Origin of the sequence: Klebsiella sp. JB_Kp004, assembly GCF_040065795.1 — a bacterium.
GTDB classification, from domain to species: domain Bacteria; phylum Pseudomonadota; class Gammaproteobacteria; order Enterobacterales; family Enterobacteriaceae; genus Klebsiella; species Klebsiella quasipneumoniae.
Map to the genome: position 1 here is coordinate 1 of NZ_JBEAKW010000050.1, position 97,441 is coordinate 97,441.

Annotated in this window: 92 protein-coding genes, 2 tRNA genes, 1 pseudogene and 1 other annotated feature; of the genes and pseudogenes, 67 read left to right on the forward strand and 28 right to left on the reverse strand. The window is 57.3% G+C overall.

Going from position 1 to position 97,441, the window contains the following annotated elements; genetic code table 11:
- Window positions 1-22: 22 nt before the first annotated feature.
- Together ABLX76_RS23350 and ABLX76_RS23355 are read right to left on the reverse strand one after the other, a co-directional pair.
- A complete protein-coding gene (locus tag ABLX76_RS23350; protein WP_004886472.1) occupies window positions 23-496 on the reverse strand; it encodes a threonine/serine exporter in 474 nt (157 codons plus the stop codon).
- Window positions 487-1,263 carry a threonine/serine exporter ThrE family protein gene (locus ABLX76_RS23355; RefSeq protein ID WP_004886474.1) on the reverse strand — a complete coding sequence of 259 codons (777 nt, stop codon included), beginning with the start codon at window positions 1,261-1,263 and terminating at the stop codon, window positions 487-489. The genes ABLX76_RS23350 and ABLX76_RS23355 overlap by 10 nt, the downstream gene beginning before the upstream one ends.
- A 280-nt stretch (window positions 1,264-1,543) precedes the next feature.
- Between ABLX76_RS23355 and pobA the strand changes: the two genes are divergently transcribed.
- The 4 genes from pobA (at window position 1,544) to bglJ (ending at window position 5,247) form a co-directional block, all read left to right on the forward strand.
- Complete coding sequence (gene pobA / locus ABLX76_RS23360; protein ID WP_172740220.1) at window positions 1,544-2,728, forward strand: 4-hydroxybenzoate 3-monooxygenase; 1,185 nt, start codon at window positions 1,544-1,546, stop codon at window positions 2,726-2,728.
- A gap of 16 nt (window positions 2,729-2,744) precedes the next feature.
- On the forward strand, window positions 2,745-3,626 hold the full coding sequence (locus ABLX76_RS23365; protein ID WP_023291878.1) for a helix-turn-helix domain-containing protein: 882 nt from the start codon (window positions 2,745-2,747) through the stop codon (window positions 3,624-3,626).
- A gap of 263 nt (window positions 3,627-3,889) precedes the next feature.
- Window positions 3,890-4,612, forward strand: a complete 723-nt coding sequence (locus ABLX76_RS23370) for a LuxR C-terminal-related transcriptional regulator (protein WP_044525327.1) — start codon at window positions 3,890-3,892, stop codon at window positions 4,610-4,612.
- Window positions 4,573-5,247: a DNA-binding transcriptional activator BglJ gene (bglJ, locus tag ABLX76_RS23375; protein ID WP_348875360.1), complete on the forward strand. Its 675-nt coding sequence runs from the start codon at window positions 4,573-4,575 to the stop codon at window positions 5,245-5,247. Before ABLX76_RS23370 ends, bglJ begins: the two co-directional genes overlap by 40 nt.
- 5 nt (window positions 5,248-5,252) lie before the next feature.
- Here the strand turns inward: bglJ and ABLX76_RS23380 are convergent, their stop codons facing one another.
- Window positions 5,253-5,711 (reverse strand): YbaK/EbsC family protein, encoded by a 459-nt coding sequence (locus ABLX76_RS23380; protein ID WP_023291881.1) that lies wholly within the window; start codon window positions 5,709-5,711, stop codon window positions 5,253-5,255.
- Window positions 5,712-6,044: 333 nt separating this feature from the next.
- Between ABLX76_RS23380 and ABLX76_RS23385 the strand changes: the two genes are divergently transcribed.
- Window positions 6,045-7,388, forward strand: coding sequence for a PTS cellobiose transporter subunit IIC (locus ABLX76_RS23385; RefSeq protein ID WP_002887650.1), 1,344 nt, complete (start codon window positions 6,045-6,047; stop codon window positions 7,386-7,388).
- 50 nt (window positions 7,389-7,438) lie between these two features.
- Here ABLX76_RS23385 and fhuF read toward each other — a convergent pair whose 3' ends face one another.
- The 3 genes from fhuF to ABLX76_RS23400 all read right to left on the reverse strand — a co-directional run bounded on the left by fhuF (window position 7,439) and on the right by ABLX76_RS23400 (window position 9,574).
- Window positions 7,439-8,227: a siderophore-iron reductase FhuF gene (gene fhuF, locus ABLX76_RS23390; protein WP_241515714.1), complete on the reverse strand. Its 789-nt coding sequence runs from the start codon at window positions 8,225-8,227 to the stop codon at window positions 7,439-7,441.
- Between the two features lie 106 nt (window positions 8,228-8,333).
- Window positions 8,334-9,380: a GGDEF domain-containing protein gene (locus ABLX76_RS23395; RefSeq protein WP_348875361.1), complete on the reverse strand. Its 1,047-nt coding sequence runs from the start codon at window positions 9,378-9,380 to the stop codon at window positions 8,334-8,336.
- Window positions 9,381-9,403: 23 nt separating this feature from the next.
- A complete protein-coding gene (locus ABLX76_RS23400) occupies window positions 9,404-9,574 on the reverse strand; it encodes a hypothetical protein (RefSeq protein WP_072096669.1) in 171 nt (56 codons plus the stop codon).
- 70 nt (window positions 9,575-9,644) lie between these two features.
- Here ABLX76_RS23400 and ABLX76_RS23405 point away from each other — a divergent pair, with 70 nt between their 5' ends.
- Window positions 9,645-9,884, forward strand: a complete 240-nt coding sequence (locus ABLX76_RS23405; RefSeq protein ID WP_101978478.1) for a DUF1435 domain-containing protein — start codon at window positions 9,645-9,647, stop codon at window positions 9,882-9,884.
- A gap of 21 nt (window positions 9,885-9,905) precedes the next feature.
- Here the strand turns inward: ABLX76_RS23405 and ABLX76_RS23410 are convergent.
- The 3 genes from ABLX76_RS23410 to rsmC all read right to left on the reverse strand — a co-directional run bounded on the left by ABLX76_RS23410 (window position 9,906) and on the right by rsmC (window position 11,307).
- Window positions 9,906-9,992 (reverse strand) — tRNA-Leu (locus ABLX76_RS23410).
- A 28-nt stretch (window positions 9,993-10,020) separates the two neighbouring features.
- Window positions 10,021-10,107: transfer RNA gene (locus tag ABLX76_RS23415), tRNA-Leu, on the reverse strand.
- Window positions 10,108-10,278: 171 nt separating this feature from the next.
- Window positions 10,279-11,307, reverse strand: coding sequence for a 16S rRNA (guanine(1207)-N(2))-methyltransferase RsmC (rsmC, locus tag ABLX76_RS23420; protein WP_348875362.1), 1,029 nt, complete (start codon window positions 11,305-11,307; stop codon window positions 10,279-10,281).
- A 102-nt stretch (window positions 11,308-11,409) separates the two neighbouring features.
- On the opposite strand from rsmC, the gene ABLX76_RS23425 reads away from it, so the two are divergent.
- From ABLX76_RS23425 to deoD, 13 genes are all read left to right on the forward strand, one after another.
- The gene (locus ABLX76_RS23425; protein ID WP_004886506.1) at window positions 11,410-11,823 is read left to right on the forward strand and encodes a DNA polymerase III subunit psi; all 414 of its coding nucleotides are present in this window, start codon (window positions 11,410-11,412) and stop codon (window positions 11,821-11,823) included.
- The gene (gene rimI / locus ABLX76_RS23430) at window positions 11,792-12,238 is read left to right on the forward strand and encodes a ribosomal protein S18-alanine N-acetyltransferase (RefSeq protein ID WP_023291887.1); all 447 of its coding nucleotides are present in this window, start codon (window positions 11,792-11,794) and stop codon (window positions 12,236-12,238) included. The genes ABLX76_RS23425 and rimI overlap by 32 nt, the downstream gene beginning before the upstream one ends.
- A 14-nt stretch (window positions 12,239-12,252) precedes the next feature.
- Window positions 12,253-12,930, forward strand: a complete 678-nt coding sequence (yjjG, locus tag ABLX76_RS23435) for a pyrimidine 5'-nucleotidase (protein WP_023291888.1) — start codon at window positions 12,253-12,255, stop codon at window positions 12,928-12,930.
- A gap of 90 nt (window positions 12,931-13,020) precedes the next feature.
- Window positions 13,021-14,610 (forward strand): peptide chain release factor 3, encoded by a 1,590-nt coding sequence (gene prfC, locus ABLX76_RS23440; RefSeq protein ID WP_002887711.1) that lies wholly within the window; start codon window positions 13,021-13,023, stop codon window positions 14,608-14,610.
- A 219-nt stretch (window positions 14,611-14,829) separates the two neighbouring features.
- Complete coding sequence (gene osmY, locus ABLX76_RS23445; protein ID WP_017901234.1) at window positions 14,830-15,450, forward strand: molecular chaperone OsmY; 621 nt, start codon at window positions 14,830-14,832, stop codon at window positions 15,448-15,450.
- A 129-nt stretch (window positions 15,451-15,579) separates the two neighbouring features.
- Entirely contained in the window at window positions 15,580-15,741 is a 162-nt protein-coding gene (locus ABLX76_RS23450; protein ID WP_002887716.1) for a DUF1328 family protein, read from the forward strand.
- A gap of 153 nt (window positions 15,742-15,894) precedes the next feature.
- Complete coding sequence (locus ABLX76_RS23455) at window positions 15,895-16,968, forward strand: patatin family protein (protein WP_023291890.1); 1,074 nt, start codon at window positions 15,895-15,897, stop codon at window positions 16,966-16,968.
- Window positions 16,965-17,759 carry a metal-dependent hydrolase gene (locus ABLX76_RS23460; RefSeq protein WP_032452382.1) on the forward strand — a complete coding sequence of 265 codons (795 nt, stop codon included), beginning with the start codon at window positions 16,965-16,967 and terminating at the stop codon, window positions 17,757-17,759. Before ABLX76_RS23455 ends, ABLX76_RS23460 begins: the two co-directional genes overlap by 4 nt.
- 129 nt (window positions 17,760-17,888) lie before the next feature.
- The gene (locus ABLX76_RS23465; protein WP_023291892.1) at window positions 17,889-19,166 is read left to right on the forward strand and encodes a NupC/NupG family nucleoside CNT transporter; all 1,278 of its coding nucleotides are present in this window, start codon (window positions 17,889-17,891) and stop codon (window positions 19,164-19,166) included.
- 415 nt (window positions 19,167-19,581) lie between these two features.
- Entirely contained in the window at window positions 19,582-20,361 is a 780-nt protein-coding gene (gene deoC, locus ABLX76_RS23470; protein WP_032452384.1) for a deoxyribose-phosphate aldolase, read from the forward strand.
- A 109-nt stretch (window positions 20,362-20,470) separates the two neighbouring features.
- A complete protein-coding gene (gene deoA, locus ABLX76_RS23475; protein WP_032429093.1) occupies window positions 20,471-21,793 on the forward strand; it encodes a thymidine phosphorylase in 1,323 nt (440 codons plus the stop codon).
- Window positions 21,794-21,845: 52 nt separating this feature from the next.
- Window positions 21,846-23,069: a phosphopentomutase gene (deoB, locus tag ABLX76_RS23480; protein WP_023291895.1), complete on the forward strand. Its 1,224-nt coding sequence runs from the start codon at window positions 21,846-21,848 to the stop codon at window positions 23,067-23,069.
- Between the two features lie 100 nt (window positions 23,070-23,169).
- Entirely contained in the window at window positions 23,170-23,889 is a 720-nt protein-coding gene (gene deoD / locus ABLX76_RS23485; protein ID WP_002887789.1) for a purine-nucleoside phosphorylase, read from the forward strand.
- Between the two features lie 83 nt (window positions 23,890-23,972).
- On the opposite strand, the gene lplA is transcribed toward deoD, so the two are convergent.
- Window positions 23,973-24,989: a lipoate--protein ligase LplA gene (lplA, locus tag ABLX76_RS23490; protein WP_032452385.1), complete on the reverse strand. Its 1,017-nt coding sequence runs from the start codon at window positions 24,987-24,989 to the stop codon at window positions 23,973-23,975.
- A complete protein-coding gene (locus ABLX76_RS23495) occupies window positions 24,989-25,636 on the reverse strand; it encodes a YtjB family periplasmic protein (protein WP_023291897.1) in 648 nt (215 codons plus the stop codon). Before ABLX76_RS23495 ends, lplA begins: the two co-directional genes overlap by 1 nt.
- Before the next feature lie 104 nt (window positions 25,637-25,740).
- On the opposite strand from ABLX76_RS23495, the gene serB reads away from it, so the two are divergent.
- The 3 genes from serB to nadR are packed head-to-tail and all read left to right on the forward strand — an operon-like array spanning window position 25,741 to window position 29,358.
- A complete protein-coding gene (gene serB / locus ABLX76_RS23500) occupies window positions 25,741-26,712 on the forward strand; it encodes a phosphoserine phosphatase (RefSeq protein WP_023291898.1) in 972 nt (323 codons plus the stop codon).
- Between the two features lie 9 nt (window positions 26,713-26,721).
- Window positions 26,722-28,104 (forward strand): DNA repair protein RadA, encoded by a 1,383-nt coding sequence (gene radA, locus ABLX76_RS23505; protein WP_348875363.1) that lies wholly within the window; start codon window positions 26,722-26,724, stop codon window positions 28,102-28,104.
- 21 nt (window positions 28,105-28,125) lie between these two features.
- Window positions 28,126-29,358, forward strand: coding sequence for a multifunctional transcriptional regulator/nicotinamide-nucleotide adenylyltransferase/ribosylnicotinamide kinase NadR (nadR, locus tag ABLX76_RS23510; RefSeq protein ID WP_004886547.1), 1,233 nt, complete (start codon window positions 28,126-28,128; stop codon window positions 29,356-29,358).
- A gap of 93 nt (window positions 29,359-29,451) precedes the next feature.
- Here the strand turns inward: nadR and ettA are convergent, their stop codons facing one another.
- Window positions 29,452-31,119 (reverse strand): energy-dependent translational throttle protein EttA, encoded by a 1,668-nt coding sequence (ettA, locus tag ABLX76_RS23515; RefSeq protein ID WP_023291900.1) that lies wholly within the window; start codon window positions 31,117-31,119, stop codon window positions 29,452-29,454.
- A 228-nt stretch (window positions 31,120-31,347) separates the two neighbouring features.
- On the opposite strand from ettA, the gene sltY reads away from it, so the two are divergent.
- Both sltY and trpR read left to right on the forward strand, forming a co-directional pair.
- Complete coding sequence (gene sltY, locus ABLX76_RS23520) at window positions 31,348-33,285, forward strand: murein transglycosylase (RefSeq protein ID WP_044525328.1); 1,938 nt, start codon at window positions 31,348-31,350, stop codon at window positions 33,283-33,285.
- Between the two features lie 88 nt (window positions 33,286-33,373).
- On the forward strand, window positions 33,374-33,703 hold the full coding sequence (gene trpR, locus ABLX76_RS23525) for a trp operon repressor (protein WP_004204213.1): 330 nt from the start codon (window positions 33,374-33,376) through the stop codon (window positions 33,701-33,703).
- Here the strand turns inward: trpR and yjjX are convergent.
- A complete protein-coding gene (gene yjjX, locus ABLX76_RS23530; RefSeq protein ID WP_032452387.1) occupies window positions 33,690-34,205 on the reverse strand; it encodes an inosine/xanthosine triphosphatase in 516 nt (171 codons plus the stop codon). The genes trpR and yjjX overlap by 14 nt on opposite strands.
- A gap of 113 nt (window positions 34,206-34,318) precedes the next feature.
- Between yjjX and gpmB the strand changes: the two genes are divergently transcribed.
- Complete coding sequence (gene gpmB, locus ABLX76_RS23535; RefSeq protein WP_004204216.1) at window positions 34,319-34,966, forward strand: 2,3-diphosphoglycerate-dependent phosphoglycerate mutase GpmB; 648 nt, start codon at window positions 34,319-34,321, stop codon at window positions 34,964-34,966.
- Here gpmB and robA read toward each other — a convergent pair.
- A complete protein-coding gene (robA, locus tag ABLX76_RS23540; protein WP_101978438.1) occupies window positions 34,963-35,832 on the reverse strand; it encodes an MDR efflux pump AcrAB transcriptional activator RobA in 870 nt (289 codons plus the stop codon). The two genes, gpmB and robA, sit on opposite strands and share 4 nt — an antisense overlap.
- A 209-nt stretch (window positions 35,833-36,041) precedes the next feature.
- Here robA and creA point away from each other — a divergent pair, with 209 nt between their 5' ends.
- The 4 genes from creA to creD are packed head-to-tail and all read left to right on the forward strand — an operon-like array spanning window position 36,042 to window position 40,059.
- Complete coding sequence (gene creA, locus ABLX76_RS23545) at window positions 36,042-36,515, forward strand: protein CreA (protein WP_009309170.1); 474 nt, start codon at window positions 36,042-36,044, stop codon at window positions 36,513-36,515.
- Between the two features lie 12 nt (window positions 36,516-36,527).
- A complete protein-coding gene (gene creB / locus ABLX76_RS23550; RefSeq protein WP_023291904.1) occupies window positions 36,528-37,217 on the forward strand; it encodes a two-component system response regulator CreB in 690 nt (229 codons plus the stop codon).
- Window positions 37,217-38,641 (forward strand): two-component system sensor histidine kinase CreC, encoded by a 1,425-nt coding sequence (gene creC, locus ABLX76_RS23555; RefSeq protein ID WP_348875364.1) that lies wholly within the window; start codon window positions 37,217-37,219, stop codon window positions 38,639-38,641. Before creB ends, creC begins: the two co-directional genes overlap by 1 nt.
- Before the next feature lie 59 nt (window positions 38,642-38,700).
- Window positions 38,701-40,059: a cell envelope integrity protein CreD gene (gene creD, locus ABLX76_RS23560; protein WP_065883312.1), complete on the forward strand. Its 1,359-nt coding sequence runs from the start codon at window positions 38,701-38,703 to the stop codon at window positions 40,057-40,059.
- 63 nt (window positions 40,060-40,122) lie between these two features.
- Here the strand turns inward: creD and arcA are convergent, their stop codons facing one another.
- Window positions 40,123-40,839 carry a two-component system response regulator ArcA gene (arcA, locus tag ABLX76_RS23565; protein WP_002887843.1) on the reverse strand — a complete coding sequence of 239 codons (717 nt, stop codon included), beginning with the start codon at window positions 40,837-40,839 and terminating at the stop codon, window positions 40,123-40,125.
- Window positions 40,840-40,934: 95 nt separating this feature from the next.
- On the opposite strand from arcA, the gene yjjY reads away from it, so the two are divergent.
- From yjjY to thrC, 6 genes are all read left to right on the forward strand, one after another.
- The gene (gene yjjY / locus ABLX76_RS23570) at window positions 40,935-41,075 is read left to right on the forward strand and encodes a protein YjjY (RefSeq protein WP_004146984.1); all 141 of its coding nucleotides are present in this window, start codon (window positions 40,935-40,937) and stop codon (window positions 41,073-41,075) included.
- A 396-nt stretch (window positions 41,076-41,471) separates the two neighbouring features.
- Complete coding sequence (locus tag ABLX76_RS23575) at window positions 41,472-42,158, forward strand: tRNA/rRNA methyltransferase (protein WP_023291907.1); 687 nt, start codon at window positions 41,472-41,474, stop codon at window positions 42,156-42,158.
- A gap of 211 nt (window positions 42,159-42,369) precedes the next feature.
- Window positions 42,370-42,438, forward strand: coding sequence for a thr operon leader peptide (gene thrL / locus ABLX76_RS23580; protein WP_004222578.1), 69 nt, complete (start codon window positions 42,370-42,372; stop codon window positions 42,436-42,438).
- Window positions 42,377-42,494 (forward strand) — a sequence feature (Thr leader region). (Overlaps the previous gene by 62 nt.)
- 25 nt (window positions 42,495-42,519) lie before the next feature.
- The gene (thrA, locus tag ABLX76_RS23585; protein ID WP_044525310.1) at window positions 42,520-44,982 is read left to right on the forward strand and encodes a bifunctional aspartate kinase/homoserine dehydrogenase I; all 2,463 of its coding nucleotides are present in this window, start codon (window positions 42,520-42,522) and stop codon (window positions 44,980-44,982) included.
- Window position 44,983: 1 nt separating this feature from the next.
- Window positions 44,984-45,913 carry a homoserine kinase gene (gene thrB / locus ABLX76_RS23590; protein ID WP_087848858.1) on the forward strand — a complete coding sequence of 310 codons (930 nt, stop codon included), beginning with the start codon at window positions 44,984-44,986 and terminating at the stop codon, window positions 45,911-45,913.
- Window positions 45,914-45,916: 3 nt separating this feature from the next.
- A complete protein-coding gene (gene thrC, locus ABLX76_RS23595; protein ID WP_002887863.1) occupies window positions 45,917-47,197 on the forward strand; it encodes a threonine synthase in 1,281 nt (426 codons plus the stop codon).
- 49 nt (window positions 47,198-47,246) lie between these two features.
- Here thrC and yaaA read toward each other — a convergent pair whose 3' ends face one another.
- Together yaaA and ABLX76_RS23605 are read right to left on the reverse strand one after the other, a co-directional pair.
- The gene (gene yaaA / locus ABLX76_RS23600) at window positions 47,247-48,020 is read right to left on the reverse strand and encodes a peroxide stress protein YaaA (protein WP_032452393.1); all 774 of its coding nucleotides are present in this window, start codon (window positions 48,018-48,020) and stop codon (window positions 47,247-47,249) included.
- 77 nt (window positions 48,021-48,097) lie between these two features.
- A complete protein-coding gene (locus tag ABLX76_RS23605; RefSeq protein WP_086075188.1) occupies window positions 48,098-49,528 on the reverse strand; it encodes a sodium:alanine symporter family protein in 1,431 nt (476 codons plus the stop codon).
- A gap of 202 nt (window positions 49,529-49,730) precedes the next feature.
- Here ABLX76_RS23605 and tal point away from each other — a divergent pair, with 202 nt between their 5' ends.
- The 3 genes from tal to ABLX76_RS23620 all read left to right on the forward strand — a co-directional run bounded on the left by tal (window position 49,731) and on the right by ABLX76_RS23620 (window position 52,792).
- Entirely contained in the window at window positions 49,731-50,684 is a 954-nt protein-coding gene (gene tal / locus ABLX76_RS23610) for a transaldolase (protein WP_004204228.1), read from the forward strand.
- Between the two features lie 99 nt (window positions 50,685-50,783).
- Window positions 50,784-51,371, forward strand: coding sequence for a molybdopterin adenylyltransferase (gene mog / locus ABLX76_RS23615; RefSeq protein WP_004204229.1), 588 nt, complete (start codon window positions 50,784-50,786; stop codon window positions 51,369-51,371).
- Window positions 51,372-51,490: 119 nt separating this feature from the next.
- On the forward strand, window positions 51,491-52,792 hold the full coding sequence (locus ABLX76_RS23620; protein WP_023291913.1) for an MFS transporter: 1,302 nt from the start codon (window positions 51,491-51,493) through the stop codon (window positions 52,790-52,792).
- 55 nt (window positions 52,793-52,847) lie between these two features.
- Here ABLX76_RS23620 and satP read toward each other — a convergent pair whose 3' ends face one another.
- From satP to ABLX76_RS23635, 3 genes are all read right to left on the reverse strand, one after another.
- Window positions 52,848-53,414: an acetate uptake transporter gene (gene satP / locus ABLX76_RS23625; protein ID WP_032452395.1), complete on the reverse strand. Its 567-nt coding sequence runs from the start codon at window positions 53,412-53,414 to the stop codon at window positions 52,848-52,850.
- Window positions 53,415-53,502: 88 nt separating this feature from the next.
- Complete coding sequence (msyB, locus tag ABLX76_RS23630) at window positions 53,503-54,252, reverse strand: acidic protein MsyB (RefSeq protein WP_032452396.1); 750 nt, start codon at window positions 54,250-54,252, stop codon at window positions 53,503-53,505.
- Between the two features lie 28 nt (window positions 54,253-54,280).
- Entirely contained in the window at window positions 54,281-54,685 is a 405-nt protein-coding gene (locus ABLX76_RS23635; RefSeq protein WP_023291916.1) for a DUF2541 family protein, read from the reverse strand.
- A gap of 397 nt (window positions 54,686-55,082) precedes the next feature.
- Here ABLX76_RS23635 and dnaK point away from each other — a divergent pair, with 397 nt between their 5' ends.
- The 8 genes from dnaK to nhaR all read left to right on the forward strand — a co-directional run bounded on the left by dnaK (window position 55,083) and on the right by nhaR (window position 65,997).
- The gene (gene dnaK, locus ABLX76_RS23640) at window positions 55,083-56,999 is read left to right on the forward strand and encodes a molecular chaperone DnaK (protein ID WP_023291917.1); all 1,917 of its coding nucleotides are present in this window, start codon (window positions 55,083-55,085) and stop codon (window positions 56,997-56,999) included.
- An 87-nt stretch (window positions 57,000-57,086) separates the two neighbouring features.
- Entirely contained in the window at window positions 57,087-58,220 is a 1,134-nt protein-coding gene (dnaJ, locus tag ABLX76_RS23645) for a molecular chaperone DnaJ (protein WP_002887955.1), read from the forward strand.
- 602 nt (window positions 58,221-58,822) lie between these two features.
- Window positions 58,823-59,590 carry an outer membrane protein OmpK gene (locus tag ABLX76_RS23650; protein ID WP_023291918.1) on the forward strand — a complete coding sequence of 256 codons (768 nt, stop codon included), beginning with the start codon at window positions 58,823-58,825 and terminating at the stop codon, window positions 59,588-59,590.
- Window positions 59,591-59,610: 20 nt separating this feature from the next.
- Window positions 59,611-61,104 (forward strand): sulfatase-like hydrolase/transferase, encoded by a 1,494-nt coding sequence (locus ABLX76_RS23655; protein ID WP_049014573.1) that lies wholly within the window; start codon window positions 59,611-59,613, stop codon window positions 61,102-61,104.
- Window positions 61,105-61,203: 99 nt separating this feature from the next.
- On the forward strand, window positions 61,204-62,403 hold the full coding sequence (locus tag ABLX76_RS23660) for an anaerobic sulfatase maturase (RefSeq protein WP_348875372.1): 1,200 nt from the start codon (window positions 61,204-61,206) through the stop codon (window positions 62,401-62,403).
- 27 nt (window positions 62,404-62,430) lie between these two features.
- Entirely contained in the window at window positions 62,431-63,699 is a 1,269-nt protein-coding gene (locus ABLX76_RS23665) for a cytoplasmic protein (protein WP_087848861.1), read from the forward strand.
- A 171-nt stretch (window positions 63,700-63,870) separates the two neighbouring features.
- The gene (gene nhaA, locus ABLX76_RS23670; RefSeq protein WP_044525319.1) at window positions 63,871-65,046 is read left to right on the forward strand and encodes a Na+/H+ antiporter NhaA; all 1,176 of its coding nucleotides are present in this window, start codon (window positions 63,871-63,873) and stop codon (window positions 65,044-65,046) included.
- A gap of 54 nt (window positions 65,047-65,100) precedes the next feature.
- Window positions 65,101-65,997, forward strand: coding sequence for a transcriptional activator NhaR (nhaR, locus tag ABLX76_RS23675; RefSeq protein WP_023291923.1), 897 nt, complete (start codon window positions 65,101-65,103; stop codon window positions 65,995-65,997).
- A 109-nt stretch (window positions 65,998-66,106) separates the two neighbouring features.
- Here nhaR and rpsT read toward each other — a convergent pair whose 3' ends face one another.
- Window positions 66,107-66,370, reverse strand: a complete 264-nt coding sequence (rpsT, locus tag ABLX76_RS23680; protein ID WP_002887965.1) for a 30S ribosomal protein S20 — start codon at window positions 66,368-66,370, stop codon at window positions 66,107-66,109.
- Window positions 66,371-66,486: 116 nt separating this feature from the next.
- Here rpsT and ABLX76_RS23685 point away from each other — a divergent pair.
- The 8 genes and pseudogenes from ABLX76_RS23685 to ABLX76_RS23720 form a co-directional block, all read left to right on the forward strand.
- Window positions 66,487-66,692, forward strand: a pseudogene (locus ABLX76_RS23685) (DUF2575 domain-containing protein); the annotation flags it as partial.
- 7 nt (window positions 66,693-66,699) lie between these two features.
- Window positions 66,700-67,638, forward strand: a complete 939-nt coding sequence (gene ribF / locus ABLX76_RS23690; RefSeq protein WP_004204236.1) for a bifunctional riboflavin kinase/FAD synthetase — start codon at window positions 66,700-66,702, stop codon at window positions 67,636-67,638.
- Window positions 67,639-67,681: 43 nt separating this feature from the next.
- On the forward strand, window positions 67,682-70,498 hold the full coding sequence (gene ileS, locus ABLX76_RS23695) for an isoleucine--tRNA ligase (protein WP_243806005.1): 2,817 nt from the start codon (window positions 67,682-67,684) through the stop codon (window positions 70,496-70,498).
- Window positions 70,498-70,998, forward strand: a complete 501-nt coding sequence (lspA, locus tag ABLX76_RS23700) for a signal peptidase II (RefSeq protein ID WP_023291926.1) — start codon at window positions 70,498-70,500, stop codon at window positions 70,996-70,998. Before ileS ends, lspA begins: the two co-directional genes overlap by 1 nt.
- 116 nt (window positions 70,999-71,114) lie before the next feature.
- The gene (gene fkpB / locus ABLX76_RS23705) at window positions 71,115-71,564 is read left to right on the forward strand and encodes an FKBP-type peptidyl-prolyl cis-trans isomerase (RefSeq protein WP_023291927.1); all 450 of its coding nucleotides are present in this window, start codon (window positions 71,115-71,117) and stop codon (window positions 71,562-71,564) included.
- Between the two features lies 1 nt (window position 71,565).
- Entirely contained in the window at window positions 71,566-72,516 is a 951-nt protein-coding gene (ispH, locus tag ABLX76_RS23710; protein WP_002887979.1) for a 4-hydroxy-3-methylbut-2-enyl diphosphate reductase, read from the forward strand.
- Window positions 72,517-72,583: 67 nt separating this feature from the next.
- Window positions 72,584-73,498 (forward strand): ribonucleoside hydrolase RihC, encoded by a 915-nt coding sequence (gene rihC / locus ABLX76_RS23715; RefSeq protein ID WP_348875367.1) that lies wholly within the window; start codon window positions 72,584-72,586, stop codon window positions 73,496-73,498.
- Window positions 73,499-73,527: 29 nt separating this feature from the next.
- Window positions 73,528-73,893, forward strand: a complete 366-nt coding sequence (locus ABLX76_RS23720) for a DUF805 domain-containing protein (RefSeq protein ID WP_065882783.1) — start codon at window positions 73,528-73,530, stop codon at window positions 73,891-73,893.
- Here the strand turns inward: ABLX76_RS23720 and ABLX76_RS23725 are convergent.
- Window positions 73,841-74,770: a LysR family transcriptional regulator gene (locus ABLX76_RS23725; protein WP_065882782.1), complete on the reverse strand. Its 930-nt coding sequence runs from the start codon at window positions 74,768-74,770 to the stop codon at window positions 73,841-73,843. The two genes, ABLX76_RS23720 and ABLX76_RS23725, sit on opposite strands and share 53 nt — an antisense overlap.
- 92 nt (window positions 74,771-74,862) lie before the next feature.
- On the opposite strand from ABLX76_RS23725, the gene ABLX76_RS23730 reads away from it, so the two are divergent.
- Window positions 74,863-75,492: a hypothetical protein gene (locus ABLX76_RS23730; protein WP_086075195.1), complete on the forward strand. Its 630-nt coding sequence runs from the start codon at window positions 74,863-74,865 to the stop codon at window positions 75,490-75,492.
- A gap of 5 nt (window positions 75,493-75,497) precedes the next feature.
- Here ABLX76_RS23730 and ABLX76_RS23735 read toward each other — a convergent pair whose 3' ends face one another.
- The 6 genes from ABLX76_RS23735 to citS form a co-directional block, all read right to left on the reverse strand.
- Complete coding sequence (locus tag ABLX76_RS23735) at window positions 75,498-76,202, reverse strand: response regulator (RefSeq protein ID WP_044525323.1); 705 nt, start codon at window positions 76,200-76,202, stop codon at window positions 75,498-75,500.
- Window positions 76,195-77,823 carry a sensor histidine kinase gene (locus ABLX76_RS23740; protein WP_086075196.1) on the reverse strand — a complete coding sequence of 543 codons (1,629 nt, stop codon included), beginning with the start codon at window positions 77,821-77,823 and terminating at the stop codon, window positions 76,195-76,197. The genes ABLX76_RS23735 and ABLX76_RS23740 overlap by 8 nt, the downstream gene beginning before the upstream one ends.
- Window positions 77,824-77,988: 165 nt before the next feature.
- Window positions 77,989-79,290 (reverse strand): oxaloacetate decarboxylase subunit beta, encoded by a 1,302-nt coding sequence (locus tag ABLX76_RS23745; RefSeq protein ID WP_211774334.1) that lies wholly within the window; start codon window positions 79,288-79,290, stop codon window positions 77,989-77,991.
- A 15-nt stretch (window positions 79,291-79,305) separates the two neighbouring features.
- The gene (gene oadA, locus ABLX76_RS23750) at window positions 79,306-81,075 is read right to left on the reverse strand and encodes a sodium-extruding oxaloacetate decarboxylase subunit alpha (RefSeq protein WP_348875369.1); all 1,770 of its coding nucleotides are present in this window, start codon (window positions 81,073-81,075) and stop codon (window positions 79,306-79,308) included.
- 15 nt (window positions 81,076-81,090) lie between these two features.
- Window positions 81,091-81,342 (reverse strand): oxaloacetate decarboxylase subunit gamma, encoded by a 252-nt coding sequence (locus ABLX76_RS23755; protein ID WP_348875370.1) that lies wholly within the window; start codon window positions 81,340-81,342, stop codon window positions 81,091-81,093.
- Between the two features lie 160 nt (window positions 81,343-81,502).
- Entirely contained in the window at window positions 81,503-82,843 is a 1,341-nt protein-coding gene (citS, locus tag ABLX76_RS23760) for a citrate/sodium symporter CitS (protein ID WP_023291938.1), read from the reverse strand.
- Window positions 82,844-83,099: 256 nt separating this feature from the next.
- Here citS and citC point away from each other — a divergent pair, with 256 nt between their 5' ends.
- From citC to folA, 12 genes are all read left to right on the forward strand, one after another.
- A complete protein-coding gene (citC, locus tag ABLX76_RS23765; protein WP_348875371.1) occupies window positions 83,100-84,128 on the forward strand; it encodes a [citrate (pro-3S)-lyase] ligase in 1,029 nt (342 codons plus the stop codon).
- 30 nt (window positions 84,129-84,158) lie between these two features.
- The gene (citD, locus tag ABLX76_RS23770) at window positions 84,159-84,452 is read left to right on the forward strand and encodes a citrate lyase acyl carrier protein (RefSeq protein WP_023291940.1); all 294 of its coding nucleotides are present in this window, start codon (window positions 84,159-84,161) and stop codon (window positions 84,450-84,452) included.
- Complete coding sequence (citE, locus tag ABLX76_RS23775) at window positions 84,449-85,318, forward strand: citrate (pro-3S)-lyase subunit beta (RefSeq protein ID WP_023291941.1); 870 nt, start codon at window positions 84,449-84,451, stop codon at window positions 85,316-85,318. The genes citD and citE overlap by 4 nt, the downstream gene beginning before the upstream one ends.
- Before the next feature lie 10 nt (window positions 85,319-85,328).
- The gene (gene citF, locus ABLX76_RS23780) at window positions 85,329-86,855 is read left to right on the forward strand and encodes a citrate lyase subunit alpha (RefSeq protein WP_032429096.1); all 1,527 of its coding nucleotides are present in this window, start codon (window positions 85,329-85,331) and stop codon (window positions 86,853-86,855) included.
- An 18-nt stretch (window positions 86,856-86,873) separates the two neighbouring features.
- Window positions 86,874-87,782 carry a triphosphoribosyl-dephospho-CoA synthase CitG gene (gene citG / locus ABLX76_RS23785; protein WP_032453157.1) on the forward strand — a complete coding sequence of 303 codons (909 nt, stop codon included), beginning with the start codon at window positions 86,874-86,876 and terminating at the stop codon, window positions 87,780-87,782.
- Window positions 87,783-88,008: 226 nt separating this feature from the next.
- On the forward strand, window positions 88,009-88,830 hold the full coding sequence (gene dapB, locus ABLX76_RS23790) for a 4-hydroxy-tetrahydrodipicolinate reductase (protein ID WP_023291944.1): 822 nt from the start codon (window positions 88,009-88,011) through the stop codon (window positions 88,828-88,830).
- Window positions 88,831-89,287: 457 nt separating this feature from the next.
- A complete protein-coding gene (carA, locus tag ABLX76_RS23795) occupies window positions 89,288-90,436 on the forward strand; it encodes a glutamine-hydrolyzing carbamoyl-phosphate synthase small subunit (RefSeq protein WP_072421132.1) in 1,149 nt (382 codons plus the stop codon).
- 17 nt (window positions 90,437-90,453) lie between these two features.
- Window positions 90,454-93,678, forward strand: coding sequence for a carbamoyl-phosphate synthase large subunit (gene carB, locus ABLX76_RS23800; protein ID WP_004204267.1), 3,225 nt, complete (start codon window positions 90,454-90,456; stop codon window positions 93,676-93,678).
- Between the two features lie 169 nt (window positions 93,679-93,847).
- Window positions 93,848-94,081 (forward strand): YgdI/YgdR family lipoprotein, encoded by a 234-nt coding sequence (locus ABLX76_RS23805; protein WP_002888059.1) that lies wholly within the window; start codon window positions 93,848-93,850, stop codon window positions 94,079-94,081.
- Window positions 94,082-94,212: 131 nt separating this feature from the next.
- Window positions 94,213-94,746 (forward strand): glutathione-regulated potassium-efflux system oxidoreductase KefF, encoded by a 534-nt coding sequence (gene kefF, locus ABLX76_RS23810; protein WP_004204269.1) that lies wholly within the window; start codon window positions 94,213-94,215, stop codon window positions 94,744-94,746.
- A complete protein-coding gene (kefC, locus tag ABLX76_RS23815; RefSeq protein WP_023291948.1) occupies window positions 94,739-96,604 on the forward strand; it encodes a glutathione-regulated potassium-efflux system protein KefC in 1,866 nt (621 codons plus the stop codon). Before kefF ends, kefC begins: the two co-directional genes overlap by 8 nt.
- Before the next feature lie 173 nt (window positions 96,605-96,777).
- Window positions 96,778-97,257, forward strand: coding sequence for a type 3 dihydrofolate reductase (gene folA / locus ABLX76_RS23820; RefSeq protein ID WP_004204271.1), 480 nt, complete (start codon window positions 96,778-96,780; stop codon window positions 97,255-97,257).
- Window positions 97,258-97,441 lie beyond the last annotated feature (184 nt).

The following is a 97,441-nucleotide window of genomic DNA, read 5'->3' on the forward strand; positions in this document are numbered from 1 at the left end:
CGGCTCTGCCGCGACGCCGGGGTTAGACGCGGGGGCGCTTACGATACAGCCACAGACCGGGTATCGACAGGCCAATGGAGAGGGCGCCCACGATCGAAGAGGCCTTTAAAAAATTGCTCAGCAGCAAAATCATCATCTCTTCAGAATAGCCAAAATGGCTGATTTTTACCGCGGAGATCATCGCGGTGTAAGCGGAAATACCGGGAAACATCGGGATCACGGCGGCGACGGTAAAAATCTTCGGATGCGCCAGATACCAGCGCGACCACTGGATGCCGATGCAGCCCACCAGCAGGGCGGCGAGAAACGTGGCCCATTCAATGTTAAAACCAGCGCTCATCATGACCATGCGCGAACCATGGCCGATGGCTCCCAGCAGCGCGCACCAGCGCAGGGCGCGCTGCGGGACATTAAAGACCATCGCAAACCCGACGGCAGGGATCGCCGCCAGCAGCATGTCTTCCGCCAGCGCGAAAATAAACGAAATTATGCCCATCCCCGCAGCCCCCATACGGTCATTGCCATCACTACGCCAATGCAGGTGGCAAGGGTTAACAGGCTGGCGATCGCCCAGCGGGCGAGGCCAGTATTTATATGCCCTTTAAACATATCGGCGACGGCATTGATCAGCGGAAAGCCCGGGACCAGCAGCAGGACGCTGGCGGCCATGGCAATGGTCGGGGTGCTGGCAAAGGTCGGGAGGCGCAGCAGTAGCCCGGAGATCGTGGTGGCCACAAAGGCGGTGATGCAGAAGTTGATCTGCGGATGCATAGAACGGTGGGTCAGCACCTGGCGAATGTACATGGCCACCGTGCTGGCGCAGAAGCTGACCAGCGCTCCATCCCAGCCGCCGTTATTCAGTTTACAGAAACAAGCGCAGGAGAGGCCCACCATGATCACCAGCAACCAGCGGGGATAGCGCAGGGGCCTAATCTGCGCGAAGCGCTTCTCGACGTCGCGATAGTCCAGCAGCTTATGCTCGGCGAGGATCACGATATGCTGCACTTCCGTCACCACATGCATATTAATGCCGCGGTCGACATTCTTACGCGTTGAGGTAAGACATTCGCCATCCTTAATGGTGGTCAGGACGATAGCGTTGGAGGAGATGGCGCTTTCGACGCTGTCCATCCCCAGCGCCAGCCCGAGACGCGTTGAAAGCTCTTCCACCAGCGCGCTTTCGGCGCCGTGCTGTAACAAAAAAAGACCACACTGGATGCATAATCGTGTGATTGCCCGCTGCTGTGCCCGATCAACCTGCATATTTCCTCTGCTGTCCGCGACGCCTGGTATCTGCCGATACTTTAACCTGAAGCGCCGGGGCGGCTGAGGGGGGTGGGATCAAATAATGTGCAAAAATCTCCCGTCCGCCGGGGTGGCGGAATTTGAATCGTCCCACACTTTTGCCAGTTTGGTGAAAAGTGCAATTTTTGTCGCCATTCATCCCTTCTTTTTCCCGTCTGACTTATCAAAAATGCAGGAAAGCACTTTTATTAAACAAAAATTATACAAATAATTAACCCTGCAAAAGTGAGACAATCCTATGAAAACACAGGTCGCGATTATTGGCGCTGGCCCTTCCGGGCTGCTGCTGGGGCAGCTACTGCACAACGCCGGGATCCACACGGTCATTCTTGAGCGTCAAACGCCGCAGTATGTGCTGGGGCGCATCCGTGCGGGAATTCTGGAAAGCGGTACCGTCGATCTGCTCCGTGAAGCGGGCGTGGCGCAGCGGATGGATGTCGAAGGCCTGGTGCATCATGGGGTGGAGTTTCTCTTTGACGGCCAGCGGGTGCCCGTCTCACTGAGCGAGCTGACCGACGGCAAGAGCGTGATGGTTTACGGCCAGACTGAAGTGACCCGCGATCTGATGGCTGCCCGGGCCGCCAGCGACGCGCCGATCGTGTACGGCGTCAGCGAAGTGACTATCCATGACGCAAAAAGCGACCGGCCGACGATCACCTATCTTAGCGAAGGTGAATTCTGCCGCCTGGAGTGTGACTTTATCGCCGGTTGCGACGGGTTCCATGGCGTGTCGCGGCAAAGTATTCCCGCTGACATCCTCAAGACTTACGAGAGCATCTGGCCGTTCGGCTGGTTAGGCTTGCTGGCGGATACGCCGCCGGTCAATCCGGAGCTGATCTATGCGCATCATCAGCGGGGATTCGTTTTATGTAGTCAGCGCTCACTTACTCGCAGCCGCTACTATCTGCAGGTTCCGCTGAGCGATAAGGTGGAGGACTGGTCGGATGAACGCTTCTGGCAGGAGTTGAAATGCCGATTGCCGGAGGATCTGTCATCAAAGTTAGTGACTGGTCACTCACTTGAGAAAAGCATCGCTCCCTTGCGCAGCTTCGTCGTCGAGCCAATGCAATATGGGCGATTGTTCCTGGTGGGGGATGCCGCGCATATCGTACCGCCGACCGGCGCTAAAGGGTTGAACCTGGCGGCATCGGACGTGAACTATCTGTGGCGGATCCTGCGTGAATACTACCATCACGGCCGGAGCGATCTGCTGGCGACCTATTCGCGACTGGCGCTGGATCGGGTCTGGAAAGGGGAACGCTTTAGCTGGTTCATGACCCGCCTGCTGCACGATTTTCCGCAGCAGAGCGAGTTCGACGCCAAAATGCAGGCGGCCGATCGCCGCTACTATCTGGGCTCGCGCGCCGGGCTGACCACTATCGCGGAAAACTACGTGGGCCTGCCCATGGAGCGTGTCGTCTGACTGAACAGGAGTCACTATGCCCCCCGTCCAAACTGTTCCGGTATTTAAGCTGTATGGCGAGGAGCGCGGCTGGCCGACGCCGGACCTGCTGCACTGCGAGTCGATTTTGCAGCGCAGCAGCCTGTATCAGTGGCATATTCGCGTCCACCAGCATGCCGAAATGGTCCAGCTCCTCTATCTGCACAAAGGTCGGGCGGAGATCGAAATTGAAGGCACCACCTCGGTGATGACGGAGTCCTGCATCCAGGTGGTGCCCGCCCTCTGCATTCATGGCTTTCATTTCTCACCCGGAACGCACGGATTTGTGCTCTCCCTGGCGCTGCCGCTGCTGAGCCGTTTTGAAAATCAGTTCGGCCGACCGCTGGATGTGCTTAGCGTTGCGCAGTGTCTGCCGGTGGGGCGTTCCCGGGGGCGTATGCATACGCTGTTTTCAGCGCTTCGCGAGGAGTACAGTGCCGATCATGATGCCCGGGAAATGATGCTTTATTCGCTGCTGGGGACGCTGCTGGCCTGGCTGAACCGGCAGTGCCGCCCCGCACCGCCCGCGGAAGATAAAGCGGAGCGAAAGCGCAGTATGATGCGTCATTTTTCCCGGCTTATTGAGAGCCACTACCGGCAGCACCTCCCGCTGGCGGAGTATGCGAAGTTGATTGGGCTGTCGGTCACGCATTTAAACTATTTATGTCGCGAGTTCTATGGCTGTAGCGCCCTTGGGGTATTGCATCAGCGACTGATGCTTGAGGCGCGGCGTAATCTGCAATACACCCGCATGACGATAACGCAACTCTCTGATTATTTGGGCTTTAGCGACGCCGCCTATTTTTCTCGCTTTTTCCGCCGCTATAGCGGTATGTCGCCTAAAGCATTTAGAGAAGCAATTAAAGAGAATGCTTCATAATGTTCATGCCTGAAATTATTTTTGCTAAATAATGGTTTTATCTTTTCTAATTTATTAGCGCAGGGCGTCTGTGCTAATATTCATCGCAAGTATACACAGGAATAATATTTACTTGATATGACCACGGTTCGGTCATGCAGTATATCGTGTACGCGGGCCATGAATATGCTTTTAATATTCATCCAGTAAATGGTATGGCGATCGAGTCACTCGCCGATCGTTTGCGGGCAAGCGAAGAAACTTCGACAGGAAGCGGAGGTGTTATGTTACCAGGACAAGGTAAGTTTGGCGTCGTTATTAGTAAAATCCCCGTCATGCAGTCAGGGTTAAAGGTGATCTTCAATGAGAACCTCCCGGATTACGAACTCAGTTTTTGCCGCACTCATGATGAGCTCACCCTTTTACAACTGCGGCGAGCGGTGCTGGTCGTTGCGGATATCTCCGGCGAGATTGCGCAGCCCCGGGCCGTCTGCGAGCGTTATTACTCCCTCATGACCCAGTATCGAGATATTCACTGGGTTTTTATGGTCAGCGACAGCCTCTATCCATTAGCCGTTGAGCTTTTAATTCGTCCCGAAAGCTCGCTGATCTCAGAGAACGAGCCGGTTGACCGGCTGATTGAGGTGATTTGCGCCGGTAGCCGTGCGGCTGAGCAGATTAGCCGTACGTTGTTTACCGGGGATGTGGACAGCGATTTCGCTAGCTACCACTCAGCGGCGATGCTGACCCTGTCAGAGCGGAAAGTTCTGCGCCTTCTGGCGAAGGGATGGGGAATTAACCAGATCGCCGCGCTGTTGAAAAAGAGTAATAAGACGATTAGCGCGCAGAAAAATAGCGCAATGCGTCGTTTATCGCTACGCAGCAACGCTGAAATGTATGCCTGGATCAACAGTGCGCAGGGAATGCAAGAGCTGAATATCAATTCAGCTTACGGGGAACAAATGGAATGGAAAAAAATAGCACAACCCGTCATGTCGCCATCGTAGAAAAATGTGTGATGACGGAAATGGCCTGGCGCTATACCTTTAGCCGTGAAGAGAGCAGCCAATACCGCATTCATTTTTTTAAAAATATCAATTTGCTCAGGGCGATGGAAACGTCGTTCCCATGGTCAGCAATCATCTTTTCACTTTCGGGGAGTCGTTCGTCCAGAGCCGAGAGCCTGCTTTTTCTTCACGAAATGGCGAGGATCCGACCGGAAGTACAAACGATTATTCTGGCTAATAATGAAAGCGAAATGCGTCTGATCGGCCATTTAATGCCGGCCTGCCTGCAGGGTATATTAAATAAATCCGCGCCGCGACGCGGATTGCAGGAGCATTTGTTACAGCTGCTGGATAATCATTCCCTCGCCGGCAAAGAGCACTTTTGCGGCAGAGAGGCATGCAACGATCCGCTAAGCCCAACGGAGCACGCCATTCTTCGGTATATGTCGTGGGGATATTCGCTTGCGGAAATTGCGGTGCAGCTGAACCGGAACATTAAAACCATCCGCGCGCATAAATTCAACGCCATGACCAAGCTCGGGGTTCGCTCTGACATTGGTTTATTAAACGCGGCGGATATCTTGCTGCATTTACCGATAAGCGGCCCGACCAGCGCCGTTAAACAGGTGGCATAACGCGGCTATATGCATACGTCTACCCATGTTGCATCGGTGAGCTGCGCCATTCGTTCTGGTTCAATGCGAACGGCGCTGTGAATAGCTCCCGCTGCGGGTAGCACCTCCTGATAGTGCCTGAGCGAGACGTCACAGAAGACGGCCAGCGGATTTTCCAGACCAAACGGGCACACGCCGCCAACCGGATGGCCGGTCCAGGTTACCACCTCGTCGCTGCTCAACATACGCGCTTTTGCGCCAAAGGTCTCTTTCAGCTTTTTATTATCCAGCCGCGCATCGCCCCTGGCGACGATCAGTACAATCTTATCTTTGATCTTGAGCGACAGCGTTTTGGCTATTTGTCCCGGCTCAACGTTGTGCGCGGCAGCGGCAAGCGCCACAGTGGCGGTACTCTGGTTTAACTCAATAATTTCGATATCGGGGGCGTGTTCGGCAAAAAACTGCCGTACAGACTGCAGACTCATTGGATTCTCCTGATTTAAGGCTGGTTAAATCTGTCACAAGCCTGGCGGAGTGTAAATATCAGCGCGGACAATCCAGATTCTTTCTATTTTGTCGATCTCCTTCACATTCACCGTAACCGGTTACAGTAACCGGTTGCGGTTATCTGCATTGAGATGAATACTGGAACAGTCACTTCTCCTTTTATTTATAACAAAAGAGCCGTGTATGAATCGTTGTGTTATGGGCAGTATAGCCGGTAATCCACCCGCGGCCTGCTGCATCAATAAGCGGTCATCGTAACGGCAGGGTAATCGTTGTTGGGCCAGTATCAATAGCCTGTCAGGAGGGCTACTATGTCTGCTAACCATGCTGCGTTTAATTTGATATTTCGCTTTGTAGAAAATTACATAAGCCCCATAGCAGGGCGGATCTCATCGCAGCGTCACGTCATGGCTATCCGTGACGGTTTTATCTCCGCGATGCCGTTTATGATCGTCGGATCGTTCCTGCTGGTGTTTGCTTATCCTCCTTTCTCCCCGGACACCACCTGGGGTTTTGCCCGCGCCTGGCTGGATCTGGCAAAAGAGTTTGAGGGGCGCATTCTGACCCCCTTTGATATGACGATGGGGATCATGTCGATCTACATCTGCGCGGCAATCTCTTACAACCTCGGTAAGCACTACGAGAAATCCAATCAGCTCGATCCCTTTATGTGCGCGATGCTGTCGATCATGGCCTTTTTACTGATTGCCGCGCCGAAGACGAATGGCACGCTGCCGGTGGACAGCCTTGGCGGAACAGGGATCTTTACCGCCATTCTGGTGGCGATCTACTGTGTGGAGATGATGCGTTTTCTCAAGGCGCATAATATCGGTATCCGTCTACCGGATCAGGTCCCACCGATGATCAAAAATTCCTTTGATCTGTTGATCCCGGTGCTGGTGGTTGTGCTGACGCTCTATCCGCTGAGCCTGTTTATTCAGCACCATTTTGACATGCTGATCCCGCAGGCCATTATGGCAATTTTTAAACCGCTGGTTTCGGCAGCCGATTCCCTGCCGGCGATCCTGCTGGCGGTCCTCATCGGCCACCTGCTGTGGTTTGCCGGGATCCACGGTGCGGCGATCGTTTCCGGGATGCTGCAGATGTTCTGGCTGACCAACCTCGGTATGAATCAGCAGGCGCTGGCCCAGGGCGCGCCTCTGCCGCATATTTTTATGGAGGCGTTCTGGACCTTCTTTATCGTGGTCGGAGGTTCCGGTGCCACCATGGGGCTGGTGTTCTGCTATCTGCGCAGCCGCTCAGCGCATTTGCGCTCCATTGGGCGTTTAAGCGTGGTGCCAAGCCTGTTTAACATTAACGAGCCGGTCATATTTGGGACGCCTATCGTCATGAACCCGGTGTTCTTTATTCCGTTCCTGCTGGCGCCGATGGTGAATGCGGTGTTGGCCTGGGCGGCAATGAAGCTGGATCTGATTGGCCGCGTCATCTCCGTGGTACCGTGGACGGCGCCGGCGCCGATTGGCGGTGCCTGGGCGCTGGGCTGGGATTTCCGGGCGGCGATTCTGGTCATCGTTCTGGCCTGCGTGTCGGCGATTATCTACTTCCCGTTCTTTAAGGTATATGAGAAGCAACTGCTTGCTCAGGAAGCGGAAGAGGCTGAACGGGCGGAGCAGGAGAGTCAGCAGACCGCATAAATAGTGACCGGGCGGCCACAGGCCGCCCGTTGCTTATTGTAGACAGGGCGTTATTTTAACGTGCAGTCGCCGCACTGTTGGACGTCCGGCAGGCGATAGCGCTGGCAGCAGGTGCGTCGGACTAACTGTCCTTCACGCAGCACAACCGTTCGCCATAGTGGGTTATCCTGACCATCGGCGAGTTGTTTTTCGAAGAAACAGTGCTGGCGCAGGGCGGCAAGCTGCTCATCCCCCAACAGCGCGCGCATTTCCCCAAGATACCAGTTAATCAGATAGCCAGTATTGCTCCAGATAAGTTTGCCATTGATCTCGCCCGTGGCTTCCAGCGCCTCAATAACCGGCTGCAGGGTGCGCGTCACCAGGGCATCCATTCGCGACAGCGGTGACAGTCTCTCAATACCGGCATCGCTATGGACATCAATCCAGAAACAGGCCGCCCTGCCGCTTTCGTGAAATTCGACGTGGAAATGTTCCGGCGCCAGGCTGAGACCCTGTGGTTCATTGAGCAACGCCAGCATCAGCGGCGGCACCAGCAGACCGATATACCATTGCGCCCAGAGCGAGAGCAGAGGTTTTGCTTCCCGTGTCAGCGTTGGCTGATGACGATAGATATGATCGGAATAAGTGGCCAGCAGAGAGCGTAAGGCGGTGGGTTGCGACCACTCGGCAAGCGTCAAAGCGTGCCCTGGAGCGGATTCATCCAGGCGCAGGAAATCGAGCAGATGGGGGCGAAGGGTGGCGATTTTTTCCCGAATACTCTCCGCCAGGGCGCGCTCAGCCGTCGGCAAAGGGGCCCGCCAGATAAGTTCATCGCTGAGAGGAAGGGAACGCCAGGCCATTCGATTTCCAGATACAAATCTAAATGATAATGATTCCTGATATTAGTTGTTTGCAGGCGGCATGGCAAGAATTTTGTCGGCGCCACGATGCCGCGGCGCGCGCAGGTTAACTGGCCAGAATAATGTTGCGGCCTTTATTCTTAGCGTCATAGAGTGCGCCGTCGGCGCGCGCCAGCGCTTGCTCAATATTGTCATCAATGAGCGGCGTCAGGCCAATACTGATGGTCACGTTGGTGGCGACGCTTTCATTAAACATATGCGGGATTTTCAGGTCATAGACCCGCTGCCGAATACGTTCGGCAGCCTGCCAGGCCGTTTCTTCGCTGCTGTTGGTCAGCAGCACCATAAACTCCTCTCCGCCAAAGCGGGCGACAATATCGCGCGAGCGTACGGCGTTGCGAATAGCAGCAGAGACGCGAATGAGCGCCTGGTCGCCCATCATATGACCATAGTGATCGTTATAGGCTTTGAAATGATCGATATCGAGGAGCAGCACGAAGTGGTTGTCGCCGTCCAGCGCCAGCAGGGTATCGAGGCGATTCTGCAGTCCGCGGCGGTTATACAAACCGGTCAGAGGATCCAGCATACTGAGATCGTTGAGGGTGTTGCGTTCCTGCATGAGTTTATCCATTAATCCTTGTGTGAAGGCATCGCTGCGCTTCTGGATAATATTTTGCAGGGTAATACCGGCAATAGGCAGCATAAAACAGTAAGTCATGCGCAACCATTGTTCCCCCTCCGCCATTATCAGGCAGGCAAGGAAAGTCGGTAAAGAGTGGAGGGTAAAGGCAGTGATATTATTGGAAAAAGCGATGGTGCCGATAAACAGAATGCTTAATAGGGCGATCACCAGATAGTTAAAATGCGGCGGTGTCAATAGCATCGCCTTTGTCGCTACGTGCCATGCCCATAGCATGCCAAATAACAACGAGATAGCGGGAATATTTATTTTCGATTGCGGCCATTTCCAGTGCCAGAGCAGCAGCAACCCGCTGCAGGCCACGATCAGGGCGCAAGGCAGCGTAAAACGAACTACCGTAAATAGGGGGGTGACCAGCGACAGAGAGGATGAAATGAAATTAAGCAGTAAAAAAAGCCGTAAGGAATATTGATATTTTTGTGCGTAGTGTGCTCGCCAGGTTTGTGCAGTCATATCGGAAGAATCATTATTAGTCGTTAAATTTCAAAATGATGAAAGCCAAAAATGAAGAGTCTGATAACAATGTGCAAAAAAAGGTTATTTGCAAAATAAGAAAAATATTTAATATATATCGATAATCCGCTTAATTTATCACCTTCATGAATGTATGTCATTACCGCGAACGTAAAGAATAAGGCGCAGAGCACATCGCAAATGACAAATGATAAAAGTTATCATATGATATTGGTTATCATTATCGTTGTGAGAGGTGAAACCATGCTGCAGCGAGCATTAGGAAGCGGTTGGGGAGTCATCGTTCCCGGCGCGCTGATTGTCGCTCTCGGGTATGCCGGGGTGTCGGCTGACGTATGGCGGACGCTGGTCGCGGTGGGCATGCTGATGTCCGCGGCGATGATATGGCATCGTCAACTGCGCCATTTTATTCTGCTGCCATCGTGCGTTGCACTGATTGGTGGAATAATGCTGATGCTTGTGGATATCAAACTGAGGGGGTAACGCCGGGAGAGGGAAGAATATTGGTGCGAGGGGGGGGACTTGAACCCCCACGTCCGTAAGGACACTAACACCTGAAGCTAGCGCGTCTACCAATTCCGCCACCTTCGCCCAGTGCGAGCAATATCTTCGTGGATTATGGTGCGAGGGGGGGGACTTGAACCCCCACGTCCGTAAGGACACTAACACCTGAAGCTAGCGCGTCTACCAATTCCGCCACCTTCGCATACCATCGACACTATGAAAGTATCGTTACCACGGAGGCGCATTCTAGTGGTTTTCGGCGACACGTCAATAGTTAATTATGCAGGTTGTATCGATTGCTGCAAAAATGGGCGGATTTGCCCGCAGGAAGCGCCAGCGGTACCAGAAACGGGCCGCCGGCGTGAGAAGGCGACTATTTTTTCGCCTGACGGGTCATGATGGTGCGATAGACCTTAAAACGTCCGGTCTGGGCGATCACCTCATGGAAGCCGAACGTCTCATCCAGCACCTGGGGATACGGCAGGAAGGCGTTGGCGACAATGCGCAGCTCGCCGCCGCTGTTCAGATGGCGAACCGCGCCGCGGATCAGCGCCTGGGCGGCTTCGAGGCTGGTCTGCAGCCCGTCATGGAATGGCGGGTTGGAGATGATCATGTCGAAGCGACCATTGACCTCGGAGAAGACGTTGCTGGCAAACACATCGCCAGCCAGGCCGTTGGCGGCAAGCGTCGCGCGGCTGGCTTCGACCGCAGGGGCGCTGACGTCGCACAGGGTCAGGCGCACTTTCGGCGAATGGCTGGCCAGCGCGGCGGCCAGCACGCCTGCGCCGCAGCCGACGTCCAGCACTTTCCCTTTGGTATGCGGCTCGAGGGTGGAGAGCAGCAGCTGGCTGCCGACGTCCAGCCCGTCGCGACTAAAGACGCCAGGCAGGGTTTTAATCGTCAGAATATCCAGTGTGTATTCGCCCCAGAAGGCATCGGCGTCGAAGGCGGGCTGCTTTTCCAGTCGGCCATGATAGAGGCCACAGCGGCGGGCGCTATCCACTTTGTTTAATGGCGCGTATTCAGCCAGCATCTGCTCCGCGCTGCGGACGCCGCTGCGGTTTTCACCGACGACGAAAATGTCGCTTCCCACCGGCAGCAGAGAGAGCAGGTTCATCAGCTGGAACTGTGCCTCTGGTTTATTTTTTGGCCAGTAGTAGATCAGGGTGTCGCATTCGGCGACGTCAGCGGCCTCAGCCACTAAGCTAAAACGGACGGTGTCTCCCATCTGGCGGTTGAGGACCTGCCAGTGGTGGAACTGTTGGGTGTGGGCGCGGCTGGCCGCGGTATCCAGACGCGCAGGCAGGTCATCCTGCAGGTCACCGGCAAACAGAACGCGGGCGGACTCGAAATCATCACTGTGGCGCAGCAAGACTTCACTTGCCGGGGTAAAAGCGGACATGAAACACTCCTTCATTAAGACTGGCGCCGATTATAGTAGTTTGTTGGCGCAGATACGACGGATTTGCTATATTGCGCGCTTGTTTAACAGGAGTGTTTCGCTATGACATCCCGACGAGACTGGCAACTACAGCAGCTGGGCATTACCCAGTGGTCGCTGCGCCGACCGGGGGCGTTGCAGGGCGAAATCGCTATCTCGCTTCCTGAACATATTCGTCTGGTGATGGTGGCGGAAACCCCGCCGTCGCTGACAGAGCCGCTGATTGGCGACGTATTGCGCGCGCTGGCCGTGACGCCAGATCAGGTCCTGCAGCTGACCCCGGAGCGGGTGGCGATGCTGCCGCAGGACAGCCGCTGCAACAGCTGGCGGTTGGGCACAGAGGCGTCGCTGCCGCTGGCGGGCGCCCAGGTGTCCACCCCCGCTTTTGATGAACTTCAGACCAGCGCGCCGGCTCGCAGGGCGCTCTGGCAACAAATCTGCGCACATGAACACGATTTCTACCCTCAGCACGGCTGATTTAACCCGAGCCTGGCAAATCGAAACCCGCGCCCACGCTTTCCCGTGGAGCGAACAGACCCTGGCCAGTAACCAGGGGGAACGCTATCGCAACTATCAGCTGTCGGTGGATGGCGAAATGGCGGCGTTCGCCATTACGCAAGTGGTGCTGGATGAGGCGACGTTGTTCAATATCGCGGTCGATCCCGCTTACCAGCGCCGTGGCCTGGGGCGAGCGCTGCTGGAACACGTCATTGACGAAGTCGAAAGGCTCGGCGTCGTCACGCTATGGCTGGAGGTACGCGCCTCCAACGTTGCCGCTATCGCGCTGTATGAAAGCTTAGGCTTCAATGAGGCGACGATTCGCCGCAACTACTACCCGACGGCCGACGGGCGCGAAGACGCCATTATTATGGCTCTGCCAATCAGTATGTAAGACAAGGTGATACGATGAAATGGGACTGGATTTTCTTTGATGCCGATGAAACGCTGTTTACGTTTGATTCTTTCAGCGGCTTGCAGCGGATGTTTCTCGACTACAGCGTGACCTTTACCGCCGAAGATTTTCAGGACTATCAGGCCGTGAATAAGCCGCTATGGGTGGATTACCAGAACGGCGCCATCACCTCGCTGCAGCTGCAGCACCAGCGCTTTGACAGCTGGGCGGAACGTTTGAATGTGCCGCCGGGGGAACTCAACGACGCGTTTATGAATGCGATGGCGGAAATCTGTGCGCCGCTGCCGGGCGCGGTCTCTCTGCTCAACGCGCTGCAGGGCAAGGTCAAGATGGGCATCATCACCAACGGCTTTACCTCGCTGCAGCAGACTCGTCTGGAGCGGACCGGTTTACGCGATCACTTTGATTTGCTGATTATTTCTGAAGAAGTGGGCGTCGCCAAACCGGACGCGCGCATTTTCGATTACGCGCTGGCGCAGGCGGGTAACCCACCGCGCTCGCGGGTGCTGATGGTCGGCGATACCGCCGAGTCGGATATTCGCGGCGGCGTGAATGCCGGACTGGCGACCTGCTGGCTCAATGCGCATCAGCGCGAGCTGCCGGCGGACCTCGAGCCGGACTGGACGGTGACCTCGTTAAGCGAACTGGAGCAGCTCCTGTGTAAACACTGATTGCCTCCCCCCCGTTGATGGGTAAAATAGCCGCAATTTTTCGTATTCCACATGCGTGGCTCATGGCCGCGTTTACTTAGAAGATTAATTATGACGTTGTCTCCTTATCTGCAAGAGGTGGCCAAACGCCGCACTTTTGCCATTATTTCTCACCCGGATGCCGGTAAGACCACCATCACCGAAAAGGTGCTGCTGTTCGGACAGGCGATTCAGACCGCCGGTACCGTAAAAGGTCGTGGCTCCAGCCAGCACGCGAAATCCGACTGGATGGAAATGGAAAAGCAGCGTGGTATCTCGATCACCACCTCGGTGATGCAGTTCCCCTATCATGACTGTCTGGTGAACCTGCTGGATACCCCGGGGCACGAAGACTTCTCGGAAGATACCTACCGTACCCTGACGGCGGTGGACTGCTGCCTGATGGTGATTGACGCGGCAAAAGGCGTCGAAGATCGGACCCGTAAGCTGATGGAAGTCACCCGTCTGCGCGATACGCCGATCCTCACCTTTATGAACAAACTCGACCGTGATATCCGCGATCCGATGGAGCTGCTGGATGAAGTGGAGAACGAGCTGAAAATCGGCTGCGCGCCGATTACCTGGCCTATCGGCTGCGGTAAGCTGTTCAAGGGCGTCTATCATCTCTACAAAGATGAAACCTACCTGTATCAGACCGGTAAAGGCCATACCATCCAGGAAGTGCGCATCGTGAAGGGGCTCAACAACCCGGATCTCGACGCGGCGGTGGGGGAAGATCTGGCGCAGCAGCTGCGCGACGAGCTGGAGCTGGTGCAGGGCGCGTCGAACGAGTTCGATAAAGATCTGTTCCTGGCCGGGGAAATCACCCCGGTGTTCTTCGGAACCGCGTTAGGTAACTTCGGCGTTGACCATATGCTGGATGGCCTGGTGGAGTGGGCGCCGGCGCCGATGCCGCGTAACACCGACACCCGTGAAGTCACCGCGACGGAAGAGAAGTTCACCGGCTTCGTGTTTAAAATTCAGGCCAATATGGACCCGAAACACCGCGACCGCGTGGCTTTCATGCGCGTGGTGTCAGGTAAATATGAGAAAGGCATGAAGCTGCGTCAGGTGCGCATCGGTAAAGACGTGGTGATCTCCGACGCGCTGACCTTTATGGCCGGCGACCGTTCGCACGTTGAAGAAGCCTATCCTGGGGATATCATCGGCCTGCATAACCACGGCACCATTCAGATTGGCGATACCTTCACCCAGGGCGAGATGATGAAGTTCACCGGTATTCCGAACTTCGCACCGGAACTGTTCCGTCGTATTCGCCTGAAGGATCCGCTGAAGCAGAAACAGCTGCTGAAAGGGCTGGTTCAGCTCTCTGAAGAGGGCGCGGTGCAGGTCTTCCGTCCGATCGCCAATAACGATCTGATCGTCGGCGCCGTGGGTGTGCTGCAGTTTGACGTCGTCGTGGCGCGCCTGAAAAGCGAATACAACGTGGAAGCGATTTACGAATCGGTCAACGTGGCCACCGCGCGCTGGGTTGAATCCACTGACGTGAAGAAATTCGAAGAGTTCAAACGTAAAAACGAAGTTCAGCTGGCGCTGGATGGCGGCGATAACCTGACCTACATCGCCCCGACGATGGTCAACCTGAACCTGACGCAGGAGCGTTATCCTGACGTGGTGTTCCGCAAAACGCGCGAGCACTAATCCCTGACGAAGCGCGGCGCAGGCCGCGCTTTTTTCTTCTTCCGCCCGCGCTTCCCTCCTTCTGGAAAGTTCTTAAAACGCCGCTAATTCGTCTGTTTTTTATCCATATCCTCCGCAACCCCTTCGCCTGTCTACTATATTTAATTCGTGTTTTTAAAAATGCTGGCGTAATTCACTGCGATAAGACGCCAGCGCTGGTGAAAAAACGAGGACATCACGATGACCAGACTAAAGAATGCCAATATGTTGCTGGCGCTCTTCTTAGGCTTAGCCGCGTTGAACGCCTCGGCAGAGACGGAAAAAACAACGGTAGACAGTGCGAAGTCTGCTGCCAGCAATGCGGGAGAGGCGGTAGACAATTCGATTAATAAAGTCGGCGATTTTATGGACGACAGCACCATTACCGCACGGGTAAAGGCGGCGCTGATCGACCATAAAGATATTAACTCCGGCGATATTTCGGTGAAAACGGAAAACAAAGTGGTCACCCTCAGCGGCGACGTCACCAGTGCTGAACAGAAAAGTCAGGCGCTGAGCGTGGCAAAAGCGGTCGAAGGCGTCTCTCAGGTCAACGACAAGCTGACGGTGCAGCACAAATCGTCGAGTGAGACGGCGACGCTGAAAGGCTATGCCGGGGACACCGCTATTACCAGCGAAGTGAAGGCTAAGCTGCTGGCGGATGACATTGTCCCTTCGCGCAATGTGAAAGTCGAAACTAACGCCGGCGCAGTGCATCTGACCGGTACGGTGGCTTCCGCGGCGCAGGCTGAACGCGCCGCAGAGATTGCGAAAGCGGTTTCCGGTGTGAAAAGCGTCCGCAACGATCTTAGCGTGAAGTAAATCGAGTTATTAACAAAAGTGTTGTCTGGCCAAGGTTGCCGAACGAATAGCAGCACCCACTGAGCGATGAGCTTTCCAGAAAGGGTGCGCAAACCGCTGTTCACCGTCCATTATGGTAAGGAGAAAAGTATGTTTCGATGGGGAATTATTTTTCTGGTCATTGCATTAATTGCTGCGGCCCTGGGCTTTGGTGGTCTGGCGGGTACTGCCGCTGGCGCCGCGAAAATCGTCTTTGTCGTCGGGATCATCCTGTTCCTGGTGAGCCTGTTTACAGGACGCAGACGTCCGTAGAGGGACAACAATCCGGGCGATGCTGAAGCCTGAGCGTTTTTACTGACACGTCGTCTTACACAAAGCCAGTCCTGCGGACTGGCTTTCGCGGTTTAAGCGATGGGCAAATTGCGTTACCTTGTCAGGAGAAGACTAATCGAACAGGAAAGCAGGGTGGGGCAACGCATTCCCGTTACGCTGGGCAATATCGCCCCGCTGGCGGTTAAACCCTTCCGACCAGGCAAGCTGGCGCTGGTGTGTGAAGGCGGGGGACAGCGAGGGATTTTCACCGCCGGGGTTCTGGACGAATTCATGCGCGCCGGATTTAACCCCTTTGACCTGATGCTGGGGACCTCAGCGGGGGCGCAAAACCTCTCCGCTTACATGTGTAATCAGCAAGGCTATGCCCGCAAAGTCATCACACGCTACACCACCTCACGCCAGTTTTTCGATCCGATGCGCTTTGTGCGCGGCGGCAACCTTATCGATCTCGACTGGCTGGTGGAGGCCACCTCGCAGCAGATGCCGCTGGCCATGAACTATGCCGAAACGCAGTTCGCGTTGGGCAAAGAGCTGTGGATGTGCGCCTGTCGCGGCGACGATTACTCCGCCAGCTATTTTTCACCGACGCCGCAAACCTGGCTGGATCTGATCCGCGCCTCCAGCGCCATCCCCGGGTTTTACCGCAGCGGCGTGCTGCTTGACGGCGTTAGCTACCTTGACGGCGGCGTCAGCGATGCGATACCGGTACAGGAGGCGGCCCGCCGCGGCGCTCAGACCATCGTGGTGATCCGCACTGTCCCTTCGCAGATGTTTTACACCCCGGAGTGGTTTAAGCGGATGGAGCGCTGGCTGGGGGAGAGCAGCCTGCAGCCGCTGGTCAATCTGGTGCATCATCACGAAACCACCTATCGCGCCATCCAGCAGTTCATCGAAAAACCGCCCGGCAAACTGCGGATCTTCGAAATCTATCCCCAGCGGCCGCTGCGCAGCATGGCGCTTGGCAGCCGACTGCCGGCGCTGCTGGAGGACTACAAAACCGGACGCCAGTGCGGCCGTTATTTCCTGGCCACCGTGGGTAAACTGCTGGCCGACCGGCCGCCGCTGTTGCGCCACGCGCCGCGTATCGCCCGGCCTGCGCCGGTGGTGGTGCCGCCGGTGCCGGTGGCCAATGAAGCGCCGCAGGCGACCATCATCGCTGCGCCGCAGGCCAATGACGCAAGCTTTAATCATGAGGATCTGGCGTGACGCACCGTTTTATCGATACCCACTGCCACTTCGATTTTCCTCCCTTCGCGGAAGATGAGGTCGCCAGCCTGGCGCGTGCGGCGCAGGCCGGCGTCGGGCGAATTATCGTTCCGGCCATCTCCGCTGAGCGTTTTAGCCGCGTGCTGGCGCTGGCGGCGCAGCACGAGGCGCTGTATGCCGCGCTGGGCCTGCATCCGATTGTCATCGAGCAGCACACCGATGAGGGGCTGGCGCAACTGGAGGCGTCGCTGGCGCAGCGCCCGCCAAAACTGGTGGCGGTGGGGGAGATTGGTCTCGATCTCTATCGCGACGAGCCGCAGTTCGATCGTCAGCAGGCGCTGCTGGAAGCGCAGCTGCGTCTGGCGAAGCGTTACGATCTGCCGGTGATCCTCCACTCCCGACGCACCCACGATAAGCTGGCGATGCTGCTGAAAAAACATGCCCTACCGCGTACCGGGGTGGTACATGGCTTCGCCGGCAGCCTGCAGCAGGCCGAGCGTTTCGTGCAGCTTGGCTATAAGATCGGCGTTGGCGGCACCATTACCTATCCCCGCGCCAGCAAAACCCGCGAGGTGATGGCGCGTCTGCCGCTTTCAGCCCTGCTGCTGGAGACCGATGCCCCGGATATGCCGCTCAATGGCTTCCAGGGACAGCCCAATCGCCCGGAGCAAGCTGCGCGGGTATTTGACGCCCTGTGCGAACTGCGGTCGGAGCCGCCGGCAGCCATAGCCGAAGGGATAATGCGCAACACGCTCGCCTTGTTTTCCCTGCCCTCCGCCACTGTATGGTGATCGAATTCTCATAATTGTTCATCCATATCATTGATTTGCGTAAAATGTGTGAAGCCTGGCAGGCAGGATAGTTTCATGCCGATATAATCACGCCGTTAGTGCTGGACTATCAAAACACAGGGAATCTGTATGCAAATCCTCATGGGACTTATCGGCATGGTGGCGCTGTTGGCCATTGCTGTGCTGCTCTCCAATAATCGAAAAGCCATTAACCTGCGTACTGTGCTCGGCGCCTGGATAATCCAGGTGGGTATCGGCGCGTTGATATTGTATGTACCGGCCGGGCGCTCGGCGCTGTTAGCGATGTCGAACGGCGTCGCCCGCGTAATTGCCTATGGCAATGAAGGGATCGGTTTCATCTTCGGCGGGCTGGTCTCCGATAAAATGTTCGAGGTGTTTGGCGGCGGCGGCTTTGTCTTTGCCCTGCGCGTGCTGCCGGTGATCGTCTTCTTCTCGTCGCTGATTGCCGTGCTTTATTACCTGGGCATTATGCAGCTGGTCATTCGCATTCTCGGCGGCGCGCTGCGGGCGGTACTGAAGACCTCGCGTACCGAATCGCTGTCGGCCACGGCGAACATCTTCGTTGGTCAGACCGAAGCGCCGCTGGTGGTGCGTCCTTATATCGCCACTATGACCCGCTCGGAGCTGTTTGCGGTCATGTGCGGCGGCCTGGCCTCGGTGGCAGGTTCCGTGCTGGCGGGCTATGCGCAGATGGGCGTTCCGCTGGAGTACCTGATTGCCGCGTCGTTTATGGCGGCGCCGGGTGGATTGCTGTTTGCCAAAATTATCGTACCGGAAACGGAAACGCCGGACGATAACCCGGCTCATGACCGCCAGAGCGCAGACGCGGATAAACCGGCCAACGTGCTGGACGCCGCCGCCTCCGGCGCCGCGTCTGGTATGCAGCTGGCGCTCAACGTCGGCGCGATGCTGCTGGCGTTTATTGCGCTGATCGCCCTGCTGAACGGCATTCTGTCCGGCGTCGGCGGCTGGTTTAACCATCCGGAGCTGTCGCTGCAGATGATCCTCGGCTGGGTCTTCTCACCGCTGGCGTGGGTGATCGGCGTGCCGTGGCACGAAGCGACGGTAGCGGGGTCGTTTATCGGCCAGAAGCTGATCATTAACGAGTTCGTGGCCTATATGAACTTTGGCGAGTATCTGAAGGCGGACGCCGAGGTGGCGGCGGCCGGGCTGCAGGTTATTTCAGATCACACCAAAGCCATTATCTCTTTCGCGCTGTGCGGATTCGCTAACCTGTCATCGATCGCCATCCTGATTGGCGGCCTCGGGGGGATGGCGCCCAACCGGCGTCAGGATATCGCCCAGCTTGGGCTGCGTGCGGTGGCGGCGGGGACGCTATCTAACCTGATGAGCGCCACCATCGCCGGGGTTTTCCTCGCCCTCTAAGCCAGTTCCCTCAACCAGCGGCCGCCGCGTCGCTGGTTTTATTGAATTTGTGAAAATCCCATCATTTCTGGCTTTTGGAAAAATAGCTTATATTTCAAAACATAATAATTTCATCACCGGCTTGGTGGGCAAAATGTGCGCCACGGTGTCGAGAGTCTCTGTCATTGTGTGTTATAATTGTCACATCCTCATTGGGTGCGGAGTTTCGATTATGCTTAAGAGGGGCGTGAGGATAATTGCCGCGGTATGCGCTGATATTTTGTGATTAAAGTCACATTACAGTAATGCAAATTAGTAAGTAGTTTTCATTAACTGTGATGAATGTCGAAGTGTAGCGGCGAGTGAATGTTACAATAGTAACAGACTCGCAAGGTGAACAAACTATTGAACCGGCACTGCGCCGGCGGAGTATGAAATGACTGATTTAAAAGCAAGCAGCCTGCGCGCGTTAAAACTGATGGACCTGACCACCCTGAACGACGACGACACCAATGAAAAGGTGATTGCCCTGTGTCATCAGGCGAAAACCCCGGTGGGTAACACCGCGGCGGTCTGCATCTATCCGCGCTTCATCCCGATTGCCCGTAAAACGCTGAACGAGCAGGGAACGCCGGAGATCCGCATCGCTACGGTCACCAACTTCCCGCACGGTAATGACGATATCGACATTGCGCTGGCGGAAACCCGCGCGGCGATCGCTTACGGCGCCGATGAAGTGGACGTGGTGTTCCCGTACCGCGCGCTGATTGCCGGTAACGAGCAGGTCGGCTTCGAGCTGGTGAAAGCCTGTAAAGAGGCCTGCGCGGCGGCCAACGTGCTGCTGAAAGTGATCATCGAAACCGGTGAGCTGAAAGAAGAAGCGCTGATCCGTAAAGCGTCTGAAATCTCTATCAAAGCCGGGGCCGATTTCATCAAAACCTCGACCGGTAAAGTGCCGGTGAATGCCACGCCGGAAAGCGCGCGCATCATGATGGAAGTCATCCGCGATATGGGCGTTGAGAAAACCGTTGGTTTCAAACCGGCGGGCGGCGTGCGCAGCGCGGAAGATGCGCAGCAGTTCCTGGCGATCGCCGATGAGCTGTTTGGCGCCGACTGGGCCGATGCCCGTCATTACCGCTTTGGTGCCTCCAGCCTGCTGGCCAGCCTGTTGAAAGCCCTGGGTCACGGCGACGGCAAGAGCGCCAGCAGCTACTGATTGTCAGACATTGCCGGATGACGCTTCGCTTATCCGGCCTACAGGATCGTAGGGCGGGTAAGCGTAGCGCCACCCGCCACCATTCACCCGATTCCTCATGGGGGTTACCGTGTTTCTCGCACAAGAAATTATTCGTAAAAAACGTGATGGTCAGGCATTAAGCGATGAAGAGATCCGCTTTTTCATCAACGGCATCCGCGACAATACTATCTCAGAAGGGCAGATCGCCGCGCTGGCGATGACCATCTTCTTCCACGATATGTCTATGCCGGAGCGCGTTTCGCTGACCATGGCGATGCGGGATTCCGGTACCGTTCTGGACTGGAAAAGCCTCAACCTTAACGGCCCGATCGTCGATAAACACTCCACCGGCGGCGTCGGGGATGTCACTTCGCTGATGCTGGGGCCGATGGTGGCCGCCTGCGGCGGTTATGTGCCGATGATTTCCGGCCGCGGACTCGGCCATACCGGCGGTACCCTGGATAAACTGGAAGCGATCCCGGGCTTCGATATCTTCCCGGACGACAACCGCTTCCGCGAGATTATTAAAGATGTCGGCGTGGCGATTATCGGGCAGACCAGCTCCCTCGCTCCGGCGGACAAACGTTTCTATGCCACCCGCGATATTACCGCGACGGTGGACTCCATCCCGCTGATCACCGCCTCGATCCTTGCCAAGAAGCTGGCGGAAGGGCTGGATGCGCTGGTGATGGACGTCAAAGTCGGCAGCGGCGCGTTTATGCCGACTTATGAACTTTCCGCCGCGCTGGCGGAAGCGATCGTCGGGGTCGCCAACGGCGCCGGCGTGCGCACCACCGCGCTGCTGACCGATATGAACCAGGTGCTGGCTTCCAGCGCCGGGAACGCCGTTGAAGTTCGCGAAGCGGTCCAGTTCCTGACCGGCGAATACCGCAATCCGCGTCTGTTCGACGTGACGATGGCGCTGTGTGTGGAGATGCTGATTTCCGGCAAGCTGGCGGCGGACGATGCCGACGCGCGCGCGAAGCTGCAGGCGGTACTGGATAATGGTAAAGCGGCGGAAGTCTTTGGCCGTATGGTCGCGGCGCAGAAAGGACCGAGCGACTTTGTCGAGAATTATGATCATTATCTGCCGACGGCGATGCTGAGCAAAGCAGTCTATGCTGATACCGAAGGTTTTGTCAGCGCGATGGATACTCGCGCGCTGGGTATGGCAGTGGTTTCTATGGGCGGCGGCCGCCGTCAGGCATCAGACACCATTGACTATAGCGTTGGCTTTACCGAGATGGCGCGTCTGGGTGACCGCGTGGACGGACAGCGTCCGCTGGCGGTGATCCATGCCAAAGACGAGAACAGCTGGCAGGAGGCCGCGAAAGCGGTCAAAGCGGCCATTAAACTGGACGATAAAGCTCCGGAAATTACACCGACAGTCTATCGCCGTATCACCGAATAGCGATATACTGATCTGATCGCTTTTTTGCAGCGCAAGATGTATGGAGAACAAGATGAAACGTGCATTTATCATGGTGCTGGACTCCTTTGGGATTGGCGCAACGGAAGACGCAGACCGCTTTGGCGACGTCGGCGCCGATACCCTGGGACACATTGCGGAAGCCTGCGCCAAAGGCGAGGCTGACCACGGCCGCAAAGGCCCGCTGAATTTACCGAACCTGACCCGTCTGGGGCTGGTGAAAGCGCATGAAGGCTCTACCGGTAAAATTGCCGCCGGAATGGATGGCAATGCCGAAGTGATTGGCGCCTGGGCCTGGGCGCATGAACTCTCTTCTGGTAAAGATACGCCGTCCGGCCACTGGGAAATCGCCGGCGTGCCGGTGCTGTTTGACTGGGGCTACTTCAGCGATCATGAAAACAGCTTCCCGCAGGAGCTGCTGGATAAGCTGGTGAAACGCGCCAACCTGCCGGGCTACCTCGGCAACTGCCACTCTTCCGGGACGGTGATCCTCGATCAGCTCGGCGAAGAGCATATGAAAACCGGGAAACCGATTTTCTATACCTCCGCTGACTCCGTGTTCCAGATCGCCTGTCACGAAGAGACCTTTGGCCTCGACAAGCTGTATGAGCTGTGCGAAATCGCCCGTGAAGAGCTGACCGAAGGCGGCTACAACATTGGCCGCGTCATCGCTCGTCCGTTTATCGGCGATAAAGCCGGTAACTTCCAGCGTACCGGCAACCGTCACGATCTGGCGGTCGAACCGCCGGCGCCGACCGTGCTGCAGAAGCTGGTTGACGAGAAGAACGGCCACGTGGTGTCTGTCGGTAAGATAGCGGACATCTACGCAAACTGCGGCATCACCAAAAAAGTGAAAGCCACCGGGCTGGACGCGCTGTTCGACGCGACCATCAAAGAGATGAAGGAAGCCGGCGACGAGACTATCGTCTTCACCAACTTCGTCGACTTTGACTCCTCCTGGGGCCACCGTCGCGATGTCGCCGGCTACGCGGCGGGTCTGGAACTGTTTGACCGCCGTCTGCCGGAGCTGATGGAGCTGGTAGGGGAAGACGACATCCTGATCCTCACCGCCGACCACGGCTGCGACCCGACCTGGACCGGTACCGACCACACCCGCGAGCATATTCCGGTGCTGGTGTACGGCCCGAAAGTGAAACCAGGATCGTTAGGCCACCGCGAAACTTTCGCGGACATCGGCCAGACGCTGGCGACATACTTTGGTACCTCGCCAATGGCGTACGGTAAAAACATGCTGTGATGCAATTGCCCGGTGGCGCTCAGCGATCCGGGCCTACGGTTTTGTCGGCCGGGTCAGGCGTAGCCGCCCGGCAAAAACAACAATGTAAAAGGAACTGAAGATGGCAACTCCTCACATTAACGCAGAAATGGGCGATTTCGCTGACGTAGTCTTGATGCCGGGCGACCCGCTGCGCGCCAAGCACATTGCAGAAACCTTTCTCGAAGACGTGCGTGAAGTGAACAACGTGCGCGGCATGCTGGGCTTCACCGGCACCTATAAAGGCCGCAAAATCTCCGTCATGGGCCACGGGATGGGTATTCCGTCCTGCTCTATCTACACCAAAGAGCTGATCACCGATTTCGGCGTCAAGAAAATCATCCGCGTCGGCTCCTGCGGCGCGGTGCGCGAAGACGTCAAACTGCGCGACGTGGTGATCGGTATGGGCGCCTGCACCGACTCCAAAGTGAACCGTCTGCGTTTTAAAGACCACGACTTCGCGGCGATTGCCGATTTCGGCATGGTGCGTAACGCGGTAGACGCGGCGAAAGCGCTGGGTGTTGACGCGCGCGTCGGCAACATCTTCTCTGCAGACCTGTTCTATACCCCGGACCCGTCCATGTTCGACGTGATGGAAAAATACGGCATCCTGGGCGTGGAAATGGAAGCGGCGGGTATCTACGGCGTGGCGGCGGAATTCGGGGCGAAAGCGCTGACCATCTGCACCGTGTCTGACCATATTCGTACCCACGAGCAGACCACTGCCGCGGAGCGTCAGACCACGTTCAACGACATGATTAAAATCGCGCTGGAATCCGTGCTGCTGGGCGATAAAGAGTAAAAGCTGTTGTGCCGGGCGGCGGCTTCGCCTGACCCGGCCTGCGGTTTTCCAGGCCCGCTAAGCGCTACGTCAGCGGGCTTTTTTTAGCGTACCGCGCCGGCAATCCACACCGACAGCGCTTTGAGTTCCGCTTCCTGCTCCGGGAAGTCCTCCATCAGCGCCTCACACTGCTGCTGCAAAACCTCAGCCCGATACTGACAGCCGATTAAGCGTTCCGCCAGCGCCTCCAGCGGCGCCGGATTCAGGCTATCGGTAAAGGCCTGCGCGCGGGTGATATGGCCCTTCTCAACGTCAAAATGCAGCTCGACGCCGCCCCAGGGGAAGCGCTCGTCCAGCAGGTGGGAAAAGGCGGGCGCCTGGCCGAAGTTCCACTCCCAGCTGCTCTGGCGAGCGAAAGTGTCGGCAAAGTTCGGCAGGTCCGGCGTGTTGTCCGGGGAGATCACCTCGGCGTCTACCCGTTCGCCGTAATGGCTGAAGAACGCCTCCTGGATCGCCTCGCAAACTTGCTGATGGGTAATGCCCGGCAGCAGCTCAACCAGGTTCGCCACCCGCCCGCGCACCGAGGTAATGCCTTTAGCCTGCAGCTTTTTCTGGTCCGGGTTGAGGTAGTTGGCGAGACGGCTTAGATCGGCGTTGAGCAGCAGGGTGCCGTGGTGAAAACCGCGGTCCATGGTTTCACGATAGGCTGAGCCGGAGACTTTGCGGTCGCCGCTGTCGGTTTTGACCACCAGATCGTTGCGCCCGGAGGCGTCGGCGGTTACGCCAAGTGAATTGAGCGCCGCCAGCACAATAGCGGTGGAGACAGTTTTGTCGTACTCCGGTTTGCCTGCCATAAAGGTAAAGCAGGTATTGCCGAGGTCGTGGAATACCGCGCCGCCGCCGCTGCTGCGACGGGCCAGCCGCACATGATCTTCCTCCATGCGGCGGGTATTACACTCCTTCCACGGGTTCTGCGCGCGGCCGATGACCACGGTATCGGCATTGCGCCACAGGAACAGCACCCGCTGGGTGGCGGGCATCTGGCGGAAAATGCACTCCTCGACCGCCAGGTTGAACCACGGGTCGTAAGAGTCAGAAAGCAGGAGGCGCAGTGTGGACATTATAGATTTCCTTTCTTTTCATCGTCTTCATCCTCAACCGGCTTGTTGGCGGTGAGCAGGAAGGGCGATTGCTGCCAGCGGGTGCGTTTGCCCTGCAGCAGCGTGCGGGTCAGTACCACGCCGATGGCCAGGGACAGCAACAGCATCAGGCGTAAGATATTGGTGGTATTATCCACCTGCTTCGCCTCGGTCGCCAGCGTATGGGTATCGAGGGTCAGACGCAGGTAGCCCAACGGACCGTTTTTTCCCGGTACCGGCTCGACAATCTGCTGGTTGAAGTAGCCGCCGGCTTTCTTACCATCCAGCGCCAGCCGGTCGCGAACCTCGACGCTTTCGCCAGAGCGCGCCACCAGGTCGCCCTGGTCGTCATATACCCCGGCGTCCAGTACGCGGCTGTTGTGGGTGAGCTGCGTCAACAGCTGATTGATGCGCTTTTCGTCCGGCGTCTCGCTGCGCATCAGCGGCGCGAGATTCAGCACCACCTGCTGCGCCAGCGTGCGGGCCAGCTCTTCCAGCTGCGGATTGCGTTGTTTCTGACTGTTCTGACTGAACCACGAGGCGCCCTGCATCAGCGCGACGAGCAGGGCGAGACAGATAAGGACAATGACCGCACGATGCAGCCGGAATTTCAGTTTTGCGCGAACCATATTCCACCTTTGAAAATTTGCAGCTTAATGTTGCCAGAAGCGCTGGTTACAAGGTAGCCTCATGCGTTATTTTCCTCGCATGAATGAAGAGATGTGGAGCCGTAATGCCTAACAGTTTGACCTGGTGCGACCTGCCTGAAGACGTTTCCCTGTGGCCTGGGTTGCCGCTTTCCCTGAGCGGTGACGAGGTCATGCCGCTGGATTATCACGCCGGGCGCAGCGGCTGGCTGCTGTACGGGCGTGGGCTGGATAAACGCCGTCTGACGGACTGGCAGCGTGAGCTGGGCGCCGCGTTAGTGATCGTCGCCTCCTGGGTGGTCGAGGATTACCAGGTGATCCGCCTGGCCGGTTCGCTGACCCCCCGTGCGACGCGACTGGCGCATGAGGCGGGGCTGGACGTCGCGCCATTGGGTAAAATCCCTCATCTGCGCACCCCGGGACTGCTGGTGATGGATATGGACTCCACGGCGATCCAGATCGAATGCATCGATGAGATCGCGAAACTGGCCGGCACCGGCGAGCTGGTGTCGGAAGTGACCGAGCGAGCGATGCGCGGGGAGCTGGACTTCACCGCCAGCCTGCGCCAGCGCGTGGCGACGCTGAAAGACGCCGATGCCAGCATTCTGCTGCAGGTTCGCGACGCGCTGCCGCTGATGCCGGGCCTGGCGCAGCTGGTGCTCAAGCTGGAAACGCTGGGCTGGAAGGTAGCGATCGCCTCCGGCGGCTTCACCTTCTTCGCCGAGTATCTGCGCGATAAGCTGCATCTCGACGCGGTGTTCGCCAACGAACTGGAGATCCGCGACGGCAAGCTCACCGGCAACGTGCTCGGCGATATCGTCGATGCCAAATACAAAGCCAATACGCTGCGCAAGCTGGCGGAAAAGTATGCGATCCCAACGGCGCAGACCGTGGCCATCGGCGATGGCGCCAACGACCTGCCGATGATTAAGGCTGCCGGGCTTGGTATCGCGTATCATGCGAAGCCTAAAGTGAATGAACAGGCGGAAGTGACTATCCGCCACGCTGACCTGATGGGGGTATTCTGTATTCTCTCGGGCAGCATGAACCAAAAGTAAGAGGTAAACGTGGCGAAAGCTCCAAAACGCGCATTTGTCTGTAATGAATGTGGTGCGGATTACCCGCGCTGGCAGGGGCAGTGCAGCGCCTGCCATGCCTGGAATACCATCACCGAGATGCGCATCGCCGCGTCGCCGCAGGTGGCGAGAAACGAGCGTTTGTCAGGCTACGCCGGTCACGCCGGCGTCTCGAAGGTGCAGAAGCTGTCAGACATCAGCCTGGAAGCGCTGCCGCGTTTCTCCACCGGTTTTAAAGAGTTCGACCGCGTACTCGGCGGCGGCGTGGTGCCGGGCAGCGCGATCCTGATTGGCGGTAACCCCGGCGCGGGGAAATCGACGCTGCTGCTGCAGACGTTGTGCAAGCTGGCGGAAGGGATGAAAACCCTGTACGTCACCGGGGAGGAGTCCCTTCAGCAGGTGGCGATGCGCGCCCATCGCCTTGGGCTGCCGACGGCGAACCTGAACATGCTGTCGGAAACCAGCATTGAGCAGATCTGTCAGATTGCCGAGGAAGAAAAACCGCAGCTGATGGTGATCGACTCTATCCAGGTGATGCATATGGCCGACGTTCAGTCGTCGCCGGGCAGCGTCGCCCAGGTACGTGAAACGGCGGCCTACCTGACGCGCTTTGCCAAAACACGCGGCGTGGCGATCGTCATGGTCGGCCACGTCACCAAAGACGGTTCGCTGGCCGGCCCGAAGGTGCTGGAGCACTGTATTGACTGCTCGGTGCTGCTGGACGGCGATGCCGACTCCCGCTTCCGCACTCTGCGCAGCCACAAAAACCGCTTTGGCGCGGTGAACGAGCTGGGCGTCTTCGCTATGACCGAGCAGGGGCTGCGCGAAGTGAGCAACCCATCCGCTATCTTCCTCAGCCGGGGAGATGAAATCACCTCCGGCAGCTCGGTGATGGTGGTCTGGGAAGGGACCCGCCCGCTGCTGGTTGAGATCCAGGCGCTGGTGGATCACTCGATGATGTCCAACCCGCGCCGCGTGGCGGTGGGGCTGGAACAGAACCGTCTGGCGATCCTGCTGGCGGTGCTGCATCGCCACGGCGGCCTGCAGATGGCCGATCAGGACGTTTTCGTCAACGTGGTCGGTGGGGTGAAGGTCACGGAAACCAGCGCCGATCTGGCGCTGCTGCTGGCGATGGTCTCCAGCTTGCGCGATCGCCCGCTGCCGCAGGACCTGGTGGTCTTTGGCGAAGTGGGGTTGGCTGGCGAAATTCGCCCGGTGCCGAGCGGACAGGAGCGTATCTCCGAAGCGGCGAAGCATGGCTTCCGCCGCGCCATCGTCCCGGCGGCCAATGTGCCGAAAAAAGTGCCGGAAGGCATGCAAATCTCTGGTGTGAAAAAGCTTTCAGACGCGCTAAGCGTTTTTGACGACTTATAATAAGTTAAAAGGAGATTAGCGATGTCGTCATTTGACTATTTAAAAAGCGCCATAAAGCAGAAAGGCTGTACCCTGCAGCAGGTGGCGGAAGCCAGCGGGATGACCAAAGGGTATCTCAGCCAACTGTTGAATGCCAAAATCAAAAGCCCGAGCGCGCAGAAGCTAGAAGCGCTGCATCGTTTCCTCGGGCTGGAGTTTCCCCGCCGACAGAAAAGCGTCGGCGTGGTGTTTGGTAAATTTTACCCGCTGCATACCGGGCACATCTATTTGATTCAACGCGCCTGTAGCCAGGTCGATGAGCTGCATATCATCATGGGCTATGACGACACTCGCGACCGCGAGCTGTTTGAAGAGAGCGCCATGTCGCAGCAGCCGACGGTGCCTGACCGCCTGCGCTGGCTGCTACAAACCTTTAAATATCAGAAGAATATTCGCATCCACGCCTTCAATGAAGAGGGGATGGAACCCTATCCGCACGGCTGGGATGTGTGGAGTCATGGGATCCGCGCTTTTATGAGCGAAAAAGGGATCGAACCGAACCGGATCTATACCTCGGAAGAGGCCGATGCGCCGCAGTACCTTGAGCATCTGGGGATCGAGACGGTGCTTATCGATCCTAAGCGGACCTTTATGAATATTAGCGGCGGCCAGATCCGCGAGAACCCGTTCCGTTACTGGGAATATATTCCGACGGAAGTGAAACCGTTCTTTGTGCGGACGGTGGCGATCCTCGGCGGCGAGTCGAGCGGGAAATCAACGCTGGTCAATAAGCTCGCCAATATCTTCAATACCACCAGCGCCTGGGAATATGGCCGGGATTATGTCTTTTCGCATCTCGGCGGCGATGAGATGGCGCTCCAGTATTCGGATTACGATAAAATAGCCCTCGGGCACGCCCAGTATATTGATTTCGCAGTGAAATATGCCAACAAGGTGGCGTTTATCGATACCGACTTCGTCAGCACTCAGGCGTTCTGCCTGAAGTACGAGGGGCGAGAGCACCCGTTCGTGCAGGCGCTGATTGATGAATACCGCTTCGATCTGGTGATCCTGCTGGAGAACAATACCCCGTGGGTGGCCGATGGGTTACGCAGCCTTGGGAGTTCGGTGGATCGTAAAGAGTTTCAGTCGCTGCTGGTGTCGCTGCTGAAAGAGAATGAGATCGAGTTCGTCCATGTTAAGGAGTCGGACTACGATACGCGCTTCCTGCGCTGCGTCGAGCTGGTGAAGCAGCTGATGGGGGAGCAGGGCTAGATCCTCTGCGGGCTGATGCCCTCACCCCGGCCCTCTCCCGGTGGGAGAGGGAGCAAACATTAAAAAAGGCAACTTGCGTTGCCTTTTTGCATTTTATTTTGAGATACGTTTGTACTTGATTCGCTTCGGCTCCAGCGCGTCGGCGCCGAGGGTGCGTTTCTTGTACTCTTCGTACTCGGTAAAGTTACCTTCAAAGAACTCCACCTTACCTTCATCCTGGTAATCCAGAATGTGGGTGGCGATACGGTCAAGGAACCAACGGTCGTGCGAGATAACCATCGCGCAGCCCGGGAACTCCAGCAGGGCGTTTTCCAGCGCGCGCAGGGTTTCGATATCCAGGTCGTTGGTCGGTTCATCGAGCAGCAGTACGTTACCGCCAACCTGCAGCAGCTTCGCCAGGTGCAGACGACCGCGTTCACCGCCGGACAACTCGCCAACGCGTTTGCCCTGGTCTACGCCTTTGAAGTTAAAGCGGCCCACGTAGGCGCGGCTCGGCATCTCGGTGTTGCCGATCTTCATGATATCCAGGCCGCCGGAGACCTCTTCCCACACGGTCTTGCTGTTGTCCATCGCGTCGCGGAACTGATCGACGGAGGCCAGCTTAACGGTTTCGCCCAGGGTGATGGTGCCGGAATCTGGCTGTTCCTGGCCGGACATCATGCGGAACAGCGTTGATTTACCCGCGCCGTTCGGGCCGATGATGCCGACGATAGCGCCCTTCGGTACCGAGAAGCTCAGATCGTCGATCAGCACGCGGTCGCCGTAGGATTTACGCAAGTTGCTGACTTCCAGAACTTTATCGCCCAGACGCGCGCCTGGCGGAATGAACAGTTCGTTGGTCTCGTTACGTTTCTGGTATTCAACGTTGTTGAGCTCTTCAAAGCGCGCCAGACGGGCTTTGCCCTTGGACTGACGGCCTTTCGCGCCCTGGCGAACCCACTCGAGCTCTTTCTCGATGGATTTGCGACGCGCGGCTTCCTGAGAGGCTTCCTGCGCCAGACGCTGATCTTTCTGCTCCAGCCAGGAGGAGTAGTTGCCTTCCCACGGAATACCTTCGCCGCGGTCAAGTTCGAGGATCCAACCGGCGACGTTATCGAGGAAGTAACGGTCGTGGGTAATTGCCACCACGGTGCCTTCGAAGTCGTGCAGGAAGCGTTCCAGCCAGGCGACGGACTCGGCGTCCAGGTGGTTGGTCGGTTCGTCGAGCAGCAGCATGTCTGGTTTTTCCAGCAGCAGGCGGCACAGCGCGACGCGGCGGCGTTCACCACCGGAAAGATTGGCGATTTTCGCATCCCAGTCCGGCAGGCGCAGGGCGTCGGCCGCGCGCTCCAGCTGCACGTTCAGATTGTGGCCGTCGTGCGCCTGGATAATTTCTTCGAACTTGCCTTGCTGTGCGGCAAGCTTATCGAAGTCTGCATCCGGCTCGGCGTACTTGGCATAGACTTCGTCCAGACCCTTCAGCGCGTTAACCACTTCGGCGACCGCTTCTTCAACGGACTCGCGCACGGTGTGCTCCGGGTTGAGCTGCGGCTCCTGCGGCAGGTAGCCGATTTTAATGCCAGGCTGCGGACGCGCTTCACCTTCGATCTCGGTGTCGATACCGGCCATGATGCGCAGCAGGGTAGATTTACCGGCGCCGTTCAGACCGAGCACACCGATTTTTGCGCCAGGGAAAAAGCTGAGGGAGATATTTTTCAAAATATGACGTTTCGGCGGAACCACTTTGCCGACACGATGCATGGTATAAACGAATTGAGCCACGTTGGACTTCGCCTCTTTCTATTTTGATAGATAGTTCAAAGCCGAAGTGTAGCCTTTTTCGCGCGCTAATCCCAGCGAGGCGACAGGATTCACAGAAGCGTAAAAAAATGTTCAGGACATGGCGCGTTTAGCGTTGTCTGATTAGCATAAGTAAAGCCGCCTGCCGAACCGGCAGTGGCTTTTAAGCGGCACGATGCTGCGAAAATGCACCTGAAAGAGGAAGAGCTTGTGGAAAAAGCCAAAAAAATGGCGTGGCATCTTTTGGCTGCCAGCGTTGGTCTGTTGGCGTTGAGTCAGCTGGCGCATGCGGATTCACTGGATGAACAGCGCAGCCGCTACGCACAAATTAAGCAGGCGTGGGATAACCGGCAGATGGATGTGGTTGACCAGCTGATGCCCACGTTAAGCACCTATCCCCTGTATCCCTATTTGCAGTACCGGCAGATTACCGACGATCTGATGAACCAGCCGGCGCTGGTGGTGAAAAACTTTATTGACGCCAACCCGACGCTGCCCCCCGCGCGTTCATTACGTTCGCGCTTCGTGAATGAACTGGCCCGGCGCAGCGATTGGCGCGGCTTGCTGGCGTTTAGTCCCGATAAGCCGACCAGCACCGAGGCGCAGTGCAACTACTACTACGCCAAACTGAGCGTGGGGCAGTCGCAGGAGGCCTGGAGCGGAGCGAAAGACCTCTGGCTGACGGGCAAGAACCAGCCCGGCGCCTGTGAACCGCTGTTCAGCGCCTGGCGCGACTCCGGCCAGCAGGATCCGCTGGCTTATCTTGAACGGATCCGCCTGGCGATGAAGGCCGGTAATATCGGGCTGGTGAAATCGCTGGCCCAGCAGATGCCCGCCAACTACCAGAGCATCGCCAGCGCCGTGGTCGCTCTGGCTAACGATCCTAACAGCGTCCTGACCTTTGCCCGCACCACCGGGGCGACGGACTTTACCCGCCAGATGGCCGCCGTCGCCTTCGCCAGCGTCGCCCGTCAGGATGTGGAAAATGCCCGTTTGATGATCCCTTCGCTGGTGCAGGCCCAGCAGCTCAATGAGGATCAGACCCAGGAGCTACGCGATATTGTCGCCTGGCGCCTGATGGGGAACGATGTGACCGAAGAGCAGGCCATCTGGCGCGACGATGCGATTATGCGATCGCAGTCCACGCCGCTGGTGGAGCGGCGGGTGCGGATGGCGCTGGGGACGGGCGATCGCCATGGCCTGAATACCTGGCTGGCGCGCTTGCCGATGGAGGCGAAAGAGAAAGACGAATGGCGCTACTGGCAGGCGGATCTGTTGCTGGAGCGCGGCAGGGACGAGGAGGCGCAGGCGATCCTCCGGTCGTTGATGCAGCAGCGCGGTTTCTACCCGATGGTCGCCGCGCAGCGTCTCGGCGAGGAGTATACCTTCCGCATCGATAAAGCGACTGGCACGCTCGATCCGGCGCTGGCTTCCGGTCCGGAGATGGCCCGGGTACGCGAGCTGATGTACTGGAATATGGATAACACCGCGCGCACCGAATGGGCGAATCTGGTTACCAGCCGCACGAAATCTCAGCAGGCGCAGCTGGCGCGCTATGCCTTCGATCAACACTGGTGGGATCTGAGCGTGCAGGCGACGATCGCCGGCAAGCTGTGGGATCAGCTGGAGGAGCGCTTCCCGCTGGCCTATAACGATCTGTTTGCCCGCTATATCAGCGGTAAAGATATTCCGCAGAGCTACGCGATGGCCATTGCCCGCCAGGAGAGCGCCTGGAACCCGAAAGTGCGTTCGCCGGTCGGCGCCAGCGGGCTGATGCAGATTATGCCGGGCACCGCGACGCATACCGTCAGCATGTTCCGCATTCCCGGCTACAGCGGCCCGTCGCAGCTATTGGATCCGGAAACCAACATCAACATCGGCACCAGCTATCTGCAGTACGTTTACCAGCAGTTCGGCAATAACCGCATCTACGCCTCGGCGGCCTATAACGCCGGGCCGGGTCGGGTACGCACCTGGCAGGGGAACAGCGCCGGACGGATCGACGCCGTGGCGTTTGTCGAGAGTATTCCGTTCTCGGAAACCCGCGGCTACGTGAAGAATGTCCTCTCCTATGACGCCTACTACCGCTACTTTATGGGACAGCAGGATAAGCTCTTCAGCGATGCGGAGTGGCGGCAGCGTTACTGATCGCCGGGAAGTATGTTATGCTTTGTACTCGTTGAAGAGTACATTCGACGGGCAGCGTAAGCTGCCCGTCTCAATATGGTGGCGCGATATGACCCAACAATCTCCCTATTCCGCGGCCGTTGCCGAACAACGTCATCAGGAGTGGCTGCGCTTTGTGGCGCTGCTACAGCAGGCCTATGCGCAGGATCTGCATCTGCCGCTGCTGCAGCTAATGCTAACCCCTGATGAGCGCGAAGCGCTGGGAACCCGGGTGCGCATTATCGAAGAGCTGCTGCGCGGCGAGATGAGCCAGCGCGAGCTGAAAAATGAGCTCGGCGCCGGCATTGCGACCATTACCCGCGGGTCGAACAGCCTGAAGTCGGCGCCGGTTGAGCTGCGCCAGTGGCTGGAGCAGACGCTGCTGGCTAGCGATAAATAGCGTTGTGGAACGGGCTTAACGCCAGCACGACCGCCTGATGGTAAACGCTGCTGCGGGTTAATTTGCCGCCGGTGAAAACCCCAATCGCCCCCTCTTTACGACCGATCTGATCGATGCCGGTATACTGCGACATGACCGGCCCGAGGGCTTCGCCAGCGCGAACCTGCTCAAGAATAACGTCAGGCAACGGCAGCGTGGCTGAGCGCGCTTCTCCGCGCTGGCTGGCGCTTTCGATGACCACCCAGCTAAAGGTACTGCCATCGTCAATTCCGGCTTCGATGGCGACCCAGAAATCGGCATGGGGCTGGGCGAGGCGCGCATTAGCGACGCGATTTCGTGCGCCAGCGCGCGTTTCCTCGCTGCCGAAGGGCTGTTCCGGCACGCCGCTCTCGACGGATACGGACTCAATGTGGCAGGATCCTTCGCCGAAAATCTCGTCAAAAGCCTGCAGAATTGCCTGAATTTTGGCGGGATTAGTGGTCGCTGAGACAACATGGTGCATAATCAAAACAACTCAGAATAAACTAACGTCATCGCAGTATACTCTAAATCACCCCCAGGGCAGGCGGTAATGCCCGAAAGCGGTCGATAACGAGTTCAGAACGGAAAAAAAGCATGTTACAGGTATACCTTGTTCGCCACGGTGAAACGCAGTGGAACGCCGAGCGACGTATTCAGGGTCAGTCCGACAGCCCGCTGACCGCACACGGTGAGCGCCAGGCCTGGCAGGTTGGCGAGCGCGCCAGAACGCTGGGGATCACCCATATCATTACCAGCGATCTGGGACGAACCCGCCGCACAGCAGAGATTATCGCCGAAGCCTGCGGCTGCAGCGTGATCGCCGATGCGCGCCTGCGCGAGCTGGATATGGGGGTGCTGGAGAAGCGCCATATCGACTCGCTCAGCGAAGAAGAAGAGGGCTGGCGCCGCCAGCTGGTCAACGGCACGCCGGATGGTCGTATTCCTCAGGGCGAATCGATGCAGGAGCTTAGCGAACGTATGCATGCGGCGCTGGCAGCCTGTCTGGAATTACCGGCCGGTAGTCGACCGCTGCTGGTGAGTCATGGTATCGCGCTGGGCTGCCTGGTGAGCACGATTTTAGGGCTGCCGGCGTACGCAGAGCGTCGTCTGCGCCTGCGCAATTGCTCTATCTCGCGCGTCGATTATCAGCAGAGCCCGTGGCTGGCTTCCGGCTGGGTGGTGGAAACGGCGGGCGACGTCTCGCATCTTGACGCCCCCGCGATGGACGAGCTGCAGCGTTAACGGCGGATCGGGATCAGATATTCGCAGCGCAACTGAATCGGCGTGGCCTGATCCCGGCTTTCATCTTCAGGATAGAAGCGTTCAATATCCAGCCCCTTGCGACGCGTCAGGTTCAGCATCGGCATGCAGGTGCCGTAGACCGTCAGGATGAATTCCTGCAGGCCGGTACCCAGCCCTTCATACGTAAACATGACATACTCGCCGCCCTCCAGCGTCACCGGATGGGCGTTCTGCAGGTGGCCGTTAGCCATCTCCGGCGTCAGCGCGGTGGTATAGAACACTTCCTGTTCATCGTCTTTCTCCATGCTCGGACGCGGTTCATGCAGCCCATAGAGCACCGGGGGGATCGACGGCGAGTTGCCGAGGAAATCGCGCCAGAACTGGACCCGCATCTGGTTGCGGAAGTCGGAGATTTCCTCCAGCTTACAGGTATAGCTCTGGGTTACTCCCAGCAGTTGAGTCGTGGGCAGGGCGACAAATTCATGTTTCGGCAGGGTAAACTCGCCAAGACGCAGCGGCGGACGCATACCGAACGAGCTCCAGTCCGGCGAGCGGCGGTAGAGCGCCGGCGTCAGCGAGAACTGCTTCTTAAACGCCCGGGTGAAGGTCTGCTGGGAGTCGAAACGGTACTGCAGCGCAATATCAAGGATTGGACGGGCGGTAAGGCGTAATGCGACAGCTGATTTCGACAACCGGCGCGCGCGAATATAGGCACCGATGGCATGGCCGGTGACATCCTTAAACATTCGCTGCAAATGCCACTTGGAATAACCCGCCTTCGCCGCCACATTGTCCAGAGAAAGCGGCTGATCCAGGTGACCTTCCAGCCAGCTAAGGAGATCGCGAATAATCCCTGCTTGATCCATAAAATGTCCCCATCCTTAAACACAGGTGCCTGATATTAAAGTAGCGGATAATAGCATTTTTTGATGTTTTAGCATTCAGTGTTTTTTTTGCTTTTAAATGCGGTAGGTCCGTGGATCTGAACGAGAATTTTGTAAAGCTGTGATCTATAAACCTTTTCCGCAAAGTGCGTGATAATCACTCAGCTATATTTTTTAAGAATGGTAACAATATGAAATACAAGAAGTTTGCGATGGGCCTGCTGCTGCTGGCCGGCTGCCAGGTCGCTCAGGCGGAGCAGATTGGTTCCGTGGATACGGTCTTCAAATGGTTAGGGCCGGATCACAAAATTGTCGTCGAAGCCTTTGACGATCCGGATGTGCAGAACGTGACCTGCTATATCAGCCGGGCGAAGACCGGCGGGATCAAAGGCGGGCTGGGGCTGGCGGAAGATACCTCTGACGCGGCCATCTCCTGCCAGCAGGTCGGGCCGATTGAGCTGACGGACAAAATCAAAAATGGCAAAAGCCAGGGCGACGTGGTGTTCCAGAAGCGCACCTCGCTGGTGTTTAAAAAGCTACAGGTCGTTCGCTTCTATGATGCGAAACGCAATGCGCTGGTCTACCTGACCTATTCGGATAAAGTGGTTGATGGCTCGCCGAAGAACGCCATCAGCGCCGTGCCGATTATGCCCTGGAATAAATAAACGGGAGCGCGCATGCAGCAGCCACGGATTTGGTTAGTTGAGGATGAACAGAGTATCGCCGATACCCTGGTTTATATGCTCCAGCAGGAGGGCTTCCAGGTCACCGTCTTTGACCGCGGGTTGCCCGCGCTGGAGGCGGCGGCGCATCAGGCGCCCGATGTGGCCATCCTCGACGTCGGCTTGCCGGATATCAGCGGCTTCGAGCTCTGTCGGCGCCTGCTGACGCGCTTTCCGGCGCTGCCGGTGCTGTTTCTGACGGCGCGGAGCGACGAGGTCGATAAGCTGCTGGGGCTGGAAATCGGCGCTGACGATTACATCGCCAAGCCGTTTTCGCCGCGCGAAGTCTGCGCGCGGGTGCGCAGCGTGCTGCGGCGGCTGCAAAAATTCGCCGCGCCTTCGTCGGTAGTTCGCGTCGGCGAGTTTGTGCTTGACGAGCAGGCGGCGTCGATAAGCTGGTTCGGCCAGCCGCTGAACCTGACGCGCTATGAATTTCTGCTGTTGAAAACGCTGCTTCACGCGCCCGGTCGCGTCTTCTCCCGCCAGCAGCTGATGGAGCTGGTGTGGAGCGATGCCTGGGAAAGCCTCGACCGCACCGTCGACACCCACATCAAAACCCTGCGCGCTAAACTGCGGGTCGTTAATCCTGAGGTGGCGCCAATCAATACCCATCGCGGGATGGGCTACAGCCTGGGGCGCGGCTGATGCGCATCGGCATGCGCCTGCTGCTGGGCTATTTTCTTATCGTCGCGATCGCCGCGTGGTTTGTACTGTCGATCTTTGTCCAGGAAGTCAAGCCGGGCGTGCGCCGGGCCACGGAGGGAACCCTCAACGATACCGCCACCCTGCTGGCGGCGCTGGCGCGTGAGGACCTGCTGGCGGCAAACCCGCAGCAGGGCAGGCTGGCGCAGGCCTTTCACCAGCTCAACCAGCAGCGGCTCAACGCCAATATTGGCGGAATTAAAAAGGTGCGGAATGAGTACCGCGTCTATCTGACCGATGCCCGGGGCAAGGTGGTGTTTGACTCGAGCGGAGAGGCGACAGGGCAGGACTATTCACGCTGGAACGACGTCTGGCTCACCCTGCGCGGCCAGTACGGCGCGCGCAGTACGCGCAGCGATCCGCATGATGAAGCCAGCTCGGTGATGTATATCGCCGCGCCGGTGATGGATAAGGGGCGGATTATCGGCGTGCTGAGCGTCGGTAAACCCAACCTGGCGATGACGCCGGTCATTCAGCGCAGCGAGCGGCGGATCCTCTGGGCCGGCGGCGCCCTGCTGGGTATTGCCCTGTTGATTGGTTGCGGCGTCGTCTGGTGGATCAATTTCTCTATCGGCAAGCTGGTGCGCTATGCGGACTCGGTGACCGCTGAACGCCCGCTGCCGCTGCCGGAGGTCGGCAGCAGCGAACTGCGTAAGCTGGCCCAGGCGCTGGAGAGCATGCGGGTGAAGCTCGAAGGCAAAAACGCCATCGAAAACTATGTCTATGACCTGACTCACGAGCTGAAAAGTCCGCTGGCGGCCATCCGCGGTGCGGCGGAGATCCTGCGCGAAGAGCCGCCGCCTGCGGTGGCGGCGCGGTTTACTGAGAATATCCTCGCGCAAAATACTCGCATGCAGCTGTTGGTGGAGCGGTTGCTCCAGCAGGCGCGACTGGAAAGCCGGCTGGAGATAAAGCCGCAGCCGGTGTCGATAGATGCGCTATACCAACGGCTGGCGGAAGAGCGCGACATCGCCCTGGCGGCGAAAGCCATCACCCTGCGCTGGCAGGAGAGTGGGGTGCTGGTCAATGGCGATGGCGAACTGCTGTCCCAGGCGCTGGGCAATCTGCTCGACAACGCGATTGATTTTACCCCCCAGGGGGGCGAGATCGCCCTGGCAGTAGAGAAACGAAATGCAGAGGTGCGACTGAGCGTAACGGATAACGGATGCGGTATTCCGGAGTATGCCCTGACGCGGATCTTTGAGCGGTTCTACTCGCTGCCGCGTGAAGACGGCCACAAGAGCAGCGGCCTTGGGCTGGCCTTCGTTCGTGAAGTCGCGCGCCTGCATCACGGCGATATCCGTCTACACAATCGGCCCGAAGGCGGCGTGGTCGCCACGCTGAGACTTCACCGTCCCTTCACATAGCTTCAAATTCCCCCCACACAACCGCCCTATTGTGAGGCCATTACGATAGGGAGAAAGCTATGTTGAAATCACCGTTATTCTGGAAAATTACCACGTTAATAGGCTGTATTGTGCTGTTATCTCTGCCTTTGATGATAGTCAGGGAGCTCATCAATGAGCGGGCTGATTATCGCAGCGAGGTTGTGGATGCCATTGAACAGAGCACCAGCGGCTCGCAAAAACTCGCCGGGCCGCTGATCGCTATTCCGGTAACCGAGACGCTGACCCGCAGGGAGAACCAAAAAGAGGTCGAATATCAGCGGAGCTGGGAGTACTACTGGCTGCCGGAGTCGCTGGCGGTCACCGGCAAACAGACCGTGGAGTCGAGAAGGGTGGGCATCTACAGCGGACAGGTCTGGCATAACGCCCTGCAGATCAAGGCCTCCTTCGATCCGCTGCGTCTGGCGTCATTGCGAAAAACGAATATCTCCCTGGGCCAGCCGCGGCTGGTGGTGAGCGTCGGCGATGCCCGCGGCATTGGCGCCATTCATGCCCCGGAGGTTAACGGCAGCCTATTAAGCGTGGAGCCTGGGCTGGGGATCAGCGGCGATGGGGCGGGCATCCATATGCCGATGCCTGCGCTGGCGGAGGACAACAAGCCGCTTGAGATCGCTTTTTCGCTCGATCTGAACGGGACGGGCGCATTTTCACTGGCGCCGCTCGGGCGCAACAGCGAGCTGCAGCTGACCAGTAACTGGCCGCATCCCGGCTTTCTCGGCAGCTTCCTGCCAACGAAACGCGAAGTGAATACTGCCGGCTATCGCGCCCACTGGCAAAGCAGCTGGTTCGCCAACGATATGGGCAGCTATTTCAAGGATGATATGGAGATCCCGTGGTCGCGCCTGCCGGCGTTCAGTGCCGATGTCATGTCGCTTGCCGACCAGTACCAGCTAACCGACCGGGCGACAAAATATGCCATCCTGTTAATCGGGCTGACGTTTATGGCCTTTTTCGCTTTCGAAAGCCTGACCCATCGCTCCCTGCATCCGATGCAATATTTGCTGGTGGGCTTATCGCTGGTGCTGTTTTACCTGGTGCTGCTGGCGCTTTCGGAGCACATTGGCTTTACCGCCGCCTGGCTGGCCGCCAGCCTGTCCGGCGCGGTGATGAACGGGATCTACCTCCAGGCGGTGCTCAGGGGATGGCGTAACAGCCTGCTGTTTGTCGCGGCGCTGCTGCTGCTGGACGGGGTGATGTGGTTTCTGCTGCATTCCGAGGACAGTGCGCTGCTCTTGGGTACCGGGGTGCTGGTGCTGGCGCTAAGCACTCTGATGTTTTTGACCCGGCGAGTGGACTGGTATGCGTTATCGTTACCGAAAGGCAGTGTGCCTCCGCCTCCGTCTGCCGATGACGACAAACTGCGCCTCTGGAAAGAGTGACGGCATAAAAAAACGGCGCCCTCGGGGCGCCGTTTTCACATCATGGCTGCGGAATAAATCGCATTATTCCTGCAGATCGCCACAGAAACGGTAACCTTCACCGTGAATGGTAGCGATGATCTCCGGGGTATCCGGAGTGGATTCGAAGTGTTTACGAATCCGACGAATGGTCACGTCAACGGTACGGTCATGCGGCTTCAGCTCGCGACCGGTCATTTTCTTCAGCAGCTCGGCACGAGACTGAATTTTGCCCGGGTTTTCGCAGAAGTGCAGCATCGCGCGGAATTCACTGCGCGGCAGCTTGTACTGTTCGCCGTTCGGGCTGACCAGGGAACGGCTGTTGATATCGAGTTCCCAGCCGTTGAACTTGTAGCTTTCCACGCTGCGACGCTCTTCGCTCACGGTACCGAGGTTCATGGTACGGGAGAGCAGGTTGCGCGCGCGGATAGTCAGTTCACGCGGGTTAAACGGTTTAGTGATATAGTCGTCAGCGCCGATTTCGAGGCCAAGGATCTTATCCACTTCGTTGTCGCGACCGGTTAAGAACATCAGCGCGACGTCAGCCTGCTCGCGTAGCTCGCGCGCCAGCAGAAGACCATTTTTACCCGGCAGGTTGATATCCATGATCACCAGGTTGATATCATTTTCAGACAGGATCTGATGCATTTCCGCGCCATCGGTCGCTTCGAATACATCGTAACCTTCTGCTTCGAAAATACTTTTTAACGTGTTGCGTGTTACCAACTCGTCTTCAACGATAAGAATGTGCGGGGTCTGCATGTTTGCTACCTAAATTGCCAACTAAATCGAAACAGGAAGTACCAAAGTCCCTGACCTGCCTGCTGCATGTCGCAAATTAACATGCGCGGCGTAACATGACTAAAGTACGTAATTGCGTTCTTGATGCACTTTCCATCAACGTCAACAACATCATTAGCTTGGTCGTGGGTACTTTCCCTCTGGACCCGACGGTGTCAAAAACGGCTGACATCCTAACCATTTTAACAGCAACATAACAGGCTAAGAGAGGCCGAACACCCAATAAAACTACGCTTCGTTGACATATATCAAGTTCAATTGTAGCACGTTAACAGTCTTGTGAAATCATTGCATCGCCATGCTCTTTATAGTCACAATCTTTACCCGGCTCAACTAGTTGCGTGGATAAATTAATAAATACAGTGAATCCAATGCCTGGAACGATGCGTCAGGTGAAATTTCATTGCCCATCATATGGATAAATGGGTTCTGTTAACATACTCCTTGTCATGGCCTCCTGAGAACAGTTTAGATTTTTTTATGGGTAAGAAAACGCAATTTTAGTGATTTTTGTTGCAAATTTGTAAATTTTCACCGCGTAAAATGGGGGGCTCCGCGCCTCGACAACGCCTGAGAGAGAGAAAAAAACCGCAATGCGTTTAACGATTATTTTAGTCGGTCCTGCCCGGGCCGAGAACGTCGGCGCCGCCGCCAGGGCGATGAAAACCATGGGATTTCGCGATCTGCGGATCGTGGACAGTGAAGCCCATCTGGCGCCGGCGGCACGCTGGGTGGCGCACGGCTCAGGCGACATCCTCGATGGCATCACCACCTATTCCACCCTTGCCGAGGCGCTGCACGACGTCGATTTTACCGTCGCCACCACCGCCCGCAGTCGCGCGCGGTTTCACTATTACGCCACGCCGCAGCAGCTGTTGCCGCTGCTGGAGGAGAAGGCGAACTGGATGACCCATACCGCGCTGGTATTTGGCCGTGAAGACGCCGGATTGACCAATGAGGAGCTGGCCCTGGCCGATGTGCTGACCGGCGTGCCGATGGCCGCGGATTATCCTTCGCTAAACCTCGGTCAGTCGGTGATGGTCTACTGCTATCAATTAGCATCGCTTATGCAACAACCGGCGCCCGCCGCCGCCGCGGCAGACCATCATCAGCTGCAGGCGTTGCGCCTGCGCGCCCTGGCCTTGCTTTCGCGTCTGGGCGTGGAGGATGATGCCAAACTGGCCGACTGGCTGTCGCAACGAATGGGGCTGCTGCAGCAGCGCGACACGGCAATGTTGCATCGTTTGCTGCATGATATTGAAAAAAACCTGCCAGAATAAAGCTCTGTCATATATTTTAATTATGGTTGTATGTGCTGTTTTTGCGGGGAATGTTCCGCCGATCTGGATGTTTTTCCTTGTCGGGGTGGCGCAATACGTAAGCTCGCTGAAATGAGGTTAATTGAGAAATTCATTGACTTAAGAGGGCAGATACTTTAACCAATATAGGCAGGACACACAGACAGATAAAAATACAGAGTACACAACATCCATGAATCGCATCGGCATGATTACCACCATTATCACCACCACCATTACCACAGGTAACGGTGCGGGCTGACGCGTACAGGAAACACAGAAAAAAGCCCGCACCTGAACAGTGCGGGCTTTTTTTTTGACAAGAGATCAAGGGGTAAGAACCATGCGAGTGTTGAAGTTCGGCGGTACATCAGTGGCAAATGCGGAACGGTTTCTGCGGGTTGCCGATATTCTGGAGAGTAATGCCAGGCAGGGGCAGGTAGCGACCGTCCTGTCTGCCCCGGCGAAGATCACCAACCATCTGGTAGCGATGATTGAAAAGACCATTGGCGGCCAGGATGCCCTCCCCAATATTGCCGACGCTGAACGCATTTTTACCGAACTTCTTCAGGGCCTTGCCGACGCCCAGCCCGCTTTCCCGCTCGCCCAGCTGAAAGCCTTTGTTGAGCAGGAGTTTGCTCAGATTAAGCATGTCCTGCACGGTATCAGCCTGCTGGGTCAGTGCCCGGACAGCGTCAATGCCGCGCTGATCTGCCGAGGCGAAAAGCTCTCCATCGCCATCATGGCGGGTCTGCTGGAAGCCCGTGGTCATAAAGTCAGTGTGATTAACCCGGTGGAAAAACTGCTCGCGGTGGGCCACTATCTGGAATCCACGGTCGATATCGCCGAATCCACCCGCCGCATCGCCGCCAGCCAGATCCCGGCAGACCATATGATCCTGATGGCCGGGTTTACCGCCGGCAATGAGAAGGGCGAGCTGGTGGTGCTGGGGCGCAACGGCTCCGACTATTCGGCTGCGGTACTGGCCGCCTGCCTGCGCGCCGACTGCTGCGAAATCTGGACCGATGTCGACGGCGTGTACACTTGCGACCCGCGCCAGGTGCCGGATGCGCGTCTGCTGAAATCGATGTCTTATCAGGAGGCGATGGAGCTCTCCTACTTTGGCGCGAAAGTGCTGCACCCGCGCACCATCGCTCCTATCGCCCAGTTCCAAATCCCATGTCTGATTAAAAATACCGGCAACCCGCAGGCGCCGGGAACGCTCATCGGCGCCAGCCGCGACGAGGACGATCTGCCGGTCAAAGGCATCTCTAACCTCAACAACATGGCGATGTTCAACGTCTCCGGGCCGGGGATGAAAGGCATGGTCGGCATGGCGGCCCGCGTCTTCGCCACCATGTCCCGCGCCGGCATCTCGGTCGTGCTGATCACCCAATCCTCTTCCGAGTACAGCATCAGTTTCTGCGTGCCGCAGAGCGACTGCGCGCGTGCCAAACGGGCGATGGAAGATGAGTTTTATCTCGAGCTGAAAGAGGGGCTGCTGGAGCCGCTGGCCATTATGGAGCGTCTGGCTATTATCTCGGTGGTGGGCGACGGAATGCGCACCCTGCGCGGTATCTCGGCAAAGTTTTTTGCCGCGCTGGCCCGCGCCAATATCAATATCGTGGCGATTGCCCAGGGTTCATCCGAGCGCTCCATTTCGGTGGTGGTCAGCAATGACGACGCCACCACCGGTGTGCGCGTGACCCATCAGATGCTGTTCAACACCGACCAGGTGATCGAAGTGTTCGTCATCGGCGTCGGCGGCGTCGGCGGCGCGCTGCTGGAGCAAATCAAACGCCAGCAGAGTTGGCTGAAGAGCAAACATATCGATCTGCGCGTTTGCGGCGTGGCCAACTCTCAGGCGCTGCTGACCAGCGTGCATGGTCTGAATCTGGAAAACTGGAGTGAGGCGCTGGCGGAGGCGAAAGAACCCTTTAATCTCGGTCGCCTGATCCGCCTGGTAAAAGAGTACCACCTGCTGAATCCGGTGATCGTCGACTGTACCTCCAGCCAGGCGGTCGCCGATCAGTACGCCGACTTCCTGCGCGAAGGTTTCCATGTGGTCACGCCGAATAAAAAGGCCAATACCTCTTCGCTGGATTATTATCATCAGCTGCGCCACGCCGCGAGCAGCTCGCGCCGCAAGTTCCTCTATGACACTAACGTTGGCGCTGGCCTGCCGGTGATTGAGAACCTGCAGAACCTGCTCAACGCCGGCGATGAACTGCGCCATTTCTCCGGGATCCTCTCCGGCTCTCTGTCGTTTATCTTCGGCAAGCTGGATGAAGGCGTGAGTTTCTCGGCGGCGACGGCGATGGCCCGTGAGATGGGGTATACCGAGCCGGATCCGCGCGACGATTTATCCGGGGTGGATGTCGCGCGTAAGCTGCTGATTCTGGCCCGTGAGACTGGACGTGAACTGGAGCTGTCGGACATTATCGTCGAGTCGGCGCTGCCGGCGGACTTCGACGCCAGCGGTGATGTTGAGACCTTTATGGCCCGCCTGCCGTCGCTGGATGATGCGTTCGCCTCGCGGATCGCTAAGGCGCGCGATGAAGGTAAAGTCTTGCGCTATGTCGGTAACATCGAAGAGGATGGTACCTGCCGGGTGAAAATTGCCGCCGTTGACGGCAACGATCCGCTGTTCAAAGTCAAAAATGGCGAGAACGCGCTGGCCTTTTACAGCCACTATTATCAGCCATTGCCGCTGGTGCTGCGCGGCTATGGTGCCGGGAACGACGTCACGGCGGCCGGTGTTTTCGCCGACCTGCTGCGCACCCTTTCCTGGAAGTTAGGAGTTTAAGATGGTCAAAGTATATGCCCCGGCTTCCAGTGCCAATATGAGCGTCGGGTTTGATGTGTTGGGCGCGGCGGTCACGCCGGTCGATGGCACGCTGCTTGGCGACAACGTCACTGTCGAAGCGGCGGAGCAATTCAGCCTGCAGAATCTGGGACGCTTCGCCAGCAAACTGCCGGCGGCGCCGCAGGAGAACATTGTTTACCAGTGCTGGGAAAGCTTTTGCCGGGAGATCGGTAAAACGGTGCCGGTGGCGATGACCCTGGAAAAAAACATGCCGATTGGCTCCGGGCTGGGCTCCAGCGCCTGCTCGGTGGTTGCCGCGCTGGTGGCGATGAACGAGTTTTGCGGTAAGCCGCTGAACGAGACGCGCATGCTGGCGCTGATGGGGGAGATGGAAGGGCGTATCTCCGGCAGCATTCACTACGACAACGTGGCGCCGTGCTATCTTGGCGGCATGCAGTTGATGATCGAAGAGAACGGGATTATCAGCCAGCAGGTGCCCGGGTTTGATGAGTGGCTGTGGGTGCTGGCCTATCCGGGGATTAAAGTATCCACCGCCGAAGCGCGGGCGATTCTGCCGGCGCAGTACCGCCGTCAGGATTGTATCGCCCATGGTCGCCACCTCGCGGGCTTTATTCACGCCTGCTACACCCGCCAGCCGCAGCTGGCGGCAAAATTGATGAAAGATGTGATTGCCGAACCGTACCGAACCAAACTGCTGCCGGGCTTTAGCGAAGCGCGTCAGGCGGCCATGGAGATGGGCGCCCAGGCTTGCGGCATCTCCGGCTCTGGCCCAACGCTGTTTGCGTTGTGCGATAAGCCGGACACCGCACAGCGCGTCGCCGACTGGCTTGGCGCGCACTATCTGCAGAATCAGGAAGGCTTTGTTCATATTTGCCGGCTGGACACGGCGGGCGCACGCGTAGTGGGATAACCAATGAAACTGTATAACTTAAAAGATCACAATGAGCAGGTCAGCTTTGCGCAGGCCGTTACCCAGGGACTTGGCAAGCATCAGGGCCTGTTCTTTCCGCACGATCTGCCGGAATTCAGCCTGACTGAAATCGACGACATGCTGGCGCAGGATTTTGTCACCCGCAGCGCCAAAATTTTATCCGCCTTTATCGGCGATGAGATCCCGCAGGATGTCCTGCAGCAGCGGGTCCGCGCGGCGTTTGCGTTTCCGGCGCCGGTGAGCAAGGTTCAGGAGGATGTCGGCTGTCTGGAGCTGTTCCATGGCCCCACGCTGGCGTTCAAGGATTTCGGCGGCCGCTTTATGGCGCAGATGCTGACCCACATCGCGGGCGATAAGCCGGTCACCATCCTCACGGCGACCTCTGGCGATACCGGGGCGGCGGTGGCGCATGCTTTCTACGGACTGCCGAACGTTAAGGTAGTGATCCTCTACCCGCGCGGCAAGATCAGCCCGCTGCAGGAGAAGCTGTTCTGTACTCTCGGCGGCAACATTGAAACCGTGGCGATTGACGGCGACTTCGACGCCTGCCAGGCGCTGGTGAAGCAGGCGTTTGACGATGAAGAACTGAAGGCGACGCTGGGGCTCAACTCGGCGAACTCCATTAACATCAGCCGCCTGCTGGCGCAGATCTGCTACTACTTCGAAGCGGCGGCGCAGCTGCCGCAGGAAGCCCGCAATCAGCTGGTGATTTCCGTGCCGAGCGGCAACTTCGGCGATCTGACCGCCGGTCTGCTGGCGAAGTCGCTGGGTCTGCCGATCAAACGCTTTATCGCCGCCACCAATGCCAACGACACCGTTCCGCGCTATCTGCAGGGCGGCGAGTGGGCGCCAAAAGCCACCCAGGCGACGCTGTCCAACGCCATGGACGTCAGCCAGCCGAACAACTGGCCGCGTGTCGAAGAGCTGTTCCGCCGTAAAATCTGGCGTCTCAGCGAGCTGGGCTATGCCGCGGTCGATGATGAGACCACCAAAGCGGCAATGCGCGAGCTGAAGGCCATCGGCTACATCTCTGAGCCGCACGCGGCGATTGCCTGGCGCGCGCTGCGCGATCAGCTGCAGCCGGGAGAGTACGGTCTGTTCCTCGGCACCGCCCATCCGGCGAAGTTCAAAGAGAGCGTGGAGGAGATCCTGCAGGAGACCCTGCCGCTGCCGAAAGAGCTGGCCGACCGCGCCGACCTGCCGCTGCTGTCTCACAACCTGCCGGCGGATTTCGCCGCGCTGCGTAAGCTGATGATGGGCTAAATCCTTACCGTCCCCCTGTTGCGTCGAACGCCGTAGGGGGACCGTTTACTTACTGCTCGTGGCGTTTAAACACCAGTTCGCCTTTCTCCGACGCCTCCGCATCAAAGAAATAGCCTTCGCTATTAAAGGATTTCAGCTGTTCCGGCTGGGTTAAGCGGTTTTCAATAATGTAGCGACTCATCAGGCCACGGGCCTTCTTGGCATAGAAGCTGATCACTTTGAATTTGCCGTTCTTCTCATCGAGGAATACCGGCTTGATCAGCTGGCCCTGCAATTTTTGCGTTTTCACCGATTTAAAATATTCATCGGAAGCCAGGTTGATGACGATATCGTCGCCCTGAGCCTGCAGCGCCTGATTCAGCTTCTCGGTAATGGTCTCGCCCCAGAACTGGTACAGATCTTTGCCGCGGGGGTTTTCCAGACGGATCCCCATCTCCAGGCGGTAGGGCTGCATCAGGTCCAGCGGACGCAGCACGCCATACAGGCCGGAGAGCATGCGCAGGTGTCGCTGGGCGAAGTCAAAGTCGTCCTCCGTGAGCGTCTCTGCCTGCAGGCCGGTGTAGACATCGCCCTTAAAGGCGAGGATCGCCTGGCGGGCATTTTGCGGCGTAAAGTCAGGGTGCCAGTCGTGGAAACGGGTGGCGTTCAGATCCGCCAGCTTGTCGCTGATGCTCATCAGCTTGCCGATTTGCGGCGCGGTCAGCTGACGGGCGATGCTGATAAGCTGTTGAGAATACTCGAGGAGTTCGGGCTGGGTATAGCGAGTCGTTGCCAGCGGGCTTTGATAATCGAGCGTTTTAGCAGGTGAAATCAGAATCAGCATATCCAGTCCTTGCAGGTAATTTCGACGAATTTTAACAAAAAAAGTGCATGGTGGGATCGATAGCTGCGATTGCCGCGCTATTCGCGCGGCAGTTCATTCCACGCGCCCGGGGCCAGCTGTTGGTGAATCTCAGGATAGCGCGACGCATCGAAAGTGGGCTGAATGCCCAGCTGGCGCTGACGCAGATAATCACTGGCGATAATCCGCACCGTCGGGGAGAGCAACAGGATGGCCGTCAGGTTGGTCATCGCCATCAGCGCCATAATGATATCCGCGCTCTGCCAGACGACCGGCAGGCTAACCAGGGTTCCCAGCAGCACCATCAGGACGGTAAGTATCCGCAGCGCCCAGATATAGCGCGGCTTATCCAGGCGCAGAAAGACCAGATTATTTTCCGCGTACAGGTAGTTGGCGACGATAGAGCTAAAGGCGAACAGCAGCACGATGAAAGCGATAAAACCCGCCCCCCAGCCCCCGACCAGCATGCTCATCGCATGCTGCAGGGCCTGGATGCCGTTGAGCGTATACTCATTGTCGGGGTGGGGCGCCAGCATGACGATAATCGCGCTGGCGGTACAGATGACGATGGTATCGATAAACACGCCAATCATCTGCACGATACCCTGCGCCGCCGGGTGCGGCGGCCAGGAGGCGGCGGCTGCGGCGGCGTTAGGCGAAGAGCCCATTCCTGCTTCATTGGAGAACATGCCGCGCTGAAAGCCGCTGGTCAGCGCCTGGCTGATGGTGTAGCCCACCGCGCCGGCGGCGGCTTCCTGCCAGCCGAAGGCGCAGCGAAAGATGGTGGCGAAAATCGTCGGCAGGGCGGTGATATGCCACAGGCCGATAAGCAGGCTGGTGGCGATCCACAGCAGCGCCATGATGGGGACGATCCACTGCATCAGGCGCGCCACACCGCGTAAACCACGGAGGATGGCCAGCAGAACGACAACGGCCAGCACGCCGCCGCTGACTGCCGCCGGCAGATCGAACGCATAGCGCAGGGCATGGGCCACGGAGTTGGCCTGTACGGTATTGAAGATAAAGCCATAGGCCAGCAGCAGGAGGATCGAAAACAGAACGCCCATCCAGCGCATGCCGAGCCCGCGCGCCATATACCAGGCCGGACCGCCGCGAAACTGCCCGCGGCTATCGCGCTCTTTATAAAGCTGGGCAAGGGAACATTCGGCGAAGCTGCTGGCCATGCCGAGCAGGGCGGAGACCCACATCCAGAATACGGCTCCGGGCCCGCCGGCGGCGATAGCCAGCGTGACGCCGGCAAGATTGCCGCTGCCGACTCGCGCAGCAAGGCTGGTACAGAGCGCCTGAAAGGAGGTTAAACCGCCCGGCTGCGGGTGCAGGCTTTTTTTCAGGCTGCGGCCAAATTTGCGCACGTAACGGAACTGAATACCCCGGGTTTGCCAGCTAAACCAGATACCGGCGCCCAGTAGCAGATAAATCATCACTGAGCCCCAGAGTATTTCATTGATAAATGAGAGAAAATCAGGCATTAAACATCCTCTTGTCCATGCCGGCACGCCAGTGTAAGCGTTACCAATTAAGTGACAATCCTTGCGCTTTCAGCAAATTAATCTGCATAGTTTATCACACTCTGCGCTCTTCTCTCGTCGGCGGTTGCGCTGACCCGGCAGCGTGTTATCATCTGGGCAGACCGGTTACATCCCCTTAACTGCTGTTTAAGAGAAATATATCATGACGGATAAATTAACTTCTCTGCGTCAGTACACCACTGTCGTCGCTGACACCGGAGATATTGCGGCAATGAAGCTGTATCAGCCTCAGGATGCCACCACCAACCCTTCCCTGATCCTCGGCGCGGCTCAGATCCCTGAGTACCGTAAGCTGATTGACGACGCTGTGGCCTGGGCTCGTAGCCAGAGCAGCGATCGCGCGCAGCAGATCCTCGATGCTTCCGACAAGCTGGCGGTGAACATCGGTCTCGAAATCCTGAAACTGATCCCGGGCCGTATCTCCACCGAAGTGGATGCGCGTCTCTCCTACGACACCGAAGCGTCTATCGCTAAAGCCAAGCGCATCATCAAGCTGTATAACGACGCGGGCATCAGCAACGATCGTATTCTGATTAAGCTGGCTTCCACCTGGCAGGGCATTCGCGCCGCTGAACAGCTGGAAAAAGAGGGCATCAACTGCAACCTGACGCTGCTGTTCTCCTTCGCTCAGGCTCGCGCTTGCGCCGAAGCGGGCGTCTTCCTGATTTCGCCGTTCGTTGGCCGTATCCTCGACTGGTACAAAGCCAATACCGATAAAAAAGAGTACGCGCCGGCAGAAGATCCGGGCGTGGTTTCCGTCAGCGAAATCTACGAGTACTACAAGCAGCACGGTTATGAAACCGTGGTGATGGGCGCCAGCTTCCGTAACGTTGGCGAAATTCTGGAACTGGCTGGCTGTGACCGCCTGACCATCGCCCCGGCGCTGCTGAAAGAGCTGTCCGAAAGCGAAGGCGCCGTTGAGCGTAAACTGGTGTATACCGGTGAAGTGAAAGCGCGTCCGGAGCGTATTACCGAATCTGAGTTCCTGTGGCAGCATAACCAGGATCCGATGGCGGTAGACAAACTGGCGGAAGGTATCCGTAAGTTTGCGATCGACCAGGAAAAACTGGAAAAAATGATCGGCGAACTGCTGTAATCCCGCAGGTGGCCGACGTCCGTCGGCCACATTACACTGTCTGTCCCGCCAGCAGCAGTGTATCATTTCGTTTAACGCCACAGTTTGAACGGAATAACCATGAATACCTTACGAATCGGCTTAGTTTCCATTTCCGATCGCGCCTCCAGCGGCGTCTATCAGGACAAAGGCATCCCGGCACTGGAAGAGTGGCTGGCGCGTGCCCTTACCACCCCTTTTGAACTGCAGACTCGCCTGATCCCGGATGAGCAGGTCATTATTGAGCAAACGCTGTGCGAACTGGTTGACGAGATGGGGTGCCATCTGGTGCTGACCACCGGCGGCACCGGCCCGGCGCGTCGCGATGTGACGCCCGACGCCACGCTGGCGATTGCCGATCGCGAGATGCCGGGCTTCGGCGAGCAAATGCGCCAGGTTAGCCTACACTTTGTGCCGACGGCGATCCTTTCCCGGCAGGTCGGGGTGATCCGCAAGCAGGCGCTGATCCTCAATCTTCCCGGACAACCGAAAGCGATTCAGGAGACCCTGGAAGGGGTGAAAGATGCTGACGGCAACGTGCTGGTGCACGGTATTTTCGCAAGTGTACCTTATTGTGTACAGTTGCTGGAGGGGCCTTATGTGGAAACCGATGGCCGTGTGGTAGAAGCATTTCGTCCAAAAAGTGCCCGACGCGAAACTTTATCCTGAATTTGATGCATTTGTGACATAACATGCATCGCTGATGGTGTGCCGTTTTATTTACGATATAGTGCTGTTTACTTTACACACTATAAAATACGCTGCACGCCTCAGGATGAAATCGCGTTATGTCATATGCAAACCGACCGCTCAACCGCCAGGATTATAAAACGCTGACGCTGGCCGCCCTTGGCGGCGCGCTGGAGTTTTATGACTTTATCATCTTCGTTTTCTTTGCCGCCGTCGTCGGCGAGCTCTTCTTCCCCGCGGATATTCCGGAATGGCTTCGCCAGGTACAGACCTTTGGCATTTTCGCCGCCGGTTACCTGGCGCGTCCGCTGGGGGGGATCATCATGGCCCATTTTGGCGATCTGGTAGGCCGCAAGAAAATGTTTACCCTCAGCATCCTGCTGATGGCGCTGCCGACCCTGGCGATTGGTCTGCTGCCGACCTACAGCTCGGTGGGCATCGTCGCGCCGCTGCTGTTGCTGCTGATGCGTATTCTGCAGGGGGCGGCGATCGGCGGCGAGGTGCCTGGCGCCTGGGTGTTTGTCGCCGAGCATGTTCCGGAAAAACGCATTGGTATCGCCTGCGGCACGCTGACGGCCGGCCTGACCGTAGGCATCCTGCTGGGATCGGTGGTAGCGACGCTTATCAACACCAGCCTGACGCCGCAGGGGATCCACGACGGCGGCTGGCGGATCCCCTTCCTGCTGGGAGGCGTATTTGGTCTGGTGGCGATGTATCTGCGCCGCTGGCTGCAGGAGACGCCTATTTTTCTTGAGATGCAGCAGCGCAAAGCGCTGGCGCAGGAGCTGCCGGTAAAAGCGGTCGTCCTCAAGCACCAGAAGGCGGTGGCGGTCTCTATGCTGCTGACCTGGCTGCTGTCGGCAGGCGTGGTGGTGGTGATCCTGATGTCACCGGTCTGGCTGCAGAAACACTATGGCTTCGCCCCGGCGATAACCCTGCAGGCCAACAGCATTGCCACGATTATGTTGTGCATCGGCTGTCTGCTCGCCGGGCTGGCGGCGGACCGCTTCGGCGCCAGCCGCACCTTTATCGTCGGCAGCCTGCTGCTGGCGGTTGCCAGCTGGGCATTTTACCACCTGTCTGGCGCCAGCCCGCAGCGGCTGTTTCTGCTCTACGGCACGGTGGGACTCTGTGTGGGCGTGGTGGGGGCTGTGCCTTATGTTATGGTGCGGGCCTTCCCGGCGGAAGTGCGCTTCACCGGCATCTCCTTTTCCTACAATCTGTCGTACGCGATTTTTGGCGGCCTGACGCCAATTGCCGTCACGATGCTGATGGGGGTGTCGCCGATGGCCCCGGCCTGGTATGTGCTGGCCTTGTCGCTGATGGGGCTGGGATTAGGTATCTGGCTGCGTCAGGGGCTGACGGCGGCGAGGTTGCCGGAAGGGGAGCTGCAGCGCTAAGCAGGTTTGCCGATGATGACCAGCCGCCGCCCTGTCACAGGGCGGCGGCGGAAGATTAACGCGGTTCGCCGATCGGCAGCACGGTGCGGCCGAACTGCTCGTTCAGCACTTCGCCCATCGCCAGGTAAATGGCGCTGGCGCCGCAAACCAGGCCGACCCAGCCAGCAACTTTCACGATGCCTTCGTTATCCACCAGATGACCAATCGCCAGCAGCGCAAACAGCACCGTCAGGCTCAGGAACACGAACTGCAGCATGCGTGCGGCTTTCAGCGTACCGAAGAACATGAACAACGTAAAAATACCCCACAGGCCGAGATACATGCCGAGGAAGTGCGCGTTCGGCGCATCAGCCAGGCCCATTTTCGGCATCAGGAGAATAGCAACCAGCGTCAGCCAGAAGCTGCCGTAGGAGGTAAAAGCGGTCAAGCCAAAGGTGTTGCCTTTTTTGTATTCCAGCAGGCCGGCAAAAATTTGCGCAATGCCGCCGTAAAAAATGCCCATCGCCAGGATAGCTACATCGAATGCGAACAGGCCGCTATTCGCCAGGTTAAGCAGAATAGTGGTCATTCCGAAGCCCATAAGGCCCAGCGGTGCCGGATTAGCCAACTTAGTGTTGCCCATAATTCCTCAAAATTATCATTAAAAGGGAAGCATTACCCCGCGACTTGGCGGCGGGGCGCGGCATAATAATGAGGCGCGGAAAGGCTGTCTATGATCTGGCGGGGTATTTTTCACCAATTTCAGTTGCGCCCGACGACGAGTGGAGCATTTGTCGTAAACAGGCAATATGCAGAACCGCGGGGATGGTGACCCGATAAGCGCTGCCGCTTACCGCTTTCACGCTGTTCAGCGCGGCGCCAAGCGGCCCCCCCAGCCCGGCGCCGCGTACCAGGCCATGGCCGATGACGCTCACGGCGGCGTGCGTGCGCAGAATGGCGGTTAACCGCTCATCGAGTAGCAGGGCAACGCCTTCACTCAGCTTGCGGCGCCTCAACAGATGGGGCAGCAGGCTTTCCAGCTCATGACTCCGGCACTCCACCGCGGCGAGAAACTGCGTTTTTTGTTCCTCATCCAGCTTATTCCAGCTGTGCTGCAGAAAATGCGTCAACAACTGTTGCTCGATCTGCGGCGTCGTCATCTGTTTATCGACCTTCGCCTTTAGCCTTTTACACACATCCAGCAGGATGGCGCGATAAAATTTGCCATGGCGGCGCAGCGTATTGGCGATGCTGTCGCCGCCGAAATGCTGTAGCTCGCCGGCGATCAACTGCCAGTTGCGGCGATAGCGCTCCGGGTGGCCCTCCATAGACAGAAAGGTCTCGTTGCGCAGCAGCGTACTGGAGAGACGGGGTTTGCCATTTTCCCCGTGGGTCAGAATACGGGTAAACGCTTCCAGATGCGCCTCGCTGCACTCAGGCAGAAAGGCGAGATCGTCATCATCCAGATAGTTAATATGCATAACGTTTTCTCTCGGGCAGGGGACGACGTTAGTCGTCGCCGATAATTTTCAGTGAGGCCATATCTGAGGAGTTGACCGTGTGGCCGGAGAAGGCGATTTTTTTCACACAGCGCTTGTTGTCGTTATCGCTGTTGAGGGAAATCCAGCCGGTGGTGTGGCCCTCTTTGATCCCGGCGGGCACGTTCAGGGTGTGGCTGGCGCCGTGGCTGGCCTTAAAGTAGACCGTTGCTCCGGAGAGCTGAATATCGCCGCGTTCGGCGCTGAGCTGAATACGTTTGACCACCCGGCAGACGGGAAGCTTCAGCGTCAGATCGTTGGTCTCATTGCGCGGCATGGCTATCACGCCGAGGATCTTATGGTCGTTGGCGGCCGCCGAGGTGATAACTGACACGCTAAGGATAAGCCCGGCTGAAAGCCGGAATAGTGATTTCATTAATCTGTCCCCTGAATAAGTAAAGTGCGAGGGCGGGGATCTTATCACTGCGAAAACGGGGCTTTTAGCGCACAAGTATTGCGTTTTATGTCAATGATATTATGAATATATTCGGTTTTTTTTATTCGTTACTTGTATGGGTGTTTCGCCATCTTTTTTGCCGCCCGACAACATCGTTTGCTAGGCCATCGACGGCAGCGGGCGAGGGCGTCGGCTGGCCTTCGACAAAAAATTTTTCTGCTTGCCCCTTGATGCCGGGGTGGGCGACCCCATCTTGTAGTCAACCGCAGTGAAGAACCTGAAAAAAAATGATGTCTGGGCAGTTGAAACCGCACGTTTCGCCCTTATTACAGGTTCACAACCACATGTTGATCGAATTTTTAGTGGAGACGTTTAGATGGGTAAAATTATTGGTATCGACCTGGGTACTACCAACTCTTGTGTAGCGATTATGGATGGCACTACTGCACGCGTGCTGGAGAACGCCGAAGGCGATCGCACCACGCCTTCTATCATTGCCTATACCCAGGATGGTGAAACTCTGGTTGGTCAGCCGGCTAAACGTCAGGCAGTGACAAACCCGCAAAACACCCTGTTTGCGATTAAACGCCTGATTGGCCGCCGCTTCCAGGACGAAGAAGTTCAGCGTGACGTTTCTATCATGCCATACAAAATTGTTGCCGCAGACAATGGCGACGCATGGCTGGATGTGAAGGGCACCAAAACTGCACCGCCGCAGATCTCTGCTGAAGTGCTGAAAAAAATGAAGAAAACGGCTGAAGATTACCTGGGTGAACCGGTAACTGAAGCGGTTATCACCGTACCGGCTTACTTCAACGATGCGCAGCGTCAGGCAACCAAAGATGCTGGCCGTATCGCCGGTCTGGAAGTCAAACGTATCATCAACGAACCGACCGCGGCCGCGCTGGCGTACGGTCTGGATAAAGAAGTTGGCAACCGCACGATCGCGGTTTACGACCTCGGTGGTGGTACTTTCGATATCTCTATTATCGAAATCGACGAAGTTGATGGCGAAAAAACCTTCGAAGTACTGGCGACCAACGGTGATACCCACCTGGGCGGCGAAGACTTCGATACCCGTCTGATCAACTACCTCGTTGATGAATTTAAGAAAGATCAGGGCATTGACCTGCGCAACGACCCGCTGGCGATGCAGCGCCTGAAAGAAGCCGCTGAGAAAGCGAAGATTGAACTGTCTTCTGCTCAGCAGACCGACGTTAACCTGCCTTACATCACGGCAGACGCGACCGGTCCGAAACACATGAACATCAAAGTGACGCGTGCGAAACTGGAAAGCCTGGTAGAAGACCTGGTTAACCGTTCCATCGAGCCGCTGAAAGTAGCCCTGCAGGATGCCGGTCTGTCCGTTTCCGATATCAACGACGTCATCCTCGTTGGTGGTCAGACTCGTATGCCGATGGTGCAGAAGAAAGTGGCCGAGTTCTTTGGTAAAGAACCGCGTAAAGACGTTAACCCGGACGAAGCCGTGGCGATCGGTGCTGCCGTTCAGGGCGGTGTACTGACCGGTGATGTGAAAGACGTTCTGCTGCTCGACGTGACCCCGCTGTCGCTGGGTATCGAAACCATGGGCGGCGTGATGACTGCGCTGATCAGCAAAAACACCACTATCCCGACCAAGCACAGCCAGGTGTTCTCTACCGCTGAAGACAACCAGTCCGCGGTTACCATCCATGTGCTGCAGGGTGAGCGTAAACGCGCGTCTGATAACAAATCTCTGGGTCAGTTCAACCTGGATGGCATTAACCCGGCGCCGCGCGGCATGCCGCAGATCGAAGTGACCTTTGACATCGATGCTGACGGTATCCTGCACGTCTCCGCGAAAGACAAAAACAGCGGTAAAGAGCAGAAGATCACCATCAAAGCGTCTTCCGGTCTGAATGAAGAAGAAATTCAGAAAATGGTTCGCGAAGCGGAAGCTAACGCCGAATCTGACCGTAAGTTCGAAGAGCTGGTACAGACCCGTAACCAGGGCGACCATCTGCTGCACAGCACTCGCAAGCAGGTTGAAGAAGCAGGCGATAAACTGCCGGCTGACGACAAAACTGCCATCGAGTCTGCGCTGACCGCGCTGGAAACTTCGCTGAAAGGTGAAGACAAAGCGGACATCGAAGCGAAAATGCAGGCGCTGGCGCAGGTTTCCCAGAAGCTGATGGAAATCGCCCAGCAGCAGCATGCGCAGCAGCAGGCGGGTTCCGCTGACGCTCAGGCGAGCAACGCGAAAGACGACGATGTTGTCGACGCTGAGTTCGAAGAAGTGAAAGATAAAAAATAATCGCCCTTTGAACGGGTAAAACACTGGCACGGGCGAAGAGGTTTCCTCTCCGCCCGTGCACGCATGTTAAGGGGCTGAAAAACACCGATGGCAAAGCAAGATTACTACGAGATTTTAGGCGTCTCCAAAACAGCGGAAGAGCGTGAAATCAAAAAGGCTTATAAGCGCCTGGCCATGAAGTATCACCCGGACCGCAACCAGGGTGATAAAGAGGCCGAAGCCAAATTTAAAGAAATCAAAGAAGCGTATGAAATCCTGACTGATGCCCAGAAGCGTGCGGCCTACGATCAGTACGGCCATGCGGCCTTTGAGCAGGGCGGCATGGGCGGCGGCGGCGGTTTTGGCGGCGGTGCGGACTTCAGCGATATCTTTGGCGATGTTTTCGGCGATATCTTTGGCGGCGGACGTGGCCGGCAGCGCGCGGCGCGCGGCGCCGATCTCCGTTACAACATGGAGCTGACGCTGGAAGAAGCGGTTCGTGGCGTCACCAAAGAGATCCGTATTCCGACGCTGGAAGAGTGCGACGTCTGCCACGGCAGCGGCGCCAAAGCAGGCAGCAAACCGCAGACCTGTCCGACCTGTCATGGCGCGGGCCAGGTACAGATGCGTCAGGGTTTCTTTGCAGTACAGCAGACCTGTCCGCACTGTCAGGGACGCGGTACGCTGATTAAAGATCCGTGCAATAAATGTCATGGTCACGGCCGCGTTGAGAAGACCAAAACCCTGTCGGTTAAAATCCCGGCGGGCGTGGATACCGGCGACCGGATCCGTCTGGCGGGCGAAGGCGAAGCCGGCGAGCATGGCGCACCGGCAGGGGATCTGTACGTTCAGGTTCAGGTGAAGCAGCACGCTATCTTTGAGCGTGAAGGTAATAACCTGTACTGCGAAGTGCCGATCAACTTCACCATGGCTGCGCTGGGCGGTGAGATTGAGGTTCCGACGCTCGACGGTCGCGTCAACCTGAAAATTCCGGGTGAAACCCAGACCGGCAAGCTGTTCCGCATGCGTGGGAAAGGCGTGAAATCCGTTCGCGGCGGCGCGCAGGGCGATCTGCTGTGCCGGGTGGTGGTGGAGACGCCGGTGGGGCTGAACGAGAAGCAGAAGCAGCTGCTGAAAGAGCTGCAGGAAAGCTTCGGCGGCCCGACCGGGGAAAACAACAGCCCGCGTTCGAAAAGCTTCTTTGACGGTGTGAAGAAGTTTTTTGATGATTTGACTCGTTAATCATTTCCGTCATTGCTGATAAAAAGCCTGAGATTGAGAAATCCCAGGCTTTTTTATTTGTTCTTGATGCATCCATTAATTTAACTCTTTGATTCAGAATCTTTATTTTATTGAATCAGGAGTATTAACAGCGTTCTTCCCATTGATTTATTTTTCCCTTATGGCATAACCTACATGCATTTAATATATGTGCAGTTAATCTCAATAGGGCTTTATTATTTATAACATGAATAATTGATGGTCTGGTCATTTCGATGTTGCTGGGGCATTATGTCTTAATCATCCAGGATAAAGCCCGAACGTTTCATCTGTGGTTGCCCAAATGGGTATTGTCGGACGTCGCTCAAATCAATAACGTCCTTGCTCGCCAGTTATGACAAAAATAGGTAACAGACAAGTGCGTTATGATCGTGCCGGATATTTATAAATAATAACTTACCCTCACTAAAACAACATATTTTGACACATGCCTGATAATACCCATCGTCCCTTTTGATATGAGATTTTCATCACTATTTTGACGGTGTGTTTCGCTAACAATAAGCGCCGCAGAAAAGTAGTGTATGGCTATGGACGAATTATAACTTTGGGAAATACTTTCAATGCCTCGGATAAAAAATACGCTATTGGCTTGTACGATACTTGCAGCATCCTTGGGCTTTAGTCACTCCGTACAAGCATCTTTGGACTACCAATATTCTTTTGGATCGATTAATGCAGGTTATGCTGACTGGAACAGCGGCTTTGTCGATGTTGGTCGTGGTGAAGTCTGGAAAGCCACAGCTGATTTTGGCGTCAATTTTAAAGAAGCTGAATTCTATTCTTTTTTTGAAAGTAATGTACTCAACCATTCTGTCGCGGGACGTAACCATACGGTTTCAGCGATGACGCATGTTCGCCTTTTTGGCTCTGACTATACGCTCTTTGGCAAGATTTATGGCCAGTGGGAAAATACGTGGGGGGATGATCTGGACATGTTTTATGGTCTTGGTTATCTGGGATGGTCCGGGAAATGGGGATTCTTTAAACCTTACCTCGGACTCCACAATGAGTCGGGTGATTATGTTTCGCCAAAATATGGACAAACAAGCGGCTGGAACGGGTATGTGCTGGGCTGGACGGCAGCTTATAACTTCACACTGTTTGACGAGAAATTTGTTCTGTCAGACTGGAATGAAATTGAATTTGAGCGAAATGATGCCTACGCGGAACAGCAACACGGTGATTATGGCATTAATGGCGGTTTAACGCTGGCCTGGAAATTTTATCCTCGCTGGAAGGCAACGGTAACCTGGCGTTATTTTAAAAACAAATTAGGTTATGACGGCTTTGGCGATCAAATGATTTATATGGTTGGGTATGAATTTTAAAAAATGTCAAAGGAGTTAAAATGAAAAGAACAGTTGTTGCCAGTATGATTGGGCTGGCGCTATGTGCCGGGAGCGCGCTGTCAACAGCACATGCCGCAACAGAAAAGCGTCCTAATTTGGTTATTATTCTGGCTGATGATTTAGGGTATGGCGATCTTGCAACTTATGGACATCCCATTGTCAAAACCCCGAATATCGACAAACTGGCGCAGGAAGGGGTGAAATTCACCGATTATTATGCGCCTGCGCCGCTGTGCTCTCCCTCCCGTGCGGGTCTGTTAACCGGTCGTATGCCATTTCGTACCGGTATTCGCTCATGGATCCCGGAAGGCAAAGATGTTGCATTAGGGCGTAATGAACTGACCATCGCCAATCTGTTGAAACAGCAGGGCTATGACACGGCGATGATGGGCAAACTGCACCTGAATGCAGGTGGAGATCGTACCGATCAACCCCAGGCAAAAGATATGGGGTTTGATTACAGTCTGGTGAATCCGGCGGGATTTGTCACGGATTCCACGCTGGATAATGCCAAAGAGCGTCCTCGCTACGGGGTGGTGCATCCGACAGGATGGCTACGCAATGGGCAACGAATTGGTCGCGCAGATAAAATGAGCGGTGAATTTGTCAGCTCTGAAGTGGTGAACTGGCTGGATAATAAGAAAGATGATAAGCCGTTCTTCTTATATGTCGCGTTTACTGAGGTGCACAGCCCGCTGGCTTCGCCGAAGAAGTATCTCGATATGTACTCGCAATATATGAGCGCGTACCAAAAACAGCATCCAGACCTGTTTTATGGCGACTGGGCTGATAAACCGTGGCGTGGCACGGGGGAGTACTACGCGAACATCAGTTACATGGATGCTCAGGTCGGTAAAGTGCTGGATAAAATTAAGGCAATGGGCGAAGAAGACAACACCATCGTGATTTTCACCAGTGACAATGGCCCGGTAACGCGTGAGGCGCGTAAGGTGTATGAGCTGAACCTGGCGGGTGAGACCGATGGTTTGCGTGGCCGTAAAGATAATCTGTGGGAAGGCGGCATCCGCGTTCCGGCGATTATTAAATATGGCAAACATCTGCCGCAGGGGATGGTGACGGATACGCCGGTTTCCGGTCTTGACTGGATGCCGACGCTGGCGAAGATGATGGATTTTACACTCCCGAACGATCGCACGTACGATGGCCAGTCTTTGGTTCCGCTGCTGGAACAGAAGCCGCTGGAGCGTAATAAGCCGTTGATCTTCGGCGTTGATATGCCATTCCAGGACGATCCAACCGATGAGTGGGCGATCAGGGATGGCGACTGGAAGATGATCATCGATCGTGAAAATAAACCGAAATATCTCTACAACCTGAAGACCGACCGTTACGAAACGCTCAATCAGATTGGCAAACGGCCGGATATTGAGAAACAACTGTACGATAAGTTCCTGAAGTATAAAGCAGACATCGATAACGATTCGTTAATGAAAGCCCGTGGCGATAAGCCGACGCCGGTCACCTGGGGCTAACCGAATAACCATAAAACCGTAGTATGCCACTTAGGGCGATGCCCGCCTGATTCGGTGTTTAAACTGAATCAGGTTCTTTTTATTGGGATGGACATAGCGATCATGCGAAGAAAGAGCTGTCAGGTCATGATTAAACCGACAGGTTCAGTATGCAATCTTGATTGTAAGTACTGCTTCTATCTGGAAAAGGAAAAGCTCTACCCGGAGCGAAAGCGCAACTACAGAATGTCAGACGAGATGCTGGAACGCTTCATTAAACAACATATTGCCGCGCAAGAGGTTGATGAGGTGATTTTTGCCTGGCAGGGCGGAGAACCGACGTTGATGGGGCTGCCTTTTTATCGCCGGGCGATCGAACTCCAGCAGCGTTATGCTGCGGGAAAAACGATTGTGAATACCTTCCAGACGAACGGCATTTTGATCGACGACCAATGGTCTGAGTTTTTTCGGGCCAATCAATTCCTGGTCGGTATTTCCATTGACGGTGATGCAGCCTTGCATGACGAATGGCGCGTTACGCGCTCGGGAAAAGCGACGCATGCGAAAGTTGAACAGGCCATACAATGTCTGCACCGCCACGGCGTTGAATTTAATACGCTGACGGTTGTTAATCAGAGCAATATGCGCCATCCGCTTCAGGTATATCGCTATCTGAAGAGCATCGGCAGCCGTTATATGCAATTTATCCCTTTGGTGGAAAGAAGCAGCGAAAAGAGCGGCCTTGGGCTGGCGCACCCTGAGGACAGGCAAACAAAAATGATGCCGTGGTCGGTTGATCCGCTACAGTTTGGCCATTTTCTTAACGCTATTTTTGATGTATGGGTCCGCGAAGACATTGGCGACATAGGCATACAGATGTTTGAACAGACGCTTGCCGCCTGGTGTGGGTTGCCTCCCCAGGTATGCGTATTCGCGCCAACCTGCGGCAGCGCGTTTGCGATGGAGATGAACGGCGACGTTTATAACTGCGATCATTTTGTTTATCCGCAGTACAGGCTGGGAAATATTCAGGATACAACGCTACATGCGATGAATAATAGCGCGCAAAACCAGCAGTTTGGTGATGATAAAAGCCACTCAATGGCGCAGGAGTGTCGCTCTTGTCAGTGGCAATTTGCCTGCTACGGCGGCTGCCCCAAGCACCGCTTCTTGCTATCCGCGACGGGCGAGAGAAACCACAACTATTTGTGCGCGGGTTATAAGGCATTTTTTTCGCATAGCGCGGTAATAATGAGCGCCATGAAAACGCTCCATCAGAATGGTTTTTCACCGGCAGAGATAAAATCAATATTTGTTTGAAAATCATACCGTCACAGGGAGTTAATCATGTTTTCTCAGGTTAATGTCGATAGTTGCAAAACGCCAGGCTGCAAAAACCTGGGCGTGTTGAACAGCCCCGATTACCAGAACCAGGGGAAAAATGTGTTATGCAGGGCATGTGGTTTTCCTTTTCCTGTGATTTCGGCAAGATCGCTGAATCTTTTTCGCCAGTCGGTAAATCGGGTATGGAAAGGATTGATAAAATCCTGCCCCGGATGCGGCGGCGTCTCACTAAAAAAGTATGGCTTTTCCGCGCAGGGGGAGCCACGCGTCTGCTGCCAGCAGTGCCATAAAACATTTCTTTATCCCGTCAGATATAAAACCGATCCGCGCCAGGATTATCTTGCCGCACTCATCCAGGATGGGGCTTCGCTGGCGGATATCCGATCCGCCCTTGCGTTAGACAGTACCGGACTAAGCCGTGAATTACAGAAGTTATCCCGCAGGGCAAATCAGGCGGAACGTGAGTTTGCCTTTCCCGCTTTCGACATTACCCTCAGCACCCGCGCTTTTCGGGTTAAATTTAACGGCGGTGACAATTTTCTGTATGTGCTGGTCACCGCCGAGGAGACTACCGGTCGGATTATATCCGTAACAACCAATTATTCACTCCAGCCCGTTGAAACGGAGTATCAATACCACTCTTATTACGAAGAGCGCCTGCCGCCCGGTACGCTGGTACATCTTGTGCAACGGAAAGAAGCGATAACGATGCGGCGCGCAACGCTTTTTGATGTGGATTACGGACCGGCGGCGTTATACAAAAACGATCCGGGGATGCTGGTCAAACCCGTATTGCCGGCTTATCGCCATTTTGAATTAGTCAAAACACTGACAGATGCACGTTCCCTCAATATTCAACACTACATCGATCAGGAATGTTTTATATTGGGTGGCTGCCTGATGGCGAATTTGCAGCAGGTTCAACAGGGGCGATGCCATATCTCATTTGTCAGAGAGCGAGGCATGACGCCGCCGCTGCATGATATCCCGCCGCGCCTGTTTATGGGCGGAGGGAACCGCAACAATGTCTGGCGGACCTTCTCTACACGGGACTATGCGATGGCGGTTTGTAACCTAACCGGCAATAAAAAAACGGCCAATCTGCGGCACGCCACGTTAAATGGCGCGACGAAATTTATTCAATACCTGCACGCGCATCCTTTTTTGCCGCAGCTAAATCGCCTGTCTCCGGCGAACGTGACCGTGACGCTGGATTGTCTGAAATATGAATATAATAAAAGACAGAAAATGTGGGACGATCTGCGCGGTTAATTCTGCTTTCGTCAACGCCTGGCCTTTTGCTGCCCAGTCTATCATTGTCTTATCCCTCCTCTTTAACTCGTAAAAATCGAGCATTAGCGCAACTTAAATCTGATTTTTTCGAGTTATCAGTCTGTGTATTATACTTTTATCGAGTTATTCACCAACAGGATGAAAGTAAAAGTGAAACATCTGCAACGATTCTTCAGTAGCGATGCTTCCGGCGGCATTGTCTTAATCATCGCCGCGGCGCTGGCGATGGTCATGGCCAATACCAGCGTGACCAGCGGTCTGTATCACTCCTTCCTTGATACGCCTGTACAGCTGCGGGTGGGGGCGCTGGAGATCAACAAGAATATGCTGCTATGGATCAATGATGCCCTGATGGCGGTGTTCTTCTTGCTGATTGGCCTGGAGGTTAAACGCGAGCTGATTCAGGGCTCGCTGGCGAGTCGCCGTCAGGCGGTCTTTCCGGTGATTGCCGCGCTCGGCGGGATGATCGTCCCGGCGCTGGTCTATCTGGCCTTTAACGCTCAGGATCCTGTCGCCAGAGAGGGTTGGGCGATCCCGGCGGCGACGGATATTGCCTTTGCCCTCGGCGTGCTGGCGCTGTTAGGCAGCCGCGTCCCGACGGCGCTGAAGATTTTCCTGATGGCGCTGGCGATTATTGATGACCTTGGGGCTATCGTGATTATCGCGCTGTTTTATACCCACGACCTGTCAATGCTCTCGCTGGGCGTGGCGGCGGCGGCGATTGCGGTGCTGGTGGTTCTGAATCTGAGCGGCGTGCGACGCACCGGGATCTATATTCTGGTCGGTGCGGTGCTGTGGACCGCGGTGCTGAAGTCCGGCGTTCACGCGACGCTTGCCGGGGTCATCGTTGGCTTTATGATCCCGCTCCAGGAGAAGCAGGGTCAGTCACCGGCTAAAGTGCTTGAGCATGTCCTGCATCCGTGGGTGGCGTTTATGATCCTGCCGCTGTTTGCCTTCGCCAACGCGGGCGTCTCGCTGCGGGGGGTTACGCTTGATGGACTGACGTCGCTGCTGCCCCTGGGTATCATGGCCGGCCTGTTTATCGGTAAGCCGCTGGGGATCAGCCTGTTCTGCTGGCTGGCCCTGAAGCTGAAGTGGGCCTCGCTACCGGAGGGGACCACCTGCCGGCAGATTATGGCGGTGGGCATTCTGTGCGGGATTGGCTTTACGATGTCGATTTTTATCGCCACGCTGGCCTTCGCCAATGTCGATCCCGCGTTAATCAACTGGGCCAAGCTTGGCATCTTAATTGGATCGGTGGTATCAGCTGTTACCGGCTACCTCATACTGCGTCAGCGCGTAACGGATACTCGCCTCGCGGTATAACCTTTCTGCAGGAGGGCCTGCCAGGCTCTCCTGGACATTATCAGGGAGAGAAGCATGTCACATATCAACTACAACCATCTGTACTACTTCTGGCACGTCTATAAAGAAGGGTCTGTCGTGGGCGCGGCGGAGGCGCTGTTTCTGACGCCGCAAACCATTACCGGGCAGATCAAAGCGCTGGAGGAGCGTCTGCAGGGAAAGTTATTTAAGCGCAAGGGAAGAGGGCTGGAGCCGAGCGAGCTCGGGGAGTTGGTCTTTCGCTACGCCGACCGGATGTTTACCCTGAGCCAGGAGATGCTCGACATCGTCAACTACCGCAAAGAGTCGAATCTGCTGTTTGACGTCGGCGTGGCCGATGCGCTATCGAAACGGCTGGTCAGCGGCGTACTGGATGCCGCCGTTGTCGAAAGCGAGCAGATCCATCTGCGCTGTTTTGAATCCACCCATGAGCTGCTGCTGGAGCAGCTGAGCCAGCATAAGCTCGATATGATTATCTCTGACTGCCCGATCGACTCGACGCAGCAGGAAGGGCTGTTTTCGGTGAAGATTGGCGAGTGCAGCGTCAGCTTCTGGTGCATGAACCCGGCGCCAATGAAGCCGTTCCCGGCCTGTCTTGAAGAGCGACGGTTGCTGATCCCTGGTCGACGCTCAATGCTGGGACGTAAGCTGCTGAACTGGATTAACGTGCAGGGGCTGAAGGTGGAGATCCTCGGCGAGTTTGACGACGCGGCGCTCATGAAAGCCTTCGGCGCCGCGCATAATGCGATTTTTGTCGCGCCGACGCTCTACGCGCATGATTTCTACCATGATGAATCGATTGTCGAAATTGGCCGCATGGATAGCGTGATGGAGGAGTATCACGCCATTTTCGCCGAACGGATGATTCAGCATCCGGCGGTACAGCGCATCTGCAATCGCGATTATTCGTCGCTGTTTACTGAACCCAGATAGCCGGAAAGCGTGGGCTGGCGTGGCTCAGGTCGCGCCAGGACGGGAAAGATGACAGGCATAAAAAAACCCGCTTTCGCGGGTTTTTTCACAAAGCGACAACAAGCAGCGATTAAGCCAGTTTGTTGATCTGAGCGGTCAGGTTAGCCTTATGACGCGCAGCTTTGTTTTTGTGGATCAGACCTTTAGCAGCCTGACGGTCCACGATCGGTTGCATTTCGTTAAATGCTTTTTGTGCAGCAGCTTTGTCGCCAGCTTCGATAGCTGCGTATACTTTCTTGATGAAAGTACGCATCATAGAGCGACGGCTAGCGTTGTGCTTGCGAGCCTTTTCAGACTGAACGGCGCGCTTCTTAGCTGATTTGATATTAGCCAAGGTCCAACTCCCAAATGTGTTCTATATGGACAATTCAAAGGCCGAGGAATATGCCCGTTTAGCCTTCTTTTGTCAATGGATTTGTGCAAATAAGCGCCGTTTAACACCACAGCGCTTCATTACGTAGTGATGGCGCAAGATTCTACCAGCTTGTCGCAGGCGAATACAGCTTTTCCACCATAAAAATCGCCGGGGGCGGGCGGTTTTCCCGCTGACTCGCGCTGAGTGAATGAATTCCTGAGAACTTTCGTTGCCGAGGAGCAATCGCTGGTTAACGTTGACAGTTGTACAAGGTATACTCGGACGATTTTCACTGTTTTGAGCCAGACATGAAGCTGATACGCGGCATACATAATCTCAGTCAGGCCCCGCACGGGTGCGTGCTGACCATTGGCAATTTTGACGGCGTGCATCGTGGGCATCAGGCGCTGCTGCAGCGCTTGCGCGAAGAGGGCCGCCAGCGCGGTTTACCGGTGGTGGTGATGATTTTCGAACCCCAGCCGCTCGAGCTCTTTGCCGCCGATAAAGCCCCGGCGCGGTTGACCCGCCTGCGTGAAAAGCTGAGCTATCTGGCTGAAAGCGGGGTCGACTATGTGCTGTGCGTTCGCTTCGACCGCCGGTTCGCCGCGCTGACGGCGCAGGATTTTATCAGTGAACTGCTGGTGCGCCGCCTGGGCGTGCAGTTCCTTGCCGTCGGTGACGATTTCCGCTTTGGCGCTGGTCGCCAGGGGGATTTCTTGTTATTACAAAAGGCGGGGGCGGAATACGGCTTCGACGTCACCAGCACCCAAACCTTCTGCGAAGGCGGGGTGCGGATCAGCAGCACGGCGGTGCGTCAGGCGCTGGCTGATGACGATCTCCTGTTGGCGGAGACGCTGCTCGGCCATCCGTTTAGCATTTCCGGACGCGTCGTGCATGGCGACGAACTGGGCCGTACCATAGGTTTTCCGACGGCGAACTTACCGCTGCGTCGTCAGGTTTCCCCGGTTAAAGGGGTCTATGCGGTAGAAGTGACAGGGCTGGGCGACAAGCCGATCGCCGGCGTCGCCAATATTGGCACCCGTCCAACGGTAGCGGGCGTGCGTCAGCAGCTCGAAGTGCATCTGTTGGACGTTGTAATGGACCTCTACGGTCGCCATATCAATGTAGTACTGCGTAAAAAGATACGTAATGAGCAGCGGTTTGCGTCGCTCGACGAGCTGAAGGCGCAAATCGCACGTGATGAGTTAACGGCCCGCGAATTATTTGGGCTGACCAGCCAGGCCTGAGCCACTGGTGTTTATCAAACCGAAATACGGAACCGAGAATCTGATGAGTGACTATAAATCGACCCTGAATTTGCCGGAAACAGGGTTCCCTATGCGTGGCGACCTCGCCAAACGCGAACCGGGAATGCTGGCGCGTTGGACCGATGATGACCTGTACGGCATCATTCGTGCAGCCAAAAAAGGCAAAAAAACCTTCATTCTGCATGATGGCCCTCCTTATGCGAATGGCAGTATTCATATTGGTCACTCGGTTAACAAGATTCTGAAAGATATTATCGTTAAGTCCAAAGGACTGACGGGCTATGACTCGCCTTACGTTCCGGGCTGGGACTGCCACGGTCTGCCGATCGAGCTGAAAGTAGAGCAGGAATACGGCAAGCCGGGCGAGAAGTTCACCGCCGCAGAATTCCGCGCCAAGTGCCGCGAATATGCCGCTCTGCAGATCGAGGGTCAGCGTAAAGATTTCATCCGTCTCGGCGTGCTGGGCGACTGGTCGCATCCGTATCTGACCATGGACTTCAAAACCGAAGCCAACATCATTCGCGCGCTGGGTAAAATCATCGGCAACGGTCACCTGCATAAAGGCGCCAAGCCGGTGCACTGGTGCGTAGACTGCCGTTCCGCGCTGGCGGAAGCGGAAGTGGAGTATTACGACAAGACTTCTCCATCCATCGACGTGGCGTTCCACGCGGTAGATAAAGCCGCGGTGCTGGCGAAATTCGGCGTCGCCGACGTCAACGGCCCGGTGTCGCTGGTTATCTGGACCACCACCCCGTGGACCCTGCCGGCTAACCGCGCCATCTCCCTGTCGCCAGAGTTCGACTATGCGCTGGTGCAGGTGGACGGTCAGGCGCTGATCCTGGCGAAAGACCTCGTTGAGAGCGTGATGAAGCGCGTTGGCGCGGCTGATTACACCATCCTGGCGGCGGTGAACGGCGCCGAGCTTGAACTGATGCGTTTCCAGCATCCGTTCCTCGATTTCGACGTGCCGGCGATCCTTGGCGACCACGTGACGCTGGATGCCGGTACCGGTGCGGTGCATACCGCCGGCGGCCACGGTCCGGACGATTACACGATCAGCCAGAAATACGGTCTGGAAATCGCTAACCCGGTTGGCCCGGACGGGGCTTATCTGCCAGGCACCTATCCGTCTCTGGACGGTATCAACGTCTTCAAAGCCAACGATATCATCGTTGAGATGCTGCGTGAGCGCGGCGCGCTGTTGCATGTGGAAAAAATGCAGCACAGCTATCCGTGCTGCTGGCGCCACAAGTCGCCAATCATCTTCCGCGCCACCCCGCAGTGGTTCGTGAGCATGGATCAGAAAGGTCTGCGCGCGCAGTCCCTGAAAGAGATCAAAGGCGTGCAGTGGATCCCGGACTGGGGCCAGGCGCGTATCGAATCGATGGTCGCCAACCGTCCTGACTGGTGCATCTCCCGTCAGCGTACCTGGGGCGTGCCGATGTCGCTGTTCGTGCATAAAGAAACTCACGAACTGCACCCGCGTACCCTTGAGCTGATGGAAGAAGTCGCGAAGCGTGTTGAAGTCGACGGCATCCAGGCGTGGTGGGATCTCGATTCCCGCGACATCCTTGGCGATGACGCTGACAGCTACGAGAAAGTGCCGGATACCCTCGACGTCTGGTTTGACTCCGGGTCGACCCACTCTTCCGTGGTTGACGTGCGTCCGGAATTCGCCGGTCACGCCGCCGATATGTATCTGGAAGGCTCCGACCAGCATCGTGGCTGGTTCATGTCCTCTCTGATGATTTCCACGGCGATGAAAGGTAAAGCGCCATATCGTCAGGTACTGACCCACGGCTTCACCGTCGATGGTCAGGGCCGCAAAATGTCCAAGTCTATCGGCAACACCGTTAGCCCGCAGGACGTGATGAACAAGCTGGGCGCCGATATCCTGCGCCTGTGGGTGGCTTCCACCGACTACACCGGCGAAATGGCGGTCTCAGACGAGATCCTCAAACGCGCCGCGGACAGCTATCGTCGTATCCGTAACACCGCGCGCTTCCTGCTGGCCAACCTGAACGGTTTCGATCCGGCAAAAGACATGGTCAAACCGGAAGAGATGGTGGTGCTGGATCGCTGGGCGGTCGGCTGCGCGCAGGCGGCACAGGAAGATATCCTGAAAGCCTACGAATCCTACGACTTCCACGAAGTGGTGCAGCGCCTGATGCGCTTCTGCTCCATTGAGATGGGCTCGTTCTACCTCGACATCATCAAAGACCGTCAGTACACCGCCAGGGCGGACAGCCTGGCGCGTCGCAGTTGTCAGACCGCGCTGTTCCACATCGTGGAAGCGCTGGTGCGCTGGATGGCGCCGATCATGTCCTTCACCGCGGACGAAATCTGGGGTTACCTGCCGGGCGAGCGTGAGAAATACGTCTTTACCGGCGAATGGTATCAAGGTCTCTTCGGTCTGGCCGACAACGAAGCGATGAATGACGGCTTCTGGGATGAGCTGCTGAAAGTCCGTGGCGAAGTCAACAAAGTGATTGAACAGGCGCGTGCGGATAAGAAAGTCGGCGGCTCGCTGGAAGCCTCGGTGACGCTGTATGCTGATGCCGATCTGGCCGCTAAGCTCAACGCGCTGGGCGATGAATTGCGATTTGTCCTGTTGACCTCCGGGGCGAACGTCGCAGACTATGCGAGCGCGCCTGCTGATGCCCAGCAGAGCGAACTGCTCAAAGGACTGAAAGTCGCATTGAGCAAAGCTGAAGGTGAGAAATGCCCGCGCTGCTGGCATTACACCACCGATATCGGCAAGGTGGCGGAACACGCGGAAATCTGCGGACGCTGTGTGAGCAACGTCGCCGGTGACGGCGAGCAACGTAAATTCGCCTGATGAGTAAATCGATTTGTTCAACGGGGCTACGCTGGCTGTGGGTGGTCGTAGCCGTGCTGATTATCGATCTGGGCAGCAAATTCCTGATCCTCCAGAACTTCGCTCTGGGGGAGACGGTTCCGCTGTTCCCGTCGCTTAATCTGCATTATGCCCGCAACTATGGCGCGGCCTTTAGCTTCCTCGCCGACAGCGGCGGCTGGCAGCGCTGGTTCTTTTCCGGGATCGCCATCGGCATTTGCGTGGTGCTGACGGTGCTGATGTACCGTTCGAAGGCGACGCAAAAGCTGAACAATATTGCCTACGCCCTGATTATCGGCGGCGCGCTGGGCAACTTGTTCGATCGCCTGTGGCACGGCTTTGTGGTCGATATGATCGACTTCTACGTCGGCGACTGGCACTTCGCCACTTTCAACCTCGCCGATAGCGCTATCTGCATCGGCGCGGCGATGATTGTGCTGGAAGGCTTCCTGCCGAAACCGACCGCAAAAGAGCAGGCGTAAATGTTAATGCCGGGTGGCGCCACGCCAGCCCGGCCTACAGAATGTGTGGTCTCCCGTCGCCCGGTAAGCGTAGCGCCTCCGGGCAACAGGTGACCGAAAACAAGCGAGCAATTTGCATGTCTAAATCCGTACAAAGCAACAGCGCGGTTCTCGTTCACTTCACGCTGAAGCTGGACGATGGATCCACCGCCGAGTCAACCCGTAACAATGGCAAACCGGCGCTGTTTCGCCTCGGCGACACCTCCCTGTCTGAGGGGCTGGAGCAACAGCTTCTTGGTCTGAAAGAGGGCGAGAAAAAGGCCTTTTCGCTGGAGCCTGACGCCGCATTTGGCGTCCCGAGCCCGGACCTGATTCAGTATTTCTCTCGCCGCGAGTTTATCGACGCCGGCGAGCCGGAGATCGGCGCGATTATGCTCTTTACCGCAATGGATGGCAGCGAAATGCCTGGCGTGATCCGTGAAGTGAACGGCGATTCCATCACCGTCGACTTCAACCATCCGCTGGCCGGGCGCACCGTTCATTTTGATATTGAAGTGCTGGAGATCGATCCGGCGCTGGAGGATTAACATGCAGATCCTGTTGGCTAACCCGCGCGGCTTTTGCGCTGGCGTTGACCGCGCTATCAGCATTGTAGAAAACGCGCTGACGCTGTACGGCGCGCCGATCTATGTTCGTCATGAAGTGGTGCATAACCGCTATGTGGTGGATAGCCTGCGTAAGCGCGGCGCCATTTTTATCGAACAGATCAGCGAAGTACCGGATGGCGCGATCCTGATCTTCTCCGCTCACGGCGTATCGCAGGCGGTACGGAATGAAGCGAAGAGCCGCGATCTGACGGTGTTCGACGCCACCTGTCCGCTGGTGACGAAAGTGCATATGGAAGTCGCCCGCGCCAGCCGCCGTGGCGAAGAGTCGATTCTGATCGGCCATGCCGGGCACCCGGAAGTTGAAGGCACGATGGGGCAGTACAATAACCCGCAAGGGGGCATGTACCTGGTCGAGTCGCCGGAAGACGTTCTCAAGCTGGAAGTCAAAAACGACGCCCGGCTGTCGTTTATGACCCAGACCACCCTCTCGGTGGATGATACCTCGGATGTGATTGACGCGCTGCGCGCGCGTTTCCCGAAAATCGTCGGCCCGCGCAAAGACGACATTTGCTATGCCACCACTAACCGTCAGGAAGCGGTGCGCGCGCTGGCGGAGCAGGCTGACGTGGTGCTGGTGGTTGGTTCGAAAAACTCCTCCAACTCAAACCGCCTCGCCGAACTGGCGCAGCGGATGGGTAAGGCGGCTTACCTGATTGACGATGCCTCCGATATTCAGGAAGCGTGGGTCAAGGATGCTGCCTGCGTCGGCGTGACGGCGGGCGCGTCGGCGCCGGATATTCTGGTGCAGAACGTCATTACCCGCCTGCAGGAGCTGGGCGGCGGCGAAGCCGTACCGCTGGAAGGCCGGGAAGAGAATATCGTCTTTGAAGTGCCGAAAGAGCTGCGTGTGGATGTCCGTGAAGTAGAGTAAGTTCTTTCCGTCAGCAGTATGAGAAGATGCCAGACTTAACGTCTGGCATTTTTTTTAGGGAGAAACCATGCGCTTACCGATCATTCTTGATACAGACCCGGGCATCGACGATGCTGCCGCTATTGCCGCGGCGCTGTTCGCCCCTGAGCTGGATCTGCAGCTGATGACCACCGTGGCGGGCAATGTCTCGGTAGAGAAGACGACCCGTAACGCGCTGCAGCTGCTGCACTTCTGGCATGCCGATGTGCCGCTGGCGCAGGGCGCCTCGATGCCGCTGGTGCGTCCTCTGCGCGATGCCGCCTCGGTGCATGGCGAATCCGGTATGGAAGGGTATGACTTTGTTGAGCATTACCGGCAGCCGCTGGCGAAGCCGGCCTTCCAGGCGATCCGCGATGCGCTGATGCATGTTGCCGAGCCGATCACTCTGGTGGCGATTGGCCCATTGACCAATATTGCGCTGCTGCTGACCCAGTATCCCGAATGCGTGTTCAACATTCGCCGGCTGGTGATCATGGGCGGCTCGGCGGGCCGGGGCAACTTTACGCCGAATGCCGAATTCAATATTGCCATCGACCCGGAAGCCGCCGCGAAAGTCTTCCACAGCGGGCTGGAGATTGTCATGTGCGGACTGGACGTCACCAATCGGGCGCTGCTGACGGCGGATTATCTGGCGACCCTGCCGACGCTGAATCAGACCGGTAAAATGCTCCATGCGCTGTTTAGCCACTATCGCAGCGGCAGTATGAGCAGTGGTCTGAGAATGCACGATCTCTGCGCTATCGCCTGGCTGGTCCGCCCGGAACTGTTCACCCTACAGCCGTGTTTTGTGGCGGTGGAGACGCAGGGAACCTGGACCGCCGGCGCCACGGTGGTGGATATCGAAGGGCGACTGGGCCAGCCGGCCAATGCCCAGGTGGCGCTGGATATCGATGTCGAAGGGTTTCAGCGCTGGGCGGCGGAGGTGATCGCCCTGGCGCCGTAATACTCACCCAATCTTCAAGGAGAGAAGTGATGACCTATGGACAGGCGTATTTAAGCGGCTGGAAAGAGACCTTTAATTTTAGCGGCCGGGCCAGCCGACAGCAGTTCTGGACGTTTTTTCTTATCAATCTACTGATCGCCAGCGCGCCGCTGGCCGTCTGGTGGCTGGCAACCAGCATTAACCCTCAATACGGCATCCTCAGTTTTGTTGTTATTCCCTTTGCTGCGCTGTGGTTGCTGCTGATGACTCTCCCTCTGCTGGCGATCGGCTGCCGGCGGATGCATGATATCGGCCGCTCCGGGCTCTGGTTCGTGCTGGGGATTATCATTCCGTGGTTTGCGGTTATTTCGCTGGCGCTATGCTGCCTGCGTTCAGCGTCGGCACCGTCTCGCTGAGATAATCAATCATCGCCCGCATTCTGGCGGGCATATGCTTATCTCCCGTCCAGAGCAGCCACAGATCGCCAGAGTAGCTGCTGATAAATTCCCATTCGGGCAGCACCTGCACGATGTCGCCATTCGCCAGCGCCTCGCGGGCGGTGAACAGCGGCAGGCTGCCGATCCCTAAATGCTGTCTGACCGCGTCGAGGCGCACGGCGGTATGGTTGGCGGCGTACCGCCCGTATGTTTGCACCGTTTCGGTTCTCCCTTCCCGACGGAACTTCCAGCGCGCGTCGGCGGGCGTTTCGCCAAGGCTGATGCAGCTGTGCGCGCGCAGTTCCTGCGGCGTGCGCGGCATACCGTGGCGCTGTAAATAGGCCTCAGTGGCGCAGATAACGTGCGTGACTGGCATCAACGGTTTGCCATGCAGACCGGGCGAGGGGGTATCGGTGATGCGTAACGCCAGATCGATACCGTCATCGATAAAATCCAGAGGGCGATCTTCCAGCCGCAGGCAGACGTCAACCTGCGGGTAACGCTGAAAAAACGCCATCATCAGCGGATGGATCACGAAGCGGCCGACGGCTTTCGGCACGCTGAGCGTCAGCTTTCCCTGGGCGACCGTTTGGCGACTGCCGGCGGAATCCATCGCCTGTCGCGCCGCTTCCAGCATCTGCTGGGCATGCTGATACACCGTTTCCCCGGCATCGCTCAGACGCAGCTTGCGGGTGGTACGCTGCAGCAGTTTGCAGCCCATCTCTCGCTCCAGCCGCGACACGCTGCGGCTAACGGCGGAAGGGGTAATGCCGCTCTGGCGGGCGACGGCGGAGAAGCTGCCCTGGTCGACGATCTGGACGAAAAGGGCAAGGTCGGGCAGGAGGCTGAGATTCATTTGTGCTCCCGGAGCAAGAGTGCATTGGCGGGTGATAGGATTATCGCTGTCGGTATTAATAATATACTGGGCGGACAGAGAGGAGAATCACTATGACTGAACGGGTTTATTACACCAGCGACGCTACCGATGGGCGCGCCCAGATCATCGCCTGCACTGCGGAAGCGGATGGCCGCTACGCCATCGAACTGGATCGGACGCTGTTTCACCCGCAAGGGGGCGGTCAACCGGCGGATCGCGGCTGGATAGCTGGTCAGGCCGTTGAGACGGTTATTGTGCGTGGCGACAGCGTGCTGCATATTCTGTCGCAACCGCTTCCCCTCGGTGAAGTGGAGATGAGAATAGATGCCTCCGCGAGACAACTGCATGCCCGCCTGCATTCCGCCGGCCACCTGCTTGGCCTGGCGGGCGAACAGCTTGGCTGGCAACCGGTGAAAGCGCACCACTGGCCTGGCGAGGGGCGGATCGCTTTCACCGGCGGGAACCACGCCGTGATACCCGACGCCAGCGCGCTGCTGAGCCAGGTGAAGGCATGGCAGGCGCAGAACCTCCCGCGTCAGGTGATCTTCGCTGAGGGTTTGCGCATGGTGGGGTTTGGCGAACTGCCCGCCTATCCCTGCGGTGGCACACACGTCGCCCGCCTGGCGGAGCTGGGCGACATTCTTATCAGTCAGATTAAGATGAAGAAGGGGCAGCTGGTGGTCAGCTATTCCCTGGCGTAAACGTTTCAGACCTGCTCAGGGGAGGTCTGTTTGCCGCGATAAATACGCTCCGGTCGACCAACCTTGCCGTAGCTAATTTCCGCTTCCAGAAAGTCGTTCTTCACCCCTTGTTCCAGATAACGGCGGGCGGTGGTTTTGCTGCTGCCAAGGATACGCGCCAGCGAGTCGGCGGTATGCACCACCCCCGTGTCGGCAAACAGCTGGAGTACGCGCTGAAAGGTGCTTTCATCGATCCCACGTAGCGGTGCGCTGGCCGGTTCCGTCTGTTCCCGAGCCTGAATATTAAACAGCGCATCGACGTGGATCTGGCTGGCTTGTTCGCTGGAACGCAGCGAGCTGCGATAGCGAGCGAAGCGCTCCAGGGTGTGCTGCAGGCGCTGATAGTGCACCGGCTTAATCAGATAGTCGAACACCCCCAGGCGCAGTGCTTCGCTGATGGTATCCATATGATTATCAGCGGTAATAAAGATAATCCGCCCCTTGTAATGGGTACTGACCGCATGGCGGATCAGGTCGATACCTTTGCCGTCAGGTAAGAAATTATCCAGCAGGATCAGCTGCGGTTGATACAGTCTGAGTTGTTTCCTGGCGCTCTCGAGTTTATCCGCAATGCCAATGACGTCGAACTGGGGAAACTGTTTGATGTTATCCACCAGGATCTCCGCCAGCATAGGTTCGTCTTCAACGATAAGAGTGGTGATGCTATCCATGATGTTCATCTCGGGTCAGGGGAATATAAAGAGTAAAGATGGTGCCAAAAGGAATGTTATTTTCGACGACGATGCTGCCGCCTGCCTGTTCCACGTAGCTGCGAACCAGCCAGAGTCCGATGCCATGATCTTTGCTGACGCTGCTGGTGACGCCGCGCTCGAAGATCCGATCGCGCAGCGTCTCGTCAATGCCGCATCCCTGATCGGCGACCTCGATAATCACCTCGTGGCCGTCACTGTTGATCAGGCACTCTATCTGCCTTGAGCCCTGCGGCTGTTGCAGGCTGGCATTGTAGGCGTTATCAAGCAGATTCCCCACGATCGAGATCCATTCGTTGTGAGAAAGGGCGGTGGGTAATCTGTCGACGAAGCAGGCTGGATCGAAAATCAGCTCAAGTCCAAGCTCTTTGGCCCGGTAATATTTGCCGATCAACAGCCCGGCCAGGTGGTTGTCCTGGAAATTACGCGCGATAAAATCGATGACCTTCTGGTGACTTTCCGACTGCTGTTGGATCAGATCCAGCGCATGATCGTAGCGTTTAAGAAACAGCAGGCCGGCGATGGTGGAGATCAGATTGCGATGTTCATGCTGCACGGCGCGCAGGTTATCGGCATATTGTTGTACCTGGCTAAGCTGCAGGCTGAGGGTGTTGATATCGTCTTTACTACGAAAGCTGATCACCCAGCCCTGTGGCTCATTATTTAAGATCACCGCCATCCGGCTGGCGATCACTTTGATCTGATTGAAGGTGACGATCTCGTCTTTTTTATTGGTCTGCGGCGCATCGTAGAAGAAAGCCTCCTGCGAAATCACGCTGCTGATCCCTTTACCGATAAGCGTCGTTTCCGGTTGGCTCAGGTTGAGCAGCCGGCGGGCAGTCTGATTAATCGCGGTGATCTTGTAACGGGAGTCGATGGCGATAAGCCCTTCGAACACGGATTCAAACAATACGCTTTGCTGGATCAACAACTGCGACAGCTGTTGGGGTTCCATATTCAGCATCTGCTTTTTGATATGCAACGAGAAGCGGCGGGCGCAGTAGAGCAGGAGCAGTAACATGATCGCCATCGGGATCAGCAGCGAGCTTATCTGCAGGCTGAGCCAGTTCTCTAACTGTTCAATGGTATAGCCTACCGACACAATGCCGATCACCTTGCCGGTCTCGTCCTGAATCGGTGATTTACCGCGCAGCGAGGAGCCCAGCGAGCCTTTGCGCACTGACACGTAGCTTTTCGCGTTTAATAGTGCTTCATCGCTATCGCCGCCCTCCATCGATTTGCCGATTTCATCAGGGTTGACGTGATAGAGGCGCTGGCCGTTAGCATCACCGACGGTGATATAGGTGGCGTCGGAGAACGAACGCATGGGGTCGATAAGCGCTTTGATTCTGGCGAGGTCGCGTTTCTGAACCGCCTCGACCAGCTCCGGCATCGCCGAAATCTGCATTGCCTGAATCAGCGCCCGCTGCCCGACCTGGTAATGCAGACGCTCTTCGGTGATGTCTGTCAGATACCATGACATCGCCAGCATAACGATCGTCGAGGTGAATAAGATCAGCAGGAAGATGCGATTCTGAAACGATCGCCTGGCAAACCAGTGGGTGATTTTTCGGGTATACATAGCGCCAATAGACATTAAATGATTAGTTTCCCCGTTTCGCGGCCCGAGAACCCGCAGATGGCGCACAGAACCGCTAATTTCAGAAAAGTGATCGATGGCAAAGGGGCGTTGTTAATCCTGACCCGGAGGCGGGGCAACGGCCACGCCTCCGGGGAGGACGCCGGCCTACATCGCCAGCACGTACTTGAGCATCACCCCGGCGGCGATCGCCGAGCCGATCACCCCCGCCACGTTCGGGCCCATCGCGTGCATCAGAAGGAAGTTTTGCCCGTCCGCTTCCAGACCCACCTTGTTCGACACCCTGGCCGCCATCGGCACCGCCGACACCCCGGCTGAACCGATCAGCGGGTTGATCGGGTTCTTACTGAACCTGTTCAGCAGCTTCGCCATCAGCACCCCGGCGGCGGTCCCCACGCAGAAGGCGATCACCCCCAGCAGCAGGATCCCCAGGGTCTGCGGCTGCAGGAACTTGTCCGCCACCAGCTTGGCCCCCACCGACAGCCCGAGGAAGATGGTCACGATGTTGATCAGCGCGTTCTGCACCGTATCGCTCAGCCGCTCCACCACCCCGCTCTCGCGCATCAGGTTGCCGAAGCAGAACATTCCCAGCAGCGGCGCGGCGTCCGGCAGCAGGAGCGCCACCAGCAGCAACAGTACCGCCGGGAAGAGGATCTTCTCCCGCTTACTCACCGTACGCAGCTGCACCATGCGGATCTTCCGCTCCTTATCCGTGGTCAGCGCCTTCATGATCGGCGGCTGGATCAGCGGTACCAGCGCCATGTAGGAGTAGGCGGCCACCGCGATGGCCCCCAGCAGCTCCGGCGCCAGCTTGCCCGACAGGTAGATCGCCGTCGGGCCGTCGGCGCCGCCGATAATGCCGATGGCCGCCGCCTGCGGCAGGGTGAACGAAATCAGGCCGAAGTAGTTCAGCGTCAGCGCTCCGAGGACGGTGGCGAAGATACCGAACTGCGCCGCCGCCCCCAGCAGCAGGGTGCGCGGGTTGGCCAGCAGCGGGCCGAAGTCGGTCATCGCCCCGACGCCCATAAAAATCACCAGCGGCGCGATGCCCGAGCCAATCGCCACCTTATAGAAGATGGCCAGCACCCCGGCGGAGTAGCCCATGTCCACCGCCAGGCTCTCCATCTGCCCCTGCACCGACGGCAGGGCCAGGGCCAGCGCCTCCTTAATGGCGTGGACGTCCGGCGCGCAGTGGAGCTTCGCGGCAATCACCGCCAGCTGCGCCGGGTCGTGGTGGGCCAGCAGGCTCTCCAGGGCGGTGAGCGCCAGCCCGGCCTCCGGGATATTGGAGAGCAGGCCGCCGAAGCCAATCGGCAGCAGCAGCAGCGGCTCGAACTTCTTCGCAATCGCCAGCCAGAGCAGCAGCAGGCTGACCAGCAGCATCACCGCCTGGCCGAACCCCAGGTGCATCAGCCCCATCCCCTGAATCAGGGCGTTCAGACTTTCCATTTCCGCTCCTCGTCGTTACGCCAGCTGCAGCAGGGTGTCGCCGACCGCCACCGCATCGCCGGCTTTCACCGCGATACCGCGGACGGTCCCGGCATGAGCGGCGCGGATTTCGGTTTCCATCTTCATGGCTTCCAGAATCAGCAGCACGTCGCCTTCGGCCACGCTCTGACCCTCGCCGGCAATCACTTTCCAGATAGTGCCCGCCAGCGGCGCGGTGACCGGGGTGCCGGCGCCGGCCGGGGCGGCGGCAGGCGCAGCGGCCTGCACGGGAGCCGCTGCCGTCAGCTGGCTGACGTCGCCGCCGTCGCTGACCTTCACCACAAAGGCTTTGCCTTCCACTTCCACGGTGTAGACGCCGGAGGCGGCCGGTTTATCGGCTTTTGCCGCCGGTTTGACCTCTTCAGCCTGCGGCACCGGTTCGAACGCCGCCGGGTTATTGCGATTCTCCAGGAACTTCAGGCCGATTTGCGGGAACAGGGCCACGGTCAGCACGTCGTCGATGGCGTTCTCCGCCAGCTGAATATTCTTCTCCCGCGCCTGGCGCTTCACATCGGCTTCCAGCTGCGCCAGCTCCGGCTTCAGCAGGTCCGCCGGGCGGCAGGTGATGGCTTCAGCGCCGTCCAGTACGCGGGCCTGCAGGGCGGCGTTCACCGGCGCCGGCGTGTGGCCGTACTCACCTTTCAGAATGCCCGCCGTTTCTTTAGCGATGGTTTTGTAGCGCTCGCCGGTCAGCACGTTGAGCACCGCCTGGGTGCCGACAATCTGCGAGGTCGGGGTGACCAGCGGGATGAAGCCGAGGTCCTCGCGCACGCGGGGGATTTCCGCCAGCACTTCATCCAGACGGTGGGCGGCATTTTGCTGCTTCAGCTGGCTTTCGAGGTTGGTGAGCATCCCGCCCGGGACCTGGGCGACCAGAATGCGGCTGTCGGTGCCTTTCAGCTGGCCCTCGAAGGCGTGGTACTTCTTACGCACCTCGCGGAAGTACGCCGCGATGCTCTCCAGCTTGTGGATATCCAGCCCGGTGTCGTGCTCAGTACCCGCGAGGGTGGCCACCAGCGCTTCGGTGGCCGGGTGGCCGTAGGTGGCGCTCATCGAGGAAATGGCGGTATCGACGCCGTCGACGCCGGCTTCAATGGCCTTCAGCAGGGCCATCTCCGCCATGCCGGTGGTGGCGTGGCAGTGCAGGTGCAGGGTGACGGCAAAGCGTTTTTTGATTTCGCTGACCAGCTCAAAGGCGGCGCCGGGGGTGAGAATGCCGGACATGTCTTTAATCGCGATGGAGTCGACGCCGGTCTCCAGCAGCTGTTCGGTGAGGTCGAGCCAGGTCTGCAGGGTGTGGGCCGGGCTGGTGGTGTAGCTCAGGGTGCCCTGGGCGTGGGCGCCGTGGCTGCGGACCGCCTGCAGGGCGGCCTGCATGTTGCGCGGGTCGTTCATGGCGTCGAAGACGCGGAAGACGTCCATACCGTTTTTGACGGCTCGCTCCACGAAGCGTTCGACCACGTCGTCGGCGTAGTGACGGTAGCCGAGCAGGTTCTGGCCGCGGAGCAGCATCTGCAGCGGGGTTTTCGGCATCGCCTTTTTCAGCTCGCGCAGGCGGACCCACGGGTCCTCGCCGAGGAAGCGGATGCAGGCGTCGAAGGTGGCGCCGCCCCAGCACTCCAGCGAACGGTAGCCGACGTCGTCAAGCTGAGCGGCGACGGGGAGCATATCGTCGAGACGCAGACGGGTGGCGAACAGGGACTGGTGGGCGTCGCGCAGGACGACATCGGTAATGGCAACGGTCATGAATTCCTCCGTGAATTAAGGGTGAAGACGGCGGTGGTGGTGAATGGCGGCGACAATCGCCGGCTTTAAGCGGGCGAAGTCGCCGGCGGGCGCAACGGCGGGCAGTGGCGTCGCTTTTGGCGCCGCAGCCGGTTCGGGGAAGAAGCGGTTGACGGCGGCGGACATCCCCTGGATGGCGAAAATCAGCAGAAACAGAAACGCCAGCACGAACCCCATGCCGAGGCACATCAGGGTGAAGCCTTCACCCAGCAGTACAGCTTCAGTCATTGAAAGACCCTAAAGTAAGGGCACGACGGCGTGTTTGAAGGTTAACCAAACGATACTTCCGGCTAAGGAGTAGGGGGGATTTCCCGAAGCCGCCCCCGGCTCTGGCCCCTGACTGGCATCGCTGTGGTTGACGCTCAAACATCGCCATCGTGCGTGTTGGTTACATCATCATGCCGAACACAATGCTGGCGATGACCAGCACAATACCGCCGCCCAGACGGGAGGAGATTTGCGCATAAGAGATAAGATTCATACGGTTACAGGCAGAGAGCACTTCCAGGTCGCCTGAGCCGCCGCGGTTAGCCATGCACAGGCCTGCGGTGATGGCGGATTCGATCGGGAAGAAGCCAATCATCCAGCCGCCGATGGCCGCCCCGACGACAGCACCCACGACGATTACCGCAGCGATGATGACGTTCGCGAAGGTAATCGCGTCGATAATTTCCTGCAGGTCGGTGTAGCACACGCCGACCCCGACCATCAGTACCCACAGCAGCTGCTTAGAGAAGAAGTCAGACAGGCGTTTGGCCCCGGCTTTGATCTCCGGCGAGCAGAGGCCGGAAGCGTTCAGCGCCGCGACGATCAGCACCATCCAGGCGAAATAGTGGATTGAGACACCGCCAATGCTTGGCAAAATTTTCTTGGCAATGACGTAGGCCAGCAGGAAACAGGTGGTGGCGAGCACCAGGCCGACTGCCGTTTCGCGATGGGTAATCTGGCCTGCTTTTTCATCATCATCAACTTTAAAGGAGGCTTTACGTACCAGTTCGCCTTCCCCGCTCAGCCAGGTGTGTTTTTTACCGATAATATCGAGCAGCGCGGCAAAAACGATGGCGAAGATATTGGCGATGGTCAGAATGGCAATCGCGGTGGAGTAGTACTCTTCACGGGAGCGGCCGGTGACGGAGTGATAAATTTCAGACAGCGGAACCGCGCCTGCGCCGTTGCCGCCGCCCATAATCGGCAGGACGTACAGCATCATAATGCGGTCTACGGAAATACCGAAGCACAGGCCGATGATAATCCCGAAGATAGATGCGCCGAGGATCCCCATAAGGATCGTCGGAATATAACCCAGCAGCGATTTCAACAGCAGTTTACGGTTAACCGAGAGAATGGCGCCAGTTATCAAAACTGCGATGAATAAGTTCAGGAAGTTGCTTTTATCCATCACATTAGTGATTGCATCAATTTCTTTTTGGGTAAAAATGCCTGCGTAAACGAAATAAGCGGCGACGAGGAAGATCATCACCGGCGCGCCGCCAATATATTTATTAAATATCGGCAGCCGTTTGCCAATCTCGCCAAAGATGGCGCCGATAATAAACATAATGGCAAAGCCGCCAACCAGGTCGGTGGGTAACGCATTAAAGAAGTGGGAAAGTAATAGCGTAATTAACGCAAACGCATAAAGGGGTAACGGCATGCCGAAGATTTTAAATCCCAGCAGGTCGCTTACGCCCTTTTTCTCCGTCGCCGGAGCCTGGCTCATGTTAGTCATAAACGTTATCCTGTTTATCAATGAAGTAATAAGACCGGCGCATAGTAATAAATAGACTCAGTGTTAAGGTGTGATAACCTTCACTGAATACTCGTGTTTTTAATTAATTTAATTATTTTTATTATGCTGAATGAATTAACAACATAAAAACCATAAAGCCAATTAAGCGACGGGGAAAATTGTGATTTAAATACAAGAATCGAAAGCCGAACGCTGGCGAAATACAGGTCGTTTTGGAATAACGAAGCGCTAAAAAATGACTCTGATATTAAAACGCGTTCTGCTACGGAAGGATAAATCGCGGCGAGAGGCGATTGACCTCTTTCTCCGTCAGCATCAGCTCTCATTAGAGGCTGATTGCGAAATGGCCATTGTCGCCGAGTATCAGCAGCGGCTGGTCGGCTGCGGCGCCATCGCCGGCAACGTCCTGAAGTGCATCGCTATCGACCCCTCGCTGCAGGGGGAGGGGCTGAGCCTTAAGCTACTGACAGAATTACTCACCCTGGCCTACGAGCTGGGGCGCAGTGAACTGTTTTTATTCACTAAGCCCTGTAACGTCGCGCTCTTTGCCGGCGCCGGATTCTGGCCAATCGCGCAGGCCGGCGATCTCGCCGTGTTACTGGAAAATAGCCGCGAACGGCTGACCCGCTACTGCCGCCAGCTGGCGATGTACCGTCAGCCGGGACGCAAAATAGGCGCTATCGTGATGAACGCCAACCCGTTCACGCTCGGCCACCGCTGGCTGGTGGAGCAGGCGGCCCGTCAGTGCGACTGGCTACACCTGTTTGTGGTGAAAGAGGATGCCTCCCGTTTCACGTATCAGGATCGCTACACGCTAATCGAAAAAGGGATTGCCGGCATCAACAAGGTAACGCTGCATCCCGGTTCGGCATACCTCATCTCGCGGGCCACCTTCCCTGGCTACTTCCTCAAAGAACAGGGGGGGGTGGACGACTGCCACAACCAGATCGATCTCCAGCTGTTCCGCGAACATTTAGCCCCGGCGCTGAAGATAACCCATCGTTTTGTCGGCACTGAGCCGCTGTGTTCGCTGACCCGCCATTACAACCAGCGTATGAAAGCGTTGCTGGCAGCGCCAGGCGACGCGCCGCCTGTTGAGGTGGTTGAGCTGGCGCGAATCGAAAAAAACGGCGGGCCGATATCGGCTTCCAGGGTGCGCGAACTGTACCGGCAGCGCAACTGGCAGGCGGTGGCGGCGCTGGTGCCGCCGGGAACCCTCTCTTTTCTGATGCAACTGGCGGAAAGCGAACATCAAACCGCCTGATTTTTACGCCATAACAAAGGATTTGCCTCTATGGAAATGAAGATTGACGCCCTGGCCGGCACGCTGGAGTCCAGCGATGTGATGGTCAGGATTGGGCCGGCGACGCAGCCGGGCATTCAACTGGAGATCGACAGCATTGTGAAGCAGCAGTTTGGCGATGCGATTGAGCAGGTGGTCAGAGAAACCCTGACGCAGCTCGGCGTTAGCCAGGCCAACGTGGTGGTGGATGATAAAGGGGCGCTGGAGTGCGTTCTGCGCGCCCGGGTTCAGGCTGCGGCCCTGCGCGCGGCGCAACAGTCTCAATTGCAATGGAGCCAGCTATGAAACCACGTCGCAGTATGCTGTTTATCCCCGGCGCCAATGCCGCCATGTTAAGTACTTCATTCGTTTACGGCGCCGATGCGGTGATGTTCGACCTCGAAGATGCCGTTTCGCTGCGCGAGAAAGATACCGCTCGCCTGCTGGTGTATCAGGCGCTGCAGCATCCGCTGTATCAGGATATCGAAACCGTGGTGCGCATTAACCCGCTAAATACGCCGTTTGGTCTGGCCGACCTGGAAGCGGTGGTACGCGCGGGTGTGGACATGGTACGTCTGCCGAAAACCGACAGCAAAGAAGATATTCATGAACTGGAAGCCCACGTTGAGCGGATTGAACGCGAGTGCGGCCGGGAAGTGGGTAGCACCAGGCTTATGGCGGCCATCGAGTCGGCGCTGGGGGTGGTAAACGCGGTCGAGATCGCCCGCGCCAGCCCGCGTCTGTCGGCCATCGCGCTGGCGGCCTTCGACTACGTTATGGATATGGGCACCTCCCGCGGCGACGGCACTGAGCTGTTCTATGCCCGCTGCGCCGTGCTGCATGCTGCGCGGGTCGCCGGCATCGCCGCCTATGACGTCGTGTGGTCGGATATTAATAATGAAGAGGGCTTCCTCGCGGAAGCGAATCTGGCGAAGAACCTCGGCTTCAACGGGAAATCACTGGTCAACCCGCGCCAGATCGAACTGCTGCACCAGGTCTATGCCCCGACGCGAAAAGAGGTCGACCATGCGCTGGAGGTGATTGCCGCGGCGGAAGAGGCAGAGTCGCGCGGTCTGGGCGTGGTGTCGCTGAACGGCAAGATGATCGATGGACCGATTATCGACCACGCGCGCAAAGTGGTGGCGCTTTCAGCTTCCGGTATTCGTGATTAAGGGGAATAAGATGAAAGAGACAGTAGCAATGCTTAATCAGCAGTATGTGATGCCGGAAGGATTGACCCCTTACAGCGGCGTGACGGCGAAAAGCCCATGGCTGGCCAGTGAGACGGAAAAGCGCCGGCGTAAAATCTGCGACTCGCTGGAAACGGCAATCCGTCGTTCCGGCCTGCGAAACGGCATGACCATCTCGTTCCACCACGCGTTTCGCGGCGGTGACAAAGTGGTCAATATGGTGGTGGCGAAGCTGGCGGAGATGGGCTTTCGCGATCTGACCCTGGCGTCCAGTTCGCTTATCGACGCTCACTGGCCGCTGATCGAGCATATTAAAAACGGCGTGATCCGCCAGATCTACACCTCCGGCCTGCGCGGGAAGCTCGGCGAGGAGATCTCCGCCGGGCTGATGGAAAATCCGGTGCAGATCCACTCTCACGGTGGTCGCGTACAGCTGATCCAAAGCGGTGAGTTGTCCATTGACGTGGCGTTCCTCGGCGTTCCCTGCTGCGATGAGTTTGGCAATGCCAACGGCTTTAGCGGTAAGTCGCGCTGCGGCTCGCTGGGCTACGCGCGCGTTGATGCGGAACATGCCAAATGCGTCGTGCTGTTGACCGAAGAGTGGGTGGACTACCCTAACTACCCGGCCAGTATCGCCCAGGATCAGGTGGATCTGATCGTTCAGGTGGACGAAGTAGGCGATCCGGAAAAAATCACCGCTGGCGCCATTCGTCTGACCAGCAATCCGCGCGAGCTGCTGATCGCCCGCCAGGCGGCGAAGGTGGTTGAACACTCCGGTTACTTTAAAGAGGGATTCTCGCTGCAGACCGGCACCGGCGGCGCCTCGCTGGCGGTGAGCCGCTTCCTGGAAGACAAAATGCGCCGCAACGGTATCACCGCCAGCTTCGGCCTTGGCGGCATCACCGGGACGATGGTCGATCTGCATGAGAAAGGGCTGATTAAAACGCTGCTCGACACCCAGTCGTTCGATGGCGATGCGGCGCGCTCGCTGGCGCAGAACCCGAACCACGTCGAAATCTCTACCAATCAATATGCCAGCCCGGGTTCCAAAGGGGCCTCCTGCGAGCGCTTAAACGTGGTAATGCTCAGCGCGCTGGAAATTGACACCGACTTTAACGTCAACGTGATGACCGGCTCCAATGGCGTGCTGCGCGGCGCGTCAGGCGGTCATAGCGATACCGCCGCCGGCGCGGATTTGACCATCATTACCGCGCCGTTAGTTCGCGGGCGCATTCCCTGCGTCGTGGAAAAGGTGCTGACCCGCGTGACGCCGGGAGCCAGCGTGGATGTGCTGGTCACCGACCATGGCATTGCGGTAAACCCGGCGCGCCAGGACCTGATCGACAATTTACGCAACGCCGGTATTGCGCTGATGACCATTGAGGAACTGCAGCAGCGCGCGGAGTTGCTGACGGGCAAACCGAAAGCGATCGAATTTACCGATCGGGTGGTGGCGGTAGTCCGCTATCGCGACGGTTCGGTCATCGATGTGATCCATCAGGTGAAAAACAGCGACTAAGCGCGGAGGGGAAAGGCTATGAGCGACGTGTTAATTCAACCTCCGCGTGTGCTACGCGGAAAACCACTGAGCGCCGAAGAGGTGGTCAGCGCGGTAGAGCGCGCGCTGTTGACCGAAGTTCGCCTGACCCCTAAGCCCGGGCTGGTGGATATTCGTAACGCTGGCGCGCACCGGGATATGGATCTGGCCTCGTTTGAGGCCAGTACCGCGGTGGTGGCGCCGTGGATGGAGAAGTTTTTTATCATGGGCCACGATACCGCGGCGGTCGCGCCGGAGCAGGTGTTGATGATGCTGCGTCCGGTGGGAATGGCCTGCGAGAACGATATGCTGGAGGTCACCGGCGGGGTGAATACCCATCGTGGGGCGATCTTCGCTTTTGGCCTGCTCAGCGCGGCAGCGGGCAGGCTGGTCTCGAAAGGCGAGCCGATAGAGCAGCACCGGCTTTGCGACCAGGTGGCGCGCTTCTGTCGCGGCATGGTTATGCAGGAATTGTCCTCCGCCAGTGGGGAACGGCTGAGCAAAGGCGAGATGCATTTTCTGCGTTACGGCTTCTCCGGCGCCCGCGGCGAGGCGGAGAGCGGATTCCTGACTGTGCGCACCCAGGCATTACCGGTCTTTAACCGCATGATGGAGGAGACCGGCGACAGCAATCTGGCGCTACTGCAAACCCTGCTGCATCTGATGGCATGGAATGATGACACCAACCTGGTGTCACGCGGCGGGCTGGCCGGATTGAACTATGTCCAGCAGGAGGCGCAGCGGCTGCTGTGGCAGGGCGGCGTGCTGGCTGACGGTGGGCTGGAGGCGTTGCGCCAGTTTGATGACGATCTGATTGCCCGCCATCTTAGCCCCGGCGGTAGCGCCGATCTGCTGGCGGTGACCTGGTTTTTATCCGCGTTTCCCGCCGGCGCGCTTTTCCCGCTGTAACCCTCTGCAACATGGCCCTCGCCCGCACCGTGCGGGCGGGGCATCATCATTCGCATCCTGGTTCTCACTGCGTAAACGAGGAATTGCGGCACAATCATATAGTTTTTACTGATATCGTCCGCCGTTTGTCATAAATTTCTAATTATCGGCGTTTTTGAGTAGCGGCCCGCTGACGGGCTGGTTACTCTGAAAACAATTTACGTAATGTTAACAAAAGAGAATAGCTATGCATGATGCACAAATCCGCGTGGCCATCGCCGGCGCGGGCGGCCGGATGGGACGCCAGTTAATTCAGGCTGCGCTGCAGATGGATGGAGTGGCGCTGGGCGCGGCGCTGGAGCGTGAAGGATCCAGCCTGGTGGGCAGCGACGCCGGCGAGCTGGCGGGCGCCGGCAAAGCGGGCGTCACGGTGCAGAGTAGCCTGACGGCGGTAAAAGATGATTTCGACGTGTTGATCGATTTTACCCGCCCGGAAGGCACGCTGAACCATCTGGCGTTTTGCCGCGACCACGGCAAAGGGATGGTCATCGGCACCACCGGTTTTGACGACGCTGGCAAGCAGGCGATTAGCGATGCCGCGCAGGAGATTGCCATTGTCTTTGCCGCTAACTTTAGCGTCGGCGTCAATGTTCTGTTAAAGCTGCTGGAGAAGGCGGCGAAGGTGATGGGCGACTACACCGACATCGAAATTATCGAAGCGCACCATCGGCATAAAGTGGATGCGCCGTCAGGCACCGCGCTGGCGATGGGCGAAGCGATCGCCGGGGCATTGAACAAAGATCTCAAGGACTGCGCGGTCTACAGTCGTGAAGGCCACACTGGCGAACGCGTCCCGGGCACTATTGGCTTCGCGACCGTCCGCGCGGGGGATATCGTCGGTGAACATACAGCGATGTTTGCTGATATTGGCGAACGTATTGAGATCACCCATAAAGCCTCCAGTCGGATGACATTTGCTAATGGTGCGGTTCGCTCTGCATTGTGGCTGAAAGGCAAGAAAAATGGCCTCTTTGATATGCGTGACGTGCTGGAACTGAATAGTTTATAACGATTATTACCCATCGTGATGTGGTTATTGCTATCAATAAGTTATTGATGCAAGGGGCAATATTTTGTTGCCCTTTTTTATTTTTGGCTGTTTTTGGTTGTTGTTCATCTGAGAAGGCTATAAGTTTGGATGTTGTTCGGTTTTTTAGTGAACGAAATGTAAATTTTGACCATTTGGTCCACTTTTTTGCCGCTCAGCGCCAGGTTTTACACTCTTCGCCGTCCGCAAGCGTTTTCTCAGCCAGGTTTGTTGATCTTTTTGGCGTAAAAATCACGTGTTATGCGCCAGTGGCGTAAAATGACATTAAAAATCTCCGCTTTAAGTTGACTTTTATCCGACATCTCTCCAGAATGCCGCCGTTTGCCAAAAATCTGCGGGCAACAGATTTGCATTGATTCAGATCGTGTTTATGAATTAATATGCAAATAAAGTGAGTGGATATTCTCTGGAGGATGTTTTGATTAAGTCAGCGCTATTGGTTCTGGAAGACGGAACCCAGTTTCACGGTCGGGCCATCGGGGCAACCGGCACGGCGGTTGGGGAAGTCGTTTTCAATACTTCAATGACCGGTTATCAAGAAATCCTCACTGATCCTTCCTATTCCCGCCAAATCGTCACTCTTACTTATCCTCATATTGGTAATGTCGGCACCAACGCCGCCGATGAAGAATCTTCTCAGGTACATGCTCAGGGTCTGGTTATTCGCGACCTGCCGCTGATTGCCAGCAACTTCCGCAGTACCGAAGACCTCTCTTCCTATCTGAAGCGCCATAACATCGTGGCGATTGCCGATATCGATACCCGCAAGCTGACGCGTCTGCTGCGTGAGAAAGGGGCGCAGAACGGCTGCATCATCGCGGGCGACAGTCCGGATGCCCAGCTGGCGCTGGAAAAAGCGAAAGCGTTCCCTGGCCTGAACGGCATGGACCTGGCGAAAGAAGTGACCACCGCAGAAACCTACAGCTGGACGCAAGGCAGCTGGACCCTGGCGGGCGACCTGCCGGAAGCGAAAGCGGAAAACGAGCTGCCGTTCCACGTCGTCGCGTATGACTTCGGCGCGAAACGCAACATCCTGCGCATGCTGGTTGATCGCGGCTGCCGCCTGACGGTGGTGCCGGCGAAAACTTCGGCGGCGGATGTGCTGGCGCTCAATCCGGACGGCATTTTCCTCTCCAACGGTCCTGGCGACCCGGCGCCGTGTGATTACGCTATCGACGCGATTGAAAAATTCCTGGAGACCGATATTCCGGTGTTCGGCATCTGCCTCGGCCATCAGCTGCTGGCGCTGGCGAGCGGCGCCAAGACCATTAAGATGAAGTTCGGCCACCACGGCGGCAACCACCCGGTGAAAGATATTGATAATAACGTGGTGATGATCACCGCCCAGAACCACGGTTTCGCCGTGGATGAGGCGACGCTGCCGGCCAACCTGCGCGTGACCCACAAGTCGCTGTTCGACGGCACCCTGCAGGGGATCCATCGCACCGACAAGCCGGCGTTCAGCTTCCAGGGCCACCCTGAAGCGAGCCCGGGGCCGCACGATGCCGCGCCGCTGTTCGACCACTTTATCGAGTTAATTGAGCAATACCGTCAGTCCGCGAAATAATCAGGAGTAAAAGAGCCATGCCAAAACGTACAGACATAAAAAGTATCCTGATTCTGGGCGCGGGCCCGATTGTTATCGGTCAGGCGTGCGAGTTTGACTACTCCGGCGCCCAGGCCTGTAAAGCCCTGCGCGAAGAGGGCTACCGCGTTATCCTGGTGAATTCTAACCCGGCGACCATCATGACCGACCCGGAAATGGCCGATGCCACCTACATCGAGCCGATTCACTGGGAAGTGGTGCGCAAAATCATCGAAAAAGAGCGCCCGGACGCGGTGCTGCCGACTATGGGCGGCCAGACGGCGCTGAACTGCGCGCTGGAGCTGGAGCGTCAGGGGGTGCTGGCTGAATTCGGCGTGACCATGATTGGCGCCACCGCCGATGCGATTGACAAGGCCGAAGACCGTCGCCGTTTCGATATCGCGATGAAAAAAATCGGTCTCGACACCGCGCGTTCCGGTATCGCCCACACGATGGAAGAGGCGCTGGCGGTAGCGGCTGACGTCGGCTATCCGTGCATCATCCGTCCGTCGTTCACCATGGGTGGCACCGGCGGCGGCATCGCCTATAACCGCGAAGAGTTCGAAGAGATTTGTACCCGCGGCCTGGATCTCTCTCCCACCAACGAGCTGCTGATTGATGAATCGCTGATCGGCTGGAAAGAGTATGAGATGGAAGTGGTGCGCGATAAGAACGACAACTGCATCATCGTCTGCTCTATCGAAAACTTCGACGCCATGGGGATCCACACCGGTGACTCCATCACCGTTGCGCCGGCGCAGACCCTGACCGACAAAGAGTACCAAATCATGCGTAACGCCTCGATGGCGGTGCTGCGTGAAATCGGCGTCGAAACCGGCGGCTCTAACGTTCAGTTCGCGGTCAACCCGAAAAACGGTCGCCTGATCGTTATCGAAATGAACCCGCGCGTTTCCCGCTCCTCGGCGCTGGCCTCCAAAGCCACCGGCTTCCCGATTGCTAAAGTGGCCGCCAAGCTGGCGGTAGGTTACACCCTCGACGAGCTGATGAACGACATCACCGGCGGCCGTACCCCGGCTTCCTTCGAGCCGTCCATCGACTACGTGGTCACGAAAATCCCACGCTTTAACTTCGAAAAATTCGCCGGCGCCAACGACCGTCTGACCACCCAGATGAAGTCCGTCGGCGAAGTGATGGCGATTGGCCGTACCCAGCAGGAGTCCTTGCAGAAAGCGCTGCGCGGTCTGGAAGTGGGCGCCACTGGCTTCGACCCGAAAGTGAGCCTCGACGATCCGGAAGCGCTGACTAAAATCCGCCGCGAACTGAAAGACGCCGGCGCTGAGCGTATCTGGTACATCGCCGACGCGTTCCGCGCGGGCCTCTCGGTTGACGGCGTTTTCAACCTGACCAACATCGACCGCTGGTTCCTGGTGCAGATTGAAGAGCTGGTCCGTCTGGAAGAGAAAGTGGCGGAAGTGGGCATCAACGGCCTCGACGCTGACTTCCTGCGCACCCTGAAGCGTAAAGGCTTTGCCGATGCGCGTCTGGCGAAGCTGGCGGGCGTGCGGGAAGCGGAAATCCGCAAACTGCGCGACCAGTATGATCTGCACCCGGTCTACAAGCGCGTGGACACCTGCGCCGCGGAATTCGCCACCGATACCGCCTATATGTACTCCACTTATGAAGAAGAGTGCGAGTCCAACCCGTCCGTTGACCGCGATAAAATCATGGTCCTCGGCGGCGGCCCGAACCGTATCGGTCAGGGTATCGAATTCGACTACTGCTGCGTACACGCCTCGCTGGCGCTGCGCGAAGACGGTTACGAGACCATCATGGTCAACTGTAACCCGGAAACCGTCTCTACTGACTACGACACTTCCGACCGTCTGTACTTCGAGCCGGTCACCCTGGAAGACGTGCTGGAAATCGTGCGCATCGAGAAGCCAAAAGGCGTTATCGTGCAGTACGGCGGCCAGACGCCGCTGAAGCTGGCGCGCGCGCTGGAAGCCGCAGGCGTACCGGTTATCGGTACCAGCCCGGACGCTATCGACCGTGCGGAAGACCGTGAGCGCTTCCAGCACGCGGTTGACCGTCTGAAGCTGAAGCAGCCGGCGAACGCCACCGTCACCGCCATTGAACAGGCGGTAGAGAAAGCGAAAGAGATTGGCTACCCGCTGGTGGTGCGTCCGTCTTACGTGCTGGGCGGTCGGGCGATGGAGATCGTCTATGACGAGCAGGATCTGCGCCGCTACTTCCAGACTGCGGTCAGCGTCTCCAACGACGCGCCGGTGCTGCTGGACCGCTTCCTCGACGACGCGATTGAAGTGGATGTCGATGCTATCTGCGATGGCGAAATGGTGCTGATTGGCGGCATCATGGAGCATATCGAGCAGGCAGGCGTTCACTCCGGCGACTCCGCCTGTTCCCTGCCAGCCTACACCCTGAGCAAAGAGATTCAGGATGTGATGCGCGAGCAGGTGCAGAAGCTGGCCTTCGAGCTGCAGGTTCGCGGTCTGATGAACGTCCAGTTCGCGGTGAAAGATAACGAAGTCTATCTGATTGAAGTCAACCCGCGTGCGGCGCGTACCGTGCCGTTCGTCTCCAAAGCCACCGGCGTACCGCTGGCGAAAGTGGCGGCGCGCGTGATGGCCGGTAAGACGCTGGCGCAGCAGGGCGTGACCAAAGAGATCATCCCGCCGTACTACTCGGTGAAAGAGGTGGTTCTGCCGTTCAACAAATTCCCGGGCGTTGACCCGCTGTTAGGGCCAGAAATGCGCTCCACCGGGGAAGTGATGGGCGTCGGCCGCACCTTTGCCGAAGCGTTCGCCAAGGCGCAGCTGGGCAGCAACTCGACCATGAAGAAACAGGGGCGCGCGCTGCTCTCCGTCCGCGAAGGCGACAAAGAGCGCGTGGTCGACCTGGCGGCGAAGCTGCTGAAGTTTGGTTTCGAGCTGGATGCAACCCACGGCACGGCGATTGTGCTGGGCGAAGCCGGCATCAACCCGCGTCTGGTGAACAAGGTGCATGAAGGCCGTCCGCACATTCAGGACCGTATCAAGAATGGCGAATATACCTACATCATCAACACCACCGCAGGTCGTCAGGCGATTGAAGACTCCAAGCTGATTCGCCGCAGCGCCCTGCAGTACAAAGTGCACTATGACACCACCCTGAACGGCGGCTTTGCCACCGCGATGGCGCTGAACGCTGACGCCACCGACAAGGTGATTTCGGTTCAGGAAATGCACGCGCAAATCACCAAATAAGCGCTCCGGCCTGGCCGGATAGCAACAAACCTGGGCTGACGATATCGTCAGCCCATTTTTTTTGGCTGCGGCCATCTTCAGAGAGTTCTGCTTTTAACCCCCTGTCGGGTCAGGCTAACTATAGTTAGCACCATAACGATACCTATTGATGAAAAGACAGGAGGATACAATGCGCAACAATATTCTGGTGGCATCCGCGCTGGCAGCGACGGCAATCATGTTCGTGGCCGGTTGCTCATCGAATCAGTCGATCAAAACCACCGACGGCAAGACCATTGTCACCAGCGGTAAACCGCAGGTGGATGATGATACCGGTCTGGTCTCCTACAAAAATGCCGAAACCGGACGCGTGGAGCAGATTAACCGCGATCAGGTGAAATCCATGGATGAGCTGGATAATTAAGGCCTGACGTTTTCCATTCAGGCGCGCGTTACGTACACCACCGCGACATAAATCACAGTTATCATTGTAAGCGGTTCGCTTAACTGTCTACACTCTTGCTGATTACGACAAGAGTTAACGCAGGCCAATCAATGATTCTGATAATTTATGCGCATCCTTATCCGCAGCATTCTCATGCGAATAAGCGAATGCTTGAACAAGCAGGGACGCTTGAAGGCGTAGAGATACGCTCCCTTTATCAACTCTATCCCGACTTTAATATCGATGTCGCCGCCGAGCAGGCGGCGCTCGCCCGTGCCGATCTGGTTATCTGGCAGCACCCGATGCAGTGGTATAGCGTGCCGCCGCTGCTGAAGCTGTGGATGGACAAAGTGCTGTCGCACGGCTGGGCCTATGGCCATAACGGTATTGCGCTGCGCGGTAAATCGCTGATGTGGGCGGTGACCACCGGCGGCGGTGAAAGCCACTTTGATATCGGTTCGTTTCCCGGTTTTCCGGTGCTGGCGCAGCCGCTGCAGGCCACCGCGCTTTACTGCGGGATGAAATGGCTGCCGCCGTTCGCCATGCACTGCACCTTTATCTGCGATGACGAAACGCTGCAGGCGCAGGCCCGCCACTATCGTCAACGCTTAATCGACTGGCAGGAGGCACATCAGAATGGATAGCCATACGCTGATACAGGCGCTGATTTACCTTGGCGCCGCGGCGCTGATTGTGCCCATCGCCGTCCGCCTTGGGCTTGGGTCGGTGCTGGGCTATCTCATCGCCGGCTGTATTATCGGGCCGTGGGGGCTGCGGCTGGTGACCGACGCCGAGGCGATTCTGCACTTTGCCGAGATTGGCGTGGTGCTGATGCTGTTCGTCATTGGTCTGGAGCTGGATCCGCAGCGTCTGTGGAAGCTGCGCGCTTCGGTGTTTGGCGGCGGCGCGCTGCAGATGGTGGCCTGTGGGGTATTGATCGGCCTCTTTTGCATGCTGCTGGGCCTGCGCTGGCAGGTGGCCGAGCTGATCGGTATGACCCTGGCGCTCTCCTCAACCGCTATCGCCATGCAGGCGATGAATGAGCGCAATTTGACGATGTCGCAGATGGGGCGCAGCGCCTTCGCGGTGCTGCTGTTCCAGGATATCGCGGCGATCCCGCTGGTGGCGATGATCCCGCTGCTGGCGGCCAGCGGCGGCGCCACTTCGCTGATGGCTTTTGCCCTCTCCGCGCTGAAGGTGGCCGCGGCGCTGGCGCTGGTGGTGGTTCTGGGGCGCTATCTGACCCGTCCGCTGCTGCGCTTTGTCGCCCGTTCCGGTCTGCGCGAAGTGTTCAGCGCCGTGGCCCTGTTCCTGGTCTTCGGCTTTGGGCTGTTGCTGGAAGAGGTGGGGCTGTCGATGGCGATGGGGGCGTTTCTCGCCGGGGTGCTGCTGGCCAGCTCCGAGTATCGCCATGCGCTGGAGAGCGATATTGAGCCGTTTAAAGGCCTGCTGCTGGGGCTGTTCTTTATCGGCGTCGGGATGTCGATTGATTTCGGCACCCTGGTTACCCATCCGCTGCGTATTGTGATTTTGCTGGTGGGTTTCCTGGCGATAAAAATGCTGATGCTGTGGCTTATCGCCAGGCCGCTTGGCGTGCCTCGCGCCCAGCGCCGCTGGTTTGCGGTGCTGCTGGGGCAGGGGAGTGAGTTCGCGTTTGTGGTCTTTGGCGCCGCGCGGATGGCGGAGGTGCTGGACGGCGAATGGGCAAAGGCGCTGACCCTGGCGGTGGCGCTGTCGATGGCGGCAACCCCCATTCTGCTGGTGCTGCTGACCCGTCTGGAGAAATCGTCCAGCGGCCAGGCGCGTGATGCGGACGAGATTGATGAAGAGCAGCCGCGGGTGATTGTCGCCGGCTTTGGCCGCTTCGGGCAGATCGCCGGGCGACTGCTGCTCTCCAGCGGGGTGAAGATGGTGATCCTCGATCACGACCCGGACCATGTCGATACTCTGCGCAAATTTGATATGAAGGTCTTCTACGGCGATGCCACCCGGGTCGATCTGCTGGAGTCGGCTGGCGCCGAAAAGGCGGAGGTGCTGATCAATGCCATTGACGATCCGCACGTCAGCCTGGAGCTGGTGGCGAGGGTAAAAGAGCATTTTCCGCATCTGCAGATTATCTCCCGCGCCCGCGATGTTGATCACTATATCCAGCTGCGTCAGGCTGGCGTCGAAGCCCCGGAGCGTGAAACCTTCGAGGCGGCGCTGAAATCCGGCCGGATGACGCTGGAGGCGCTGGGGCTCGGCGCGTATGAAGCGCGCGAGCGGGCCGATCTGTTCCGTCGCTTCAACCTGCAGATGGTCGAAGAGATGGTGGCGATGGCGGAAAACGATGCGGCGTCGCGGGTGGCGGTCTTCAAGCGGACCAGCGATATGCTGACCGGCATCATCAACGAAGATCGTCATCATCTGTCGCTGGTGCAGCGTCACGGCTGGCAGGGGACGGAAGAGGGCAGGCACACCGGGGATATCGCCGATGAGCCGGAAAATAAGCCCTCCGCCTGACGTTAATCAGTAACATTTTGTTTTCGTTTGGATCCTGTTCTGGCGGCCCACGGCACGAACGTGGGCTTGCCAGCAAATCAGAAAATTTTCTTATTCTTTACCCTCCGGCCAGTCGACGAAGTTGTACGCTTTCCGTATAGTGGCGACAATTTTTTGTACTCAGGAATGAATGAATGATCAGTCTGATTGCGGCGTTAGCGGTAGATCGCGTCATTGGTATGGAAAACGCCATGCCATGGAACCTGCCTGCCGATCTCGCCTGGTTCAAACGCAACACATTAAATAAGCCGGTAGTGATGGGGCGTCTGACCTGGGAATCCATTGGGCGCCCGTTGCCGGGGCGTAAAAATATCGTGATCAGCAGCAAGCCAGGCAGCGACGATCGCGTGCAGTGGGTCTCCTCCGTTGACGAAGCGATTGCCGCCTGCGGCGATGTGGAAGAGATCATGGTGATCGGCGGTGGTCGGGTTTATGAGCAGTTCCTGCCGAAGGCGCAGAAGCTCTATCTGACCCATATCGATGCGGAAGTGGAAGGCGATACCCATTTCCCGGATTACGATCCGGACCAGTGGGAATCGGTGTTCAGCGAGTTTCATGACGCCGACGCGCAGAACTCCCACAGCTACTGCTTTGAGATCCTCGAACGCCGTTAAGCGGGAAGGATAGCAATGAAAAAACCCCGGTCGCGTCTGGCGTGACCGGGGTTTTCTTTGGCGTGAATTCAGCGCGGATGCCGCTGCCACTATTTTTTCTACGCCAGGTTTCCCGTCGCGGGGTGCGTCTTTCCGGAGCGCTGCCCGGGGTGACAAATGGCACGTAAACGTAGGTCGGGTAAGG

Excerpts from the sequence above, each read along its gene's own strand:
- ABLX76_RS23350 (WP_004886472.1), bottom strand. The coding sequence starts at position 496 with ATGGGCATAATTTCGTTTATTTTCGCGCTGGCGGAAGACATGCTGCTG.
- ABLX76_RS23355 (WP_004886474.1), bottom strand. The coding sequence starts at position 1,263 with ATGCAGGTTGATCGGGCACAGCAGCGGGCAATCACACGATTATGCATC.
- pobA (WP_172740220.1), top strand. The coding sequence starts at position 1,544 with ATGAAAACACAGGTCGCGATTATTGGCGCTGGCCCTTCCGGGCTGCTG.
- ABLX76_RS23365 (WP_023291878.1), top strand. The coding sequence starts at position 2,745 with ATGCCCCCCGTCCAAACTGTTCCGGTATTTAAGCTGTATGGCGAGGAG.
- ABLX76_RS23370 (WP_044525327.1), top strand. The coding sequence starts at position 3,890 with ATGTTACCAGGACAAGGTAAGTTTGGCGTCGTTATTAGTAAAATCCCC.
- bglJ (WP_348875360.1), top strand. The coding sequence starts at position 4,573 with ATGGAAAAAAATAGCACAACCCGTCATGTCGCCATCGTAGAAAAATGT.
- ABLX76_RS23380 (WP_023291881.1), bottom strand. The coding sequence starts at position 5,711 with ATGAGTCTGCAGTCTGTACGGCAGTTTTTTGCCGAACACGCCCCCGAT.
- ABLX76_RS23385 (WP_002887650.1), top strand. The coding sequence starts at position 6,045 with ATGTCTGCTAACCATGCTGCGTTTAATTTGATATTTCGCTTTGTAGAA.
- fhuF (WP_241515714.1), bottom strand. The coding sequence starts at position 8,227 with ATGGCCTGGCGTTCCCTTCCTCTCAGCGATGAACTTATCTGGCGGGCC.
- ABLX76_RS23395 (WP_348875361.1), bottom strand. The coding sequence starts at position 9,380 with ATGACTGCACAAACCTGGCGAGCACACTACGCACAAAAATATCAATAT.
- ABLX76_RS23405 (WP_101978478.1), top strand. The coding sequence starts at position 9,645 with ATGCTGCAGCGAGCATTAGGAAGCGGTTGGGGAGTCATCGTTCCCGGC.
- rsmC (WP_348875362.1), bottom strand. The coding sequence starts at position 11,307 with ATGTCCGCTTTTACCCCGGCAAGTGAAGTCTTGCTGCGCCACAGTGAT.
- ABLX76_RS23425 (WP_004886506.1), top strand. The coding sequence starts at position 11,410 with ATGACATCCCGACGAGACTGGCAACTACAGCAGCTGGGCATTACCCAG.
- rimI (WP_023291887.1), top strand. The coding sequence starts at position 11,792 with ATGAACACGATTTCTACCCTCAGCACGGCTGATTTAACCCGAGCCTGG.
- yjjG (WP_023291888.1), top strand. The coding sequence starts at position 12,253 with ATGAAATGGGACTGGATTTTCTTTGATGCCGATGAAACGCTGTTTACG.
- prfC (WP_002887711.1), top strand. The coding sequence starts at position 13,021 with ATGACGTTGTCTCCTTATCTGCAAGAGGTGGCCAAACGCCGCACTTTT.
- osmY (WP_017901234.1), top strand. The coding sequence starts at position 14,830 with ATGACCAGACTAAAGAATGCCAATATGTTGCTGGCGCTCTTCTTAGGC.
- ABLX76_RS23450 (WP_002887716.1), top strand. The coding sequence starts at position 15,580 with ATGTTTCGATGGGGAATTATTTTTCTGGTCATTGCATTAATTGCTGCG.
- ABLX76_RS23465 (WP_023291892.1), top strand. The coding sequence starts at position 17,889 with ATGCAAATCCTCATGGGACTTATCGGCATGGTGGCGCTGTTGGCCATT.
- deoC (WP_032452384.1), top strand. The coding sequence starts at position 19,582 with ATGACTGATTTAAAAGCAAGCAGCCTGCGCGCGTTAAAACTGATGGAC.
- deoB (WP_023291895.1), top strand. The coding sequence starts at position 21,846 with ATGAAACGTGCATTTATCATGGTGCTGGACTCCTTTGGGATTGGCGCA.
- deoD (WP_002887789.1), top strand. The coding sequence starts at position 23,170 with ATGGCAACTCCTCACATTAACGCAGAAATGGGCGATTTCGCTGACGTA.
- lplA (WP_032452385.1), bottom strand. The coding sequence starts at position 24,989 with ATGTCCACACTGCGCCTCCTGCTTTCTGACTCTTACGACCCGTGGTTC.
- ABLX76_RS23495 (WP_023291897.1), bottom strand. The coding sequence starts at position 25,636 with ATGGTTCGCGCAAAACTGAAATTCCGGCTGCATCGTGCGGTCATTGTC.
- serB (WP_023291898.1), top strand. The coding sequence starts at position 25,741 with ATGCCTAACAGTTTGACCTGGTGCGACCTGCCTGAAGACGTTTCCCTG.
- nadR (WP_004886547.1), top strand. The coding sequence starts at position 28,126 with ATGTCGTCATTTGACTATTTAAAAAGCGCCATAAAGCAGAAAGGCTGT.
- trpR (WP_004204213.1), top strand. The coding sequence starts at position 33,374 with ATGACCCAACAATCTCCCTATTCCGCGGCCGTTGCCGAACAACGTCAT.
- yjjX (WP_032452387.1), bottom strand. The coding sequence starts at position 34,205 with ATGCACCATGTTGTCTCAGCGACCACTAATCCCGCCAAAATTCAGGCA.
- gpmB (WP_004204216.1), top strand. The coding sequence starts at position 34,319 with ATGTTACAGGTATACCTTGTTCGCCACGGTGAAACGCAGTGGAACGCC.
- robA (WP_101978438.1), bottom strand. The coding sequence starts at position 35,832 with ATGGATCAAGCAGGGATTATTCGCGATCTCCTTAGCTGGCTGGAAGGT.
- creA (WP_009309170.1), top strand. The coding sequence starts at position 36,042 with ATGAAATACAAGAAGTTTGCGATGGGCCTGCTGCTGCTGGCCGGCTGC.
- creB (WP_023291904.1), top strand. The coding sequence starts at position 36,528 with ATGCAGCAGCCACGGATTTGGTTAGTTGAGGATGAACAGAGTATCGCC.
- creC (WP_348875364.1), top strand. The coding sequence starts at position 37,217 with ATGCGCATCGGCATGCGCCTGCTGCTGGGCTATTTTCTTATCGTCGCG.
- creD (WP_065883312.1), top strand. The coding sequence starts at position 38,701 with ATGTTGAAATCACCGTTATTCTGGAAAATTACCACGTTAATAGGCTGT.
- arcA (WP_002887843.1), bottom strand. The coding sequence starts at position 40,839 with ATGCAGACCCCGCACATTCTTATCGTTGAAGACGAGTTGGTAACACGC.
- yjjY (WP_004146984.1), top strand. The coding sequence starts at position 40,935 with ATGACTAAAGTACGTAATTGCGTTCTTGATGCACTTTCCATCAACGTC.
- ABLX76_RS23575 (WP_023291907.1), top strand. The coding sequence starts at position 41,472 with ATGCGTTTAACGATTATTTTAGTCGGTCCTGCCCGGGCCGAGAACGTC.
- thrA (WP_044525310.1), top strand. The coding sequence starts at position 42,520 with ATGCGAGTGTTGAAGTTCGGCGGTACATCAGTGGCAAATGCGGAACGG.
- thrB (WP_087848858.1), top strand. The coding sequence starts at position 44,984 with ATGGTCAAAGTATATGCCCCGGCTTCCAGTGCCAATATGAGCGTCGGG.
- thrC (WP_002887863.1), top strand. The coding sequence starts at position 45,917 with ATGAAACTGTATAACTTAAAAGATCACAATGAGCAGGTCAGCTTTGCG.
- yaaA (WP_032452393.1), bottom strand. The coding sequence starts at position 48,020 with ATGCTGATTCTGATTTCACCTGCTAAAACGCTCGATTATCAAAGCCCG.
- ABLX76_RS23605 (WP_086075188.1), bottom strand. The coding sequence starts at position 49,528 with ATGCCTGATTTTCTCTCATTTATCAATGAAATACTCTGGGGCTCAGTG.
- tal (WP_004204228.1), top strand. The coding sequence starts at position 49,731 with ATGACGGATAAATTAACTTCTCTGCGTCAGTACACCACTGTCGTCGCT.
- mog (WP_004204229.1), top strand. The coding sequence starts at position 50,784 with ATGAATACCTTACGAATCGGCTTAGTTTCCATTTCCGATCGCGCCTCC.
- ABLX76_RS23620 (WP_023291913.1), top strand. The coding sequence starts at position 51,491 with ATGTCATATGCAAACCGACCGCTCAACCGCCAGGATTATAAAACGCTG.
- satP (WP_032452395.1), bottom strand. The coding sequence starts at position 53,414 with ATGGGCAACACTAAGTTGGCTAATCCGGCACCGCTGGGCCTTATGGGC.
- msyB (WP_032452396.1), bottom strand. The coding sequence starts at position 54,252 with ATGCATATTAACTATCTGGATGATGACGATCTCGCCTTTCTGCCTGAG.
- ABLX76_RS23635 (WP_023291916.1), bottom strand. The coding sequence starts at position 54,685 with ATGAAATCACTATTCCGGCTTTCAGCCGGGCTTATCCTTAGCGTGTCA.
- dnaK (WP_023291917.1), top strand. The coding sequence starts at position 55,083 with ATGGGTAAAATTATTGGTATCGACCTGGGTACTACCAACTCTTGTGTA.
- dnaJ (WP_002887955.1), top strand. The coding sequence starts at position 57,087 with ATGGCAAAGCAAGATTACTACGAGATTTTAGGCGTCTCCAAAACAGCG.
- ABLX76_RS23650 (WP_023291918.1), top strand. The coding sequence starts at position 58,823 with ATGCCTCGGATAAAAAATACGCTATTGGCTTGTACGATACTTGCAGCA.
- ABLX76_RS23655 (WP_049014573.1), top strand. The coding sequence starts at position 59,611 with ATGAAAAGAACAGTTGTTGCCAGTATGATTGGGCTGGCGCTATGTGCC.
- ABLX76_RS23665 (WP_087848861.1), top strand. The coding sequence starts at position 62,431 with ATGTTTTCTCAGGTTAATGTCGATAGTTGCAAAACGCCAGGCTGCAAA.
- nhaR (WP_023291923.1), top strand. The coding sequence starts at position 65,101 with ATGTCACATATCAACTACAACCATCTGTACTACTTCTGGCACGTCTAT.
- ribF (WP_004204236.1), top strand. The coding sequence starts at position 66,700 with ATGAAGCTGATACGCGGCATACATAATCTCAGTCAGGCCCCGCACGGG.
- ileS (WP_243806005.1), top strand. The coding sequence starts at position 67,682 with ATGAGTGACTATAAATCGACCCTGAATTTGCCGGAAACAGGGTTCCCT.
- lspA (WP_023291926.1), top strand. The coding sequence starts at position 70,498 with ATGAGTAAATCGATTTGTTCAACGGGGCTACGCTGGCTGTGGGTGGTC.
- fkpB (WP_023291927.1), top strand. The coding sequence starts at position 71,115 with ATGTCTAAATCCGTACAAAGCAACAGCGCGGTTCTCGTTCACTTCACG.
- ispH (WP_002887979.1), top strand. The coding sequence starts at position 71,566 with ATGCAGATCCTGTTGGCTAACCCGCGCGGCTTTTGCGCTGGCGTTGAC.
- rihC (WP_348875367.1), top strand. The coding sequence starts at position 72,584 with ATGCGCTTACCGATCATTCTTGATACAGACCCGGGCATCGACGATGCT.
- ABLX76_RS23720 (WP_065882783.1), top strand. The coding sequence starts at position 73,528 with ATGACCTATGGACAGGCGTATTTAAGCGGCTGGAAAGAGACCTTTAAT.
- ABLX76_RS23725 (WP_065882782.1), bottom strand. The coding sequence starts at position 74,770 with ATGAATCTCAGCCTCCTGCCCGACCTTGCCCTTTTCGTCCAGATCGTC.
- ABLX76_RS23730 (WP_086075195.1), top strand. The coding sequence starts at position 74,863 with ATGACTGAACGGGTTTATTACACCAGCGACGCTACCGATGGGCGCGCC.
- ABLX76_RS23735 (WP_044525323.1), bottom strand. The coding sequence starts at position 76,202 with ATGGATAGCATCACCACTCTTATCGTTGAAGACGAACCTATGCTGGCG.
- ABLX76_RS23740 (WP_086075196.1), bottom strand. The coding sequence starts at position 77,823 with ATGTATACCCGAAAAATCACCCACTGGTTTGCCAGGCGATCGTTTCAG.
- ABLX76_RS23745 (WP_211774334.1), bottom strand. The coding sequence starts at position 79,290 with ATGGAAAGTCTGAACGCCCTGATTCAGGGGATGGGGCTGATGCACCTG.
- oadA (WP_348875369.1), bottom strand. The coding sequence starts at position 81,075 with ATGACCGTTGCCATTACCGATGTCGTCCTGCGCGACGCCCACCAGTCC.
- ABLX76_RS23755 (WP_348875370.1), bottom strand. The coding sequence starts at position 81,342 with ATGACTGAAGCTGTACTGCTGGGTGAAGGCTTCACCCTGATGTGCCTC.
- citS (WP_023291938.1), bottom strand. The coding sequence starts at position 82,843 with ATGACTAACATGAGCCAGGCTCCGGCGACGGAGAAAAAGGGCGTAAGC.
- citC (WP_348875371.1), top strand. The coding sequence starts at position 83,100 with ATGACTCTGATATTAAAACGCGTTCTGCTACGGAAGGATAAATCGCGG.
- citD (WP_023291940.1), top strand. The coding sequence starts at position 84,159 with ATGGAAATGAAGATTGACGCCCTGGCCGGCACGCTGGAGTCCAGCGAT.
- citE (WP_023291941.1), top strand. The coding sequence starts at position 84,449 with ATGAAACCACGTCGCAGTATGCTGTTTATCCCCGGCGCCAATGCCGCC.
- citF (WP_032429096.1), top strand. The coding sequence starts at position 85,329 with ATGAAAGAGACAGTAGCAATGCTTAATCAGCAGTATGTGATGCCGGAA.
- citG (WP_032453157.1), top strand. The coding sequence starts at position 86,874 with ATGAGCGACGTGTTAATTCAACCTCCGCGTGTGCTACGCGGAAAACCA.
- dapB (WP_023291944.1), top strand. The coding sequence starts at position 88,009 with ATGCATGATGCACAAATCCGCGTGGCCATCGCCGGCGCGGGCGGCCGG.
- carB (WP_004204267.1), top strand. The coding sequence starts at position 90,454 with ATGCCAAAACGTACAGACATAAAAAGTATCCTGATTCTGGGCGCGGGC.
- ABLX76_RS23805 (WP_002888059.1), top strand. The coding sequence starts at position 93,848 with ATGCGCAACAATATTCTGGTGGCATCCGCGCTGGCAGCGACGGCAATC.
- kefF (WP_004204269.1), top strand. The coding sequence starts at position 94,213 with ATGATTCTGATAATTTATGCGCATCCTTATCCGCAGCATTCTCATGCG.
- kefC (WP_023291948.1), top strand. The coding sequence starts at position 94,739 with ATGGATAGCCATACGCTGATACAGGCGCTGATTTACCTTGGCGCCGCG.
- folA (WP_004204271.1), top strand. The coding sequence starts at position 96,778 with ATGATCAGTCTGATTGCGGCGTTAGCGGTAGATCGCGTCATTGGTATG.